Source organism: Mycobacterium sp. 2-64 (assembly GCF_035918375.1).
In the GTDB taxonomy this organism is placed as follows: domain Bacteria; phylum Actinomycetota; class Actinomycetes; order Mycobacteriales; family Mycobacteriaceae; genus Mycobacterium; species Mycobacterium intracellulare.
On sequence record NZ_CP142361.1, the window covers coordinates 3,350,499 to 3,462,617 of the forward strand.

Sequence of the window (112,119 nt, forward strand, 5' to 3'; positions counted from 1 at the left end):
GTGCGCAGTGAACAGCGAACGCCCGGTGCGGATCAGCCGGTGCACGAGCGCGCCCTTGGGAGTGCTGGCCGCCACGGTGTCCACCCCCCGCAACAGCAGCGGGTGATGGGCCAGCAGCAGGCCGGCGTCGGGAACCTCGTCGACGACCGCGGGCGTCGCGTCGACCGCGACGGTCACCGACTCCAGCTTGTCGTCGGGGTCACCGCATACCAGGCCCACCGAATCCCATGCCTCGGCAAGCCGAGGCGGGTACGCCTCATCGAGCACCGCGATGACGTCGGCCAGCTTCACGCTCACCGGCGCACCTCCGAAATCGCCTGCACCAGCAGCGGCCACTCCCGGCGCACCGCGGCCCGCAGGTACTGCTCGTCCAAGCCGACGAACGTATCACAGCGACGGATGGCAATTCCCCTGTCATGCAGTCGTTTTCGCAATGCAACGGCCTCCGGCATGCGGAACAGCACGAACGGCGCCCGGCCGTCGACCACATCGGCGCCCACCGACGCCAGCCCGGCCACCATCTCGGCGCGCAGCTGCCCCAGTCGCGCCGCCCCGGCTGCCGCGTCGGCAACCGCCTGCGGGGCGCAACACGCCGCGATGGCCGCCAGCTGCAGCGTGCCCACCGGCCAGTGAGCCCGCGTGGCGGTCAACCGCGCCAATACCTCCGGCGACCCCAGCGCGTAGCCCACCCGCAGCCCGGCCAGCGCCCAGGTCTTGGTCAAGCTGCGCAGCACCAGGACGTCGGGCAGCGCGTCACCGGCCAGCGATTCCGGCTCCCCGGGAATCGAGTCTGCGAAGGCCTCGTCGACCACCAGGATCCGGCCGGGCCGGCGCAACGCCAGAAGCTCCTCGCGGCGGTGCAGCACCGAGGTGGGATTGGTGGGATTGCCCACCACGACAAGGTCGGCGTCCTCGGGGACCACCGCGCCCGCGAGGTCGAACGGCGGCCGCAGCACCACGTGGTGCACCGGCACTCCGGCGGCACTCAGCGCCGCCTCCGGCTCGGTGAATGCCGGCGCGATGATCGCCGCCCGCGCCGGGCGCAGGTTGCCCAGCAGCGCGAAGGCCTCCGCCGCCCCGGCCAACGGCAGCACCTCGTCGCGGGCCCGGCCGTGCCGCTGGGCGGCCGCGTCCTGCGCCGCGCGGACGTCGTCGACGCCCGGGTAGCGCGCCAGGTCGGGCAGCCGCGCGGCTAGCCGCCCCAGCAGCCAGTCGGGCGGTTGGCCGTGACGGACGTTGACGGCGAAGTCCAGCATCCCGGGCGCGACGGCCTGATCGCCGTGATAGCGCGCCGCAGGCGGGCTCAGGTTCAGACTCGCCATCCGTGAAACACTAGTGCGCCGCGCGGGCCGGCCGGACGAACACCGGCAACACCGTCGTACCCGTCCGCGCCCATCGAGGACAATGGTGAGGTGACAGGCGCAACGTCCACCGATCGCCAAGCCCCAGGGGCGCAGCTGGTGATCTTCGATCTCGACGGCACGCTGACCGACTCCGCGGAGGGCATCGTGGCCAGCTTCCTGCATGCGCTCGATCACATCGGCGCCCCGGTGCCCCCGGGCGACCTCGTCGCCCAGATCGTGGGCCCGCCGATGGACGACACCTTCCGGTCCATGGAGCTCGGCGACGCCGCCGAGGAGGCGATCGCGGCCTTCCGCGCGGAGTACGGCGCCCGGGGGTGGGCGATGAACGCGCTCTTCGACGGCATCGAGGCGCTGCTGGTCGATCTGCGCGCCGCCGGCGTCCGGCTGGCCGTGGCCACCTCCAAGCTGGAACCCACCGCGCGGCGCATCCTCGCCCATTTCGGGCTCGACCACCATTTCGAGGTCATCGCCGGGGCGAGCCCCGACGGCTCCCGCAAAGCCAAGGTCGAGGTGCTCGCCCATGCGCTTTCGCAGCTGGAGCCGCTGCCCGAGCGGGTGCTGATGGTCGGCGACCGCAGCCACGACGTGCACGGCGCCGCCGCGCACGGCATCGACACGGTGGTGGTCGGCTGGGGGTACGGCCGCGCCGACACGTTCAGCGGGGTGACGCACGCCGCGACCGTCGACGAGCTACGGAGGGCCCTGGGTGTCTGAGCGCGAGCCGCTGCACATCACGTTCGTGTGCACCGGCAACATCTGCCGGTCGGTGATGGCCGAGAAGATGTTCGCCGACCAATTGCGCCGCCGGGGTCTGGGCGACGCGGTGCGGGTGAGCAGCGCCGGCACCGGCAACTGGCACGTCGGCGAGTGCGCCGACGAGCGGGCCGCCGGCGTGCTGCGCGCCCACGGCTACCCGACCGAGCACCGCGCCGCGCAGGTCGACGCCGAGCACCTGGCGGCCGATCTGGTGGTGGCCCTGGACCGCAACCACGCCCGGATGCTGCGGCACCTGGGCGCCGACGAGGACCGCGTCAAGATGCTGCGGTCTTTCGATCCGCGCACCGGCGCGCACACCCCCGACGTCGACGACCCCTACTACGGTGACACCAGCGACTTCGAACGCGTCTACACCGTCATCGAGGCCGCGCTGCCCGGCCTGCACGACTGGGTCGATGAACGCCTCGCGCAGAACGGGTCGGGGTGATGCGCAGGTTGGCGTTCGTGCTGCGCCCGGGCTGGATCGTGCTGGCACTGGTGGTCATCGCGTTCGCCTATCTGTGCTTCACGGTGCTCGCGCCGTGGCAGCTGGGCAAGCACAACAGGACCTCGCGGGAGAACCACCAAATCGAGCACTCCCTGAACACCGCGCCCGTCCCGGTGAAAACCCTGCTGCCGCAGCAGAACTCGGCCGCCCCCGGCCATCAGTGGCGTCAGGTCACCGCGACCGGGCATTACCTGCCCGACGTCCAGGTGCTGGCCCGGCTGCGGGTGATCGACTCCAAACCGGCCTTCGAGGTGCTGGCGCCCTTCGTCGTCGACGGCGGCCCCACCGTGCTGGTCGACCGCGGTTACGTGCGTCCGTTGGAGGGATCTCGCGTTCCGCCGATCCCCCGCCCGCCCGCCGACACGGTGACCGTCACGGCGCGGCTGCGCAACTCGGAGCCCCCCGTGGCGGGCAAGGATCCGTTCGTGGGAGACGGTGTGCAGCAGGTGTATTCGATCGACACCGGGCAGATCGACGTGCTGACCAAGGTCCCGCTGGCCGGGTCCTATCTGCAATTGGTCGACGGTCAGCCCGGCGGCCTCGGGTTGGTCGGCGTGCCGCAGCTGGACGCCGGCCCGTTCCTGTCCTATGGCATCCAGTGGATCGCGTTCGGCATCCTCGCCCCGATCGGGTTGGGCTACTTCGCCTATTCCGAGATCCGGGCGCGCCGCCAGGAAAAGCAGTCACCCTCCGCCGCGTCGGCGCCCGCCCCCGAGGCACCGCAGACGGTGGAGGACAAACTCGCCGACCGTTACGGCCGACGCCGATAACCCGACAGCAGCCCGGCCAGCAGCGCGGCGCCCGCTTGCACCAGCGACGACAGCGCGACCGCGCGCCGCAGGTCGGCCACGGTGGGTTCCCGGCCGTCACCGAGCGTCGGCCGGATCTGCAGCTCGTGACGGTATTGGGTGGGCCCGCCCAGGCGCACACCCAGCGCCCCGGCGAACGCCGCCTCGACGGCGCCGGCGTTGGGGCTGGGATGGCGGCCGGCGTCGCGCCGCCACGCCCGCGCCGCCCCCGACGCTGAGCCGCCGACCAGGGGCGCCGACAGCACCGCCAGCGACGCCGTCACCCGCGCGGGAATGTAGTTGGCGACGTCGTCCAATCTCGCTGCGGCCCAACCGAATCGGAGGTAGCGCGGCGACCGGTAGCCGACCATGGCGTCCAGGGTGTTGACGCCGCGGTAGGCCAGCACCGCGGGCACCCCGCCGGCCGCCGCGTAGAGCAGCGGCGCCACCTGGGCGTCGGAGGTGTTCTCGGCGACCGATTCCAGTGACGCCCGGGTCAGGCCCGCGCCGTCCAGCGACGCGGGGTCGCGCCCGCACAGCGACGGCAGCAGCCCGCGCGCGCCCTCGACGTCGCCGCGCTCCAGCAGCTCCGCCATGGCCAGCCCGGTGCGCGCCAACGACGTTCCGCCCAGGCAGACCCAGGTGGCCGCGGCGGTCACCGCGATCGAGCACGGCCGGCCGCCGCGCCCGGCGGCCCGTTGCGCCGCCGCTCCCAGCAGTCCCAACGACCCGATCAGCAGGCCGACATGGACGGCGCCGGCGGCCCTGCTCTCGCGGTAGGTCAGGCTCTCCAGCGCGGCGGCGGCCGTGCCGAACGCGGCGACGGGGTGGCCGCGTCGCGGGTCGCCCAGCGCGCGATCGGCCAGGTAACCGACCAGCACGCCGGCCGTGCGGGGCGTCGCAAACACCCCGGCAGCGTCTCACACCGGAGGTGACCGTCCCCACGAGGCGCCCGGCGCGCGACCCGGGTCGCATCACTTTGCCTGTGGGGCAGGCGATCTCGGGCACGCCGGGCCTACCGGCGCGTCCGGGGCTAGAGTCGACACCATGGCTTTCCCAGCGCTCAACCACGTCGCGGTCACCGTGCGCGACATCGAAGTCAGCGGCCAGTGGTATCGCAACCTGCTCGGCACCGACCCGATGCTCGACGAGCACACCGACGCCGGCTTCCGGCACCAGGTGTGGATGCTCGACGGCGGCACCGTCTTCGGAATTCACCAGCACGACCGCGCGGCCCCCGACGAACGATTCAGCGAACACCGCGTGGGCCTGGACCACGTCGGCTTCGGCTGCGCCGGGCGCGCCGAGCTGGAGAACTGGGTCACCCGGCTGGGCGAACTGGGCATCGAGCACGGCGGCATCGTGGACGCCCCCTACGGCTCGGGCCTCAGTTTCCGTGATCCCGATGGCATCGCGCTCGAGTTCTTCGCCCCGCCGGGCTGATTCAGCGCACCGTCGCGAAAAACGCGCGCAGATCCTCGACGAACAGCTCCGGTTCCTCGAACGCCGCGAAGTGCCCGCCGCGCGGCATGTCGGTCCAGTGGGTGATGTTGTAGACCGGCTCGCACCAGCTGCGCGGCGCCTTGAGCAGTTCGCCGGGGAAAGCCGCGACGCCCGTGGGCAATTCGACGCGGTCTCCCCTACCCCACACCGCGAAGCTCTCCCAGTACAGGCGGGCCGAGGACGCGGCGGTGTTGGTCACCCAGTAGACCATCACGTTGTCGAGCAGCTCGTCGCGGCTGACCGCGTTCTCGGGATGCCCGTCGCAATCCGCCCAGTCCCAGAACTTTTCGACGATCCACGCCAGCTGGCCCACCGGCGAATCGGCCAACCCGTAGCCCAGCGTTTGCGGCCGGGTGGACTGTTGCTTGGAGTAGCCGGTGCCCCATTTGCGGTGATTGGCCAACCCGGCCATGGCTTGCCGCTCCTCCTCGGTGGGATTCGACAGCGCTTCCTTGGTGGGCCTGCCGACCGGCATGTTGAGGTGGATGGCCGCGCAGTGGCCCCGGTTGCGGCCGATCTGGGTGGTGACCGCGGCGCCCCAGTCGCCGCCCTGGGCGCCGTAGCGCTCGTAGCCCAGGCGCACCATCAGCGTTTCCCACGCCTCGGCGATCTTTTCCACGCCCCAGCCCGCGCCGTTGGGCTTGCCGGAGAACCCGTAGCCCGGCAGCGACGGGCACACGACGTGGAAGGCGTCCTCGGCGCGACCCGACGCGGGGTTGGTCAGCGGCTCGATCACCTTGTGAAACTCCACGATCGAGCCCGGCCAGCCGTGGGTGATCACCAACGGGAAGGCGCCCTCGTGCGGCGAGCGCTGGTGGATGAAATGGATGTCGAGCCCGTCGATCTCGGTGATGAAGTGGTCGAAGCGATTGAGCGCGGCCTCCCGCGCCCGCCAGTCGTAGTCGTTGGCCCAATAGTCGGCCAGCTCGCGGGTGTAGGCCAGCGGCATGCCCTGGCTCCAGTCGTCGACGCATTCGGCCTCGGGCCAACGGGTTCGGGCCAGCCGCGCGCGCAGATCGTCGAGAACCTCGTCGGAAACGTCGATGCGGAACGGTTTCACGCGCTTCATAGTGCCGCCGTCGGTGACACCGGCGACGCGCGGGGTGGGTCGGCACGCGAGGATGTGACCATGGATCCCAGGTTGACCACGCGAGTGGAACACAGTCGGTCGATCCCGTTGCTCGTCTGGCAATTCCGCGAGCCCCGGCTGTGCATCTCGTCGGGCCCGCTCGGCGGCGGCGTCGGCGCTCGCGACTGGTTGGTCAACGCGACGGTCCCCCTGGATTACGACCGGACCGACCCGGACCGCCACCTGACCGAGATCGGCTCCGCGCTGGGTCTCGCCGGCACCGGCTGCGGGCTGCTCACCGCGGTCGACGTGACCCGTCACCACCTCGCCGCCGACGGCGGTGTGCACGCCACCGCGACGGTCGGGCTGTCCAGCCCCGCCTGGGCGGCCGCGCCCGACCGGCACTTCCGCCGGGAGGTGCCGGCCGGCCTGCGCACGACCGCGTTCACCGACTACGAGATCGTCGAGTACCGGCCGCTCACCGATGGCGACGGGTACCGGGTGGGGACCATCAACATCGTGGTCGCGGTGCCGGTGCGGCTGTCCGGGGCGGCCCTGGTCAACGCCGTGGCCACCGCCACGGAGGCCAAGGCGCAGGCGTTGCACGAGGTCGGGGTGCGCGCCACCGGAACCGCGTCGGACGCGATCGTCGTGCACTGCCCGACGGACGGGGCCGAGGAGACCTACGGCGGGCCGCGCTCGGTGTTCGGCGCCCGGATCGCCCGGGCGGTGCACGCCGCGGTGCTCGCCGGCGCCCGGGCCTGGATTTCGGGGCCCGAGTACCGGCCCTCCGGATAGGGCCGCGCACGTAACGGCAGGGCGAAAATCGGCGCCTAAAGTCGCCCCCACGTTACGGCCGCGAACCGCCAAAAGGAGTGGGCGCGGACGGTATCGAACCGCCGACCGCTGGTGTGTAAACGGACCGGAACGTGTGAACCTGTGTCCGTCGGTGTCCGATATGTCCAGCTCAGCGGTGGTTCGTTTGTCCACCTTGTCCACTGCGTTCGCCCCGTTCGCCTCTGTCTTGGCAACTTGGTGGCAACACGGCGGACGGTGTTCGACACGCGACGGACAGACCAAGAGGACACGTCCGAAAGTGTCGGACACCCGCGCGACAATGAGAATCATGGCCTCGTCTACCGCCGCCCAGACCGCTCCGGTGATCCCCTCGGACGGCCCGCACGCGAAGTTCCTCCGCTACCCCCGCGCAGTCGCCAAGGAGCATCCACAGCTGTTCCCGATCACACCCGCGACACGGCCTCTCGTCGTGGGCCTGGACCTACGCACGCTAGGCCCGCAGCCCGCCGACTACGAGGACCTAGTGCACGTCCTGCGCCGGGATGTCGTCACCCCGATGCTGATGGTGTTCGAGGATGACGACGCTGCACTGGCCACCGCCTGGATAGAGGCGTGCGAGATCGAAGAGCATTACGTCATCCACTACACCGACCCGCAAAGCGCAGGCCGCTTCCTGGACTCGGTGGAGTTCAGCGTCTCGACCATGCATGGTGAAGAGAGTTGGGGATGGCGCAAGTGCCGCTTCTTCGACGTCTACGCCCTGCTCGATGCACAAAACACGTCGGCGACGGGCTTGAGCAGTGATGACCGCATACGCGGGGCGGTACTCGCCGCCACCGGCTTCGGCCTGGGCACCGACGTCGTCGTGTCGCTCGCGCCAACCGTGGGGCGCGCCGATGTGGGCGACAACGACATCGTCACCACGGTCACACCCGACGATTTGCACCCAGTGTTTGGCCATTACCTGCGAATGACCGGTAACAGAACCGTCGCCGAATACCGGTCGGGTGGGCAGTCCATCAGCATTACCCAGAAGATGGAGCCTCCTTCGGTGAAGGAGGTGTACGACATCGGCCTGGCCAGCTTGCTCGGCTGGCTGGACATGTTCCGCATCGTCGCCGTTCAGCTCAGAGACTTCCAGGCGGTCGCCGAGATCGACACCATACGGACACGAATCCGCCGGGCAGCTCGCGCGCTCGACGAGGTGATTGCAGCACTGAGCCGAACCAACGGGCGCGACGCCGCCCCCACGGCGGACACCATCGAGTTCGTCAGCGAGGCGTTCGACCGCGAATTGCTGTACCTGATGGCCGTGTTCGATGGCTACGGGCGCGCCTTTGTGCGCTGGCTCGATCCGACATCGGGCAAGGACTTGCGCAAGTCGCTGCACTCGTCCAAGACGCTCGATGATTACGTGGACCCCAACTACCCCAGTGCGCCACAGCTGCCCCGGTTGCATGAGTTGCAGCGGTTCGCGTTCGCCTGCTCCCAGTTGCGCAACCGTATTCACGATGCCGTCCTGCCCACCGGCTCATTTACCAACCGGACCTACGGCAATAGCCAGGCCATCGCGATTGACCTCGGCCAGACGGACGTCGAGTTGACCCAGGAGTTGGTAGACCGCCTCGGGGTCTGGCGCACCACACCGCCTAACGCGATCTTCGGCCAGCCGACGACTGTGGCCGAGGTCGCCACTACCGCCGTGGAGCTGTTCAGAGCAAGCCTGGAGTACGTTGACCTGTTCACGCACCTGATCATGTGCACCAAGCCGGTGAACGCTCCCGACGCCGCCGAGCTGCTCGGCAAAGTGACCGATACCGGATACAGGCCGCCGGAACCGCACCCCACCGAGGCGCTTTACCGTCAGCTATTCCGCTGGGACTGAGCAGGGTCACCAATCACGCCAGGCCATCGGCTTCATAGATCAGTGCCCGGCGGGTCACGCCGCTGGCAGGCCGACAGTCTTAGCCGTCCACAGGTCGTCGCGCCGCCAAGTGTGCCCGCAGCTCGCGCAGCGGTACTTGCATAGCGCCCGCCGGCCACGCCCGGCTGTCACCGCGTAAGGCGCGGTCATCGCGGCCAGGCGCACCGGCCTGTCGGCCTGACCACCGGCCGGGCAGCACTGCGGGCAGTAATCCACCGCCCAGCCGTCGGATGTGGTCGTCGTCATGTTCGGTTCTCCCTCGGTGTCGTCGTCGTCGGTGTTGTCGCGCGGTCGCCGCCGCCGAGGCACGGACAACGACCGGGTGAAGTCAGGCCGGTACGGGCCGCTTGGGCGCGGCCACTGGCGGCACCTCCCGGAGACCGGCGCGAATGTTGGCGAGCTGCACACTGCTGCGCCGCCGTCATCGACACCGAGCGCGGCCAGTACATGCTCCTGGACCAGGGCGTGCTCGCGCGCAATGTCGTTGCGCTGGTGGACCGCCCGAAGGACCGCGACGCCAACGACGCCGAGGGCCAGGACGACAGCGACGACGACGCCGAACGTGCGTGGACGCTGGCCGAGGCCGAGACGTTCCGCGCGGCGGTGGCTGATGATCGGTTGTTCGGGCTGTGGCTGTGCTCCCTTTACGGGATGCGTCGCAGTGAGGTGGTCGGGTTGCGGTGGAGCGCAATCAATCTCGACACCGGCACGCTGCGCGTGCGCAAGGGTCGGGTGAACGTCGGCGGCCAGGCGGTGGAGGATGACCCCAAGTCCGAGCGGTCCAAGCGGTCGCTGCCCCTACCGGCCGACGTGACCGAGGCGCTGCGCAGCCTCAAGACACACCAGCGCGCCGAGGCCCTGGCCCTCGGTGTGTCATGGTCGGATGACCGCTTAGTGGCCGTGCACGAGGACGGCAGACCCGTTCGCCGTGACTGGTATTCGGACACGTTCGACCGGCTGCGCGAGCGGGCCGGGCTGCGCCGGATTACCTTGCACGGCCTGCGGCACACCAGCGTCAGCCTGATGTTTGACCGTGGTGTCGCGCCCCATGTGGTTGCCGCCTGGCACGGCCATAGCCCCGAGGTCGCGTTGCGCATCTATACCCACGTCAAGGCCGCCGAGCTGCACGCGGCCGGGTCGGCGCTGTTCGGCTGACAACTCCGATTCGGTTATGCGGAGCCGCTGACCGTGCTGGTCGAACTGTTGGAGGGCAGCGTTTCGGCGGCGGCGTCTTTGAGGTACTGCCGAACGGCGGTGATGAGGTCGGGCACGTCGGTCGCGAGATCCAAGTAATACCCACCATAAGTGATCACACCATTCGCGACGATCTGATCATGATCAAAAATACTGTGCGCATTGATGTTTGGATTGCGTCGAACCTCGCCGACCGCGCGCTCATCGATGTGCTCGTAAGAGTCACGAATCTGTACCACGCACTCACGCAAGTTGGTGATCGTCATCGGCAGCGAGACACTCGTTCCGATCGCGTCCATTGCGTCCGCGCACATGGTCATCGCCCGATTCAACGCGACGATGGCCATCTCCGTCGTGCCGATGAGCTCGAACGCCGCGCGCCGGAGCGCAGGTGCCCCCTCGGGGGGCCGGTTCTGCAGTTGGTCCCGCAACTCGCCGACCCTTTCGAAGAGGGTCTGTGCCCGGTCCAGCCGCCTGGCCGCTGAGAGCAGGTACCGTTGCTTGTCCTCGGAATGGCCAGTACCGAAGCGCATCCAGGTGAACAAGACGGGCGTCAGCGGCACATAACCGGTGACCCCTTCGCCTTCCCATTGGTCAACATAGTCGATTTCCAGGCGGATATCGTCAAGAATAAGTTGGTCACCAGGGCGCACATGCGCGCGGCGTCCGTCGTCGGGTTCGTCGTGCCGCAGGGTCCGCGCGAACACCCTTCCTGGCTCCTCGCGAGTCGGCACAATTCGTTGCCACAGTAGGTAACCTTCATCGCCCTCCATGGCGGTGTGGTGGCTGATGTGAGAAATGTGCTCCATCACAGCCACTTCGTCCCCGGTGAAGAGAGGAACGCCATCGTCCAAGGGGTCGTCAGCCGCAGCTACCCTTCGGACGTATAACTCGGCGAGGTCGTTCTTTAGAACCGTCCCTTCGTCACCGGGAGACGCTCGGATGTTCGGAGGCTGGGGGTCGCACGGGTCGACCGCGCGGACGTAGACCCTGTTGCCGTCGCGCGAGCTGAGCATGGCCCGCTCCGGCGGCTGGTCCGAGTTGTTGAGTTTGAACGCCACCAGGCATCCGGTTGGCTGGGGTTGGTTGTCGTCCACGTCGCCGGTACCGCTCACGGCTGCCAGGTTATCGCCGGGCGCCGACACCTCGGCCGACAACTAGTCCTCGCCCCTTGGCAACATATTGGCAACTTGGCCGCCCGATCAGGCATCCGGCGTAGACCGGAATCGCTCCGAAATTGCTGTCTAGCTGGTGTTTTAGTGGTGGGCGCGGACGGTATCGAACCGCCGACCGCTGGTGTGTAAAACCAGAGCTCTACCACTGAGCTACGCGCCCGTTGCTGCGGGCAGGCTACCCGCCCGCCGGCCAAGTCCCCAAAATCAGGCCCGCAAGGCCGCCAGGGCGTCGGTCCACAACCGTTGATCGCGCGACTCACCGGGCTGTTTCATCTCGGCGAATCGAATGATCCCGGCCCGGTCGACGACGAACGTCCCGCGGTTGGAGTAGCCGGCGTCCTCGTTGAACACGCCGTAGCTCTGGCTGACCGCGCCGTGCGGCCAGAAATCCGACAGCACCGGGAAGGTGAAGCCGCTGTCCAGCGCCCAGACCCGGTGCGTGGGCGGCGGGCCCACCGAGATGGCCAGCACCGCGCTGTCGTCGTTCTCGAAGTCGGGCAGATGATCCCGCAGCTGGTCCAGCTCGCCCTGGCAGATCCCGGTGAACGCCAGCGGGAAGAACACCAGCAGCACGTTCTTGGCGCCGCGGTAGGAGCTCAACGTGACGCGTTGTTGATTCTGGTCGCGCAGAGTGAAGTCCGGGGCGGCGGTGCCGACCGACAGCATCAACGCTTCCCGGCCCGGGACTTGGGCTGCACCAGACGGCTGGCGGCCCAATCCCCCAGGTTGACCGACGAGGTCGGCATCAGACCGGCGGTGGGGGCCGCCTCGGCGATCTCGGCCGGCAGCACGTGTCCCGGTTTCCCGGTCTTGGGGGTCAGCACCCAGATCACGCCATCCTCGGCGAGCGGGCCGATCGCGTCCATCAGCGTGTCCACCAGGTCGCCGTCGCCGTCGCGCCACCACAGCAGCACGACGTCGACTACCTCGTCGGTGTCCTCGTCGAGCAGCTCGCTGCCGCAGGCTTCCTCGACCGCCGCGCGGATCTCATCGTCGGTGTCTTCGTCCCAGCCCCACTCCTGGACAACATGGTCGGGTTGGATGCCCAGTTTGCGAGCGTAGCTCGGGGCGTGATCCGCCGCGACCACCGTGGAGCCTCCTTCAATTCCCTCGCGATGTGCGCTTCGGGATTATCGTCGCACAGCGCGAACCCCGTTCACACTTCCGCCTCATTACGTTGCCAAGCAGAGTTTGATCGCCTTCTTTTTCGTGTCGTTGAGCTGATCGACGCGTTTGTTGAATTCCGACGTCCCCGCGTGTGTGCCAATGGCGTTGGCCACCGAGTGCGCGGCGTCGATGTACGCGTTGAACGCGTCCTTGATCTGCTGCGACATCGCATCATTGAAGCTGTTGGCCACCGTGGTGGCGCTGTCGTTGAGGGCGTCGATCGCCGGGCCCTCGGTGGGGCCGGTGCCGCGGCCCGAGTTGAACGCCTGGACGAATTCGTTGGTCTTGTCGATCGCGTTCTTGCTGGTGGTGATCAGCGAGGCGCAGGCGGTACGCACCGCCTTGGTGGTCAGCGACTGCTGGCGCTGGGACTCCCGGACGCTCGACGTCGCCGACGAGGCCGACACCGACGCGGACACCGACTGGCGGTAGGCGGGGGCGACTTTGGTGTCCGGGGTCGCCGTTCCGTTGGTGACGGAGGTGCATCCCACGATGCCCATCAGCGCGGCGGCGACACAGCCCAGGGCCAACGCGCCACGCCGGGGGAAAGCCCCCACCTGCCTCGGGGGGACGGCACGCCACCGGATGAGCACAGGCCTGACGTTACCGGGTGGCTTGTGCACCCGCCCCATACACGCCGAGTTGACGCGCACCGGGTGAGCCTTTGACGGCTACCAGATGGCGGCTGCCCGCCTGAAACACCCGTGCGGCACGATGGTGGAGAGGGCGCGACCCGCCCTCACGTCACACATCCCGCCAATTACAGGAGTAGTGGGTTGACAACCGAATTCGTGCGCCACGATCTGGCCACAAGTCCCAACAGCGCAACCGAACCCGACCGCGTCCGGGTGATCCGCGAGGGGGTGGCTTCCTACCTCCCCGACATCGATCCCGAAGAGACCTCGGAGTGGTTGGAGTCCTTCGATGAACTGCTGGCGCGCTCCGGCCCGTCGCGGGCGCGCTATCTGATGTTGCGGCTGCTGGAGCGGGCGGGCGAGCAGCGCGTCGCCATTCCGTCGCTGACGTCCACCGACTACGTCAACACCATTCCCACCGAATTGGAGCCGTGGTTTCCCGGCGACGAGGACGTCGAACGGCGCTACCGGGCGTGGATCCGCTGGAACGCCGCGATCATGGTGCACCGCGCCCAGCGCCCGGGAGTTGGTGTGGGCGGCCACATTTCGACCTACGCGTCGTCCGCGGCGCTCTACGAGGTCGGCTTCAACCACTTCTTCCGGGGCAAGTCGCATCCCGGCGGCGGGGACCAGGTGTTCATCCAGGGCCACGCCTCCCCCGGCATCTACGCGCGGGCGTTCCTGGAGGGCCGGCTGACGACCGACCAACTCGACGGCTTCCGCCAGGAGCACAGCCATCCCGGCGGCGGCCTGCCGTCCTACCCCCACCCGCGGCTGATGCCCGACTTCTGGGAATTCCCCACGGTGTCGATGGGTCTGGGCCCGATGAACGCGATCTATCAGGCCCGGTTCAACCACTACCTGCACGACCGCGGCATCAAGGACACCTCCGACCAGCACGTGTGGTGCTTCCTGGGCGACGGCGAGATGGACGAGCCGGAAAGCCGCGGCCTGCTGCACGTCGGCGCGCTCGAGGGCCTGGACAACCTGACGTTCGTGATCAACTGCAACCTGCAGCGCCTCGACGGCCCGGTGCGCGGCAACGGCAAGATCATTCAGGAACTCGAGTCGTTCTTCCGCGGCGCCGGCTGGAACGTCATCAAGGTGGTCTGGGGCCGCGAGTGGGACGCCCTGCTGCACGCCGACCGCGACGGCGCGCTGGTGAACCTGATGAACACCACGCCCGACGGGGACTACCAGACCTACAAGGCCAACGACGGCGCCTACGTGCGCGACCACTTCTTCGGGCGCGACCCGCGCACCAAGGCACTCGTCGCGAACATGAGCGATTCCGAGATCTGGAATCTCAAGCGCGGCGGCCACGACTACCGCAAGGTCTACGCCGCCTACCGGGCCGCCGTCGACCACAAGGGGCAGCCCACGGTGATCCTGGCGAAGACCATCAAGGGCTACTCGCTGGGCGCGCACTTCCAGGGCCGCAACGCCACGCACCAGATGAAAAAGCTTGCGCTGCAAGACCTCAAGGACTTTCGCGACGCCATGCGGATACCGATCAACGACGCTCAGCTGGAAGAGGATCCGTACCTGCCGCCCTACTTCCACCCCGGCTCCGACGCCCCGGAGATCCGTTACATGATCGACCGCCGGCGCACCCTCGGGGGCTACCTTCCCGAGCGTCGGACGAAGGCCAAGGCGTTGCGGCTGCCCAGCCGCGACATCTACGCCGCGCTGAAGAAGGGCTCGGGCACCCAGGAGGTCGCCACCACCATGGCGACGGTGCGCACCTTCAAGGAAGTGTTGCGGGACAAGGAAGTTGGCCCGCGCATCGTGCCGATCATTCCCGACGAGGCGCGCACGTTCGGCATGGACTCGTGGTTCCCGTCGCTGAAGATCTACAACCGCAACGGCCAGCTGTACACCGCCGTGGACGCCGATCTGATGTTGGCCTACAAGGAAAGCGAAGTCGGCCACATCCTGCACGAGGGCATCAACGAGGCCGGGTCGGTGGGGTCGTTCATCGCGGCCGGCACCTCGTATGCGACGCACAACGAGCCGATGATCCCGATCTACATCTTCTATTCGATGTTCGGGTTCCAGCGCACCGGCGACGGCCTGTGGGCGGCCGCCGACCAGATGACGCGCGGCTTCTTGCTGGGGGCAACCGCGGGACGCACCACGCTCACCGGCGAGGGCCTGCAGCACGCCGACGGGCATTCGCTGCTGCTGGCGAGCACCAACCCGGCGGTGGTCGCCTACGACCCGGCGTTCGCCTACGAGATCGCCTACATCGTGGAAAGCGGGCTGGCCCGGATGTTCGGGCAGGACCCCGAGAACGTGTTCTTCTACATCACCGTCTACAACGAGCCGTACGTGCAGCCGCCCGAGCCGGACAACTTCGATCCCGAGGGCGTGTTGCGGGGCCTGTACCGCTACCACGTCGCCACCGAACAGCGCGCGAACAAGGCACAGATCCTGGCGTCGGGGGTGGCGATGCCGGCGGCGCTGGACGCCGCGAAGATGCTGGCCGCCGAATGGGACGTCGCCGCCGACGTGTGGTCGGTGACCAGCTGGGGCGAATTGAACCGCGACGGCGTCGCGGTGGACAGGGCGAGGCTGCGCTACCCGGACCGGCAGGCGGGCGTCCCGTACGTCACCCAGGCGCTGTCGGACGCCGTCGGCCCGGTGGTCGCCGTCTCGGACTGGATGCGCGCCGTTCCCGAGCAGATCCGGCCGTGGGTGCCCGGCACCTACGTCACCCTGGGGACCGACGGGTTCGGCTTCTCCGACACCCGGCCCGCGGCGCGGCGGTACTTCAACACCGACGCCGAGTCGCAGGTGGTGGCCGTGCTCGAGGCGCTGGCCCGCGACGGCGAGATCGACCCCTCGGTGCCGGTGGCCGCCGCCCGCCAGTACCGGATCGACGACGTGCAGGCCGCGCCGGAGCAGACGTCGGACCCCGGCGTGGCCTAAGGGCTGGCATAAGGCTGGCATAAGGGCTGGCGCGTGACTCCCCGGGCGCTCCAGCCATCCACCGGCCGCCACTCGCCGAGCGTGCGGCCAGCCGCACATTGAGTGCCGAACGTGCGGCCAGCCGCACGTTCGAGCACGGCGCCACGCGCCTCTTTGGCGGAAACTTCCAGAAAAGTCGCGTACGTTTTAGGGGTGAGTGACAATCCCTTCGCCGGTCCGTTCGCCAAGCATCCCCGGTCGCCGCTGGAAACGCTGGATTCGGTGCCCGACTCCGTGCTGCGCCGGCTCAAGCAGTACTCCGGGCGGCTGGCCACCGAGGCGGTCAACGCCATGCAGGACCGGTTGCCGTTCTTCGCCGAGCTGGAGGCGTCCCAGCGGGCCAGCGTCGCGCTGGTGGTGCAGACGGCGGTCGTGAACTTCGTCGAATGGATGCAAGACCCACACAGCAACGTCAGCTACACCGCGCAGGCCTTCGAGCTGGTGCCCCAGGAGCTGCAGCGCCGGATCGCGTTGCGCCACAGCGTCGACATGGTCCGCGTCACCATGGACATCTTCGAGGAGGTCGTCCCGCTGCTGGCCCGCTCCGAGGAGCAGCTGACCGCGCTGACCGTGGGCATCCTGAAGTACACCCGCGACCTGGCGTTCACCGCGGCGGGGGCGTACGCCGACGCGGCCGAGGCGCGCGGCACCTGGGACAGCCGGATGGAGGCCAGCGTGGTCGACGCGGTGGTCCGCGGCGACACCGGCCCGGAACTGCTGTCCCGCGCGGCCGCCCTGAACTGGGACACCACCGAGCCCGCGACGGTGGTGGTCGGAACCCCGGCGCCCGGGCGCGACGGGTCGACCGGCCCCGGCGACAGTGAGCGCGCGAGCCAGCACGTCCGCGACATCGCCGCGCAACACGGCCGCGCGGCCCTCACCGACGTGCACGGCACCTGGCTGGTCGCCATCGTGTCCGGGCAATTGTCGCCGACCGACAAGTTCCTCGGGGAGCTGCTGGCCGCGTTCGCCGACGGCCCCGTGGTCGTCGGGCCGACGGCGCCCATGCTGACCGCGGCCTACCACAGCGCCAGCGAGGCGATATCCGGGATGAACGCCGTCGGTGGCTGGCGCGGGGCGCCGCGTCCCGTGCTGGCGCGCGAGCTCCTGCCGGAACGGGCCCTGATGGGCGACGCGTCGGCGATCGTGGCGCTGCACACCGACGTGATGGGGCCGCTGGCCGACGCCGGCCCGACGCTCATCGAAACTCTTGACGCTTACTTAGATTGTGGCGGCGCGATTGAAGCCTGTGCCAGAAAGTTGTTCGTTCATCCAAACACGGTGCGCTACCGACTCAAGCGGATCACCGACTTCACCGGGCGCGATCCCATGCAGCCGCGTGACGCATATGTCCTGCGAGTGGCGGCGACGGTGGGCCAGCTCAACTATCCGACGCATCCCGCCAGCGCCGCCAACAACGCCATGCCCGTCGTTCCGCTGCCGGTCAAAGGGGCTGCGGTGGGCCAGATCGGGTGATAGTGACCCAGGCGACAGGTCGCGGGACGATATCAAACCCGTAGCTTACGGAGCCGTTTTGTAGGGTGTACACAAAAACCTAAGACGAGGTTCATAATCTGTTACACCCGCCAAAACCGTTTCCACAGTGTTCTCTTAAACACGTGATTGCATTGCTTGCGCCCGGACAGGGTTCGCAGACCGAGGGGATGCTCTCGCCGTGGCTGGAGCTCGCCGGCGCCGCCGACCAGTTGGCGCTGTGGTCCAAGGCCAGCGGCCTCGACCTCGTGCGCCTGGGCACCACCGCATCGACCGACGAGATCACCGACACCGCGGTCACCCAGCCACTGGTCGTCGCGGCCACGCTGCTCGCACACCAGGAACTGACCAAGCGCGGCCTGCTCGCCGGTGAAGACCTGGTCGTGGCCGGTCACTCCGTCGGTGAGATCGCCGCCTACGCGATCGCCGGCGTGATGGCCGCGGACGACGCCGTCGCCCTGGCCGCCACCCGGGGCGCCGAGATGGCCAAGGCGTGTGCCGTCGAGCCCACCGGCATGTCCGCGGTGCTCGGCGGTGACGAGGCCGAGGTCCTCGCCCGCCTCGAGCAGCTCGACCTGTTCCCCGCCAACCGCAACGCCGCCGGGCAGATCGTCGCCGCCGGCTCGCTGGACGCGTTGGAGAAGCTCGCCGAAGACCCGCCGGCCAAGGCCCGCGTGCGCGCGCTGGGGGTGGCCGGTGCGTTCCACACCAAGTACATGGCGTCGGCGCTCGACGGTTATGCCGCCGCGGCCGCCGCCGTCCAGACGTCCGAGCCCACCGCGACGCTGCTGTCGAACCGCGACGGCAAGCCCGTCGCCTCGGCCGCCGCGGCGATGGAGGCGTTGGTCGCCCAGCTGACCCGGCCGGTGCGCTGGGACCTGTGCACCGCGACGCTGCGCGAGCTGGAAGTCGGTGCGGCCGTGGAGTTCCCGCCCGCGGGCACGCTCACCGGTATCGCCAAACGAGAACTTCGGGGAGTTACGGCTCGCGCCGTCAAGTCGCCCGCAGACCTGGACGCTTTGGCCGAGCTCTAAGTCGGCCGCATCCAGTACAACCACATAGCACGTCAGTTCGACTATCTCACAACACATTACGAAGGGAAGCACGCTGTGGCTGTCAGCCAGGAAGAAATCATCGCCGGTATCGCCGAGATCATCGAAGAGGTCACCGGTATCGAGCCCTCCGAGGTCACCCCGGAGAAGTCCTTCGTCGACGACCTGGACATCGACTCGCTGTCGATGGTCGAGATCGCCGTGCAGACCGAGGACAAGTACGGCGTCAAGATCCCGGACGAGGACCTCGCCGGTCTGCGTACCGTCGGTGACGTCGTCTCCTACATCCAGAAGCTCGAGGAAGAGAACCCCGAGGCTGCCGAGGCGCTGCGCGCCAAGCTGGAGACCGAGAACCCCGACGCGGTCGCCAACGTCAAGGCAAGGCTGGAAGCGGACACCAAGTGAGTAAGCCTTCCACTGCTAACGGCGGTTACCCCAGCGTTGTGGTAACCGCCGTCACGGCGACGACGTCGATCGCGCCGGACGTCGAGAGCACGTGGAAGGGTTTGTTGGCCGGCGAAAGCGGCATCCACGTCCTCGAAGACGACTACATCACCAAGTGGGACCTGCCCGTCCGGATCGGTGGACACCTCAAGGAGCCCATCGACGAGCAGATGAGCAGGCTCGACATGCGACGTATGTCGTACGTCCAACGGCTGGCCAAGCTGCTCAGCACCCAGCTGTGGGAGAGCGCCGGCAACCCGGAGCTCGATCCCGACCGGTTCTCGGTCGTGGTCGGCACCGGCCTCGGTGGCGCCGAAAGGATCGTGGAGAGCTACGACCTGATGAACGAGGGCGGCCCCCGCAAGGTGTCGCCGCTGGCCGTCCAGATGATCATGCCCAACGGCGCCGCCGCCGTGGTGGGCCTGCAGCTCGGCGCCCGCGCCGGGGTGATCACCCCGGTGTCGGCGTGTTCGTCGGGCTCCGAAGCGATCGCCCACGCCTGGCGTCAGATCGTCATGGGTGACGCGGACGTCGCCGTGTGCGGTGGCGTCGAGGGCCCCATCGAGGCGCTGCCGATCGCGGCGTTTTCGATGATGCGGGCCATGTCGACTCGCAACGATGAGCCCGAGCGCGCATCGCGGCCGTTCGACAAGGACCGCGACGGCTTCGTGTTCGGCGAGGCCGGTGCGCTGATGCTCATCGAGACCGAGGAGCACGCCAAGGCCCGCGGCGCCAAGCCGCTGGCCCGGTTGATGGGTGCCGGCATCACGTCGGACGCGTTCCACATGGTGGCCCCGGCGGCCGACGGTGTGCGTGCGGGTCGGGCGATGACGCGGTCGCTAGAGCTGGCGGGGTTGTCCCCCAAGGACGTTGACCACGTCAACGCGCACGGGACCGCCACGCCGATCGGTGACACCGCGGAGGCCAACGCCATCCGCGTCGCCGGTTGCCAGCAGGCGGCGGTCTACGCGCCGAAGTCGGCGCTGGGCCACTCGATCGGTGCGGTCGGGGCGCTGGAGTCGGTGCTCACGGTGCTGAGCCTGCGCGACGGCGTCATTCCACCCACCCTCAATTACGAAACCCCCGACCCCGAGATCGACCTGGATGTTGTTGCGGGCGAACCTCGCTACGGCGATTTCCGTTACGCGATCAACAACTCGTTCGGCTTCGGTGGCCACAACGTGGCACTCGCCTTCGGGCGTTACTAGAGCTGGCGTCCGGCGACGACGCGGGCCGCAAACGGCCCGAGGAGGAGCCGGACACCACGGAAGGTGGCGACCCGCGTCCCGGCCCCGCCGGGTTCGCGGTCACCACTTAGCAGGAAAGGAACGTTCGCAAGACCCATGACAGAGCTGGTTACCGGGAAGACCCTCCCGAACGTGGTCGTCACTGGCGTTGCCATGACGACCGCACTGGCGACTGACGCCGAGACCACCTGGAAGCTGTTGCTGGACAGCCAAAGTGGTATCCGCAAACTCGAGGACCCGTTCGTCGAGGAGTTTGACCTGCCGGTACGCATCGGCGGTCATCTGTTAGAGGAATTCGACAGCCAGCTGACCCGCGTCGAGCTGCGCCGGTCGGGCTACCTGCAACGGATGTCGACGATCTTGGGCCGGCGGGTCTGGGAGAACGCCGGCTCGCCCGAGGTCGACAGCGACCGCTTGCTGGTGTCGATCGGTACCGGTTTGGGCTCGTCGGAAGAGATGGTCTTCAGCTACGACGACATGCGCGCTCGTGGCATGAAGGCGGTCTCCCCCCTCGGTGTGCAGAAGTACATGCCCAACGGCGCGTCGGCGGCGGTGGGTCTGGAACGGCACGCCAAGGCCGGGGTCCTCACGCCCATATCGGCGTGCGCGTCGGGCTCCGAGGGCATCGCCCAGGCGTGGCGCAACATCGTCTTCGGCGAAGCCGACATCGCGATCTGTGGTGGGGTCGAAACGAAGATCGAAGCGGTGCCGATTGCGGCGTTCGCCCAGATGCGGATCGTGATGTCGACCAAGAACGACGACCCCGTCGGCGCGTGCCGCCCGTTCGACCGCGACCGGACCGGCTTCGTGTTCGGCGAGGCCGGCGCCCTGATGGTGATCGAGACCGAGGAGCACGCCAAGGCCCGGGGGGCCAACATCTTGGCCCGCATCATGGGGGCGAGCATCACCTCCGACGGCTACCACATGGTGGCCCCCGACCCCAACGGCGAACGCGCCGGGCACGCCATGACCCGCGCCATCCAGCTCGCCGGGCTCTCCCCCAGCGACATCCACCACGTCAACGCCCACGCCACCGGCACCTCGGTCGGCGACGTCGCCGAGGGCAGGGCCATCAACAACGCCCTGGGCCCCCACGGCGGCAACGCCGCCGTCTACGCCCCCAAGGCCGCCCTGGGCCACTCCGTGGGCGCCGTCGGCGCCGTCGAATCGATCCTGACCGTGCTCGCGCTGCGCGACCAGGTCGTGCCGCCCACGCTGAACCTGGAAAACCTCGACCCCGAGATCGACCTGGACGTGGTGGCCGGCAAACCCCGCCCCGGCAACTACGAGTACGCAATCAATAACTCGTTCGGCTTCGGCGGACACAACGTGGCCATCGCCTTCGGGCGGTACTAGACCGAGCAACACCGGAATATCAGGAGACTGCGATGACTATCACGGCCCCCGAGGCGGTCGGCGAGTCGCTCGACCCCCGCGACCCGCTGTTGCGCTTGAGCAATTTCTTCGACGACGACAGCGTCGAACTCCTGCACGAGCGTGACCGCTCCGGCGTGCTTGCCGCCGCCGGGACCGTGAACGGTGTGCGCACCATCGCGTTCTGCACCGACGGCACCGTGATGGGCGGCGCCATGGGCATCGAGGGCTGCACGCACATCGTCGACGCCTACGACACCGCCATCGAGGAGCAGAGCCCGATCGTGGGCATCTGGCACTCCGGTGGCGCCCGGCTGGCCGAAGGTGTGAAGGCGCTGCACGCGGTGGGCCTGGTGTTCGAGGCGATGATCCGCGCCTCGGGCTACGTCCCGCAGATCTCGGTGGTCGTCGGCTTCGCGGCCGGCGGCGCCGCCTACGGGCCGGCGCTGACCGACGTCGTCGTGATGGCGCCTGAGAGCCGGGTGTTCGTCACGGGCCCGGACGTGGTGCGCAGCGTCACCGGCGAGGACGTTGACATGGCCTCGCTCGGTGGCCCCGAGACCCACCACAAGAAGTCCGGGGTGTGCCACATCGTCGCCGACGACGAGCTCGACGCCTACGAGCGCGGCCGCCGGCTGGTCGGATTGTTCTGCCAGCAGGGCCATTTCGACCGCACCAAGGCCGAGGCCGGTGACACCGACATCCACGCGCTGCTGCCAGAGTCGGCGCGGCGGGCCTACGACGTGCGCCCGATCGTGACCGCGATCCTCGACGACGAGACGCCGTTCGACGAGTTCCAGGCCAACTGGGCGCCGTCGATGGTGATCGGGCTGGGCCGGCTGTCGGGCCGCACGGTCGGCGTGCTGGCCAACAACCCGCTGCGCCTCGGCGGCTGCCTGAACTCCGAAAGCGCCGAGAAGGCAGCGCGTTTCGTGCGTCTGTGCGACGCGTTCGGCATTCCGCTGGTGGTGGTCGTCGACGTGCCGGGTTATCTGCCCGGTGTCGACCAGGAGTGGGGCGGCGTGGTGCGCCGCGGCGCCAAGCTGCTGCACGCGTTCGGCGAGTGCACGGTTCCGCGCGTCACGCTGGTCACCCGAAAGACCTACGGCGGGGCCTACATTGCGATGAACTCCCGCTCGCTCAACGCGACCAAGGTGTACGCCTGGCCGGACGCCGAGGTCGCGGTGATGGGCGCCAAGGCCGCCGTGGGCATTCTGCACAAGAAGAAGCTGGCCGCCGCGCCCGAGCACGAGCGCGAGGCGCTGCACGACGAGCTGGCCGCCGAGCACGAGCGGATCGCCGGGGGCGTGGACAGCGCCATCGAGATCGGCGTGGTCGACGAGAAGATCGACCCGTCGCACACCCGCAGCAAGCTCACCGAGGCGCTGGCGCAGGCGCCCGCGCGCCGCGGCCGCCACAAGAACATCCCGCTGTAAGGCACCTACTTACCGCGGACGTAACGCCACGGCGAAAAATCGCGACAGAAGTCGCCGCCACGTTACGTCCGCGGCCGGCCCAGGATCGTCGAGAGCGCCCGGCGCAGTTCGCCCTCGGGATCGGCCGGCAGCGTCTCCGCGCGCAAGCCGACGAATCCGTCCGGGCGGACCAACAGCGCCCCGTCCGGCGCGAGCCCGGTGATCGTCGCCCACTCGTGGCTGTCGATGCGATGCGTGGCCAGCGACACCGAAGCCGCTGCCGCGCACCATCGCTCGTCTGTTGCCAGCACGGTGAATCCGGGGCCCAGCAGATCGAGCGTCGACACCCCGTCGCGCACCCACACGTGCGGGACCCGGGTGCCCGGTTGCCCTCGCAGCTCGTCCACCAGTGAGACGGTGCCCGGACCCGCCGGGGCCGGCGCGCCGGAAATGACTGCAGCCGAGTGGTATTGGTAGCCCGCCAGCAAGGCGAACATCGGCGCCTCCTCGTCCGGCTGCAATTGGGGTCGGTCGTCGTCCAGCCTGATCAGCGCCAGCGTCGGACCGGTCAAGGACTGGCGCGCGTTGAACCGCCCGACCGGGTGCCGCTCGGCGTGATACGTGCTCAGCAGCGCGGGATCGGCCACGCCGTTCACCACGGCTGCGAGCTTCCAGGCCAGGTTGTCCGCGCTCTGGATCGCGGTGTTGGCGCCCCCGGCCTTGAACGGCGGCATGGTGTGGGCGGCGTCGCCGACGAAAAATACTCGCCCACAGGCGAATTGGTCGGCAACCCGCTCGTACGGTTGCCACGGTGCAATTTCGATGACGTCGATGTCGATTCGCTCGCCGATCGCCTTGGTGAGCAGCTCGACGCAGCGCTCAGCGGTGAATTGCTCGGCCGTTTCCCCCTCGCCCGGCAGGTATGTGGTGATGAACATGCCGAGGTCGCCCTGCGCCACCAGAAAGATCCCGTCCACGTCGGGGTTCTTGACCTGCACGCCGTCCCCATCGCCCAAAGCCGGAACGAACCGTCGCCACGGTGCCTTGAAGTAGACGAAAACGACGAAGATCGGTAGCGCGCCGTATCCCGACGTGGTCACGCCGAGCGCCTCGCGGATCGGGCTGTGCACACCGTCGGCGGCGACGACGTACTGGGCCCGCACCGTCTCGGTACTTCGCGAATCGCGCTCGCGCACAACTACCGTCACGCCGGCGTCGTCCTGTTCCAGCGACACCAGCTCCGTTCCGTAGCGGACCTCGCTTCCTCGCCGGCGGGTGTCGGCCAGCAGCATCGGCTCCAGCTTGCTCTGCGGACAATACTGCGCGGGGGGTTCCGGGCTGAGTCCCACGAAGGGCGCGAAGATGGCGTCGACGTCGATGGCGGGCGCTTGGTCCACGCTGTTCAGCGTCGGCTTGACCACCATGCCGGAAACCCCATCGGCGACCGCGTGCACCTGATCGCTCAACCCCAGACCGCGCAGAATCTCCAGGCTGCGAAAGCTCAGGTTGCGGGCTTTCGGATAGATGAAGACTTCGCGACGCTTCTCGATCAGCATCGACCGGACCCCATACTTGGCCAGCAGCGCGGAGGTGGCGAGCCCGGCCGCGCCGGCACCGACGATGAGCACGGGAACCCGCGACGCCATCTCGGCCCCTTCCGATGCGACGGATCCCAAGTATCGAGATCGCCTATCCCTGCGCTGCAGCGTAGTGGAGGATGAACGCGTGAGCCTCTCAGCACCGGCAATGCTGGACGTCGCGTTCGAGGAAGCGCGGTCCGGGCTGGCCGAGGGCGGCATCCCCATCGGCGCCGCCCTGTTCACCGCCGACGGCGTCCTGCTCGGGCGCGGCCGCAATCGCCGTGTGCAACAAGGTGATCCGTCGTTGCACGCCGAGGTCGACGCGTTTCGCGCCGCGGGCAGACAGCGCGACTACCGCTCCACGGTGATGGTGACGACGCTGTCGCCGTGCTGGTATTGCAGCGGCCTGGTGCGCCAGTTCAACATCGGCGCGCTGGTGGTGGGCGAATCCCGCACGTTCACCGGCGGGCACGAATGGCTGGCGCAGCACGGCGTGACGGTCACCGTGGTCGATGACCCGCGCTGCACACAAATGATGTCCGCCTTCATCGCCGAGCACCCCGAGCTGTGGCACGAGGACATCGGGCGGGCGCCCTAACCGAACCGCGCCAGAAACTCCTCGGCCACCGCGACGGCCCGCTCCCGATCGCGCGACACCAGGCCGATCCTCGTCCGCCGGTCGAGGAGGTCGGAGACGTCCAGCGCGCCCTCGTGGGTGATCGCGTACTCGAATTCGGCTCGGGTGACGTCGATTCCCTCGACGGCCGGCTCGCTCGGCCGCTCGCAGGCGGCGCTGGCGACGACCTTGGCGGCCTCGGCGCCGTAGCGCGACACCAGCGACTCGGGTAGCCCGACATCCGGCGCCGCGATGATCCCCGGGTTGGCCGGCGCCCCGATCAGCGGCAGGTTGCGGGTCTGGCATTTCGCGGCGCGCAGTCGCCGCACCCGGACGGCGCGATCCAGCACATCCTGTGCCATGTACCGGTATTCGGTCAGCTTGCCGCCGATCACGCTGATCACCCCGGACGCCGACTCGACGACGGCGTGCTCGCGGGAGACGTCGGCGGTGCGGCCCTCGCCGGTGTCGATCAGCGGCCGCAGCCCGGCGTAGGCACCGATCACGTCGGTGGCGGTGAGGCCCGTCCCCAACGCGGTGTTCACCGTGTCGAGCAGGAACGTGATCTCGTCGACCGATGGCTCGGGCACATCCGGGATCGGGCCGGGCGCCGCCTCGTCGGTCAGGCCCAGGTAGACCCGGCCCAGCTGCTCGGGCATGGCGAAGACGAAGCGGTTGAGCTCGCCCGGAATCGGAATCGTCAGCGCCGCAGTCGGATTGCCGAACGTGGCGGCGTCGAACACCAGGTGCGTCCCGCGGCTGGGCCGCAACTTCAACGAGCCGTCGATCTCGCCCGCCCACACCCCGGCCGCGTTGACGACGGCGCGAGCCGAGACGTCGAAGGACTCGCCCGTGCGCGCATCGGTCAACCGCACCGAGGTGCCGGTGGCCCGTGACGCCGACACATGGGTTAGAATCCGGGCGCCGTGCTGCGCCGCGGTGCGCGCGACGGCGGTGACCAGCCGGGCGTCGTCGATCAATTGCCCGTCGTAGGCCAACAACCCACCGTCGAGGCCGTCGCGCCGCACGGTGGGAGCCATTTCCACGACGCGGCGCGCCGAAATCCGGCGCGACCTCGGCAAAGTCGAGGCCGGCGTGCCCGCCAGCGCCCGCAAAAGGTCACCGGCCAGGAACCCACCCCGCACCAGCACCCGCTTGCCCGGGCTCATCGACGGCAACAGCGGCACCAGCTGCGGCATCGCCCGAACGAGGTGGGGCGCGTTGCGGGTCATCAAGATTCCGCGCTCGATGGCGCTGCGGCGGGCGATGCCCACGTTGCCGGTCGCCAGGTAGCGCAGGCCGCCGTGGACGAGTTTGGAACTCCAGCGGCTGGTGCCGAACGCCAGGTCGTGCTTTTCCACCAGCGCGACGCGCAGCCCGCGCGCCGCGGCGTCCAGCGCGATCCCTGCGCCGGTGATGCCGCCGCCGATCACCACGACGTCCAGCGGCTCGCCCTCGGCGAGCGCGGTCAGGTCGGCGGCGCGCCGCGCGGCGTTCAAGGCGGTGGGGTCAGGAATCACGACAGGTATCCGTTCAGCGAGTGGGCCAGCTCGGCGGCCAGCGCGTCGGCGTCGAGCATCGGTGCGACGATGCGCGCCGACTGGATGGTCGACTGCGCGATCAGCAACACCATGGTGGCCATCTGGACCGGATCGCCGCTCCGGACGCTGCCGTGGCGCTGGGCGACTCGCAGGCGGGCGGCCAGGGCGTCGATCAACATGCGCTGGCTGGTCCCGAGGCGCTCGGTGATGTAGGTGGTCGCGAGCTCCGAGTGCAGGACCGACATCACCAGCGGGTCCTGGCGCAGCAGGTCGGCCACCGTAACGATCTGTCGCACAAGCGATTCCCGGTCGTCGCCGAGCAGCGGCGCGTCGCTCATCACCTCGGTGACGTGCCGGGTCAAGAGCGCCGCGACGACCGAGTGGGTGTCCGGCCAGCGCCGGTACACCGTCGGCCTGCTGACTCCCGCGCGTCGGGCAATCTCGGCGAGGGTCACCCGGTCCACGCCGAAGTCGACCACACAACTGGCGGCCGCCGCGAGGATCCGCTCCCCGACATCCAGCTCGTTACGGATTGACAACATATGTAATACTGTAACGCATGACGCATCCCGAGGGGCTCCTGCCGCCCATGAAATGGAACGCGTGGGGAGATCCCGCCGCGGCCAAGCCCCTCTCGGAAGGGATCCGGTCGTTGCTGCAGCAGGCTGTGGGGGTCGAGGGGTCCCCCGCGGCCGAACTGCAACCCGACCAGGTGGAGCTGCGGCCGTCGGCGTTGTCGCCGATCGACCGGGAGGCGCTGGCCGCCATCGTCGGCGCCGACTACTGCCGCACCGCGGACTCCGACCGGTTGCTGCACGCGGGCGGCAAGTCCACCGTCGACCTGCTCAACCGCAAACAACGCGGGCCGCAGGACGCGCCCGACGCCGTGTTGCTGCCCGCCGACGAGGACGCCGTCGCCGCGATCCTGCGCCACTGCAGCGAGCACCGCATCGCCGTCGTGCCCTTCGGCGGGGGCACCAGCGTGGTCGGCGGGCTGGACCCGCATCGCGCCCAGTTCGGCGCCGTCGTCTCGCTCGACCTCCGTCGCCTCGATCGGCTGATCTCGCTCGACGAGGTGTCCGGCCAGGCCGTCTTGGAGGCGGGCGTCACCGGGCCCGTCGCCGAAAAACTCCTTGGCGCACACGGCTTTTCGCTCGGCCATTTCCCGCAGAGCTTCGAGTACGCCACCATCGGCGGCTTCGCCGCGACCCGCTCGTCCGGGCAGGACTCGGCGGGCTACGGCCGGTTCAACGACATGGTGCGCGGACTGCGGGTGATCACCCCGGTGGGCACCCTGGACCTGGGCCGCGCACCGGAATCGGCCGCGGGCCCCGATCTGCGTCAGCTGCTGATCGGCTCGGAAGGAACCCTGGGCGTCATCACCCGGGTGCGGCTGCGGGTCCACCGCGCCCCGGCGGCCGTGCGCTACGAGGCCTGGTCGTTCCCCGATTTCGAGACCGGCGCCGCCGCCCTGCGGGCCGTCGCCCAAAATGCCACCGGCCCCACCGTCGTTCGGCTTTCCGACGAGGCCGAGACGGGCGTCAACCTGGCCACCACCGAGGCTATCGGCGAATCCCAGATCACCGGCGGATGCCTGGCCATCACCATGTTCGAGGGCACCGAGGAGCACGTCGAGAGCCGGCACGCCGAAACCAGCGCGCTGCTCGCGGCCCGCGGCGGAACCTCGCTGGGCGAGGGGCCCGCGCGGGCGTGGGAGCGCGGCCGGTTCGGCGCGCCCTACCTGCGCGACTCGCTGCTCGCGGCCGGTGCGCTGTGCGAGACGCTGGAGACCGCCACCGACTGGTCGAACGTCACCGCCCTGAAAACCGCTGTCACCCAGGCACTCACCGAATCCCTCGCCGAAACCGGCACCCCGGCGCTGGTGATGTGTCACATTTCGCACGTCTACGCATGCGGCGCCTCGTTGTACTTCACCGTCGTCGCGGGCCAGCGCGGCAACCCGATCGAACAATGGAAGACCGCGAAAAGGGCGGCGTCGGATGCGATCATGGCCACCGGCGGGACCATCACCCACCACCACGCGGTCGGCGCCGATCACCGGCCGTGGATGCGCGACGAGATCGGCGAGTTGGGAGTGCAGGTGTTGCGCGCGGTCAAGGCGACCCTGGATCCGGCCGGAATCCTCAATCCCGGCAAGCTGATTCCGTGACTCCGCTGCGCCGGCGCGAGGTCGGCAAGGTGATCGCGCTGACCAACCCGATCTCGGGGCACGGCACCGCCGTGCGCGCCGCGCAGGTCGCGATCGCCCGGCTGCACAAGCGGGGGGTGGAGGTCGTCGAGATCATCGGCGACGACGCCGACGACGCGCGGCACCTGGTCGGCGCGGCGCTGGACAAGGGCGCCGACGCGGTCATGGTGACCGGCGGCGACGGCGTCGTCTCCAACGCGCTGCAGGTGTTGGCGGGCACCGACATTCCCGTCGGCATCGTTCCCGCGGGAACCGGCAACGACCATGCCCGCGCATTCGGCATCCCCACCCAGGACCCCGAGGCGGCCGCGGACCTCGTCGTCGACGGCTGGACCGAAACCATTGACCTGGGCCGGATTACGGACAGCGAAGGGGTGAGCAAGTGGTTCGGCACCGTGGCGGCCACGGGCTTCGATTCGCTGGTCACCGATCGCGCCAACCGGATGCGCTGGCCGCACGGTCGGCTGCGCTACTACCTCGCGATGCTCGCCGAGCTGTCGCAGTTGCGGCTCTTACCCTTTCGCTTGGTGCTCGACGGCACCACGGAGATCGACGCCGACATCACGCTGGCCGCGTTCGGCAACACCCGCAGCTACGGCGGCGGCATGCGGATCTGTCCCGCCGCCGATTACACCGACGGCCTGCTCGACATCACCATGGTGCACTCGGCATCCCGCACCAAGCTGGTCCGCCTGTTCCCCACCGTGATGAAGGGCACGCACGTCGACCTCGACGAGGTGAGCACCGCGCGCGCCCGATCGATCCACGTCGAGTGCCCCGGCATCAACGTCTACGCCGACGGCGACTTCGCGTGCGCGCTGCCGGCCGAGATCTCCGTGGTGCCAGGCGCTCTGCAGATTTTGCGCCCGGCCCGGTAGCCATGCGCACCGTTCACCGCAGGTTGCCGATTTCGTTACGGACGTCATCGAGGTAATCGTCGTAAGCGGCGATGACGTCGTCGAGGTCCAGTTGCGGTGGTAGATCGTCGGGGCGCTGACGCACCGTCAGATAGGCCATGGTCGCGGCGATGACGCGCGCTTCGTCGGCCTCGGGTCCGGCAATCCGCGCGACGACCTCGGGCGTAGCCCGCACCCGGATGGTCACACGTTCCTCGTCCTGGCCGACACGCACGAGGTAATCGTGATCACCGAGCGCTTCGATTACGGGGGTTTCGATATCTTTCATGGCCGCTTCTTACTTCCCGGATGGCTCGTCGCCTGTTTTCCGCCATGGCTGACTGACCCGTAGCGTTGCCGTCCCGATGTGTGCACCTGCACAAAGTCTATTTTAACGATTATAATCCTTTAAAAGAAGACCTGCCGAGCGCGCGACCCGAACAAGGAACAGAAACAATGTGGCGTTGGCCGGCTAACACTCGCAGGGTCGACGCCAAGCGGCCCCCCGTCCTCATTTCGGTTCTGGCTCCGCGACTCCTGAAATGGGTTTCCAAGGCGAACGTGGCTATTTATCGCGCCACCGACGGCCGCCTTGCCGGCCACGAGTTGGGACTCGCACTGTGCCTGTTGACCACGACCGGCCGCAAGAGCGGGTTATCCCGCACCACTCCACTGATATTCATGGCCGACGACGCGCGACTGGTCCTGGTGGCGTCACAGGGCGGTCTGCCCACACACCCAATGTGGTTTCTGAACCTCCGCGCCAACCCCGATGTGCGCGTCCAGATCCGAGCGCAGACTCGCAGCATGCGTGCCCGCGTCGCCGACGAGACGGAACGCACACAACTGTGGCCGCGACTCACCGCGCACAACCCGCGGTGGGCCAGATACCAATCCTGGACCGACCGGGTGATTCCGGTGGTGATCTGCGAACCGACCTAGCCGTCCGCGGGTTCCGTAGTCGGCCCGGCCTTTTCGCTAGACCGGTCAGCGCCGTTCACTCGGCGCGAAGGCTCTTGCGTCCCACCGCCGGGAAAACTAACCGACCCCCCGGCTCAGCCAGCTCACCTCGCCGCCGTCGCCGCCGTCGCGATACGCCTCGAGCGCCTCGTCCCAGGCCGTTCCCAGCACGGAATCCAGTTCGGCGGCCAGGGTGTCGGCGCCCTGGGCCATCATCGCCCGCAGCCGCATCTCCCCGACCATGACGTCGCCGTTGGCGCTCATCGCCCCGCTCCACAGGCCGAGCTGCGGGGTGTGGCTGAACCGATGGCCGTCGACTCCGGGGCTGGGGTCCTCGGTGACCTCGAACCGCAGCACGGACCAGGAGCGCAGCGCGTTGGCCAACTTGGCGCCGGTGCCGACGGGACCGACCCAGTTGGTGACCGCGCGCAGTTGACCGGGCATCGCCGGCTGGGGCGTCCAGTTCAGGTTCGCCTTGGCGCCCAGGGTCGACGACAGCGCCCACTCGACATGCGGGCACACCGCCGCCGGCGAAGCGTGCACGTACACCACGCCAGTCGTCACGTCGGCGAATTGATTCGACGCTCGCATTTCCTGCTCCTTCGGTTCCACCAGGGACGTCTTCCCCAACGACCTGTGGACCCGGCAAGCAGGGCAGCTTGCGCGAAATCTTCGATTATTTGTGTGTCGTGCGTGTCTATTGTGCCTTGTGATACCCGTGTTGCGCTAGTGTGCAGTCCGAATTAGCTGTACTCGGCTATCACGGCATCGGAAATCTCCGGCCACGGCCGCAGCGCCCACTCCCCGAATTCGCGGTCCGTCAGCACCACCAACGCGAGCTCGATTTCCGGATCCGCCCAGATAAACCCGCCCGCCTGGCCGAAATGGCCGTACGTTCGCGCCGAGTTCCGCGCGCCGGTCCAGTGCGGCGATTTCGCGTCCCGAAGCTCGAATCCGAGCCCCCAGTCGTTGGGCCGCTGCACCCCGTATCCGGGCAACACGCCGTCCAGGCCGGGAAACTGCACGGTCGTGGCCTCGTCGTGCAGACCTGCCGAGACCGTCACCGGGCGCAGCAGGTCCCCGGCGAACGCGGTCAGGTCCGCCACGGTCGACGTCGCGCCGAACCCGGCGGCCACCGCGCCCCCCTCGAGGCGGGTCGCCGCCATGCCCAGCGGCTCGCACACCGCCTCGGCAAGGTAGCGGGCGAAGTCGATGCCGGTCTCGCGTTCCACGATCTGGCCCAGCACGGTGAAGCCCTGATTGGAGTAAATGCGGCGGGCACCGGGCGCGGCCAGCACCTTCTCGGAGTGCATCGACAGGCCCGAGGTGTGCGCCAGCAGGTGGCGGACGGTGGACCCGGGCGGGCCGGCGGGCGTGTCGAGGTCGACGGCGCCCTCCTCGAGGGCGACGTGCACGGCCCGGGCCGCCAGCGGCTTGGTCACCGAGGCCAGCTCGAACACCCGCCCGGGGTCACCGTGGCCGGCCAGCACGCCGCCCGGCCCGACGACGGCGGCGGCCGCGGCCCCGACCGGCCATTCGGCCAGCACGTCGAGGGGCGCCATCACTTTCGGGCGATGTAGTAGTTGTTGATCGGGTCCGCCTCGATCTCGGCGACCCGCACATCGTCGAACCCGGCGTCGCCGAGCATCGCGACGGCCAGCTGCGTTCCCCACGCGGTGCCCAGCCCGGCGCCGTCGAGCGCGAGCGACACCGTCATGCAGTGCATCAGCGACGTCGTGTACAGGTAGGTGCTCATCGGCACACCGACGTTCTCCTCCAGCCGGCTCGACGCCTTGATGTCGGCCATCAGCAGGACGCCCCCGGGCCGCAGCGCCCGGTAGATGTTCTCGAGCACCCGCGCCGGCCGGGCCTGATCGTGAATGGCGTCGAACACGGTGATGACATCGTAGGCTTCGGGCTTGTCCAACTCGGACAGGTCGTGGCTTTCGAACGTGGCATTCGTCAGGCCACGGTCGGCGGCCTCGCGGATGCCGGTGGCGATGGCCTGCTCGGAGAAGTCGATCCCGGTGAAGCGGCTCGCCGGAAACGCCTGTGCCATCACGTTGACGGCGTGGCCGCTGCCGCAGCCGAAGTCGGCCACGTCGGCGCCGGCGCGCAGCCGCTCGAGGAGGCCGTCCACCAACGGCAGCACGACGTCGACGAGCGAGGCGTCGTACATCGCGCCGCTCTCCTCGGCCATCAGCTGGTGAAAGCGCGGGAATTCGCTGTAGGGCAGGCCGCCGCCCGCGCGGAAGCAGCCGATGATCTTCTGCTCGACCTCGCCGAGCAGCGGCAGGAATTGGGCCACCACGGCGAGGTTTTGGGCCCCGGCCGCGCGGGTCAGCACGCCGGCGCGGTGGGCGGGCAGCGAGTAGGTGGCGGTGTCGGCGTCGTACTCCACCACGCGCCCGGTGGTCATGCCGCCCAGCCACTCGCGGACGTAGCGCTCGTCGAGCCCGGCGGCGCCGGCGATCTGCGCGCTGGTCGACGGCGGCAGGCCGGCCATGGTGTCGAGCAGGCCGGTCTGGTGCCCGATGCTCAACAGGATTGTGAGGCTGGCACCGTCGAGGGTCGCGGCGATGCGTTCGGTGAATTCTTCGGTGGTCTCCCTGGCCGTCACGCCCTGCGACGCTACACCGGCCCGATGGGCGGACGGCCCGCCGCGAGATGTATGGCGGCGATCAGTAGGTTGGAGCCCATGAGTCAGACAGTGCGCGGCGTGATTTCACGCAAGAAGGGCGAACCCGTCGAGTTGGTCGACATCGTCGTCCCGGACCCCGGGCCTGGCGAGGCTCTCGTCGACGTGATCGCCTGCGGGGTGTGCCACACCGACCTGACCTACCGCGAGGGCGGCATCAACGACGAGTACCCGTTTTTGCTCGGCCACGAGGCCGCCGGCCGGGTCGAGGCCGTCGGGCCGGACGTGACCGCCGTGGCGCCGGGCGACTTCGTGATCCTGAATTGGCGCGCGGTGTGCGGGCAGTGCCGGGCCTGCAAGCGCGGGCGCCCGCACCTGTGCTTCGACACCTTCAACGCCACCCAGAAGATGACGCTGACCGACGGCACCGAGCTGACGCCCGCGCTGGGCATCGGGGCGTTCGCCGACAAGACGCTGGTGGCCGCCGGCCAGTGCACCAAGGTCAATCCCGCCGCCGACCCCGCGGTCGCGGGTCTGCTGGGCTGCGGCGTGATGGCCGGGTTGGGCGCGGCGATCAACACCGGCGCCGTCACCCGGGACGACACCGTCGCGGTGATCGGCTGCGGCGGGGTGGGCGATGCCGCGATCGCCGGGGCGGCGCTGGTGGGCGCGCGGCGCATCATCGCCGTCGACACCGACAACACCAAGCTGGACTGGGCGCGCAAGTTCGGCGCCACGCACACCGTCAACGCCCGCGAACTCGATGTGGTCACCACCATCGCCGACCTCACCGACGGGTTCGGCGCCAACGTGGTGATCGACGCGGTGGGCCGGCCCGAAACCTACAAGCAGGCCTTCTACGCCCGCGATCTCGCCGGAACCGTTGTGCTGGTGGGTGTTCCGACCCCCGACATGACCCTGGAAATGCCGTTGGTGGACTTCTTCAGCCACGGCGGTTCGCTGAAGTCGTCGTGGTACGGCGACTGCCTGCCCGAACGCGACTTCCCCACGCTGATCGACCTGTACCTGCAGGGCCGGCTCCCGCTCGAGCAGTTCGTCTCCGAACGCATCGGGCTCGGCGACATCGAGGAGGCGTTCCACAAGATGCACGGCGGCGAGGTGCTGCGCTCGGTGGTGGTGCTCTGATGGCGGCGATCGAGCGCCTGGTCACCCACGGGACGTTCGAACTCGACGGCGGCAGTTGGGAAGTCGACAACAACATCTGGATCGTCGGCGACGACTCCGACGTCGTGGTGTTCGACGCCGCGCACGCCGCCGAGCCCATCCTGGCCGCGGTCGGTCAGCGCAACGTGGTCGCGGTGGTCTGCACCCACGGGCACAACGACCACGTCACGGTGGCGCCCGAACTCGGCGCGGCCCTGGACGCGCCGGTGCTGCTGCACCCCGGCGACGACGTGTTGTGGCGAATGACCCACCCGGACAAGGACTTCCGCACGATCGCCGACGGCGACACGATCGACATCGCCGGCACCGAGCTGCTGGCGCTGCACACGCCGGGGCACTCCCCCGGCTCGGTGTGCTGGTTCGCCCCCGAGCTCGGTGTGGTGTTCAGCGGGGACACCCTGTTCTCCGGCGGGCCGGGCGCCACGGGGCGTTCCTATTCGGATTTCCCGACCATCCTGCAGTCGATCTCCGGGCGACTGGGCACCCTGCCCGGCGACACCGTGGTGCACACCGGCCACGGCGACAGCACCACCATCGGCGACGAGATCGTGCACTACGAGGAATGGGTGGCGCGCGGCCACTGACATCGCCCGGCCCGTTCGCCACGCCGAACTGACCACCAGCCCAACCACTATCGTTGCCCTATGCAGCCTGAACCGCCGATGCCCGAATCGAGCATTGTGGTCCGCCCCGAGCCGACCTTCAGCGAGGCGTCGCGGCTGCGGGCGGCCGGGTTGGCGAAGGCGATCGCGGTGTTCGAGCGGGCCGCCGAACAGGTTGCGCTGCCCCGGTCTCCACAGCCGATGGTCCTCGCCGACTACGGCGCCGCCAACGGCCACAATTCGCTGCGGCCGCTGTCGGCGGCCATCGCGGTGTTGCGCCGGCGCACCAGCCACGACCACGCAATCCTGGTGGCGCACACCGACGTACCGCGCAACGACTTCACGGCGCTGTTCGGCACGGTGGCCGACGACCCGGAAAGCTACCTGCACCTCGACGGGGCCACGTTCACCTCGGCGATCGGCCGGTCCTTCTACAACCAGATCGTCCCGTCCAAGACCGTCAACCTGGGCTGGACGTCCTGGGCGACGCAGTGGCTGAGCCGAACGCCCTGCGAGGTGCCCGATCACGTGCACGTCTCGTGCACCGCCGACGACGCGGTGCGGTCCGCCTATTCCGACCAGGCCGCCCTGGACTGGCACAACTTCGTGGCGTTCCGCGGGCGGGAACTGGCGCCCGAGGGCCGGCTGGTGGCGCTGACGCTGGCGGCCGACGAGGACGAGACGGCGGGCTTCGCGCCGCTGCTCGACGCGATCGTCGGCGCGCTGGACGAGCAGCGACGCGACGGCCTGCTGAGCCCAGATGAGCTGCGGCGCATGACAATTCCCACCTTTGCCCGCACCGAGAAGGATTTTCGCGCGCCGTTCGCGCCCAAGGGGCGGTTCGAAGGGCTGATGATCGAGCACCTCGAGATCTTCAACGCCGAGGATCGATTCTGGGCCCACTTCCAGTCCGACCACGACGCGCACGCCTTCGGCGCCCAGTGGGCCGCCTTCGCGCGGTCCGCGCTGTTCCCCGCCCTGGTGCGCGCGCTCGACGACGGCATCCACGACCCACGGGCCGGGCAGTTCGTCGAGCAGCTGCAGGGCGCGGTCGCCGAGCGCCTGTCCAGCGCACCCGAGCCGATGCGGATCCCGCAGGCCCTGGTTGTGCTGGTCAAGGGCGACGGGGCGCGCTGAGGAGAGTTTCGGCACAGCCGCGCAACGGGTAATCCCCCGCCATCGTCGAATCTGCGATGCAAGGGGGTAGATGCATGAGCGTGCAGGACGACAAATCGTCCGGTCAGGACGACGAGCAACGACTGACCGAGAAGCCGGAGCCGGACGAGGACGACAAAGAAGAGGCCGCCAAGATGATGGAGGCCTACAAGGACAAGCCCACGATCGTGCTGCCCGGCACCGGCGGGAGCGTGTCCGGCACCGCCGTCAACGAATGGTTGGACGAGGACGGTAACCCGAAGCATGAAGTCGCCGAGGGCACGGACTCCCAGGCCAAGGACGATGACGGCCGCGAGCCGAAGGATCTGCAGGACCAGATCGAGAAGGACAAGGCCCTCAACGAGGTGCTGAGGGAAGCCGCCACCGCGGAGAACAAAGGCGAAAAACGTATCACCGAAAGGTAATTCGTGAACCGGCCCCCGGTGGGCGGGTAAGGGTCGCTCAGCGGGCGGGTAAGGGTCGCTCAGCGGGCGGGTAACGGCCCGAGGGCGTTGACGCCCAGGCCGCCCTGGATCTCCTGAAGGATCTGGTTGACCCGGTCGAGCCCGGGGATGGGCTCGTTGAGCCCGGGAATCGGTGGAATGGGCGGGACGGCCACGCGGCGCGGAGCTGCCGGGCGCGGGGGCGGGGCCGCCTGGGGAGTCGCCCGCGGCGTCGTGGTCGTCGGCGTCTCCGTCTCGGCCGGCGGGTTGGTGTCGGAGGTCGACGGCACCGGGACGTCCACGGGCCCGGGTTCCGCGGTCGCGCTCGCCGGCGCCGGCGGCGTCGTGGTCACCGCCGGGGCGGGTGTCGTCGCCGATTTGTCCGGCGGGTTCAGCCCGACCGCCAGCGCGGCCCCCACCAGCAGCACCGCCGCGGCGGTGACAAGGACGGCGGCCGCCGGCAGCAGGCGCCATCGGGCGAACAGCCCCTTGCGCCGCGCGGCCGGGGCGGCGATCCGGGTGGTCGGTGCCTCCGCGTCGCCGGCCGGCATGACGCGCGACTGATGGGCCGTGGCCGACCAGGCCCGGATCGGCATCGGCGTTGGGCCCGCGGGCGGCAGTTGGGTCGTCGCGGTGCGGTCGGGCCTCGCCGCCCGGGCCGTCGCGGCGGCGGGCACGGCAGGCGCCGCGGACGTCGCATCGCCGGCGCCGCGCGCCACCCGCAGCGCGGCGCCGACCGCCGCGGTGAGTTGGGGCCGCGGCGTGGTGGCGACCGGGACACGGAGATGCCGCGCCAGCGTGGTCGTGATGGCCGGGAGGTTCGCCCCGCCCCCCGACGACACCACCGCGACGAGGTCGCGGATTCCGTTGCGCGCCAACGTTTCATCCAGCCGCGCGAGGAAGCCGGTCAGCGCCGGCCGGATCGCGTCGTCGAGTTCGTGTCGGGCGAGCCGGATTTCACCTTGCGCCCCGGTCAGCCCATTGGTCAGCGTCGTCGCGGCGCTCGAGGACAGCTGTTCCTTGGCGATCCGGCACCCGGTGCGCAGCCGGCTCAGCGAGCCGATCGCCGCCGTGCCCGTCGGGAACGCGCCGGTGGTCGGCATGTTGGCCACCACGACGCCCAGCAGCGCCTGGTCGATCAGGTCGCCGGAGAAGTCGCGGTGCCGCACGGTCGGCGCCACCGCCCGGTAGTCACCGTCGGCGTCCATCAGCGTGATGCTGGTGCCGCTGCCGCCGGAGTCGCACACCGCCACGGTCCCGCGCGCCGGTATGCCCGGGTTGGTCCGCACGGCGAGCAGCGTCGCGGCCGCGTCGGGAATCAACAGGATGGGGCGCGCGCGCCCCGACCATTCGGGGATTTCGCCCAGGGCGGCGCCCAGGGCCTCCACGGCCGGCGACTCCCAATGGGCCGGGTAGGTGACCGCGACGTCGTCGGGCAGCGGGCGTCCGCCGGTCGCGGCGTAGGCCAGCGCCCGCAGCCCGTCGGCGAGCAACACCTCGCCGCGGTGCACCGAGCCGTCGGGGGCCACGACGCCGCGCGGGTCGCCGACGCGGTTCACGAAGCCGGTCAGCACGACACCCGGCCCCTTCAGGCGGGGGTTTTCGGCGGGGATGCCGATCTCGGCGGGCCGGTCCGGATACAGGGTCAGAACGGGTTTGCGGGTGATGGCGTTATCGGAGGTCGCGGCCGCCAGGTTGGTGACACCGATCGATAGGCCCAGTGCGGTCCCAGCTCCATTGGCCATATTTCGATCCCCGTTGTTCGCAGCACCAATTCGCATCCGGCTAGCCGCTATTGTGCCGCCAAATCCTGTATCGCGTGTCGGTGCCGGCTATGTGGCCGCTGTGCGCCAGTCAGCGAATGTTGCCGGCCCCGGCGATGAGTGGCAGGTCGAGCGGGGTGACCCAGCCCGGCCGGAGGTCGTTGACCGCCGGCACGGCGTTGAGGGCCCGCAACCCGGTGGCCAGGCAGCCGGCCGCGGCGGCGTCGCGGCCGGAGCCGTCGGTGAACCGGAACGCGGTCTCCTGGAAGATGCTCGGGGTCCCCTCGATGTCCACGCGGTAGACGTCGTTGTCGTGGCCCCGCGGCCAGTCCGGGGCGGCGTCGAGCCCGATGCGGTTGACGTGCTCGAGCTGGATGCGGGTCTCGCCCTGGTACACGCCGTTGATGGTGAACCGGACGGCGGCGACGTGGCCGGGCTTGATGACGCCGCGGGCCGAGTTGCGCTCCGTCGGCGTCACCCACTTGTCCCAGGTGGTGGTGATCTCGTCGAGCATGATGCCGGCGGCGTGGGCGATCATCGGGACGGTGGCGCCCCACGCGAAGATCAGCATGTCGCGGTCCTGCAGCATCGGCGTGAATTCGGGCTCGCGACCGATGCCCATCTCGAATTCGTAGTCACCCTCGTAGTTGGTGTAGTCCAGCAGTTCCGACGCGCGCACCCGCCGCACCTCCGACGTCAGGCCCATCAACGTCATCGGGAAGAGGTCGTTGGCGAATCCGGGGTCGATGCCGGTGGTGAAGCAGGACGACTCACCCAGTTCGCAGGCCTCGGTGATCGGCTCGATCCAGTTCGGCGGGTTCAGGTGCATCGTCGGCCACACCCACGGGGTCATCGCCGTCGAGCACACGTCGATGCCGGCCCGCAGGAACCGGGTGATCAGCAGGATGTTCTCTTTGGCGTGCATGGCCGTCGGGCCGTAATGCACCAGCGCATCGGGCTTCAAGGCGATCAGGGCGTCGATGTCGTCGGTCGCGAGAATGCCCACTTTCTCGCCCATTCCGCAGATCTCGCCGACGTCGCGGCCGACCTTGTTCGGGTTGCTGACGCCGACGCCCACCAACTCGAACGAGGGGTGTTTGACGATCTCGGGGATCACCATCTTGCCGACGAAGCCGGTGCCGAACACCACCACGCGCTTTGAGCCGTGTCCCGCCATGCCTTTACGCCACCTTTCCACTCACCAGCCCCCGCTTGGAACTTCACATTAAGCTTCCCTACCGTCGCCCGTGGTGACACGATGCAATTCATGACGAAGCACCTCACCGGACCTGCGATCGTGTTGGCCGTCGGTTTAGGGTTCGCGAATGCCGGCGGCGTGGCCCACGCGCTGCCCCAGATGCCGCAGATCCGCTACGAGGTCAACGGGCCCGCGGTCGCCGAATTTATCTACTACCAAACCGACACCGGGCAGCTGCATCAGGTGAATGCGCCGCTGCCGTGGTCGACGGAGTTCACCGGGTTCGGTGGCGAGGTGTTCACGATCAGCGCGCAGGGGCCGGGCCCCATCTCCTGCAAGATCTTGGTCGACGGCAACGTGGTCAGCGCGGCGACGGCCACGGTCGGCACGCCCGCCCGAACGGTCTGCACCCACTGACCGTGCCGCACGCCCCCGCACGACACGAGGAGGTCTAGGTGAGCCTCAAGACGGGTCCCAAAAAGGGCCTGGCGGCGCGGACGAACGGGGCGCCGCCGCCCGAGATCCCGCTGGCCGACATCCACCTCGAGTCGCTGGACTTCTGGGCGCTCGACGACGATGTCCGCGACGGCACCTTCGCCACCCTGCGCCGCGAGGCGCCGATCTCGTTCTGGCCCGCGGTCGAGTACGAGGGGTTCGAGCCGGGCAACGGGCACTGGGCGCTGACCAAGCATGACGATGTGTATTTCGCGAGCCGTCATCCGGACATCTTCAGCTCCAGCCCCAACATCACGATCAACGACAACACCCCGGAGATCAGCGAGTACTTCGGCTCGATGATCGTGCTCGACGATCCGCGGCACCAGCGGCTGCGCTCGATCGTCAGTCGCGCGTTCACCCCGAAAGTGGTGGCGCGCATCGAGGCATCGGTCCGCGAGCGGGCCCGGCGGCTGGTCGCCTCGCTGATCGCGAACCATCCCGACGGGGAGGCCGAGCTGGTCGGCGAGCTCGCCGGTCCGCTGCCGCTGCAGGTCATCTGCGACATGATGGGCATCCCGGAGGAGGACCATCAGCGAATCTTCCACTGGACCAACGTGATTCTCGGGTTCGGCGACCCGGACCTGGCCACGGACTTCGGGGAGTTCCTCCAGGTGTCGATGGACATCGGCGCCTACGCCAGCGCGCTGGCCGAGGACCGGCGGTCGAATCACCACGACGACCTGACCACCAGCCTGGTGGAGGCCGAGGTCGACGGGGAACGGCTCACGTCGGCCGAGATCGCGTCGTTCTTCATCCTGCTGGTGGTGGCCGGCAACGAGACGACGCGCAATGCGATCAGCCACGGTGTGCTGGCGCTGTCGCGCTACCCCGCCGAGCGGGACAAGTGGTGGTCCAACTTCGACCGCCTGACGCCGACCGCCGTCGAGGAGATCGTGCGGTGGGCGTCCCCGGTGATCTACATGCGCCGCACGCTGACCCGGGACTTCAAGCTGTCCGGCACCAAGATGAAGTCCGGCGACAAGGTCACGCTGTGGTACAACTCGGCCAATCGCGACGAGTCGACGTTCGACCATCCCTGGCTTTTCGACGTCGCGCGCACCCCCAATCCCCATTTCGGCTTCGGCGGCGGGGGCGCGCATTTCTGCCTGGGCGCCAACCTGGCTCGTCGCGAAATCCGGGTGGTCTTCGACGAATTGCGACGCGAGATCCCCGACATCGTCGCGACGGACGAGCCCGCGCGGCTGCTGTCGCAGTTCATTCACGGCATCAAGACCCTGCCGGTCGCCTGGACTCCCCCGCGGTAGGTCACCTCCAATCGCGAGGTCGCGGGCTTACGCTGACCACGTGACCATCCCCGCGTTCCCGCCCCCCGAGGTGCTGGCCGCGCGCCAGAAGCTCGTGCTTGACCACTTTCATGACGAGGTCCGCCAGGCATGGGACGACGTCTTGGCGACGTTCCCGCATCCGCGCTACGAGCTGATCCCCCAGATGCTCGTGCACGACGGCGATGCGGCGGTGCGCGGCTACTACGCCGAGACCCGCACGGCGTTTCCCGACCAGGATCACGAAATCATCGCGCTGCGGCACAGCGCCGACGCGGTGATCGTCGAATTCTGGTTGATGGGCACCCACCAGGGCAACCTGGGCAAGGTCCCGCCGACCGGCAGCCGGTTCCGTGTCCGCATGACCGCCTACTTCGTCTTCGACGACACCGAAACCCTTGTCTGCGAACGCATTTACTTCGACAGCCTGACCATGGTCAAACAGCTCCTGGGCGGGCTGGACATGAAAAAGCCGGCGAACTGGTGGCTGGCCGCGCGCTGCGTGCGCGGGTTCCTATCGATGTCGTCGGCAAAACCGGACCCGGCGCTGACCAACACCTCCTAAACTCCACCGCTAAGAGCAACGGAGGCTGCGATGCGCACTTCACCCCTTCACCCGGTGGGCGTCCTCGTCGTCGCGGCCATGTTGGGCCCCTGCGCCGCCGCCATCGCCGCTCCGCTGCCGCCCGGCTCGCACACCGAGAAATGGATCGACCTGCGGGCCGGTGAGTGCGTGGCCGACCTGCCGCCGGCCGACGGCAGCCGCGTCGACGTCACCGTCGTCGACTGCGCGACAGCGCATTTGGCCGAGGTATATCTGCGTGCCCCGATGGCAGTCGACACCGCCATCGCCGCCGTCGCCACCAAGGACTGCGCCGCCGGACTCGCCCCCTACACCGGGCAATCCGTTGACGCCGGCCGGTTTTCGATCACCTATCTGATCGACTCGAACCAGGACCGCACCGGCGCCAACCCCACCCCGAGCACCGTCATCTGCTTGCTGCAGTCCGCCAACGGGCAACCGTTGACCGGATCCGCGCGCCGCTGAGGCGCTAGGCGATCACGTAGTCGCTGAGCGGGAAGGTCTGCGCTTCGCGCACCGAATTGAGCGTCGACGTGGGCCGCAGCAGCGACGCCTCGCCGCTGGGGCTGAAGTAGTATGACCGCGACGTGGCGCAGTCGCCGCTGTAGAACACCGAACTGTCCAGCAGTTTGGTCATGCGCTCCATGAACCGGTCGTTGGCTTCCTCGGTCACCTCGAACGTCGTCGCGCCCCGGCGCTTGACCTCGCCGAGCAGCCGGTCCATGTGCCGCATCTGGTATTCGATGGTGTGGAAGAAGGACAGTCCGGAGAAGGCGAACGGGCTCGCCAGGCCCAGATAGTTCGGGAAGTACGGCACGGAGACGCCCTGGTAGGCCTGGAACCTGGTCTCGCGCCACCACTTACCGAGATTGCGGCCCTTGCGGCCGATCACCTCGATGGCCGGGAAGTTGGCCTCCCACAGGTCGAAACCGGTCGCCAGGACCAGGGTGTCGATGACGGTCTTGCGCCCGTCGGAGGTGACGATGCCGTCCGGCTCGATCCGCTCGATCGAGTTGGTCTCCAGGCGCACGTGCGGCTTGGCGAACGCGGGATAAAAGCTGTTGGACAGGGTGGGCCGTTTGCAGCCGCAGTCGTAGTCCGGGGTGAACTTGGCCCGCAGATCCTTGTCCCGGATCCACCGGAATCGGTTGATCTTGGCCAGGTCGGCGGCCGAGATGTTGCCGCGCCCTCGCGATTCCCGATAGTGCAGCGCCCCGACGACCATGATGATTTCCAAGATGATGTCGGTGACCCACCGCAGCGCGCGCTGCGAGGCCGGCAGCCGGGCGAACAGGCGTCGCACCGACTGCGGGAACTCGAAGTCGGGCTTGGGCATGATGTGGGTCGCGGTGCGCTGGTAGACGGTCAGCTCGCCGGCCTGCTTGGCAAGCTCGGGAATGAGCTGAACCGCCGAGGCGCCGGTCCCGATGACCGCGATGCGGCGGCCCGTGTAGTCGTAGTCGTGGTCCCAGGCCGTGGTGTGGACGATCTTGCCCTCGAAGCCGGTGATGCCGGGGATGTCCGGCAGGCGCGGCTGGGACAGGAAGCCGGTCGCGGTGATCAGGAAGCGGGTGGTCAGGTTTTCGCCGCCGGCCAGCGTCACCCGCCAGACCGCGGCGTCCTCGTCCCACTCGGCGCCTTCGACGGTGGTGTTGAACCGCATGTGGCGGCGCACGTCGTACTTGTCGGCGACGTCGGCCGCATAGGCCTTGACCTCGGCGCCCGGCGCAAACAACCGTGACCACCCGGGATTGGGCTCGAACCAGTACGAGTACGTGGTGGAGGGGATGTCGACGGCGATGCCCGGGTAGTGATTGACATGCCAGGTGCCACCCAGGTCATCCTCTCGGTCGAGGATGACGAAGTTCTCAAAACCGAGGCGCTTGAGCTGAATTGCGGCGCCGATGCCGCCGAAACCTGCGCCTATGATGATCGCGTCGAAACGGTCCGTTTTCACAGCCTTGCTCCGTGCTACCTGTTTCCATACTTAACGAATCATAAGCTTTCCCTAAGATACGTCACTCTAATAGGGCGCCACGCCGAGCGCACCTGAGCGTTGCCCGTATGTGACCATGCCGACACCTGTGCGCCCGCTCAGCATTTTCGGCTCACGCGGAAACCAATTCGCCGCACCGGCGTCCTCATCGCGGGGCCGGAGGCAATCCCATTCGGTCCCGCGCGGGTTGCGTCGCGCGCGCGGGTCGTCGTCGCGGCCCGATATCACCGAGTGGTGTTGAACGGAAAAGAGATCGAAGGTTACACCGCCGAAACCCGTTTCGCCCGTTGCCATGTCGCCGCCCCTCTGATTGGCAGAGTCCCGCGATCTGCGGCTACCCTCGACAGACGAAATCAAACGACGGCTTAAAGTGTTTTTTGGTAACCAGATGCGCACTGGCCGCGTCGGTCCGATGGAGGCGACGGAGCCGCTATCCACCGCATGCCGGCGCGCGCCGGTATACAGGAAAACATCACGAAATGGTCGGCAAGTTGACAGTTTGGGAGGGGCTCGCATGGGCACGTTGGACGGCATGATCGTGCGTCGCATTGTTCGTTCTTTTGGTCCAGCAGTAGTTATCGCCGCATCGGGCATGGCCGCCTCGGCCGTCTCCGGTTCCCTCATCCCCACCGCCGCCGCCCAATGTCCCGACGTGCAAGTGGTCTTCGCCCGCGGCACCGGCGAAGAACCCGGCGTCGGCCCCACCGGCCAAGCCTTCGTCGACGCCCTGCACCAACGCGTCGGCGACCGCTCCTTCGACGTCTACCCCGTCAACTACCCCGCCACCGACCAATGGGACACCGGCATCGACGGCATCCGCGACGCCGGCGCCCACGTCGTCTCCATGGCCCATGACTGCCCCAACACCAAAATGGTCCTCGGCGGCTACTCCCAAGGCGCCGCCGTCATGGGCTTTGTCACCTCCGCCGCCGTCCCCGAAGGCATCGACCCCGCCACCGTCCCCAAACCCCTGTCCCCCGACGTCGCCAACCACGTCTCCTCGGTCGTGCTCTTCGGCATGCCCAACGTGCGCGCCATGAACTTCCTCGGCGAACCCCCCGTCGTCATCGGACCCGCCTACCAAGACAAAACCCTCAAAGTCTGCGCCACCGAAGACCCCGTCTGCTCCGACGGCATGAACTTCGCCGCCCACAACACCTACGCCGACGACGGCTCCATCATCGACAAAGGCGTCGCCTTCGCCTCCAGCCACCTCGGCCTCGGCGGCCCCGCCCCGGCGCCGCCACCCGCGAGCGGAGGCTTCGGCAGCTGAGTCAGCCGGCCTTGGCGCTGAGGAAGGCGACGATCCCCCGGGTGACCGCGGCGGCGTAGGCCGCCCGGCCGTCCGCGCTTTCCATCCGCGCGGCGTCGCCCGCGTTTTTCATGTTGCCGAGTTCGACCAGCACCGCCGGGTATTGGGCCAGGTTCAGCCCGGCGAGGTCGTCGCGGCCGTACAGGCCGTCGGAGCCGATGTAGTTCGCCGGCTGTAACCCCGACTGGGCCAAGGCATCCCGGATCGCGTGGGCCAGCTGCACGGCGGGCCCGGCCTGAACATCGCCCAGTGGCGGGCTCGAGTAGTTGACGTGGAATCCGCTGCCCGACGGCGGTCCCCCGTCGGCGTGGACGCTCACGATCGCGTCCGGGCGCATGGCGTTGGCCGCGGCCGCGCGTTGGTCGATGCACGGGCCGACGCCGCCGTCGCCGTCGCGCGAAAGCTGGGTGCGAACGCCCATCTGGTTCAACTGCTCGGCGATCAGCCCCACCACCGCCCAGGTGAACGCGTGCTCGGGATAGCCGTCGCCGGCCGCGGCGCCCGAGGTCTGGCACGGCTTGGTGCCGCCGCGACCGTTGGGCACCTGCTGGTTGATCGAGGCGTCGTTGACGGCGTTGTGGCCGGGGTCGAGGAAGACCGACATCCCGGCGACGCTGGCGGCCGCGCGCGGGGCGGGCAGGACGGCGGCGGCGCCGAGGATCGCCGGCAGGACACCGGCGATGCTCAGGACGTCGCGGCGTGATCGCGGCCCGCCCGGGCGATCGCTCACCGGGCGATGGTAACAACCGGCGCCGCTACATACTAAAAAGTATGTTACGGTCGTCGGCATGTCCGTGGTCGACAGCCGTCCCCTGCACGGCATCACCGACGAATTCGTGGCGCGGCTGGCCGAGCGCGCCGAGGAGGCCGAGCGGCTGCGGCGCCTGCCCGCGGCGACGGTGAGCGATTTCCGGCAGACCGAGCTGTTCCGCCTGTTGCTGCCGGCGCGGTTCGGCGGCCTGCAGGCCTCGTTTCCCGAACTGCTGCAACCGATTCGGCGGATGGCGCACGGCTGCGCCTCGAGCGCCTGGACGCTGGGTTTCTACGCGCTGCACAACTGGATGCTGTCGTTGTTCGATCCGCGGGCGCAGGAGGAGGTGTTCGCGTCCGGACCGGTGCTGGCGCCGGCGCCCCTGGCCCCGACCGGCCGCGGCGTCCCGGCCGACGGCGGGGTGCGGGTGACCGGCAGGTGGGCGTGGGCGACGGGGGCGATGGACGCCGATTGGATGATCGTCGGCGCGCTGATCGAGCGCGCGGACGGGATCGACCCGGTGCTCGTCGTGCTGCCCGCCGACCGGGTCGAGGTCGTCGACACCTGGCACACGGCCGGCATGCGCGGCACCGGTTCGCATGATCTGGTTGTCGACGACGTGTTCGTCCCCGAGCATCGGTTGGTCGCGGTGGCCGACATCTACGGCGGCACCGCACCCGGCGCGCGGGCGCACGGGGTCCCGACGTACCGGTGGCCGATGGTGCCCGCGCTGGCGCTGACGGCGTCGATGCCCGTGCTCGGGGCGGCCGAACGGGTGACCGAGCTGTTCGCCGAGCGGCTCGGCGGGCGGGTGCTGGCGTACAGCGGGGTGGCGCAAAAGGATCAGCCCGCCGCGCAGATCCGGCTCGGCGAGGCGCGGGTGCGGCTGAGCGCGCTGCGGGCGTTGATCGCGGCGACCGCCGACGAGATCGAGGCGATCGTGGTCAGCGGCGGGCGGGTGAGCCGGTCGGTGCGCGCCGATGCCCGGCTGGCGGCCGCGCGCACGGTGCACGAGTGCCGGGCGATCATCGCCGATCTGTTGGAAGCGTCCGGAGCCAGCGCTCATTTCCTGTCCAGCCCGTTGCAGCGCGCCAAGCGCGACGTGGACATCGCCGCGGGGCATGTGGTGTTCGACTACGACACGAGCCGAGAGTTGGCCGGGGCGTTGGCGATTGGCGCGAAGATCTCACCCATCGCCATGATCTGAGCCGGCGGTTCCCGCCTCGCCCAGCATCACGGCCAGGAATCGTTCTCGCTGGGACAGCGATTGGGCCTGCTCGGCCGAGCTGGTGAGGTGCAGCAGGCCGATTCCCGCGGCGAAGGTCAACTCCGCGCGCAGCTTGGCGTCCTCGAAGCTGAACCCGTAGTCGCAGTAGGCCTTCACCACGGTGCGCAGCAAGAGCCGGTCGGCCGCGCGGATGTTTTCGGCCGCGACCGGGTCCAGGCGGGCCCATTCGCGCATCGCCCGCTCGAGCATCCAGTACTGGGGGCTGACCAGCGTGCGCGTCAGGGCCAACAGGCGCTCCCGGGGTGGCAGCTCGTCGAGCTTGGACAGCGCCTGGCGGTCGCGTTCGAGGAATTTGTTCCAGGATTCGACGAGCGCGGCCCGGTAGTGGTCGATGTCCTCGAAGTGCCAGTAGAAGCTGCCGCGCGTGACGCCCGCCTGTTGGCAGAGGCGTTCGACTTTGAGTGCGCGCACACCCTCCTCGGCGAGCACGGTGTAGCCCACCTCGAGCCAGTCCTCGGCCGACAGGCGGGTCGACGGCTGCTTGCGCACCACCACATCGTGGAGATTACGGGAAGGCCGATTGGCCGGTGGGGGAACCGCGGGTTACCGTCGCCTCATCGCGTCGGCGGCACGGGGAGCCGGGCGGTGTCGTCGAGGTCCACGTCGAGCGCGTTGAGCATCAGGGCCAGGCCCGCGTAGCGGTTGATGACCATCAATGCCTCCATGGTGCCCTCCGAGCCGAGGACTTGGTGGACCTGAGCGAAAAGCTCCGCCGCGACGCGGCGGGTGGTGACCAGCTCGGTGGTCAGGTGCAGCACGGCCAACTCGGTAGGGTCGAAATCGCCGGTTTGCCAATCGGTTTCGGAGGTGAGGGCGTCGATGGTGTCGCTGTCGATCCCGACCGTTCGCGCGACGTCTCTGTGCTGGCCGAGCTCGTAGGCGCAGTCCATGAGATAGGCGGTGCGCAGGACGATGAGTTCGCGCAGCCTCCTCGGCAGCACCGGGCTGGTCAGGGCGGCGTCGCCGGCCACCATCCAGTGGGTGAACACCTTCTCGGCGTTGGCCAGCGCGCGGTAGACGTTGAGATTGCCGCGCCGCGCGGTCAATTCGCGGGCAAGCTCGGGCATGTCCTCGGGTTCGCGGTACGGGATGCGGGTCATGCGGGGGCGTCGATGTCGAGGTCGACGGCGTTGAGCACCAACGCCAGGCCGTAGTAGCAGCTGACGATCATCAGCAGTTCGGTGAGCGCCTCGTCGCCGAGCAGGGCGTGGGCTTTGGTGAAAGAGTCGTCGGACAGGCGGCGGGTGACGCACAGCTCGGTGACGGTGTCGATGACGAGGCGTTCGTCGGCGCTGAATCCGGCGTCGTCGAGGTCCGCTTGGTTCTGGAGGGCGTCGATCTGTCGGCCGGTGAGCCCTGCCTTTCGGGCGAAGACCACGTGCTGGGCGATCTCGTAGGGCGACTCCTGCAGGTGGCCGACCCGCAGGATGATCACTTCGCGCATCCGCGGCGTGAACGTCGGGCTGTCGAAGAGCTGCCCGGCCATCTGCGCCCACTCCTCGAATACGTTGGGGGCGTTGGCGATCAGGCGTAGCACGTCGAGGGTTCCGGGGCGTTCGAGGAGCTCTTTGATGCGTTCGGGTTGCTCGTCTGCGTTGGCTAGCGGCATTCGGGTCACGCGGTCTCCTTTGGCCGGGGGTTCCTCGAGCTTAGTTACCAGTCCGGCCAGTCAGCTGGACACCGCATTCTCGGGGACGCATCACCGGCTTCCGCGGCGGATCGCGTGTTATCCGGCATCGATGGAGGCCGTGACTCACCCATCGACGCGTGAGCTTTGTTGCCGCGCAGCGGCCTTGCTGTCCCGCAGGTGCTACGGTCGGTTCGCGAAATCTGTAGCTCAAGTGCTATCGCATCCGGAATATGCCTGCGGCACGGCTCTAACGAACTCGCTGCCTTTCAACTGAACGGCGATTCACCAAGCGTTAGGCCGCAGGTTCGACCACCCACGGCGGGCGCAAATTGCGTGTGGTCGATTGAATTCAGTCGCGAAAGCGGCGGGTCGCCACAAGGACCATCCGGGCGCGCATCCCATAAATTCAAACGTTCCTGGGAATACTCCTGCGCGAGCTATCCCCTCGCCGGATACTGGCCGGAGAACAAAGGAGGGGCACCATGAAGTCGCTGGTCGGTACGGCGTTCGGCCATTATGAGATCAGGCGGCTGATCGGCACGGGTGGAATGGGTGACGTATACGAAGCGTACGACACCACCAAAGGCAGAACCGTTGCCCTGAAGGTGCTCACTGATAGGTATTCCGATGATGAAACGTTCCGTACACGGTTTCTGCGGGAGTCTCGCGCCGCTGCAATTTTGCAGGAGCCACATGTCATCCCCATCCATGACTGGGGCGAGATCAACGACGTTCTGTACATCGATATGCGGCTGGTGCAGGGCCAGACATTGCACGAAATCCTCAAGGGGGGTGCCCTTGGGGCGCAACGCGCAAGTGACATCATCCGACAGATCGCATCCGCGTTAGACGCTGCCCATGCTGCAGGACTGATTCACCGTGACGTAAAGCCGCAGAACATCATTGTCACGCCAGACGATTTCGCATATCTGGTCGACTTTGGCATCGCCGAAGCCAGAGGTGACACCCACCTGACTATGGCGGGATATACGGTGGGCAGCTTCGACTATATGGCTCCCGAACGATTCGGAGACGACGAAGCAACGTCAGCTGTGGATGTCTACTCGCTAGCATGCGTCCTTTACAGGCGCTCACGGGCGCCAAGCCGTTTCCGGTTCACAGCGCAGAGCAGGCCATCCGCGCTCACGTGTCGTCGCCGCCTCCGCGGCCCAGCGCCGTGAATGCGCGCGTTCCGCGGTCCTTTGACGACGTCATTGCCCGCGGCATGGCAAAACATCCTGATGACCGCTACGGCAGCGCCGGAGCACTGGGGCGCGCGGCAATCCGTGCACTCGCACCCGATCAGGCTGACTCGCTCAGCACAGACACTCTGCTTGCGCCGCAATACATCAGTGCGCCCCCCAGCTATCCGCCGTTCAATGCCCAATATCCTTATCCCGCAACAGGTTCGGCAGGTCCCGTCGGCGCCGAACGAGGCACTTCGAAAAAGTTGTTGATCCTGACCGTTGTAGGCATCATTGTGGCGCTGTTTGTGGGCGGTGCAGCGCTTGCCGTCGGCCTTCTCGGCCACGACAATTCAAACGACTCGGAGCCCTCCGCGGCACCCCCTGTCACTTACACCAATCCTGTTACGACGCCACAGACGGAGTTACCGTCCTCCGCTACCCAGTCGGTTCGAGCGCCCAACCCATCGCCATCTGCACCGCTAGACCCCGTGCAACGGCTACGCCAAATTGCAAACGACGATCGGGCGTACGTGAGCACGCAACTCGCCGACCACTGGGTCCCGCAACTCAGCTCCAAGCGTCCCGGCGTCGTCGACAACGGCGCTGTGTGGGACAACGCAATGACGCTACGAGAACATCTGCAGCTGAGACAGAGCTATCCCAACGTGAGATTGCTTTGGTCAGGTGATTGGTCCACGTTCTCCGGACCGGACTTTTGGGTTACCGTCGCGGGCATAACCTTCGCCGACCCCGCCGGCCCGCTCGCCTGGTGCCGGTCCCAAGGGTTTGACCGAGACCACTGCGCAGCCAAGCTCATCAGCACGACGCATCCCGAACCGGGAAGTACGGCATACAACTAATTCAGTTGAATCGCCGAAGGAATCCCGGAACGTCCGACCGAACCAGGCGATCCAGAGGTGATTATGCCACCGCTGCCCGGGATGCCATGAATACTTCAGTGGGCATCGCCTGTCGCAACCGCCAAGTGATCGCCATGGGCCGGTCACCCTCATGCGAGACATAATCGGCTGGACCGAGAAACACATAGGGCGACGTCCCTAACGCGTTGGTCTTTGACTCGCGAACGAATAACAGGATGTGCGAACCGCGTTGGCGATGGTGGATATAACGCTGACCGGTTGGCGATGTCGAGGATGTCGTCGATTGCGATTCCCAGTGGAACAGCGTTGGGCTCAGTGCAAAGTCGCGGTACATCGTAGTCGGCGAATAGTCCGTCTCAGTCTTCTTCAGAGTGATCAGAAAGGCATCGGAATTGGCTGATTCGCACCAAGCAACGCCTTCTCGCATGGTGCTCGGGGTGCGTTGGAGCGACGCGAATCCGAGAGCAGTCAGGATCTCCTCGCGCGAGTAACTGGCATGTACCGCCAGCGGCACATCGCTCAGCTCGAGGATGCGCTCGCCCAAGGGGTAGGTACTGCGCCGCGCGCTGTCGAAGGCGATGTCGATGACCTGACGCATCTCGTCGGCCACCGGTTCGCCCTTTACTGCCGCGAGTCCTGCTGCGGTGCTATCGAATCCACCTCCATCGGGAAACAGCGAGAAGAAAAGCATTTGGGCCAGCCGCTCTTCGCTAGCAGTTGCAGGACGAGCCGTCCCGTTCAGGATGTCGAGGTAAGCAGCACGACGTCGTTGGTCATCAACATGCGCGAGAGTGCGAACGCGTTTGACAAGAGCGTCCTCTCGTGGACCAGGAGATCCAACAGCCTTCCCGGCGTCACGGCACAACGTTGTCCACGACCGGCCGGTGCGTAGAACGTCTTCCAGGCCGCGGCCATAATCATCGAGGTAGGAGCTGAGACTGTCGTTGGGGTGCGCGCGAACTTCGGAGACCAATGCCGCCCACCGCGGCGTCAGCTGCTGACGGATGTTTTCCAGTATGAGTTTGCGTGAGACTGACGGCGCTCATCGAAAATCCCCGGCTGTGCTCGCCGAAATTCCTCACCTGTGAGCAGCGGTCAGTGTAGTTGTTGGCGGGTGCCGGTGGTGGTTCGGCGCAGGGTTTCTGCGGCGGCGTGGTGGTCACGTAGCCGGTAGGACTCGCCGTCGAGGTTGATGACCACGGAGCGGTGCAGCAGGCGGTCGAGCATGGCAGCGGCCACGGTGGTGTCGCCGAGGATCTCTCCCCATGCACCCACCCCGCGGTTGGTGGTGATCACGATGCTGGTCTTCAAATACCGTTGGGAGACAACCTGAAACAACGCCGAAGCAGCTTCGGCGGGCAGTGGAAGGTAGCCGAGTTCATCGATCACCAGCAGGGTCGGGCCGGCGAAGAAGCGCATGGTGGTGGCCCAGCGTCCCTCGATCGCGGCGCGGTGGCAGCGGGCGGCCAGATCGGCGGCGGTGGTGAAGTACGTCCGGTATCCGGCATGGGCTGCGGCCCTGGCCAACCCGACGGACAGGTGCGTCTTGCCGGTGCCGGGCGGGCCGATGAGCAGGATGTTGGTCGCTGATTCCAGATAGCGGCAGGTGCCCAGCTCGTCGATGAGCTTGCGGTCGATCCCGGCGGCAGCATCGACGTCGAAGTCGGCCAGGGTGGCTGGGGTGGGCAAGCAGGCGAACCGCAGCCGCCCGGCCAGTCGGCGGGCGGTGGAGGCTTCGACCTCGACGGCCAGCAGCCGCTCCAAGGCAACGGTCAGCGACAGCCCCTCAGCGGTGGCCTGGTCGAGCACGGCAGGTAGGGCTTCAGCGGCCGCGGCCAGTTTGAGCTCGGCCAGATGCGAGCGTAGCTGCTGATAGCGGCTCGCCGCCGCCGACGGCGATTCCTCGGTCGTGGTGGTGGTCTTACCGGTGCGCGGTGTGGGGGTCATTGGATGGTCCTGTTCTGGGCGGCCCGCTCGTAAGCGGACAGATCGATGACGGTGGAGTCGGTTGACGGAGTCGACGTTTCAATTGCGGTGGCGGATGGCTGCTTGAGTGCAAGCAGTTGCGCGGCAGCGGCTTTGGCCGCCGGGCCGGGTGGGATGCGTTCCTTGCGGCGGTGCGCCCGTCCGGTGGTCGCGGTGGCGATCGCCGCGGCGTCCAGGGCGATGACATGGCCGTTGTCGCGCACCATGACGCCGAGCCCGTCGGCGGCCATCCGGTGCCTGGCAACCACGATCCCACTGGCGGTGGCGATGTCGCAGAACTGACCGCCGACCGGATGCGACACCACCACGTTGGCGGCGGCCAGCTCCGGGGGCACCGAGTAGCGGTTACCGCGGTAGGACACCATCGCTTGGCGCGATGCGGTGCGGGCCTCGGAAACGATCACCGGATACGCCTGCGCCGGTATTGGTTGTAGTGGCTCCGTTTCGGCCACCACGGCGACCGAGCAGCGGCCATCAGCGGTGGCCCGCAGCCTCGTGTCACCACGCACCCGGGCGAAGCGATCCAGGTTCGCCTGGGCCGCCTCGACGGTGACGTCGTCGGCCAGGGTACGCCACCAGCGTTGCGCGGCGGTGTGATTGACCTTCTCCACCACGCCCTTGCGGTTGCCGCGCCGCGGCGGGCAGATCGCCACCGAGACGCCATAGTGCTTGGCCACCCCGGCGAACGAGGAGCTCACCCGGCCGCTACCGGGATCGCAGACCGTGGCCATCCGGTCGAACCGCCACACCCGCGAGACGCCGCCCAGACCGCGGGTGACGCGGTCCAGGCCGGCGACCAGGTGGGGTTGGTCCTCGCTCGGCGATAGATAGCCGCGCCACTTGCCCGAATGGGCCAGCGAGCCGACCAGCAGGTGTGCGGTCTTGCCCCAGCCCCACGATTCCGGCGGATCGGGCAATTCCAGCCAGTCCCATTGAGTTTCATCACCCGGTGCATGGGGGATCACCGCGTTCGGACGCTGCGTGGCCGTCCGGCACGCCTCACAGACGGGCCGCAGATTCCGGGTCCGGATGTTGCGGGTCAGGCTCTGATACGACAGCCCGAACCCGAGGTCCTCGAGTTCGTCGAACAGGGTGCGGGCCCACAGGTGCGGGTCCTCGGTCAGCCTGGCGGTGACGTAGTCGATGAACGGATCAAACGGGTCCGGGTCGGGCCGGGCGCGGACCCCGGGTGCGCCGTCACCGGCCAGATACTTGCGGACCGTCTTGCGGTCGAAGCCGGTGTGGCGGGCGATCGCCGAGATCGACCAACCACGTTTGCGTAGGGCATGTACTTCCACATCGTCCTCCCATGTGAGCATGAGAAAGCGGGCCTCCTTCGGTGGAGCTACTGGCGTCAGACACCAGCAGCTTCGAGGGAGGCCCGCCCTTCTCGGCGGAGCCACACGGGTGGGGAATTTCGATGAGCGTCAATGGGGAATTTCAGTGAGCGCGGTCAAGACCGAGTCCAGCACGATCTGGCTTCCGGACGGGAGGAACGGGAAGCCCCGATCGAGCTGTCGCATCAGCTGCTTGCGGCTGAGCCCCGTCAGCGCACGGAAGCGTTGATCGAAGCGGAACTCGCGGCGTTGGTGCCCAACGAAATCCAAGGCGGTGAGCACTGTCTTACCGGCCGTTAGCCGCAGACCGCGCCCGAGCTGCTGCAAGAAAACAGTGGCGCTCTCGGTCGGCCGCAGGAACAACACGGTGTCGACCTCAGGAATATCGAGTCCTTCGTTGAAAAGGTCGACCGCAAACAAGATGTTGATTTCCCTGTCGCGCAGCGCTTTAAGGGCTGCCGCGCGCTCGGCAACAAGAGTATCCGCCGACACCGCACGCGCGGGAACGCCTCCGCTGTTGAAACGATCCGCCATGTAGCGGGCGTGCTCGATGCTCACGCAAAACCCCAGGCCGCGCATTGCGGCTACGTCAGCAACCTTGTCGCGCAGTTCCTTGAGCACAATCCGCGTGCGCGCGTCGTTGCCGGTGTATAGGGCGCTTAGTGCCGACGAATCGTATCCGCCGCGCTTCCATTGCAAGTCACCGAGATCGACTGCGTCGTGGACCCCGAAGTAGTGGAACGGGCACAACAGGTGCTGCTCGAGCGCTTCCCACAGTCGCAGCTCGGCGGCTACCCTTCCATCGAAGAATTCCCGGACATCTACGCCGTCGCCACGCTCAGGCGTCGCGGTTAGGCCCAGGAGTTCCATGGGCCGCACATGCTGCAGCAGCCGCCGATACGACGCAGCCTCGGCGTGGTGAAACTCGTCGATCACTACTACATCGAAATGGTCGGCTTCGATCGTGGCGAGACGTCCCGCGGAGAGCGACTGAATGCTCGCGAAGACGTGCCGCCATTTGGTCGGCTGGTCGCCACCGATGAGTAACTCCCCGAACGTCGGCTCGGTCAGCACTTCCTGATACATGCGTCGTGCCTGCATCAGAATTTCCTTGCGGTGCGCCACGAACAGCAACTTCAGGTCACGTCCATGTCTTTCGCGCACCAAGCGGCGATAATCAAGCGCGGCGACCACTGTCTTCCCGGTGCCGGTAGCCGCAACAATCAGGTTGCGATGCCGGTCGTGCAGCACGCGCTCTGCGTCGAGCTCCTCAAGCATCTCCTCTTGGAACGGTTTGGGATGCACCTCTAGACCTGACAGCGTGATCGTCACGCCGTCCCGACGACGTCCACCAGCGGCCACATCCAACGCCGCCCGTAGCCGGTTTCCGTCGGTCGATGGCAAATAGAGCTCGAATTCGCGGTTTTCCCAGTATGACTCGAAGGTTGCGCGGAATTTCTCTAGCAGATGCGGCGTCGACACTGCGGAGAGCCGCACGTTCCATTCCAGCCCGTCGACGAGGGCAGCGTGCGAAAGATTGCTCGATCCCACATATGCGGTGTGAAAGCCGGTGTTGCGCCGCAATAACCATGCTTTGGCGTGCAAGCGTGTGCGGTTGGTTTCGTAGTTGACCCGCACCTGCGCGCCGAACTCATCAACTAATGCGTCAAGCGCGCGCGCATCGGTGGCACCGAGATAGGTCGTCGTAATGACTCGCAGCGGCACGTTGCGTTGTCGCAGTTCCCGGAGTTGGTCTTCTAGCAACCGCAAACCCTGCCACTTGACGAATGCGCACAGCAAATCCACTTGGTCCGCGCTAGCGAGCTCGGCGCGCAATTCGGCAGCCAATGTCGGCTCGTTGTGCGCATTGGTCATGAGCGCCGCGTCCGACAGCGGCGTAGCGGGGCGAGGCAAACGGGTAATACCGAGCCGATCTGCCTCCATGACCTCGTCGAGCTGCTCGACTTTTCCCGGCTCGCGTTCATGCAAAGCCTCGGCTAGGGCATCGGGATGGGGCAGCACGGCTAGGATTCGACGCACCAGGTCGATACGTTCTTGCGATGTCGACGCCGCGCGAAGCGAGCGCTCGATTAGCGGCGTGAGGTGACGCGCGAGCACCAGCGGCTGTTCGCCCTCATCGACCAGCTCGATCCTGGGGCGCAAGTCCGTGCTCTCAGCCAGCGCCTGGTACAACCGTTCAGTTAACAGCGATTCGTAGAGTCCCTGCCACACGCCCGGCAGCGTAGCCGACCGGTCCGACAGGAAAGGTGAAAACGGGCGAGCGCGGCGAAGAAATGGCTCGAAACCCACTTCCCTTACGCAGCAATCACATCCATAACCGTGACGCACGAACCCTGGTCGGCCGGTTCCGAGTTCGCATTCAGCTCATTGGTGCGGTTCAATACGAATTCAGACGCGGATAACGGTCAAATTGGCCGCACCATCCAAGACGGCAAAGTCATCGTCCTGCGTGACAACAGGTAGCCCTCGGGACGCCGCGATGGCCGCGATCCACAGATCGTTGATCCGGACGCGTTGACCGGTCTCGGCGAGATGGATCCGCAGCCGGGCCCACATCCGGGCCGCATCGTCATCGACCGGCAGCGCTTCGATATCCGCAATGGATTCCAATGTCGCGAGGCGCTGCGCTCTAATATCGGAAGTCGACGCGGCCAACACACCAACGTGCAGTTCCGCGAGGGTAACAACCGTAGTGCCAACTTGATCAGGGATCAGCGCCGCGTCGAGAGGCCGACCACTTTCGGTCGCGATGAACACCGAAGTGTCGAGCACTCCGGCCACCTGCGGGTTGCTCATCGGATTGGGCCCAGCTGCTCGGTAGTGTCGCCGGCGAGTGCGTGAAGGTCCTCGCGTAATCCCGGATCCGCTTGAACGCGGGGCAAGCGCGACAGCAACTCCGTCTTGCTCAGCCAACGCCTGCGCTGAGGGACAACTGCGGTAAGAACTGCGACCGGTCGGCCACTGACAGTGATGGTGACGTCCTCTCCATCCCGAACCCGCCGCAGCACCCCAGCCGTATCGTTGCGCAGCTCACGAGATGCCACTTCAGACATGCCTACAAATGTAGCACAATCGTAGCCGTTGGCGGAGTAGCTAGGTTGGCGCAGCAAAGGGTCCTTCCGGGAGAGCGAGTTTGATGACTTGCGACCACACAGCCACAGCGGGCCCCAAGCGGTCATGGCGCTGGAACGTATTGTTCGCACCGATACGTAGCCGGGGGTTGCACATCACCGGAAGGTTCGTCCAGCCTCCGTAGGCGCCGGGGGCATCCAGGTGGGCATCAGCGGACCATCGTCGTATGGGTTCGACATGTACTGGCAGGTGTTGAACCGCGCGCATGGCGGATCGGCCTGTGCCGGGGCCGCTGCCAGGAGACCCATCGCGGCACCAGCTAACACCACGGCACCAAACAATTTCACTGCGATCGTCTTCATGGCGACACCATCTCATCCGGCACTGACAACATCGCCCTGTCGCCACCCGCAGCCAAACCGCAATTAAGGCCGCGCCGGCAACGCCCTCAACCACCCATCCGACAACAACTCCAACAACTGCCCATCCGGATCCCGAATCATCGCCGCGCCCGCCGACACTGACGAATCGACCACCGATCCCCCGAACTCCGCCACCCGAGCCAGCACCCCCGGCAGATCCGACACCGAGAACGAGATGTGCGTCAGCCCGATCTGGTCCATCACCCGCTCCGAGCCGGCATGAACCTCACGCTTCGAGTAGTCCATCAGCTCGAGCACGAACCCGTCCCGCACCAGATAGGTCGCGTGCACGCCGAGCGGCTCGGGCAGTCCGACCAGCTGCGACGTCGCATCATCGGGCGGGTCGAGCCCCCACCAGAACTGGAACCCCAGCAGGCCCTCGTAGAAGCGGCGCGACCGCTCGCGATCCGTGACGCACAACCCAACGTGATTGAAAACCGTTCGATGACTACTCAACCCAACCTCCGCAGCAAGTCAGACCCCTGACGAATGCAGTCGCTACCGGCCTTTAACCAAGCTTCTCCACGCCACGCGAAAGCGTAATAATGCAAAGATAAACCAATAAGCGCCCGTCACCGCCAACTAAGCAGACCGCTTCCGTGGGAGAGCTTCGATGGTCACACGCCCGAAGGTCCGGCCCGACGCCACCGTCGACTTCGACCATCACTCCGACGCGTTCAACCTCAACGAGCTGGCCGTCAATGCCGAACTGCGGCAACGATGTCCGGTCGCCTGGAACGAGAACTACGACGGCTTCTGGTACCTCAGCAGCTACGACGCCGTCAGCCACACGGCCCGCGACGGCGCCACCTTCGCCCACAAATACGAACCCAACGCCCCCGACGGCGTCGACTATCAGGGCGAGATGGGCGTCCCGCGCCCCGACGGCCAGCCGGCCCTGGGCATCGGCGAGGTCGACGGCCCCTACCACCAAGCCCTCCGCCACGCGCTGGCCCCGTTCTTCTCCCCCGGCGCCGTCGAGAAACTCAAGCCGTTCATGGAGCAGTCCGCGCACTGGTTCCTCGACCAACACATCACAACTGGACAGATGGACCTGGTGCTCGACTACGCCAGCCCGGTCCCGGCCATCCTGACCATGAAGCTGATGGGCCTGCCCTACGACAATTGGCACTTGTACGCCAACCTCTTTCACTCCGTCATGGCCGTCCCCCAAGACAGCGACGAGTACGCCGACGCGATCGCCAAAGTCCCCGCCATGATGCAAGAAGTCATCGAATTCGCCACGGCCAGACGCAGCAACCCCGAAGACGACCTGACCAGCTTCCTGCTGCACTTCGAATTCGACGGCCACCGCCTCACCGACGAGCAGCTGCTCAACATCCTGTGGAACCTCATCGGCGGCGGCGTCGACACCACCACCTCGCAAACCGCACTGACGCTAAGGCACCTGGGCACCCACCCCGACCTCAGACAGCAACTCATCGACCATCCCGAGCTCTACCGCACCGCCACCGACGAATTCCTGCGCTACTTCTCGGTCAACCAAACCCTCAGCCGCACAGTCACTCACGACGTCGTCCTCGGCGGCCAATGCCTGAGAAAGAACGACCGGGTCGTCCTCAGCTGGCTCTCGGCCAACCACGACGAAACCGAGTTCGACCGGCCCGACGAGATCATCCTCGACCGCGCACCCAACCGCCACGTCGCGTTCGGGCTGGGCCCGCACCGCTGCATCGGATCGCATCTCGCCCGGCTGATGTCGGCAGTGATGGTCAAGGCCGTCCTCGACCGCATCCCCGACTATGAGGTCGACGTCGAAAACGTCCACCAATACCTGGGCAACCCGAGCATGACCGGGCTGGGCAAGCTCCCGGTCACCTTCACCCCGGGACCCAGCCGGGAAACAGAACGGCCGTGGTGACAGCTCAAAGCGCTTGAGCGACAACACCCTCCACGAGTTCCTCGGGAGCCTGGGTAATGCCCACCGCGCGCAGGTGGCCGCCGATGGCCAGCGACGCGATGCCATGCACCAGCGACCAAAGCGGCGCGGCCACCTCGCGGGGATCCCGAGCCGCGACGATCCCGGCCTCCTGGCACCGGGTGATCGCGTCGAGCAGGTCCCCGAACGCCTGCTCGCCGGCCACCGCAAGGCCCTGCTCGGCCTTCAGCGACGCCCCGAACATCACCTGATAGTGATCGGGATGGGCGATGGCCCACCGCACGTAGGCGCGGCCGAGCTCGGTCACCCGTGCCTTCGGATCCGACACGCGATCGGCTGCCGCGGCCAACTCGGCGTGCAGGTCAAGGAATCCCTGTTCGGCGACGGAGGCCAGCAACTCGGCCTTGTCGGCGAAGTGCCGGTACGGCGCCGCGGCGCTGACCCCGGCGCGGCGCGCCGCCTCCGTGAGGGTGAACCCTTTCGGCCCCTTCTCGGCCACCAGCGACAGCGCCGCGCTGGTCAGCGCGCGCTTGAGATCGCCGTGGTGATAGCTCTCCCGCCGGCGCACAGTCGACCGCTTCACAGCCATGTTGACGACATTAACATTAAGGACTATGTTAATGGCATTCACATCGGCGACCAAGGAGACGACATGACGAATCTGCTTGACACCACATCCACGCTCGCCGGCACCCGCGACCGGGAGAGGACGGCCGACCTGCTCGGCCAGGCCCTCGCCCAGGGCTACCTACAGATCGACGAGTACGACCGACGGCTACAAGCCGCTTTCCAGACGCAGACCGACCACGAACTCCGCGAACTCCTCGCCGACCTGCCGGTCGATCGCATCCGGCGTCAAGATCCCCGCCGGCGCGCCGCTCGCGTCGCCGCGGCCCGTCGCGGCGTGCGCGCCCACCTCGCCGCGTACCTGGCCATGGTCGTCGTCGTGCTCACCGTCTGGACAACCGTCGCCCTGACGACCGACGCCACCTACTTCTGGCCGATCTGGCCCATCCTGGGCGCGGGAATCGGACTCGCCAGCCACGCCGTGTCGATACCGCGACTCAAGCAAAGCCGTTGGCAACCAATGCTTTCGGCCGTGCTTGCACCTGGATTGTGCGCAAACCGCTATCACATCCGCTAGCCCATTCGAAAGACATGTGGCTCCCGCCGCGTTGGCATGGCCGGGTATGCCGAAGACGTTGCCTTCCCGGTGATTACGACGCCGTCGCGTACTGCAGGACGGGTTCCGACGAATCGACGTGCCCGTAGCTGATGATCCGCAGCCGGTGCGGGCGGACCTCGTAGACGACGCCATCGACCGGATTGGTGACATCGAATCCGTCCTCGACGGGCTTGGCGTTGGAAAGCTCGATGTGGGCGCCATCGCGAATCCGCTCACCGCGGTAATAGTAAGTCCCGCTGAGGTTTTGACACACCACCGCCAGCGATTTGGCGGTGCGCACCACGGCGGCCGGCGGGTTGCCCGGGTCGCAGCGGGCCGTCTCGCCGACGAACCCGAGCCCGTCGGCGCCCTTCACCGGACGCGACAACGTCGGCGTCAGCGGTGGCGGCGAGCTCGACGGCGCGGGAGGTGCAGCCGCGCGCGCTGACGACGGCCCCGGGGAGGCCGAACTGTTGTGATGAGTGCCGACAACGGATTTCACCGACAACACCAGGCCGACGATCAGCAGCACGGTCGCCACCGCTGTCACCACGAGCGGCGCGTGGCCTACCATCAGCCGGCGCGCCGGCCGCGGCGACGCAGGGGCCGGCTCGGGGGCGTCGCCGTCGGGGCCGGTATCCGGAAGCGCCACCGCCGGGAACGGACGGGTGCGCGGGAGCGGGAGCTGGCCGGCCCCAACGGAAACCGGCTCGTACGCCGCGAACACCGCTTCGCTGGCGGCCCGGGCCAATGCGCCGGCCGAATCAAATCGCGCCGTGCGCTGTTTGGCCATGCCTCGGGTGATGATGTCGTCGTAGTCCCGGCCGACGCCGCGGCGCATGATGCTGGGCCTCGGCGCCGGCGACAGCAGGTGCGCGCTCTTCAGCTCCCCCGCGTCCTCGGTCTCGAACGGCGGCTGCCCGGTGAGGCACTCGTAGAGCACACATGCCAAGGAGTAGACGTCGGTCTGCGACCCGATGCGTCCGGTGGTGAATCGCTCGGGCGCCATGTACGTGCGCGAAAGGGACTCGTCCCCGGCGGCTTCGGCGATGCCGAAGTCGGCCAGGTAGGTGAAGTGATCGTGGGTGAGCAGAATGTTTTCGGGTTTGACGTCGAGGTGCACCAGCCCGGCCGCGTGCGCGGCATCCAGCGCGCGCGCCACCTGCGCGGTGATCGATGCCGCGCGCGAGGGCTCCAGCGCGCCCTGCTCCCGCAGCAGGTCCTTGAGGCTGCCCCCGTCGTCGACCAGATGCATGTCGATGAACGGCACCCCGTCGATCTCGCCGAAGTCATGCAGCGGCAGGACGTGCGGCTCCTGCAGGCGCGTCACCTTGCGGCATTCGCGCCAAAGTCGTTGCTGGAAGCCAGGGTCCGCTGCCGTCTCGCCACGTAATAGCTTGAGCGCGACCATCCGGTCCTTAACCGTGTCGTAGGCCCGATAGACCTCGCCCAGTCCCCCGGCACCGATCAGTGATCGCAGCTCATACGGCCCGAACCGGGTACCGAGCCGCGAACCGCGGGACGAGGAGGCCACTGCGCAATCCTTTCGCAACGTCGAAGACAGTCCAGCCCGCGTGTTCCCGAATCGGGCGTCGACATAACGTGCGCAGGCTCACGCGTGTCGCAACCGCACGGCAGCGCCGCCCGCAACTACGGTGCGCCGCCGTCCTCCACCCCCCGATACAGTGAGTGGCTGTCCGACGGGAGAAGGTGGGCCTTCGATGACCGACATGACAACGCGGTTCGCGACGATCGTCGGCGCGCACCACATCCTAACGGGCGACGCCATCTCCGACGACTACGCACACGACGAGGTGCTGACCAAGCCCCCGCAACGACCCGCGTACCTCGCCAAGCCCGCGACCGCCGACGAGGTGGCACAACTGCTCAAGGCCGCCACGGACAACCACGTGCCGGTGACGGCCCGCGGCTCGGGAACCGGCCTGTCGGGCGCGGCGATCCCCCGCGCCGACGGCCTGCTGATCTCGTTCGAGCGCATGAACGCCGTGCTCGAGGTCGACGTCACCAACCAGGTCGCCGTCGTCCAGCCCGGCGTGACGCTCACCGCACTGGACGCCGCGACCGCCGGCACGGGGCTGCGGTACATGGTCCACCCCGGCGAGCTGTCCTCCAGCGTCGGCGGCAACGTCGGCACCAACGCCGGCGGCATGCGCGCGGTCAAGTACGGCATCGCCCGCCACAACGTGCTCGGCTTGCAGGCGGCGCTGCCCACCGGGGAGATCATCCGCACCGGCGGCAAGATCGCCAAGGTCTCCACCGGCTACGACCTGACCCAGCTCATCGTCGGCTCCGAGGGCACCCTGGCGCTGGCCACCGAGGTGATCGTCAAGCTGCATCCGCGCCTGGACCACAGCGCCACCGTGCTCGCGCCGTTCGCCGACTTCGACCAGGTCATGCAGGCGGTGCCGAAGATCCTCGCCAGCGGCCTGGCGCCCTACATCCTGGAATACATCGACAACGTGACGATGGCCGCGCTCGTCCATACCCAGAACCTGGAGCTCGGTGTTCCCGACGACGTCCGCGACAGCTGCCAGGCCTATCTCGTTGTGGCGCTTGAGAACCGGACCGTGGATCGGCTGGACGAGGATGTCCAGACGACAGGTGAGCTGCTCGCCGAGCTGGGTGCCGTCGACGCCTATGTGCTCGACGGCGGCGCGGCGCGCAAGCTGATCGAGGCCCGCGAGAAGGCGTTTTGGACGCTCAAGGCGCTCAACGCCGACGACCTCATCGACGCCGTCGTGCCGCGCGGCGCGATGCCGAAGTTCCTGTCCGCCGCGCGCGAATTGGCGACGGCGGCCGGCGGCGCCGCGGCGGGCTGCGGGCACGCCGGCGACGGCAACGTGCACCTGGCCATCTTCTGCCCGGACCCCGCGACGCGGAAGAAGCTGTTGACCGACATCTTCGCGCTGGCAATGGAATTGGGTGGAGCGATCTCCGGCGAGCACGGACTCGGCCGCGCCAAGGCCCCGTACTTCGTCGAACTCGAGGATCCAGTGAAGGTGGACCTGATGCGCCGCATCAAGGCCGGCTTCGACCCGGCCGGGATCCTCAACCCCGACGTCGTGTTCGCTTCGGGCGACGCGTAATCCGCCAGACGCCCTAGCCGACTAGCACGTCGTCAAGCGCCCGCAGGGCCGCCGCGGCGCGCCCGATGCCGTACTCGGCGCAGAAGCGAATCACGTCACGGACGTCGTCGGCGCTGAGACCGGAGTCGAGCGCGAGTTCGACGTGCCGGCGTAGCGACTCGTCGAGATCCTGCTGGCCGACATCGGAGGTCAGCGCCATGATGGCGCGCTCGCGCCTGCTCAACAGGTCCTCCGACCACGCCCGGGACAGCTGCCAGTCGACGAATTCGGCGGTCCATTCGTCGGCGATGTCGAGGCGCCCCGCGGCGTCGTTCACCGCGCCGGGCTCCGGCTGTTCGCCGAGATCGCTTGTGTCCAATCCGATCTCGGCCGCGATCTCGGTGAGACGGGCCAGCGCGTCCGCCGCCGCGGGATAACCCGAGTACGGGGCGACGAACCGGATCGCGGCCAACAATTCGGCGTAGGTAAGACCGTGCATCGTCGCCGCCGTGACGTGCATCCGGAAGGCCAGGCCCAGATGGGCGCGGCAGATGTCGAGCGTCACGGTCTGCAGCAGCTTTTCGCGGACGCTCGTTCCCGGCAGCCCGAACGTGAACGCGGCCACCTCGAGTCCGAGCTTCTCGAATTGCGGATCCAGCTCCCCCAGCGGGCTGCTCGGCAGGTCCATCGTCAACGCGCCGTTGCTAATTGGCTCACGATGTCGAGGCGGAGGAACTCCGGCGCCTTGATCACCTTGCGCAGCATGAACCGGATGAACGCCGGCATGTCGGTCGCGTCCTCGTCGCGGAACACGACCGGGGCGCCGAGCTGATACCGCCGGCGCCGGGTCTGCAGTTCGCAGCCCCCCGCGGCGAGAACGTTGCGCACCCAATCGGTTTCGGGGCCGTATGTCAGCGCGATCACAAATCCGTTGTGGCGGCGGAAAGCCCACAGCGGGGTGCGGAAGGTGCGCCCCGATTTGCGTCCGCGATGGACGACGATTGCCCATCCCGGCGCCCACGGGGCGATGTACTTGGTGAACCGATTGAGGCCGATTTTGTTGGCCCGGGCAACCCATCGCGGTGCTGGCATCTCCTTAACTCTTCACTTGGGGAATTTATGGATCCAGGCTAACGCTGCAGCATCCGGAAGTCAACGGCTGTAGAATTTCTGGATTGTGCCCCCCATTGGACGACGCCCGGGCAACCCCGACACCCGGAACGACATCGTGGCGACCGCTCGACGGCTGTTCGCCGAGTCGGGATACGACAAGACCTCGGTCCGCGACATCGCCGCCGGCGCCGGCGTCGACCCGGCGCTGATCCGGCACTATTTCGGCAGCAAGGCCGAGCTGTTCCGGTCCACTATGGGGTGGCCGTTCGACCCGGCCGAGGTCAGCGCGCGCATCGCCGGCGGCGATCGCGAGGAAATCGGCGCGCGCCTGACGCGGGTGTTCTTCGAAGCATGGGAGCAGCCGGACTCGCGCGCTTCCCTACTGGGGATCCTGCGGGGCGCCGCGACCCACGACGAGTCGGCCGCCCTGGTGCGTCAGTTCATTCAGGGCCAGCTGTATCCGCAGATGGCCAAACTGCTGACGGGATCGGATGCGCAACTGCGTGTCGATCTGGCCATGGGCCAACTCCTGGGCATCGCCTACTTGCGCCACGTCCTGCAGGTCGAACCGATCGCGTCCGCTCCAGTGGACGAACTCATCGCGCGGGTCACCCCGATCATCACCGCCCATCTCACGCCGCGGGGTTAGACGACCTCGGGACGTCGCGGGCGGTAATTCGGTACCGTCGCGGGCCGGTATTCCGGTGCGACGCCGGGCGGTATTCCGGTGCCACCGCGGTCCGGACGACCATACGAAGTGCCCACCTCCGAGCGACAACACACTGCCGCGCATCGCGTTTGTCGCTCGGAGGTGGGCAAAAGATATGCCGTCTCGCGGAGAGACGAAAGTGGCGCATGTGACTCACCCGCCACCGACAGCCGACTAGCTCGGCCCGGTGACCATCGGCATCAGGTAGTTGCGCACGTAGGTGCGGGTGTCGTCAATGGTGGCCAGGTTGATGCCGGTGTGCGGGGTGACGATGAATGACAGCGTCAGCCGGGTGTGCAGTTCGGCGACGGTGCGCAGGTGGCGCTCCTGAGCCGCCGTGGTTTTCGACGTGCCGTAGAGCGCGGCGCGCAGCAGCCCCATGGCGTGCGCGGTGGCGAAGTCGAGAATGGCGCCCGCGTCGATGGTCAGGCTGGGCAGAATCGTTTCGGGCTCGGTGCGGAGCAGCTTCTTGAGCAAGGCGTGTTCGCGCATGAACGTCACCGAGAACAGCGTGCTGTAGACCATGCGCTCTTCAAGTGTCGCGCCACGCGCCCAGGCCTGCGCGTCGCCCTCGAGGAAGCGGCGCGCCTCGGCCAGCACGACGGCATCGACGAGCGCCGCCTTGGTCGGGAACCGCCGATACAGGGTGGCGCGCCCGACGCCGCTGCGCCGCGCGACATCTTCCATGGTGGTCCGGCGCATCCCCACCAGCTCGGCCTGTTCGGCGGTGGCGGCCAGGATGCGGGCGGTGATCTCGTCGGGGTTGTCGACCTGCGCAAGCACGACGGGATCGGGCTCGGTGAGTCGCCGCACGAACTCCGCCGTTCGCGTCGAGGTCACGCATCCCTCCTTGCCCGCTCGTCGCGGTCGTCGTATCGTAGCGATCGGAACAGGCGACACATTTAGGGTCTCATTGTATCGCAGGGTGCAAGCGGGGTTGAGATTCCGGGAGGGATCCGTATGCGTGTCGGACTCAGGGCCCGGTGGGCGGCCATGCACGGCGTGCCGCGGGCGTACTTCGCCGTTCAGGCCCGCCGCGGCGACCCCCTGGCGCGGCTGCTGCGCAGCGGAACGGCCGATGACCGCTATGCGCTGATGGAGCAGATCCGGGCGCGCGGACGCGTGGTGCGCTCCCCGTACGTATGGGCCAGTGTCGACCATGCCGTGTGTCAACAAATTCTGCGGGACAAGCGCTTTGGTGTCACCGCGCCCAGCGAGATGGAATTGCCCCGCCCGCTGAAGGCGCTCATCGCCAAAACCGACCCCGGCGTGGCCAACCCAGTCGAACCACCCGCGATGGTGATCGTGAATCCACCCGATCACACCCGCTACCGGCAACTGGTGGCACAAAGCTTCACCCCGCGCGCGATCGACTCACTGGACACCCGAGTCGCCGAAGTGACGATGGAGTTGATCGAGCGCATCGCCGCCACACCGCAGCCCGATTTGATCGCCGACTTCGCGATGCAACTGCCGGTCGCTATTATCGCCGAAATCCTTGGCCTGCCGCCTGATTCGTATCCGCGCATGCTGGGGTGGGGCCGCAGCGGTTCCCCGTTGCTGGACATAGGGATCGACTGGAAGACCTACCGCGACGCCATCGACGGGCTGCGCGGCGCCGACGATTACCTGCTCGAGCACCTCCACAGACTGCGCGCCGGCCAGAAGAGCGACAATCCGTTCGGCCGCATGGCCGCCGACGGCTCGCTGACCGATCGCGAACTCACCGCCAACGCCGCACTGATCGTCGGCGCGGGCTTCGAGACGACAATGAACCTGATCGGCAACGGCATCGTGCTGTTGCTGCAGCACCCCGAGCAGTTGGCGCTGCTGCACGACAATCCGGACCTTTGGCCCTCCGCGGTCGAGGAGATCCTGCGGTTCGCCAGTCCGGTTCAGATGACCGCGCGCACCCCGAACTGCGACGTCGAAATCGCCGGGGCCCACATCGCGGCCGGCGACATGGTCGGACTGTTCCTCGGCGGCGCCAACCGTGATCCGAAGGTGTTCACCGATCCAACGACGTTCGATATCACCCGGGCCAACGCGCGCGACCACCTCGCGTTCGCATCCGGCATCCACGCCTGCCTCGGTGCCGCCCTGGCCCGCATCGAGGGAGCGACCGCCCTGCGCGCGCTATTCGAGAGGTTTCCCGATCTGCGCCTGACGGCTCCCCCACAACCGCGCGGGCTGATCAACTTGCACGGATACACCCGGCTGCCGGCCCAACTCGGCGGTCGCAGAACGACTTCCGCCAAACTTCCCGTCTAAACCTCAGTTACGCAACGGTTCTCGACCGATAGCCGGCGTCACGGACGCGTCCACGTCGGTTTCCTCGTGGTCGGCGAGCCAGCGTTCGGCGTCGATGGCGGCCGAACAGCCGCTGCCGGCGGCGGTCACGGCTTGGCGGTAGGTGCGATCCACCAGATCCCCGGCGGCGAACACCCCCTCGATCGAGGTACTGGTAGTACGGCCACGCACCAACACATACCCATCCGCGTCGGTCTCGAGCACCTCGCGCACCAACTCCGAACGCGGGTCATGCCCGATCGCCACGAACACCCCGCTCACCGCCAACGTCGACTCCGCACCGCTCACCGTGTCACGCAACCGCAACCCCGTCACCGTCTCGGCACCCTCGACCGCCTCGACCGCCTTATTGGTCACAAACGTGATCTTGTCGTTGGCCCGGGCCCGCTCCAACATGATCCGCGAGGCCCGGAACTCCTCACGGCGATGCACCAACGTCACACTGCGGGCAAAGCGGGTCAAAAACGTGGCCTCCTCCATCGCCGAATCCCCACCACCGATCACCGCGATGTCTTGATCCTTGAAAAAGAACCCATCACAGGTCGCACACGAGCTCACCCCACGACCCAACAACTCCTGCTCCCCGGGCACCCCCAAATACCGGGCCGCCGCGCCCATCGCCAAAATCACCGCCCGCCCCCGCACGGTGTCCCCCTCGCTGGTGGTCACCGACTTCACCGCACCCTCCAGCGACACCGATTCGACGTCTTCCATGCGCAGATCAGCACCAAACCGCAACGCCTGCTCACGCATCTGATCCATCAACTCCGGACCCATGATCCCGTCACGAAAACCCGGGTAGTTCTCCACCTCGGTGGTCGTCATCAACGCCCCACCAAACGACGTCCCCTCAAACACCACCGGCGCCAACTGCGCCCGCGCCGCATACAACGCCGCGGTATACCCAGCAGGACCCGAACCAATAATGATCACGTCATGGATGTCGGAGGAGCTCATAAGCGGCCACACTACTGTGAGTCCGGCCAATCCCTCTGGCCGCCAAGGCAACGCCGTGAAGCAGCGCACACAACGCGAGGTTGTGCCCTCACAACATGTGACCTCTACTGACGCCGGCGCGACTCGTGCACTATGGAAATCGCGCCCCGTGGGTCCAATGACGAACCTGCGGGTGCCCACAGACCCAACATCATCGCGAATGCCCGGTAGCCGAGAAGGCCCGCAGCCCGCCTCCGGCCGCACGCCGCCAATCTGAGCCGCCGCGACGAAGTTCGCGAAGGAGCAACGCATATGACCACCGCACGTCCCGTCAAGACCCGCAACGAGGGTCAGTGGGCGCTGGGGGATCGCGAACCCCTCAACGACACCGAGAAGATCAAGAACGACGACGGGCCGCTGAACGTCCGCGACCGCATCATCAACGTCTACTCCAAGCAGGGCTTCGACAGCATCGACAAGTCCGACCTGCGCGGACGGTTCCGCTGGATGGGCCTCTACACCCAGCGCGAGCAGGGCTACGACGGCAGCTGGACCGGCGACGAGAACACCGACAAGATCGAAGCCAAGTACTTCATGATGCGCGTCCGCTCGGACGGCAAGGCGATGACGGCGCACACGATGCGCACGCTGGGCCAGATTTCGACCGAATTCGCCCGCGACACCGCCGACATCAGCGACCGCGAAAACCTCCAACTGCACTGGGTCCGCATCGAGGACGTCCCCGAGATCTGGCGGCGGCTCGACTCCGTCGGGCTGCAGACCACCGAGGCCTGCGGCGACTGCCCGCGCGGCATCCACGGTTCGCCGCTGGCCGGCGACTCGCTCGACGAGGTGCTCGACCCGTCGGCCGCGATCGACGAGATCGTCCGCCGCTCGCTGAACAACCCCGAGTACGCCAACCTGCCGCGCAAGTACAAGACCGCGGTCTCCGGTCTGCAGGACGTCTCCCACGAGACGCACGACATCGCGTTCGTCGGCGTCCACCACCCCGAACACGGTCCGGGCCTGGACCTATGGGTGGGCGGCGGCCTGTCGACCAACCCGATGCTGGCCCAGCGGCTCGGCGTCTGGGTTCCGCTGAACGAGGTGCCCGACGTCTGGGAGGCCGTCACCCAGCTGTTCCGCGACTACGGCTACCGCCGGCTGCGCGCCAAGGCCCGGTTGAAGTTCTTGGTCAAGGACTGGGGCGTCGAGAAATTCCGCGAAGTCCTCGAAGAGGAATACCTCAACCGCCGGCTAATCGACGGCCCGGCCCCCACGCCGGTCAAGCACACCATCGACCACGTCGGCGTGCAGCGAATCAAGAACGGCCTCAACGCCGTTGGCGTCGCACCGATCGCCGGCCGCGTGTCCGGCAGCACCCTGTCGGCCGTGGCCGACCTGATGGAGAAGGCCGGCTCGGACCGGGCGCGATGGACCCCGTTCCAAAAGCTGGTCATCCTCGACGTCGCAGACGACAAGGTCGACGAACTGGTGGCGGGGCTGGACGCGCTCGGGTTGCCGTCGCGGCCGTCGTCGTGGCGCAAGAACACCATGGCGTGCACCGGGATTGAGTACTGCAAGCTGTCGTTCGCCGAAACCCGGGTCCGCACCCAGACTTTGGTGCCCGAGCTCGAGCAGCGCCTGGCCGACGTCGAGTCGCGGCTGGACGCGCCGATCAGCGTGCACCTCAACGGCTGCCCGAACTCGTGCGCCCGAATCCAGGTCGCCGACATCGGGTTCAAGGGCCAGTGGATCGACGACGGCGACGGCAATTCGGTCGAGGGCTTCCAGGTGCATCTGGGCGGCGGCCTGGGTGAGCAGAGCGGCTTCGGCCGAAAACTGCGCCAGCACAAGGTCACCAGCGCCGAGCTGGGCGACTACATCGACCGGGTGACCCGCAAGTACCTCGAAAAGCGTGACAGTGGTGAGGCTTTCGCGTCCTGGGCGCTGCGCGCCGAGGAGGACGACCTGCGGTGACCACGCTCGTCCTCACCGCGCACGGCAGCCGCGACCCACGGTCGGGCGCCAACGCCGAAGCCGTGGCCGACCGCCTGAGGCGGATGCGGCCGGACCTCGACGTGCGGCTGGCGTTCCTCGAGCTCAACGCCCCGAACTTCGTCGACGTGCTGGCCGGCCTGCCGGACAGCCGCCGCGCCGTCGTGGCCCCGTTGCTGCTGGCCAGCGCGTATCACGCGCGCCTGGACATCCCCGAACAGATCGCCCGCGCCGGCGCTCAGGGCATCCGGCAGGCCGATGTGCTCGGCGAGGACGACCGTCTTGTCACCGTCCTGCGCGAGCGTCTGACCGAGATCGGCGTGTCGCCCCTCGACGAAGATCTCGGGGTGCTGGTCGTCGCGATCGGCTCGTCGAACCTGGCCGCCAATGCCCGCACCGCGAAGGTGGCGTCTCGGCTGGCCGCCGGCACCCGATGGGCCGGGGCCGCAACGGCGTTCGCCACCCGGCCCGAGGCGTCGGTGGCCCGGGCCGCCGACCAGTTGCGCCGCCGCGGCGCGCGCCGGCTGGTGATCGCGCCGTGGTTCTTGGCGCCGGGATTCATCACCGACGGCGTGTCAACCTTCGCCCGGGACAACGGGATTCGGATGGCCTCCCCGCTGGGCGCGCACCCGCTGGTGGCCGAGACCGTGCTCGACCGCTACGACGAGGCGCTGGCCGCCGACGCCGCGGCCTGAGCCCTGCCTCTCTCCTTCTTCCCGCCGAACGTCGAGTTGTTGCGGCAAAACGCCCGGAAACGCCGCAACAACTCCACGCTCGGCCGAGCGTCCTACGCCCTCGTGCGGTTGATGATGTGACTCAACAGGTCGCGGATCGCCCCGGCGGGCGGGGTACGCCCGCCGACCCAGATGGCCCGAAACTTGCGGCGCAGATCCAGCTTTGGGATGTGGACCGCGTGCAGACGGCCGACTGCCAGGTCGTCGGCCACCGCCAGCCGGCTCATCGCCGCCGGGCCCGCGCCGGCCAGGACGGCGGCGCGCATCGCCGCCGACGAGGTCAACTCCAGCACAGGTGCGGCTTGCTGCACGTCCTCCCCGAGCACCTGGCGCAGCGCCGCCGCCAGCGAATCGCGGATGCCGGAATGGAGTTCGCGGGACACCAACGGCGTCTGCGCGAGTTCGCGCGCGGTCACGATCCGCGACCGTCGGGCCCACTTGTGGTCCGGCGGGACGACGATCACCAGCTCGTCCTCCCCCACCACGCAGCTGCCCAAACCCTTTGGTGTGCCGGGGTTTTCGACGAACCCGAGGTCGGCGGTGCCGTCGCGCACCGAGGCGATCGCGTGGTCGCTGTTGGTGGCGGTCAGGATGACCTGCGGCGCGGTGTCGCCGCGCCGCGCCGCATCGGCCTGCAGGGACAGCAACCAGTGCGGCATGAGTTGCTCGGAGATCGTCTGGCTGGCCGACACCCGGATGCGTTCGCGGCCTTCCTTGCGCAGCGAGCCCAGCCCGGCGTCGACCTCGTGGGCGACGTCGAGCAGGCGAGTCGCCCAGTCCGCGACGATCAGGCCCGCGGGCGTCAGTTGGGAGCCGCGCGTGGTCCGGACGGCCAGGGTGACGCCGATCTGGGCCTCCATGGTGGCCAGGCGCCGGGAGATCGCCTGCTGGGTCAGCCCCAGCTCGCGCGCGGCCCGGCCGAGGCTGCCCGTCTCGGCGATCGCCAAAAACGCCTCGAACGAGGCCAGTTCGGGCAGCCGAGGGCTGAGTGGCATGGTGCAGCGCTCACAATCAAATCGTGTGACCACAACTATAGCTTGTGACACCACAACGCCAAACCTCTACTCACGCCCCGCGCGGGCCGGAAGCATGGGAAACATTGCCGCCCGAAAGGGCCGGTGAGCCGCGCGGATGCCGCCGCGCTAAATTAGCCAGCCTGACCGAGTTGCTGCGGCCCGCAGCCGGCTGACCCCGCTAGCCAGACGGAAGGACAACATTCGTGGCCTACGTGATCGCCGAACCCTGCGTCGACATCAAAGACAAGGCATGCATCGAGGAATGCCCCGTCGACTGCATCTACGAGGGCGCCCGGATGCTCTACATCCACCCCGACGAGTGCGTGGACTGCGGCGCCTGCGAGCCGGTGTGCCCGGTCGAGTCGATCTTCTACGAGGACGACCTGCCCGACGAGCACAGCGGATACCTGCAGATCAACGCCGACTTCTTCGCCGAGCTCGGCTCGCCCGGCGGAGCCGCGAAGGTCGGGCTGACCGAGAACGACCCCGCCCCGGTGAAGAACCTCGAGAGCAGGGCAGAGGCGTCGTAGCCAGCTAATCCGAGACGAATCCACCCGTTTCGTAAGGTGAGGCAATGCGGACAGCTCGAATCATCCACCTCACCCGGCAAATCGGGTCGCTAGCGGTCACCGCGGTGACCGCGGCGTCCACACTCAACGCCTACCGCCCCCTGGCGCGCGGCGGCTACCCGTCGCTGTACTCGTGGATGGTCGGGCTCATCGTCACCGAGTTGCCGCTGCAGACGCTGGTCAGCCAGCTCGGCGGGCTGGCCCTGACGGCACGGCGCCTGACGCGGCCCGTGCGCATCACAGCATGGTTGGTCGCCGGGCTCTCGGCGCTCGGCCTGCTCAACCTGAGCCGCGCCGGCCATCGCGCCAACGTGCCGCTGACCGAGGCGTTGGACAGCGGGCTGGGAGCCGACCGGCTCACCGAGTCGGCGAGCCTGTGGCGCCGGCCGAGCGGCAGCGGCACCGCCAAGACGCCCGGACTCCTACGGATGCTGCGGATCTACCGCGACTACGCCCACGACTCCAACATCAGCTACGGCGAATTCGGCGGCGCCAACCGCCTGGACATCTGGCGGCGCCCCGACCTCGATCCGGCCGGCAAGGCCCCGGTGCTGTTCCAGATCCCCGGCGGCGCCTGGACGACGGGAAACAAACGCGGACAAGCGCATCCGCTGATGAGCCACCTCGCCGAACTCGGCTGGATCTGCGTGGCGATCAACTACCGGCACAGCCCGCGCAATACCTGGCCCGACCACATCGTCGACGTCAAGCGCGCCCTCGCCTGGGTCAAGCAACACATCGCCGAGTACGGCGGCGACCCCGACTTCATCGCCATCACCGGCGGCTCGGCCGGCGGCCATTTGTCGTCGCTAGCCGCGCTCACCCCAAACGACCCGCAATTCCAGCCGGGCTTCGAAGACGTCGACACCCGCGTGCAGGCGGCCGTGCCGTTCTACGGCATCTACGACTTCACCCGGTTCGACAAGTCGCTGCACCCGATGATGCCCGGACTGCTGATCAAGTCGATCATCAAACAAAAGCCCGCGACCCACCGACAGACGTTCGAAACCGCGTCGCCGGTCAACCACATCCATGCCGACGCCCCGCCGTTCTTCGTCCTGCACGGCCGCAACGACTCGCTGGCCTACGTCGAACAGGCGCGCACCTTCGTCGAAAAGCTGCGTCAAACCAGCGCGCAGCCGGTGCTCTACGCCGAATTACCTTTCACCCAACACGCTTTCGACATCTTCGGCTCGGTGCGCGCCGCGCACACCGCGGTGGCCGTCGAGCAATTCCTCGCCGAGATCTACGCCCGACAGCGCCAGGTCGCCGTCGCGTAACCGCTGACGCCACAAGGACTTATCGCACGGTCACGGTCAGCGTATAGACGCACCCCGGCTTGGCGTCCTTCTCCACAAAGCTGTTGTACGTCGCGACGATGGTGGTGGTCCCCGGCCTCATGGCCGCGAACGTCCACGTCTCGGTGCCCGGCGCCCCCAAGGCATCGGAGGCCGGCGGCACGAACTCGTGACTGAGCTGCCTGATGATCGCCGAGTCGCCGATCTTGGTGTCGGGCGTCCACCGGTAGGGCGTGGTGTAGTTCGAACCCAATTCCACGACCAACGTGTTGCCGACGTCGAGGGTGATGCTCTGGTTGATCTCGCTCTGGGTCAGCACTTTGGTCATCGGGACCTGGAGGGTCTTGGTCGACGGCGGATTCCTGGACGCGAAATGGCAGCCCACCACCGACGACAACATGAGCACGGCGACTGTTGCCAGCAGCCTCACCTTCACCAGGTCCCCCTTCAATTCCGCTCCGGAGCCTATCGGTCTGATCCAGACCGAAGATAGGCGCCGACGCCATCGTGCGTGACCGGGCGGGCCGTCAGACGTCGAGCGGCCCGCGCAGCCACCGACCGCGTCATCCGGCAGGATGGGCTGGTGTTTGGCCTCGAACTGATCGTCGCCCTGGTGTCCACCGTCATCGTGGGGACGGTCATCGGGCGGCGCTATCGCGTGGGTCCCCCGGTGCTGCTCATCTTGATGGGCGTGCTGCTGGGTCTGGTCCCCCATTTCGGTCATGTGCGGGTCAACGGCGAAATCGTGTTGCTGCTGTTTCTTCCCGCGATCCTGTACTGGGAGGGCCTGAACACCAGCTTCCGCGAGATCCGGGCCAACGCGCGCATCATCGTGTTCCTCAGCGTCGCCCTGGTGATCGCGACCGCGGTGGCGGTGTCGTGGACGGCGCGGGCGCTGGGCATGAATCCGCACGCGGCGGGCGTCCTGGGCGCGGTGCTCTCGCCCACCGACGCGGCCGCGGTCGCCGGCCTCGCGAAGAAGCTGCCACGCCGGGCGCTGACCGTGCTGAAGGCCGAGAGTCTCATCAACGACGGCACCGCCCTCGTCTTGTTCGCCGTCAGCGTCCACGTCGCGATCGGGGGGGCCGCGATCAGCCCACCCGAAGTGACGGCCCGGTTCATCGGCTCCTATCTCGGCGGCATCGCCGCCGGGTTGCTGGTCGGCGGCGCGGTCACGCTGCTGCGCAAGCGAATCGACGCGCCCCAGGAGGAGGGGGCGCTGAGCCTGGTGACGCCGTTCGCGGCGTTCTTGCTCGCGCAATCGATGGAATGCAGCGGGGTGGTCGCGGTGATGGTGTCCGCGCTCGTGCTGGCCTACGCCGGACCCGTGGTCATCCGGGCCCGCTCGCGACTGCAATCCTCGGCCTTCTGGGACATCGCGACCTTCCTGCTCAACGGCTCGCTCTGGGTGTTCGTCGGCGTCCAGATCCCCGGCGCGCTGCGCGGCATCGCCGGCGTCGACGGCGGAATTCGCCACGCGTTGTTCGTCGCGCTGGTGGTCACCGCCGTCGTGATCGTGTCGCGCATCTTCTGGGGCGAGATCACCACGCTGCTGATCCGGCTGATCGACCGGCGTCAGGTCCAGCGCGAACGTCGGGTCAACTGGCGCCAGCGCTTCGTCACCGTCTGGGCGGGGTTCCGTGGGGCCGTATCGCTGGCCGCCGCGGTCGCCGTGCCGATGACGACGCTGAGCGGCGCGCCCTTCCCGGACCGCAGCCTGTTGATCTTCATCGTGACCGTCGTCATCTTGGTGACCGTCCTGGTCCAGGGCAGCACCCTGCCGGCCGTGGTCCGATGGGCGAAAATGCCCGAGGACGCCACCCACGCCGAGGAACTGCAACTGGCTCGTTGTCGGGGGTCCCAGGCCGCGCTCGCCGCGCTGCCGACGGTCGCCGACGAGGTCGGCATCAGCGACGATCTGCGCCGGCGGCTGCAAACCGAATACGAGGAAAAGGCCGCGCTGGTGCTGGCCACCGAGGACGGGTCGACCGACCACCGCATCCTCAAGGGCCGCGAGAAGGTCCGCCAGGTGCGCCTGGGCGTGCTCGAGCACAAGCGCCGGGAAATCACCGCGCTGCGCAACCAGAACCTCATCGACGACATCGTGCTGCGCGAGCTGCAGAACGAGATGGATCTCGAGGAGGTGCAGCTCCTCGCCGCCGCGGCCGACGAGGACGAGGGCGACTAGGGCCAGTCGGTGGCCGACCGTACAGTCGGCCGCATGCTGCAGACCGTCGCGATCCGCGGATATCGCTCGCTGCGCGAGGTGATCCTGCCGCTGGGCCGGCTGTCGGTGATCACCGGCGCCAACGGATCCGGCAAGTCGTCGCTGTATCGCGCGCTGCGGCTGCTGGCCGACTGCGGGCGCGGCGAGGTGATCGGGTCGCTCGCGCGCGAGGGCGGGCTGCAGTCGGTGCTGTGGGCCGGCCCCGAGCAGGTGGCCGGGGCCCGGCGCACCGGCAAGACCGAGGGCACGGTGCGCACCCGGCCCGTGTCGCTCGAAATGGGCTTCGCCGCGGACGATTTCGGATATCTGGTGGACCTGGGCATCCCGCAGTCCGCCGGGAAGTCGGTGTTCGCCCGCGATCCGGAGATCAAACGGGAAGTGTTGTTCGCCGGCCCGGTGCTGCGGCCCAGTACGACGCTGGTGCGCCGGTCGCGGGTGTTCGCCGAGGCCCGCGCGGACTCCGGTGGTGGGTTCGACGAGTTGTCCCGATCACTGCCGTCGTATCACAGCGTGCTGGCCGAATACGCCCACCCGCACGCGCTTCCCGAGCTCGCGGCCGTGCGAGAACGGCTGCGCGGGTGGCGGTTCTACGACGGCTTCCGGGTCGACGGCGGGGCGCCCGCGCGGCACCCGCAGGTCGGCACCCGCACCCCGGTGCTCTCCGACGACGGCAGCGACCTCGCGGCCGCGATCCAGACCATCCTCGAAGCGGGGTTCGACGATCTGGGCCGCGCCGTCGCGGAGGCGTTCGACGGCGCCACCCTCTCGGTGGCCATCCACGACGGGCTGTTCGACCTTCAGCTGCGACAGCGCGGCATGCTGCGCGCGTTGCGCGCGGCCGAGTTGTCCGATGGCACACTGCGTTTCCTGCTGTGGGCCGCCGCGCTGCTGAGCCCGCAACCGCCCTCGCTGATGGTGCTCAACGAACCCGAGACCTCGCTGCACCCGGACCTGGTGGCGCCGCTGGCGTCGCTGATCCGCACCACCGCCGCCAAGACCCAGGTTGTGGTCGTCACACATTCGCGCGTCCTGCTCGAATTCCTGGACGCGGCGCCGATGGGCGAAGACTCCGACGGTGCCATCGAGATCGAGCTGTACAAGGACTGGGGCGAAACGCGCATCGGCGGCCAGACCCTGATCACGACCCCGCGGTGGGATTGGGGCGCGCGCTAGGCGCGCTTGGCTTGGCGTGCTCTCTGCGGCGTTCGCCCCGCCTGCGCGGCGAGTGTGAATCCTGGGCGTTACGAGTTAAACCTGGGCGGGCTTCACCGGCGTGTCGCCGCCGTGGCTTCACTCCGAAAGCCCTCAGTGCACACTCGACGTTAATTGCCTACTAGGCAATATTGCCTAGTAGGCATCTTTTGCGTACGGTGGCGCCTATGTCCGGACTGCGCGAACGCAAAAAGGCCGACACCCGGCGCGCGCTCAGCGATGCCGCGCTGCGCCTGGCTTTCGAGCGCGGGCTGGACAACGTGACGCGCGAAGACGTCGCCAACATGGCGGGCGTCTCACTGCGCACGTTCAACAACTACTTCAGCGGTAAATACGAGGCGCTGGCCTACCGGCAAGCCGAACGCCTGCGTCGCAGCGTCGCATTGCTCCGGGAGCGTCCCGCCGACGAGCCGCTCTGGACGGCGATCGCCCACGCCGTGCTGGAGCCCTTGGAGGACGACTTCGGCGACGTCTACGGCGACGAGAACCGGGCACCCAGCCGCCAGGAACTCGTCGAGGTGCGAAAGCTGCTCATGCAGCCGCAAGTTCGAAACTCGGTGCCGCAGAACCTGTTCGACGAGTTCCTCAGCGTGATCGCCGATCGCACCGGCACCGACCCGAAGCATGACCTGTACCCGCGACTGGTCATGTCCGTCGTGCGGGCCGTCGGCGACGCCGCGGCCGACGCCTATGCATGGGCCGACCCCCCGGTGGCGATCACCACATTGATCCGCTCGGGCTTCGCCGCCGTCGAGGCGGGGCTACCGGAACCCACCAGAAAGAAGGCAGCCCATGGCTGACGAACACGCCGACGTCGTCGTCGCCGGCGCCGGCCCCAACGGGCTGATGCTGGCCTGCGAGCTGGCGCTGGCCGGTATCAGGCCCGTCGTGCTGGACGCCCTGCCCGGCCCCAGCCCCGAGCCGAAGGCCAACGGCCTTGTCGGACAGGTCGTTCGGATGCTCGACATGCGCGGGATGTATCGGGACTTCACCGGTGACGAGGGCCCCCCGCGGCCCAGCCCGGGATGGATGTTCGCGGCCATGCCGCTGATCTTCCCCGAGGGCCGCGACAACCCGATGTACGCGATGCTCATGCCCCAGCCCCGGCTCGTGCGGCTGCTGGAGAAGCGGGCCCGCGACCTCGGCGTGGATGTGCGCTGGGGCCACGAACTCGTCGGGATCGTGCCGGGGCCGGAACCCGTTGCGCTGCACGTCTCGTCACCCGGAAGCGACTACGCCATCGCCGCCGGTTACGCGGTCGGCGCGGACGGCGGGCGCAGCCTGGTGCGCAAGTCCCTGGGCATCGACTTTCCCGGCACCACCTCACCGATGGTCGCTCGGCTGGCCCACGTGCACATTCCCGACCAGTACCGCCGCCCGGACATCGCCAGCATCGAGGTCCCGGGATTCGGTCCGCTTCGCTTCGGGCACAGCCGCTTTGACCGGGGCGGGATGATCTATGCCGAGTTCGAGCCGGGCCGCGCGCTGCTCGGGACCATCGAATTCGGCCCGCCGGTGGACGAGGTGCCGATGAGTCTGGTCGAGTTGCGCGAGAGCGCACGCCGGGTGCTGGGTGTCGACGTTCCGTTCGAGGAGCCGAAAGGCCCCGGGCCCCACGCGCTTCGGCGCATCAACGGACAAAACACCCGGCATGCCGAACGCTACCGGGTCGGCCGCGTCCTGCTGCTCGGCGACGCCGCGCATGTGCACAGCGCGATGGGCGGCCCGGGCCTGAACCTGGGGTTGCAGGACACCATGAACCTGGGCTGGAAGCTGGCCGCCGAGATCAACGGAACGGCGCCGGCCGGACTGCTCGACACCTACCAGTCCGAGCGCCATCCGGTCGGCCAGCGCGTCATGATGCACTCGCTGTCCCAGATCGCGCTCATGGCGCCGGGACCCGAAGTCGCCGCGCTGCGAACGCTGTTGGGCGAGCTGTTCACCTTCCCGGACGCACAAAGGCACATGGCGGCGCTGCTGGCCGGCTCCGACGTGCGCTACGACGTGGGCGACGACCACCCGCTGTCGGGCCACCTCGTGCCCGACCTGACCCTCGATGGCGGCCGACGGGTGGCCGACGTACTCCACGATGGCCGTCCGGTCCTGCTCGACCTCGGCGGCGGCGTCGCGAACGCGGCGCAAGGCTGGGCCGCTCGGGTCGACGTCGTCACCGCAAGTACCGCCGAGCGCCCCGCCGCGGCGATGTTGATCCGGCCGGACGGCTATGTGGCCTGGGCGGCCGACGAATTCGGCAGCACTCACCAAGAGGCGCTGCGCGCGGCGTTGCGGCGCTGGTTCGGGCCGCCGGCCAACGGATAGCGGCACCCGCGAGCGAAATTCATACAGTGTTCAGGCGCGCGTCGGTTCGGCATTGATGTGCGCACACGCGCACCGCGTGTCCTCGCGTTATGCGCGTTGTACAGGTCGCCAATTTCTACGGCCCTCGCTCCGGCGGCCTTCGCACCGCGATCGACCGGCTGGGCGCCGAATACTGCGCGGGCGGTCACGAGGTCTTCTTGATCGTTCCCGGACGGCGCGCCGGGCACGTCCAGCTCTACACCGGCGTGGTCCGAATCACCCTGCCCGCCAGGCTGATTCCCTTCACCGGCGGCTACCGCGCGGTGATGCCGGGTCCCGTCAAGGCCCTCCTGGCAGCGTTGCGGCCCGACGCGCTGGAGGTGTCGGACCGGCTCACGCTGCGATCGCTGGGCCGGTGGGGCCGCGACCACGGTGTCACCACGCTGATGATCTCCCATGAGCGCCTGGATCGCCTTGTGGGCCAGGTGCTTCCGCGCCGGGCCGCGCGGAAGTTCGCCGATGTGGCCAACGCACGCACCGCCGCGAACTACGACACCGTGGTGTGCACCACCGGTTTCGCGCGCGAGGAGTTCGACCGGATCGACGCAAGCAATACCGTCACAATCCCGCTGGGCGTGGATCTGCAGACGTTCCATCCGAGCCGCCACTCGCATCTGGTGCGCCGGCGCTGGGCGGCGCCGACGCAGCTGCTGCTGGTCCATTGCGGTCGGCTCTCGGTGGAAAAACGTGTCGACCGCAGCATCGACGCGCTCGGCGCCTTGCGCCACGCGGGCGTCGACGCGCGGCTCGTGGTCGTGGGCGAGGGCCCGTTGCGGTCCCGGCTGCAGCGCCAGGCCGCGCGCCTACCGATCGACTTCACCGGTTTCGTCTCCGATCGCGAGGTCGTGGCGCAGCTGCTGGCCTCGGCCGACGTGACGCTGGCCCCGGGCCCGCATGAGACCTTCGGGCTGGCCGCGCTGGAGTCGCTGGCGTGCGGAACACCGGCCGTGGTCTCTCGCACGTCCGCGCTGACCGAGATCATCACGCCCGACAGCGGCGCGGCGGCCGACAACGACCCGGCCGCCATCGCGGCCGCGGTCAGCTCCATCGTGGGCCGACCCGAACACCAGCGCCGCGGTGCCGCGCGGCGCCGCGCCGAGGATTTCACCTGGCACCGGGCGGCGGCCGGGATGCTCGCGTCGATGGGCGCGCCCGCCGCTACCGGCGGCGCTTCCGAACGGACGGCATAGCCGCTCACACCGTGCCATTCGCCTGGCTAGTCTCGATGCAGACGACAAGGAGGGGCCAGTGCAAGCACGCGATCGGGTGTTGATCAGCGCCACCGAGTTAGCCGGCGTCATCGACGCCGGCGATCCGGTGAGCGTCGTGGACGTGCGGTGGAGGATCGACGAAACCGACGGGCGCGCGGCGTACCTGGAGGGGCACATACCGGGCGCGGTGTACGTCTCGCTCGAGGACGAACTCAGCGACCACTCGATTTCCGGGCGGGGCCGTCACCCCCTGCCGTCGGGCCGCGACCTGGAGGTCGCCGCGCGCCGCTGGGGAGTCCGGCAGGACACCCTGGTGGTGACCTACGACGACTGGAATCGGGCCGGTTCCGCGCGCGCATGGTGGGTGCTGACCGCGGCCGGACTGGACAACGTCCGCATCCTCGACGGCGGTTTGGCCGCGTGGCGCGCGGCCGGCTACCGCCTCGAGACCGGCCCCGTCGAACCGGCGCCAGGCAATGTGGCTGTGCCGCACGATGATCTGTATGCCGGAAGCCTTCCGACTCTGACGGCCGAGCGGGTGGCCGAGGGCTCGGTGCCGCTACTCGATGCGCGAGCGCCGGAGCGCTACCGCGGCGACGTGGAACCCCTCGACGCCGCCGCGGGCCACATTCCCGGCGCCAAGAACCTTCCCAGTGTCGCCGTCTTGGCGGCCGACGGCACCTTCCTCGACGACGACTCGGTCGCCCGATTGTTGTCCGATCAAGGGATCGAGCGTCACGACACGGTGGGGGCCTACTGCGGCTCGGGCGTCACCGCTACGGTCGCGATCGCGGCGCTCGCCGCGCTGGGCCGAGAGGCCGCCTTGTATCCCGGGTCGTGGTCGGAGTGGAGTTCGGATCCGTCCCGCCCGGTGGAACGCGGCTGAATCACGTTGTGCACGGCAGTCTTTTGATGCCGTGGAAGAACGACGAGCGCAGCCGGTCCGGCGGTCCGGTGACGGCCAGGCCGGGCACGTTCGCATAGAGCTCTTCGAGCATGACGCGCAGTTCGAGCCGGGCCAGTTGTGCGCCGAGGCAGAAGTGCACTCCCCCGCCCCCGAACGCGGCGTGGCCGGCGTCGGGGCGGGTGACGTCGAACTGGTCCGGCCGGTCGAAGACCTCCTCGTCGCGGTTGGCGGACAGGTAGTGCATCAGCACCCAGTCGCCGGAAGGGATTCGCTGCCCGCGGATCTCGACGTCGCGGACCACGGTGCGCCGGAAGTGCATCACCGGGGTCGCCCAGCGCAACAGCTCTTCCACCGCGGGCTTGATCGCCGCGGGATCGCGGGCGAGCAGCGCTTGTTGCTCGGGGCGCTCGGCGAGCGCCAAGATGCCGTGGCTCAGCGTGTTGCGGGTCGTTTCGTTGCCGGCGATGGCCAGCAGTAGGAAGAACTCGTTGAGTTGGTCGCGGTTGAGCTTTTCGCCGTCGACCTCCGCGGCGAGCAGCGCCGACAAGATGTCGTCGGTGAGGCCGTGCTTGCGGCGATGCTCCACCAATTCCCCGCAGTAGGCGAACATTTCGGCCGCGGCCTGGCCCAGTGCTTCCGGCGTGGGGGCGTAGTCGGGATCTTCGATGCCCAGGCTTCCGATGGCGTTGCTCCAGCGGAAGACGTCCATCCGGTCCTCGGCCGGAACGCCGAGGACGTCGGCGATCACCTGCAGCGACATCTCGGCGGAAATGTCTGTCACGGCGTCGAATTCGCGCTTGTCGGTGATGGCGGCGACGATGCCGCGCGCCACCTGCCGCATCCGCGGCTCCAGCCGCTGCACGTTGCGGACGGTGAAGCCCTGGTTGATCAGCTTGCGGAAGTGGACGTGACGGGGCGGATCGATGCCGGGCAGCATCGCCGAGTTCGGCCCGGCCTCGGCCTCCACCAGTGTGTTGCCCTTGCTGCTGGTGAAGGTGTCGGTGTCGCGGCTGACCAGGCGCACGTCGGCGTGTTTGGTCAACAGCCACGCCCTGGGCAGCCCGGGCAGCTGCACCGGGTGCACCGGCGAGGCGGCGCGCAGCCTCGTCATCGCGTCGTACGGTGCGCCGGTGACGAAGGTGTCGGGATCGAGCACGGCGGCCGCGTCGCGGTCGGCGGCGGTGTCCAGGTTCTGCGGGACCAGGGATTTCACCAGCGTGGGTTTGGCAATGCTCACGACGGCGCCGATCCGTCCGGTCGCGAGGCCCCGATCCCGGCGATGATCACCTCGAGGCCGGCGCGAAAGTGGTTGGCGGCCTGGCGCTTGCCGCGGTGGGCGGGCCGCGTCTCCTGCAGGCTCACCGAACCCAGCAGGTAGGTGTACAGCACCGAGTGGGCCGCCGCCGCAACCGGTTTGGTGAGGCCCGCCTCGGCGAGCAAGGTACGGCTGAGCTTGTCGAGCCGACGGGCGGAGTCGCCTCCGCCGCCGGTTTGCAGGACGCCCGCGATGCCCGGCACCGACAGGATCACTTCACGGGCCGCGCAATAGAGTTCGGCCAGCCGGGTGTCCCAGGACCCGGTCTCGACGACGGGGATCTCGGCCAGCACGGATTCGGCGAGTAGGTCCAGGGCGGCCTGCTTGCCCGGCACGTGGTAGTAGACCGAGGGCACCGCGGCGCCGAGTTCGGCGGCCAGCTCGCGCATCGTCACGCCCTGCACGCCGACGCGGCGGGCCAGGTCGCGCAGCGAGGTCACCACGCGGGCGCGGCCGAGTTCGCCGTAGGGCCGGCGCACCGCGGCCGTCATCGCGGCACCCGCTTACCCACGGCGGCGGTTCGACTCCCGCCAGATTCGAGCACTGTTAGAATCTACTCCCGCATGAATCATCCTGGGAAGACCACGTTATGCATCCCCGTCGACGCCGGAGGATGCGTGTCCCGATGAGCGGTCACGTCAAACTGTCGGTCGCCACCCCGGTGGTGACGATGTTCCCCCACAGCAGCGGCGACTGGGAGAAGAACGCCACCATCGAGGATCTGGCGCGGATCGCCGAGGCCGCCGACGGGCTCGGCTACCACCACCTGACCTGCAGCGAGCACGTCGCCCTGCCCGCGACCGAGACGGGCCGCCGCGGCACCCGCTACTGGGACCCGCTGGCGACCTTCGGCTACCTGGCCGCGCGCACGCGACGAATTCGGTTGGCCACCAACGTGCTGGTGCTCGGCTACCACCATCCGCTCGAGATCGCCAAACGCTACGGCACCCTGGACCGGATCAGCGGCGGCAGGCTGATCCTGGGGGTCGGGGTCGGCAGCCTCAAAGAAGAGTTCGACCTGCTCGGCGCGCCCTACGACGACCGCGGCCGGCGCGCCGACGACGCGCTGCGGGCCCTGCGCGCCGCGCTGTCGGCGCCCGAACCGGAATACCACGGCGAGTTCTACTCCTTCGGCGGCATGGTCGTCGACCCGTGCGCGGTCCAAGACCGCGTCCCCCTCTGGATCGGTGGGCAAACGCTGCTCTCACTGCGCCGGGCCGCAACGCTGGCCGACGGCTGGGCGCCGTTCAACGTGAGCCTGCGCCAGGCGCGAGACTGGCTGAGCCGCTTCGACTTCGGCCCTGGTTTCGACGTCATCCTGCCCACGCCCTCACTGCTGGACCCGATCGGCGATCCGGAACGGACCCGCGATCTCGTGGGCGAAACCGCCGCGCACGGTGCCACCATCGTCAGCGCCGCGTTCCGGCACACCTCGCTGCCCCATTACCTGGAGAACCTGCAGGCCCTCGCCGAACTTCATCCCCCGTCCGGCGGTGCCACGTAATGCGCGTCAAAGCAGGCATATTCAGCCTCACCGCCGCGGCGCCACCCGACGATGACGGCAGCTACCTGCGTTGGCACCTGCTGGATCACATGCCCGAGCAATTTCAGCTGCCGGGCGTCGTGCATGGATTGCGCTGGATCGCCGACGGCGACTACGCCGACCATCGCCTGGCCGCCCACGGGCCGTTGGGCGAAATCGGCAACGCGGTGCACTATTTGGTCACCGACCCGGTCGAAGAGACCTTCGACGAATTCGTCACCCTCGGCCGCGCGTTGCGCGACAACGGCCGCTTTCCCGTCGTGCGGCCGTCGCTGCAAGTGGCCGGCTTGCGCCTGCTGCAGTGGCGGTCCTCGCCGCACGCGCTGATCTCGCCCGAGGTGGTGCCGTTTCGGCCGCACCGCGGCATCGTGCTGATCGTCGAGGAACCCAGCGACGGCCGCCCGGACGAATGGCTGCAATGGCTGCACGCCGAGCACTATCCGGCGCTGCTCGCCACCCCGGGCACGGCCGGCGCGTGGACATTCGGATCCAGCGCCGGGTGGAGCCACTTGCCCCGGGGGTGGCGCACCGACCACCAGTACATCAGCGTCGTCTATCTCGACGAGGATCCGCTCGCCACCGTCGAAGTCTTGGCTCCGCTCATCGAAGAACGTTGGCGCTCAACGGCTGTGCGGCCGGTGTTCGCCGGGCCGCTGCGCAGCATGATCGCCTGGGAGGCCTGGCCGTAGCTACGAGGCGCAGCAGGTGGACTGCGATTCGTCGGCCGGCCCGAAGGTCTCGGAATCGGCCTTCACCGTGTAGATCTCCCAGCGTTCACCCCCCGGGCCGCTCACCCACACCTTGTCCTGGGTGGCATAGCAACAGGTCGAGTCGATCTCTTCGTCGGTGAGCAGACCCGCCTGCGCGAGCCGGCTGTTTTCGGTGAGGACGGCGTCGCTGGTGGGAACCTCGACGCCGAGATGGTTGAGGGTCCCGCCCTGGCCGGCGTTTTCCAGCAGCACCAGTTTGAGCGGCGGGTCGGCGACGACGAAGTTCGCGTAGCCGGGTTTGACCTTGGCCGGCTCCACGTCAAAGAGTCTGGTGTAGAACGTGATCGCCTCGTCGAGGTTGTCGACGTTGAGGGCGAGTTGGATGCGCGACATGATCACTGTCCTTTCGTGGCGGGCACATCGATCGTCATCGTGATCCCGAGCAGCTCCCGGATGAGGGCATAGACATGCTCGGCGATGTCCTCGCGGATTTCCCGCACCGTCTCGACCGGCTGACCGGCGGGGTCGCGCAGGGGCCAATCGCGGTACGAGACGCCCGGGAAGAACGGGCAGGTATCACCGCAGCCCATGGTGATGACGACGTCGCTCGTCCGCACCACGTCGGCGTCGAGTGCTTTCGGGACGTCGGTGATATCGATGCCCCATTCGGCCATCATGGCCACCGCCGCGGGATTGATCTGATCGGCGGGTTCCGTTCCGGCGGAACGGACGTCGATGCGGTCGCCGGCCAGGTGGCGCAGCAGCGCGGCGGCCATCTGGGAACGACCGGCGTTATGCACGCAGACGAACAGGACGCTGGGCCTGTCGGCGCTCGACCGGGAACCGTCGGCCGCACCAAAGAGCCGGGGCCGCAAGGCCAGGGAAACGTAAACCAATGCGACCAGGATCGGCACTTCGATCAGGGGTCCCACGACGCCGGCCAGCGCCTGACCCGAGGCGGCGCCGTAGGTCGCGATCGCCACGGCTATCGCGAGCTCGAAGTTGTTGCCGGCGGCGGTGAACGCCAGGGTGGTGGTGCGCGCATAGCCGAGCCGCAGCAGCACCCCCAGCGCGTATCCGCCGGCCCACATGATCGCGAAGTACGCCAGCAGCGGCAGCGCGATCCGGGCGACATCCCAAGGACGGGACGTGATTTGGTGGCCTTGCAGCGCGAAGAGGATGACGATGGTGAACAGCAACCCATACAACGCCCAGGGCCCGATCCGGGGCAGGAAGCGATTTTCGTACCAGCCGCGGCCCCTGGCGCGTTCGCCGAGGTGGCGCGACAGGTACCCGGCCAGCAGGGGCAGCCCGAGGAAGATGAGCACCGATTTGGCTATCTGCCAAGCGGATACGTCGATGCCGGTCGTGCTCAGTCCCAGCCACCCCGGGAGCACGGACAGATAGAACCAGCCCAGGGCGGCGAACATGACGACCTGGAAGATCGAATTCAGCGCGACCAGGACCGCCGCGGCCTCGCGGTCCCCGCGGGCGAGGTCGTTCCAGATGATGACCATGGCGATGCAACGCGCCAGCCCCACGATGATCAGCCCGGTGCGGTACTCCGGTAGATCCGGCAGCAGGAGCCAGGCCAGCGCGAACATGACGGCGGGTCCGACCAACCAGTTCAACGCCAGCGACGTCGTCATCAGTTTGCGGTCCGCGGTCACGGTATCCAGCTGGTCGTACCGAACTTTGGCCAGGACCGGATACATCATCACCAGCAGCCCGATTGCGATGGGCAGCGAGATCCCGTCCACCTGAACGGCACTCACCGCCCCTCCCAGGCCCGGGACAAGCCGGCCCAGCAGCAGGCCGGCGACCATCGCCATTGCGATCCATCCGGGCAGGAATCGATCCAGCGTCGAAAGCCGCGCGCTCACCGCCTCGTTCATGAGCGGCATCCCGCGCCCGACAGGGCGTCGACGTGCAACACCGACGAAAGCTGTTGCAGCGCTTCGGGAACCACCCAGTAGTACACCCACGTGCCGCGCCGTTCGCAATCCAAGAGCCCCGCCGACCGCAGCGTTTTCAGGTGATGGGAGATCGTCGGCTGCGACACGTCGAACGTCGGGGAGATCTCGCAAACACAGGCCTGACCGCCCGGGTGGCTGGCGACCAGGCTCAACAGCCGCAACCGCACCGGATCGCTGAGCGCCTTGAACATCGCCGCCAGTTCCGCGGCTTGCGGCTCGGCCAGCGCGGCCGCCCCCAACGCCGGGCAACACGCCGTGGTTTGATTCGACATGCATCTATATAAACGCATATCGAATCAGAAGGCAAGGTTCTATAGTCCTCATGACCGTCTAGCGGAGGACCGATATGACACACCCTCGGCCGTGGATCGTTCGTGCGGGTTCCGCGCTCGGCGCGCTGGCGCTGGGGGCGAGCCTGCCGGCCTGTTCGGGCAAGGAGAGTCACCCGGCGACTCCCCCCAGTTCGACACCGGCTTTGACGAGCACGACGGTGATGATCGATGGGAACAAGCACACGCTCATCGCCGCGGTCGACTGCACGAGCTCGGCGGCCCAGCCGAATGCGTCGCCGCCGGAATCGGGAGATCTCACGACCCGCATCAGCGTGCACGACGACGCGGCGTCGGTGTCGCTGGCCGTCTCGGACGAACGGCCCCCCACCGTCGACGGGTTCGCGATTTCACTCAAGCTGCCCAATGGCCAATATCAGCTGCCCTATCAAGGCACCAATTCGCCGACGCAGGTGCAGGCGACCAAGGACGGCAAGGGCTACACGATCACCGGAACGGGCCAGGCGACCACGCCCGGGCAAAGCGGCGTGCGCGACGTGAGGTTCGGGATCCACGTGACGTGCCCCTAGCCGCCGTGGTTGTCTGCCGCGGCCCCCTCTGACAGGCTGACAGCTTGGACATCTTCGCGCAGTGGCAAAACGGCGGCACCGAACTTCGTTGGCGGTCGACCACCGCGGCCAACGAGGCCCGAGAAGTCACGATCTTCAGCCGCCGTTGCGGCACGCCCGGCGCGCCCGCGCTGGTGCTGGTGCACGGCTTTCCGACGTCGAGCATCGACTACTTCGCCCTGGCGGCCGAACTGCGCGCGGAGTTCGACATCTACCTGCTCGACTTTCCCGGCTACGGCCTGTCCGCCAAACCGCCCGAGCCGTATGTGTACTCGCTGTACGACGACGCGCGGCTGCTGGTCTACGCCATCACCGAGGCGTGGCAGCTCACCGACTACCGCATGCTCACCCACGACCGCGGCAGCAGCGTGGGGATGATCGCGCTGGGCATGCTGGCAGCCCTTGATCCGCCGTCGCTGCCCGCCGACCTGATCGTGACGAATGCCAATATCTACCTTCCCCTTTCGAACCTCACCGCGTTCCAGACCGCGCTGCTCGATCCCGGGACCGGGCGCGCCACCGCGGCGGCGACGACGCCGGAGATGCTGGCGGCCGGTTTGGGCGCCAGCACGTTCATGCCGCGGCGGACATTGGACGATCCGGAGATCGCCGCGCTGGCCAAGTGTTTTGCCCACAATGACGGAATCCGCGTGCTGCCCGACACCATTCAATACCTCCACGAGCGCGCCGCCGACGAAACCGGTTGGCTGGAGGCGCTTTCCACGAGCGACGTCAACACCACGGTGGTGTGGGGCCTCCACGACAATGTGGCCCCGTTGCGGGTTCCCAACCACGTCTGGCAGACCTATCTGAAGAACAAGCCGGGCCGCAATCGCTACTGGGTGGTGCCGGGCGCCGACCATTATCTGCAGTGCGACGCCCCGGAACAGCTCGCGCAGATCGTGCGCCTCACCGCCGACGGCGGGGACATCCCGCTGCAGACGCTGGGAAACCGGCCCGACGGCGCGGTGTTGGTGGACCGGAGCGAGCCCTAGCGGTGCCCCGGCTCAACGAGTGACCACCGGCAGGCGGGCCCATCCGCGCACGCTCGCGGTGTGCGCGCGCTCGGCGTTGGCGTAGTCGACCTCCCAGTCCGGCCAGCGCTTGAGCACCTCCTCGAAGGCCACCCGCGCCTCCATCCGGGCCAGCGCCGAGCCCAGGCAGAAGTGCAGGCCCTGCCCGAAGCTGAGGTGGCCGCCCGCCTGCCGGTGGATGTCGTAGCGGTCCGGATCGGCGAACCGGCGGGGGTCGCGGTTGGCGGAACCGTTGAGCAGCAACATGAATGAACCCTCGGGGACGACGCGGCCGTACTGCTCGGCGTCCTGGGCCACGTAGCGCGCCTGCACCGGCGACGGGGGTTCGAAGCGCAGCGTCTCCTCGATCGCCCCGGGAATGAGGGACGGGTCGGCGACGAGCTCGCGGCGCTGCTCGGGATGGTCCGACAGCAGCTGTCCCATGAAACCGATGAGCCGGGCGGTCGTCTCGTTGCCGGCGCCGGCGATCATGGCGGTGTAGGCCAGCACCTCGGTGCGCGACAGCGGGCGCCGGGTGCCGTCGGGCTCGTCGATCTCGGCCCGCAGCAGCTCGCTCATCAGGTCGTCGGAGGGATGACTGGCCCGCCACTCGATGTACTCGGCGAACAGGGCAATGGAGTTCGCGAAGATGTTCGCGTCGACCGCGGCGGGGTCGCTGTCCGTAGACAATTCGATGTTGGCGACGCTGCGGTCGCGGATCTTCTCCTGGTCGGCCTCGGGGATGCCCAACAGGTAGCCGATGGTCCGCATCGGCATCATCGCCCCGAGGTCGGCGATGAAATCGAAGCCGCCGGCGCCGACGAGCGGGTCCAGCTCGCGGACGCAGAACCCGCGCACCAGGTCTTCCACGGCCAGCATGCGCCGGGGCGTGAAGACGCGCGAGAGCAGGCGGCGATGCAGATCGTGCAGCGGAGGGTCCTCGAACAGCAGAATGCCGGGCGGCACTTCGATATTGGCGAACAGGATGTCGGCGGTGGTGCCCCGCCCGGATCGGTAGGTCTGCCAGTTGGGTAATTCGCGCGCCACGTCCTCATAACGGCTCAGCGCGTAGAAGTTGTACTTCTCGTTGTAATACAGCGGCGCTTCTTCGCGCATCCGCTTCCACACCGGATAGGGGTCGTCGTCGATGACGGAGTCGAAGGGGTCGTAGTACAACTCGATCGCGCTGGTGTCTGTCATGAACCAATTCCTCTGAGTAGAGCGGTCTTTCGAAAGCTCAGCCGTTCCTGTGCAGGAAGCCGTGCAGGATGGCCTGGATGAGTTCGTCGACGATGGTCTCCCTCGACGGCGGCTCGGTCCCGAAGTAGGTCGACCGCAACGCCGCCATGCCGGCGATCATCGCCACCGTCGAGTGGGCGGGCAGGTCGGGATGGTCCGAGCGCAGCCCGCGCAGGTGCATGCCCTCGGCGCTGATCTGCCCGAGCGCCGTGACGGCCCGCCGGATCTCGGCGATGCCGGCGTCGGCCTTTTCCTCCTCGGACAGCGCCTCGGATGCCATCAGGGTCAACAGCAGGCCCTGATGCTCGACGAACACGTCGTAGAGCTGCCCGACGAACCGGCGCGCCAACTCCTCCTCGTCGGTCTCCTCCGGGACGACCGACTGCCAGGTCTGGCGGAACTCCTCGACGAAATCGGTGAAGGGCAGGACGAGCGCCTCACGGAACAACGCCGCCTTGGAGCCGAAGTGGCGAAACAACAGATGCTCGGTAACGCCTGCGGCCTGGGCGATTTCGCGCGTCGTCGTGCTGCGGTAGTCCTGGCGGGCGAAGCGGGCCCGGGCGGTGTCGAGCAGCAGCTTGCGCGGGGCGCCGCGGGGCCGGCGCACCGAGGCCGACGCCTCCGCCGCGCCGCGTTTCGTGCCGGACGACCGCTGGGCCACGTCACTGCCTCCTCACCCGATGGTTGACTCCCTTTAGGATAGTAGGCACTATCTAATCAGTCGAGCTCGAATCGGAAGGGATTGCGACTGTGGGCGCTGTCATCATGCTGGGCACGCTGTTCGGCTTGATCGTTGTGATCTTCGGGCTGGTGCTGCGCTTCGACCCGCAGGCACGCCGGAGTCAAGGGGCCGACCGGTGAGCTCCCAGATGACGCCGGTGATGCAGGCGGCCAGCGATTTCGCGCTCGTCGGCGGCATCACGTTCACCGCCCTCGGGATCTATCTGAGCGTGCGCCAGCGGCGCGTGCACCCCCTTCTGCTGCTGTGCATCTCGGCGATGTCGTTCTCGTGGATCGAGGCCCCCTACGACTGGGCGATGTACGCGCAGTTCCCGCCGGCCATCCCCCGGATGCCGTCGTGGTGGCCGCTGGACATGACGTGGGGCGGGCTGCCGCTGTTCGTTCCCGTCGGCTACATCTCCTACTTCGTGTTGCCGGCCGTGACCGGCGCGGCCCTGGGCCGATGGGTGGCCGCCCGGTTCAACTGGCGCAGACCCCAGACGCTGTTGGTGGTCGGACTGATCGTCGGCTTCTGCTGGGCGCTGTTCTTCAACGGGTTCCTGGGCGCCAAGCTCGGCGTGTTCTACTACGGCCGCGTGATTCCCGGGCTCGCGATCCGCGAGGGGACCCTGCACCAGTACCCGCTCTACGACTCGCTGGCGATGGGCATCCAGATGATGCTCTTCACCTACCTGCTGGGCCGGACCGACGACCAGGGACGCAACGTCATCGAGATGTGGGCGCAGAACAGGTCGAAGAACCGCGTCACCTCCTCGATCCTGTCCGTCGTCGCCGTGATCGTCATCGGAAACGTCCTCTACGGCGCCGTTTTCGCGCCCCACCTGGCAACCAAGCTGGGCGGCTGGGTGACCACCGAGCCGCCGGCGGGCGAGCTGTTCCCGGGCGTCCCGAACCAACCGCGCTAGCGACGAACGTGGAGTTGTGGCGCGGAATCGCGACCATTTCGCGCAACAACTCCACGCTCGGCACCAAGGAGTTCAGATGAGCTACGAAAGCAAGGCCGAGCCGATCAAAATCGGCTACCTGATGGACTTTCGGCTGCCCGAGGGCTTTCCCACAACGTATTTCGAGGACCTGACGCAGCCGTTCGACCTGGTCTTCGGCAAGGGCGTCGAGCAGGGGCTGATCGATCGCCCGATCGAGATCGTCTACCGCGAGGTGGAGGGGTTGCCGAAGGGATCGGTCAAAGCGGTCATCGACGCCTACGGCGAATTGTGCGACGAGGGCTGCCTGGCCGTGTTCGGCCCCAACATCGGCGACAACGCGATCCCGACCCGAGAGGCCATCGAGGAGCGCTTCAAGGTTCCCTGCATCAGCGTCACCGGGTCCGACGTCGCGCTCGGCGAATGGTTCTTCGCGTTCCCGATGGGCTCGCACACCGACGAGCCGATCTTCTGGTCCGACCTGCTGGCCAAGGGCGGCCACACCGAGATCGGCGTGCTCGTCGAGCAATCCCTGGTCGGCGAGGCCTACCTGAAGAACCTCCGGGATGCCTGCCGCCGCAAGGACATTCGCATCGTCGCCGAGGCGCCCATCGCGCAGACGGCCGGGGACGTGACCGCCGCCGTGCGGGCGCTGCACGAGGCGAAGGCCCAGGCCATCGTGCACTGCGGGTTCGGCTTCGGGATCGTGTTCGTCAACCCGGCGCTCGACGCGCTGGGTTGGGATCCGCCCCGGTTCTGCGGGACCGCCTTCCAGAACGCATGGCTCAACCCGGTGATGTGGAACGCGTTCATGGGCTGGACCGGGGTCGACCAGTACGACGAGGGCAACGTCGTCGGGCAGAAATTCCTGGACGAATACCAGCAGGCCTACGGGCGGCGCCCGGAATGGTGTGTGCCGGTGGTGAATCGCGACGTGGCGTTCACCCTGTTGCGGGCGCTCGCGGACGCGCACCCGTTGAGCCCGCGGGGAGTCAAGGAGGCGCTCGAGCGCGTCAAGATGATGCCGGCCGCGTCCGGTGCCCCGGGGACGCGGGTGTCGTTCGGTAACTGGTCGCGGCGCGCCTGGGTGGGCGCGGGGTACCTGGTGGCGCGGCGGCTCGACGCCGACGGCGTCAATTCACACCTGGTCGATCGCTTCGGCGAGGAGTAGCCGCCGAGCGTCGAGTTGTTGCGCGAAATCGCGAACATTTCCCGCAACAACTCCACGTTCGGCACGGAAAATTACGACAGGGCCTCCGGGAGCACGACCTCGCCCACCCGCTTGAGATAGGGCCACGCGATCTCCGGTGGCAACCCGCCGCACAGCGGCGACAGGTTGAGCACCTGACCGGCCTTCACCCGCGAAACCGCCTCGGGGACAGAGATAATCACGTGCGACGTTCCGGTCTCACGCAGCTCGTCGACGGTGTTCACGTGCGAGAAGCCGGCCGTCGTCTCGTCGCCGGGGTTCCACGCGGCGTAGGTCCGCACGTCGTGCAGCAGGTGGTCGCCGATCTCTTTCCACGCCCGATCGACGTCGTCGGCGACGAACACGACCGACGGGGTGTTGCGGTCGGGAAACATGGTGGGGCCCGGCGTGTGGCCGTGCTCGCGGCAGGCCTCCTCATAGGCCTCCCGGATGCCCGGGGCGTTGGCGTTGCCCAGCATGCCCAGGCCGTACCTGCCGGCCCGGCGGGCCGCCGCCAACGTTCCCCCACCCCACATCAGCCCCGGGCCGCCGGGGGTCAGCGGGCGAGGCGTCACGGTGATCCGTCGCCCGTCCTCGATCACGGTTTCACCGGCGAGCAGTCGCCGCAGCAGCGCGAGTTTCTCGTCGCAGACGCGACCGCGCTTCTTGATCGGCACGCCGAAGTGCTCGAACTCCTCGGGCCGGTAGCCTAGGGCCAGAATGTACGACGCCCGACCATTGCTGATGATGTCCAGCACCGCCATGTCCTCGGCGAGGCGCACGGTCTCATAGAACGGCAAGATCAGGATCAGGCTCAGCGCCAGGCGCTGCGTGCGCGCCGCCACCGCCGAGGCCAGCAAGAACGGTGACGGCAAATACCCGTCCTCGGAGCCGTGGTGCTCACACAGCACGGCGGCAAGACCGCCGTGCTCCTCGGCCCAGGCCGACATTTCGGGCGCCGCGGCGTACAGATCGGTTGGGGCCGCGGCCCATTCGGGATCGCGCATGTCGAAGCGCAGTGTGTACACGGCAAACTCCTAGGTGGCCTAATCTTGGTGATGCACGTTACACCTTCAGTCGAAGGCGTAAAGCGGCAGCGTCATCGGAATGTCCAGCGAGCTCAGCAGGCCCGCGGGTGCGGTGACCACATACGGGATCGCGTTGACCACCCGCATCGCCGTTGACGCCATGGCGGCGTGCCCCGCGCCGTGGCCTTCGGCCTCCCCCATCCTCATCTCGCAGTGGACGTCGGGATCGCCGTCGATGTCGACCCGATAGGTGGCGTCGGACTCCGAGGTCGGCCAATCGGGCGCGACGTCGCGGGCCATCCGGATGACGTGTTCGATCACGATGGCCTCGCGACCGTTCACCACGCCCGCCGCCCGGGTCCGCACGGCGCCGCAGGTGCCCGCCTTGATGGTGCCGAATGCCACCTCGATGTCGCGGTCGGCCAACCGTCGGTCCAGGGAGCCACGCACCTCTTCCACCTCGACCCCCAGGCCGCCGGCGATCAGGTATATCGGTGCCTGCCAAGCCATTTCGATGAAGCCGGGCGTGGCGAGCATCGGCTGGAACTCCAGCGGGTGGCCGAATCCCATCCCGTCCATCATCACGTCGGCCACCGGGTAGTGGTCGTTGAGCGCGACCTCGCTGGCCGTGATGGTCCGGATGCGCTTCGACTGCGTCGTCATCAGCAGCGCGAGCTGATCGGAGGCGAAGCCGGGAAAGATGCCCGACGCGTAGAACGAGGCGCCGCCTGCGGTGGCCGCCGCCTCGAGCTGGTCGCGCCAGTCCGGGGCGAAATACGACGGCGGATGCACCAGGCTGGTCGACGACGTCGACACGACGTTGATGCCGGCCGCCAGCAGCCGCAGATAATCGGGCACCGCCGCCCCGTCGCGCTCGGGACCGCTGGCCGCATACACCACGCAGTCCGGCTTGCACGCGATCAGGGCCTCGGCGTCGTCGGTGGCCGCCACCCCGAGCGGGTCGCCGCCGGCCAGCTCCCCCGCGTCCCGGCCGACCTTGTCCGCCGAATGTACCCATACCCCAACGAGTTCCAGGTCCGGGCGCCGGCGGACGGCGTCGATCGCGACCTTGCCGACGCCGCCGGTGGACCACACGACGACACGCAGGGGCTGTTGGATCGACACCGGTGCTCTCCTTTTATTGGGTGGCGGCGCGCGCGGCGCGTTCTAGGTAGGGCCAGGCGACGTCGGGGGCGCTGCCGCCGCACAGCGGGTGCAGCGGCAGCGGCCGGCCGCCACGGACGTACTCGGTTGCCTCGGCGGTGGTGAAGATGCGGTAGGGGCCGCCCTCCGCGCGCAGTGCGTCCACGCTCTCGGCCCGGGTGATGCTGGCCACCGAGTCGTCATGGGGGCGGTAGGACGCGGCCATCACCGCGTCGTGCACCAGGTGCGGGCCCAACTCGTCCCAGGCCCGGCGCCCACGTCGTCGGCCACGACGCCCGGAGGCGCGAAAAACTCGGATTCGGCCCCCACCGCTGCAGACTAACCTAAAATTTGTTCGTTAAGATAGTGTCTGCTTTCTTAAACCTGGCCGCTCGAACCGGGCGCGCGCGTCGCGAACACACGAAAACCGCGGCGGCCGTTGGTCTTAGACCAGCGGCTGATATGGACTTGAGGAGGAACGAGATGACGACTCATCGCGTGGTGGTGTGGGCGACCGGCGGCATCGGCTCGATCGCCATCCGCGCCCTCGCCCGGCGCCCGAATCTGGACCTGGCCGGCGTCTGGGTGCACTCGGACGACAAGGTCGGCAAGGACGCGGGCGAACTGGCCGGCGGGGAGCCGATCGGCGTGGCAGCCACCAACGACGCCGACGCGCTGATCGCGTTGAAGCCCGACTGCGTCATCTACGCCGCCAGCGGCCCGGAGCGCGACGCGCTGGCCATCCCGGACTACGTCAAGCTGCTCGAAGCCGGGATCAACGTCGTGACGACCAGCACGACGCGGCTGGTCAACCCGCACGCCTACGAACCGGCGGAGTGGCGCGACCAACTGGTCGCCGCCGCCAAGCGGGGCCAGGCATCGCTGTACGCGTCCGGGATCGAGCCGGGCTTCGCCGCCGACTACCTGCCGCTGGTGCTGTCGACCCAGTCGTCGGTCATCGAAAAGATCCACTCGTTCGAGATCGGCCTCTACGACGATTACGGGGTTCCCGACATCATGAGCGACGCGCTGGGTTTCGGCCGCCCGCTCGACTACCAACCCTGGATCGGCTTTCCCGGCGCGATCGCCGGCGAATGGCAGGGCCAGATCCGGTTGATCGCCGACGCCCTCGGGGTCGAAGTCCAGGAAGTCCGTGAGGGTTTCGATCGCGCGGTCACCAACCGGACGCTGGAAGTCGCGATGGGCACCGTCGAGGCCGGAACCTGTGGCGCGCTGCGGATGCAGGCGATCGGGGTGGTCGACGGCCGCGAGGCCATCGTCATCGAACACGTCACCCGGCTCGCCCACGACGTCGCGCCCGACTGGCCCATCGGGATCGGCGACCTGTCCTATCGCGTCATGATCACCGGCGACCCCGACCTCGACTGCACCCTGGCGGCGACGCTGCGGGATCCCGGCCGGGCCGGGATCGCGGGCATGACCTCGGGGGCCGGCGCGATGGTCGCCACGGCGATGCGCGTCGTCAACGCGGTGCCGTATGTCGTTGCCGCGAAGCCGGGATTGCTCAGCTCGGTCGACCTGCCGTTGACGATTCCGAAGCACGCGTTCGCCACATAATCTGCCCGAGTGACTTTTAATCCCTTCGAGGAGCTCACGCTCGAGCAGTTGCGGCTTCGCACCAGCATGAAATGGCGGGCGCATCCCGCCGACGTCCTGCCGCTGTGGGTCGCCGAGATGGACGTGCACCTGCCGCCGACGGTGGCCGAGGCGCTGCGCAGGGCCGTCGACGACGGCGACACCGGATACCCGTGCGGCACGGCGCTGGCGGAGGCGGTCAGCGAATTCGCGGCGCGGCGCTGGGACTGGGACGACCTGGAGGTGGGCCGCACCGCGCTCGTTCCCGACGTCATGCTCGGCATCGTCGAGGTGTTGCGTCTGGTCACCGATCGCGGTGACGCCGTCGTCGTCAATCCCCCTGTGTACGCACCGTTTTACGCGTTCGTGGCGCACGACGGCCGCCGCGTGATCGAAGCGCCGCTCGCCGAGGGGCGCATCGATCTGGGCGCGTTAGCGGAGGCTTTTTCCCGGGCCCGCGCGACGCACGGGAACGTGGCCTACCTATTGTGCAATCCGCACAACCCGACCGGCACGGTGCACACGCCCGAGGAGCTGCGCACGGTGGCCGAACTCGCGCGCGGATACGGCGTCCGCGTGGTGTCCGACGAGATCCACGCGCCCGTCATCCTGCCGGGATCGCGGTTCACCCCCTTCCTGACCGTCCCCGGAGCGGAGAACGCCTTCGCCCTGACGTCGGCGTCCAAGGCCTGGAATCTGTCCGGGCTGAAGGCGGCGGTGGCGATCGCCGGGCCGGAGGCGGCCGCCGACCTGGACCGGATGCCGGAGGAGGTCGGTCATGGTGCCAGCCATCTCGGCGTCATCGCGCACGCCGAGGCGTTCCGCAGCGCCGCCGACTGGCTCGACGCGACGCTGTCCGGCCTCGACGCGAACCGGAAGCTGCTGGGCGAGTTGGTCGCCGAGCAGCTGCCCAGCGTGAAATATCAATGGCCACAAGGCACTTACCTGGCGTGGCTGGACTGCCGGGCACTCGGTATCGACGAAGAGGAAAGCGATGGCCTCGCGGTGGTCGCCGACCTGTCCGGACCCGCCCGCTGGTTCCTCGAGCACGCCCGGGTGGCGCTCAGCTCCGGCCACGTGTTCGGCACCGGCGGAGCCGGGCACGTGCGGCTGAACTTCGCCACCTCACGCGCCATCCTCACCGAGGCCCTGTCGCGCATGGGCCGCGCCCTCGCCGGCGCTCAGTAGCGGCACGGGGGCTACGCGGAGATTTCTTCGGTCCCGCGCCCCAAGTTGCGGAACCCCTCGGCGGGCTCCCGCATGCCCAGGGTGAACGGCAGGGTGTTGAACTCCAACTTCATCGTCGCGCCAAGCCGGCGCAAGAAACTGCGCTCGGACTCCACGGCGGGAACCTGCAACGACGCGAGGTCGATGTAGTGCGTCGACGTTTCGCCGATGCCGTCGAACACGTGCAGCATGGGTGTGCACAGCCCACGCATCGACTCGTCGAGGCATTCCGCGACGGGATCGGTCATGAGCACGTATTCGGCTACCGGCACCATGTTTTTCAGCATTCGGTGCACCAGGATTACATCGAAGCCGGCCAGCTCGACATGGCGCTTCACCTTCTGATCCGCCACCTCGCCCACGTGCACGACGAACTTGAGCGACAGCTTCTCCAGCTGCGCGCAACTCGCGCACTGGCAGGCGATGTCGTTTTTCATCCGCTCCCGTCGCTCCAGGAACGACGTGCGCATCCGTGACAGCCGCTCGCACACCACCACTTTGGCGTTGGTGTCCGGTGCCCAGAAGAATGCGGCGTCGCCCTCGAGCTTGGCCAGCTTCAGCCCCTTGGCGGCGTTGATGACCGACTCCAGCAGGCCCGCGACCGTCAGCTGGGCGTGGGCAAGGTGCGTCCGGTTCCACTGCATGTAGTGCGTGTAACCGCCGATGTCGGCTATGAGCAGAACCGCGCGCCGAATTGCCATGAATAAGCCAGTTTAATGGCCGGCGCGGCCCAGCTCAATGAATCTCCCACTAGACGAATGCGCCTCGGCGAGAGAGGCTAGCAGAGGTGCCGGTTCACCGGAGGAGCTGATATGCATGTGCTGCGAACCCCGGACTCCCGTTTCGAAAACCTGGAGGGCTACCCGTTCGTAGCGCATTATCTCGACGTCACGGCAAGCGACACCCGGCCGCTGCGCATGCACTACCTCGACGAGGGGCCGATCGAAGGGCCGCCGATCGTCCTGCTGCATGGCGAGCCCACGTGGAGCTATCTGTACCGCTCCATGATCACGCCCCTGACCGACGCCGGGAACCGCGTGCTGGCACCCGACCTGATCGGTTTCGGCCGGTCGGACAAGCCCAGCCGCATCGAGGATTACACCTACCAGCGGCACGTGGAATGGGTGGTCTCGTGGTTCGAGCACCTCAATCTGTGGGATGTCACGTTGCTCGTGCAGGACTGGGGATCGTTGATCGGGCTGCGCATCGCTGCCGAGCAGCCCGACCGCGTCGGGCGGCTGGTGGTGGCCAACGGTTTCCTGCCCACCGCACAGCGGCGCACCCCGCCCGCCTTCCATGCCTGGCGCGCCTTTGCGCGCTACTCCCCCGTGCTGCCGGCGGGACGCATCGTGGGCGCCGGGACCGTCCGCCGGGTGTCGTCGAAGGTGCGGGCCGGGTATGACGCCCCCTTCCCGGACAAGACATATCAGGCCGGGGCCCGCGCGTTCCCCCAGTTGGTCCCCACCTCGCCCAGCGATCCGGCGATTCCGGCCAACAGGAGGGCGTGGGAGGCGCTCGGGCGCTGGGAGAAGCCGTTCCTGGCCATCTTCGGTGCGCGCGACCCCATCCTCGGGCAAGCGGACACCCCGCTGATCAAGCACATCCCCGGCGCCGCGGGCCAGCCGCACGCCCGCATCAACGCCAGCCACTTCATCCAGGAGGACCGCGGACCCGAACTGGCCGCACGCGTCCTGTCGTGGCAGCAGGCCCTGCTCTGAGACGGCGGGAGTACGCGCGGCCGGATGCCGAGAAACTGTACCGGCCGATGACGATCTTGTAGGATGATAATCCCTGCACTGGCAACGCTTCTACTTAAAGCGTTGCGGCGCAAACAGTCCAGTACCCGAGGAGCCGACGTTGGCCAAGCCGCCGAGTGAACATCACTCCGGCATTGCTGAACTCGACGAACGAATCCCGTTTCTCCTCGCGCAACTCGGCGCCCATATCAGCAGCGACTTCCAGCGCCGGCTTTCGTCGATAGGGGCCGACCCCCGCACGTACGCAGTTCTGCTGGCACTCGCTAGTGCCGACGGCCAATCCCAGCGTCAGCTCTCCGAACGCCTCGGGATCCACCGCAATGCCATGGTTGTGGTCATCGACCAGCTTGAACAGCGAGGACTCGCAAAGCGGTTACCGCGCCCCGAGGATCGGCGCGCGGTCGCTGTCACGCTCACCGCCAAGGCCCGCCGCCTGCTGCCCGCGCTGCATGAGCAGGGCCGCAACCTCGAAAACGAAATAGCCGCGCCCCTGTCTGCGAAAGAACGCGACACGCTGCGCCGCCTTCTTCAGCGCGTCGCCGCGGGGGCAGGGCTCATTCCCGGAGTTCATCCCCAACTGGCGTGATCGCCGGTCATTGACCAATCGGCGGGCGCGATGAGGCAATGCGCTCGTCGACCGCATTCCCTAAGCCATACGGCGCGAAGTCACGACACCGTGCTGCCGGCGCCGTGCAGCGCGGCTTCAGTCTCCTTACATTCAGTCTGGCACCGTGCATAATCGTCATGTACCGTGATAATCACTAGTTGTGACACATTGGGAAGTGAACGATGAAGACGGTCATCTTCGGAGCCAACGGGCCAACGGGCCGACTCGCCGTCAGATGCGCGCTGACCGCCGGGCACGCCGTGGTCGCCGTGACCCGACATCCACGCGAATTCCCCATCAGACACAGGCAATTGACGGTTGTGGCGGCCGACGTGCGGAACGACTCCGCCGTCCGTGCAGCCATCGCAGGGGCCGATGCCGTGGTCTCGGCGCTCGGGGTGCCCTTCGCCCGCCACCGGGTCGACACCTATTCGACCGGAACGACCAACATCGTCAACGCCATGCGTGCGTCGGGGACGCGCCGCCTGATCGTCGTGAGCTCCACGTCGGTACATCCCACGCGACGCCTGCACGCCCCGCGCTTGCTGCGCCTGATCGACCCCATCATCAGGACGACGATCGGTAAGACGGTGTACGACGACATGCGCCGCATGGAAACCATCGTGTGCGGCAGCGGCCTCGACTGGACGATCGTTCGGCCCTCCGGCCTGTTCGACCTGCCCGAACCGACCGACTACATCAGCGGACCCATCGAGCCGGTGGGCGCGTTCACCGCACGTATCGACTTGGCCGACTATCTGATTTCCCTCGTCACCGACTCGGCTTCCCTCCGGCGCATCGTGGTCATCTCGACGACCCAGTCCACCCCGACCCTGTGGCAGATGGTACGTCGAGAGGCACTGTCGGCCAAAGACTCTGACTCGATACCGACGAGATGAATTCCCCGGGGAGGACACGGTGCACACCGCATATTTGATCGTGACATTCACTGCGATCGCCTTCGATGGATTCTCGGGTATCGCGGCGCTGGTTCACTTCGCGCCGATTCTGCCCGGGATGGCGAGCGCGGGCGTGCCGGTGTCGTGGTTGAGGTTTCCTATCGGCACCCTGAAGACATTGGGAACCGTGGGACTCATCGTGGGCCTGTGGATACCGGCAATAGGCATTGCCGCCGCTGCGGGGTTGGTCATATTTTTTGTGTGCGCCGTGTACACCCATGTGCTGGCCCACGACATCACGGGCCAGATGATGTTCGGCGGATTCCTGCTGGCGCTCAACTGCGCCGCCCTCGGCGTGGCGATTGCAGCACACCCGGCGGTCCTGTGAACGCCGGTGGCCGGCGAGGCCCGACCACACGGGGACCGCTGCTGTTGGCGCGTGCCAGCACCGCATCGATGGTGGTGCTCGCGCTCGCGCAGGCCACTTTGGCGGGCAATTTTCTCGGCGGCCAGTACGACGCGCTGATGCTGCACTCGCTCGGGGCGAAAGCGATCACCCTCACCTCTGCGGTGCAAGTCGCTATCCTCGCCTGGATCTGGCGTCTCGGCGGCCCGCGGGGCGCGTTCTTGGGCGGCGTGGCGCAGACGTTGTTGCTCGTCGCCGAGTTCGCCGCAGGCGAACTGCGACTGACTGCCGTACACGTTCCGCTGGGCGTATTGCTCGTCGTCGGGATTGTCCAAGTGGCGACGGTGATTTGGCGCACCCCGCTGCCGGCTCGGCGCGCCGTCGACGGCGAGGTGGCACCGTGAAGCGGCGCACCCTGCTGCGCGCCGGCTTGCTCACGGCGGGCGTCGGTGTCGCAGGAGCGGGATGGCCCGCGGCGCAGCTGGCGCTGGGTCCCGCCGAGCCCGGCAAGCTGCTGCGCAGCCAGGTACCATTGCCGCCGCTCTACCGGACGCGGTTGCCGATCCCAATTCGGCTGGCCGCCGTCGCCAGCGACGCCGCAAGCGATTACTACGAGATCACCCAGTGCGCCGCCGATCTGCCGATACTGCCCGGCCTCACGACGCACGCCTGGACGTATGGCGGAACCTTTCCCGGTCCCACAATCGTCTCCCGGTCGGGTCGGCGCACCGTGATCCGCCACCACAACGCGTTGCCCGTTCCCGTTGCTGTGCACCTTCATGGCGGCCATACCCCGCCCGACAGTGACGGTTATCCGCTCGACCTCATCGAACCACAGGGCCCGAAGGTCACTCCCGGTGACGGCGGCATGGCGGCGGGAATGTCACGCAATTCCGTTGTCGGGCAACGCGAATACGTCTACCCCATGCAGCAACGCGCGGCGACGCTGTGGTATCACGACCACCGAATGGGCTACACCGGCCAAGCCGTCTGGCGTGGGCTCGCGGGATTTCACCTCGTTCACGACGATGAAGAGCTGGCCCTGCCGCTGCCGAAGGGTGATCGCGACATCGCGCTGATGATCACCGATCGATCGTTTGCCGCGGACGGCTCGTTCCAGTACCCGCTCGCCGACGGCGGTGAGGTCGCCGCCCCCTATATGAACGGCGTGCTCGGCGACGTCGTACTGGTCAACGGCGCGCCATGGCCCGTGCTCGACACCGATCCCGCACGGTATCGATTCCGAGTACTCAACGCCTCCAACGCCCGCCGCTACCGATTGCGGCTCGACCCGCCACCACCCGAGGGACCGCCGTTCACCCAGATCGGAAGTGACGGTGGGCTTCTGAGCAGTCCGATCACGCATGACGCGATCGACATCGCGCCGGCCGAACGCTTCGACGTCGTCGTCGACTTCTCCCGCTACCGTCGCGGCACCCGGGTACGGCTCGTCAACACCCTTGGCGCACAGTCCACTACGGAGGTCATGCGCTTCGACGTCCTCGGCACCGACCGCTCAGACGAATCAAGCATTCCCGAACGGCTCAGCGAAAGCGTTGCACCCCTGGACCGGAGGCGTGCCACGACCACCCGCACCTTTCTGTTCGGACAAGGCCGGGCCGGTGTGTGGACGATCAACAACAAACCCTACAAGCCCGGCACTCCGGTTGCGACGCCGCGCATCGGCGATGTCGAAGTCTGGCGCTTCATCACCGACATCCGGCATCCAATCCACGTCCATCTCAACCCGTTTCAAGTCTTGTCGCGCAACAACAAGCCGCCCGGGCGCTTCGATCACGGTTGGAAAGACACCGTCGACGTGGCCCCGGCCGAAGCCGTGGAAGTGATCGTGCGGTTCACCGACTATCGCGGAACCTATCTGGTCCACTGCCACAACCTCGAGCACGAGGACATGGCCATGATGGCGGATTTCGTCACGGTCTAGCGGTCCCCTGGACGCAGGCCGGCGCGGCCGGTCAGCCGGTAACCGCGAGTACGGCCTCCGCGAGCTCGGGACGACACACCACGAGGTCCGGCAGCTTCGGGTCCGGCTGGTTGTAGGCCAGAGCGGACCCGTCGATGCGGGAGGTGTGCAGCCCCGCGGCGCGCGCCACCGCCACCGGGGCGGCGGAGTCCCATTCGTACTGCCCGCCGGCGTGCACGTACACATCGGACAAGCCCTGGACGATCGACGCCACCTTGGCGCCGGCCGAACCCATTTCGACCAGAACGCCGTCCAGGGCGTCCCGGACGTTCAGCGCGATGGCGGGCGGGCGGGTGCGCGAGACCACGATCCGTGGCTTGCCCGGCGCCGCCGGAGGCGACGCGATGTCGGGCGTGGCGAACGTGATGCCCTGCGCCGGCAGCGCCACGGCGCCGGCAACCAGCTCGCCGGCCTCCCATAACGCGACGTGCACCGCCCAGTCGTCGCGCCCGAGCTCGGAGAACTCCCGCGTCCCGTCCAGCGGATCGACGATCCAGACGCGCTCCGCGCGCAACCGCACCGGGTTGTCGGCGCCCTCCTCGGACAGCACCGCGTCGCCGGGGCGCTGCGCGGCGAGCGCAGCCATCAGAAAGTCGTGGGATCGCTTGTCCCCCGCGGCTTTCCGTTCGTTCGCTTCCGCGTCGGCGAACTCCTGCCGGACCCCGAGCAGCAGCTGGCCCGCGTCGGTGGCCAACCGCGCGGCCAGGTCATGGTCATTCATCGGCATCTCCACGGAATCCTTGATAAGTTGGCAGCGATGACCAACTTTACCCTGAGAAGCCATCGCGGGTTGCCACCCCCGACCAGAAACTGGTCCGTAATCTGGTGGTTGTGAGCGGCAACGCCAACGTCCCTACATCGAGGCGGTTGCGGCACATCTCGCGGGGGCGTTTGATCGCGATCGGCATCGCGGCGGTCGTGCTGGTCGGGGTTTTGGCCGTCGTGGGGGTGCGCGTAACCGAAGGCAACCACAGCGCGACGGGTCCCACCACCAGCCCACCGCTGTCGGCACCGGAGAGCTTCGCCATCCCCGGCTGCTACAACCCGTCCGTCCCTCCGGTCGCGCGTCCCAAGAAGCTCAACGTTCTGGGGTGCGCCAGCGTGGCGGTTGCGCTGCAGGACATGTCGTGGAGCTCCTGGGGACCGCAGGGCGCCGACGGGACCGGCACGGCCGTGTTCAAGCTCTGCGACCCGAATTGCGCGACGGGATCTCAGCTGACCGAGCCGGTCGTGGTGCACGCGTGGAATCCACAGCCGCCCCGGCGCGAAGCCATCTGCCAGGCCGGCCTGGAGATTTTCGCCGACATGATCCTGGCCTTCCCCAAAGACGTCCCGCCGCCGTCCGTGCAGCAGATGAACACGCAGTACGACGGAAAACCGGCCGTGCACTTCGCCAACTACGCCAGCGGCGACACGCGCGGCACCCAGTTCATCGGCTACACGTTCTGTAACTGACGCCGCTAGACCTGATGGCGGCGACCCGCTTTGCCGCCCTCGCGATCGCCGCTAGACCTCGATGACGACAGCGCCGCCCTGGCCGCCGCCGGCGCACATCGCCGCGACGCCGATGCCGCCGCCGCGGCGGGCCAGCTCGTAGGCCAGCGTGGTCACCATGCGCGCGCCGGAGGCCGCGATCGGGTGGCCCAGGCTGCAGCCGCTACCGGAGAAGTTCACCTTCTCCTCGTCGAGGCCGTATTCCCGGCACGCCGCGATCGGCACGGACGCGAACGCCTCGTTGATCTCCCACAGCGCCACGTCGCCGGGCGACAACCCGGCGCGCTGCAACACCTTTCCGATGACCTTGACCGCACCCAGGCCGCAGTCCCGTGGCGGCACGCCCGCGGCGGCCCACGCCCTGACCGTGCCCATCACGTTGAGCTTCTCCGCGTCGGCGTACTCGCGGTCGACCAGGGCGACCGCGGCCGCGGCGTCGTTGGTGCCGCTGCTGTTGCCCGCCGTGATCGAGAAGCCCTCGATCTCGGGGTGCAATACCTTGAGGCCGGCCAGCTTTTCGACGGTGGTGTCACGGCGGGGGTGTTCGTCGACGGCGAACTCGATGACCGAACCGTCCGCCTGCGAAATCTTCAGGGGCAGGATCTCATCGACGAACTTGCCCGCGTCCTGGGCCGCGACGGCGCGCTGGTGCGAGCGGGCCGCCCACGCGTCCATCTCTTCGCGCGTGATGCCGACGGTCTGGGCGGTGTTCCAGCCGACCGTGATCGACATGTCCTTGGCCGGCGCGTCGGGCGTCTCGACGTGCGTCGGCGGCATCCACCGCTCCTCGAACTTCAGCTCGGGTCCGGGGATGCGCCAGTTGGTCAGCGGCGTCATCGACAGCGACTGCACGCCGCCGGCGATCAGCACCCGCTCCATGCCGGAACCGATCTGCGCCGCCGCGTTGCCGATCGCGGTGAGGCTGCCCGCGCAATGCCGGTTGACCGATTGACCGGGGACATGCTCGAGGCCGGTCGCGGTGGCCGCATACCGCGCGAGATCGCCGCCCCCGTAATGGGATTCGGCGAAAATGATGTCGTCGATGGCAGCCGGGTCCACACCGGACCGGCGCACCACCTCGGGAAGCACCGCGGTGATCAGCGTCTCGGGCGGCGTGTTGACCAGCGTCCCCTTGAAGGAACGGCCGATCGCCGTTCGGACGGCTCCAACGATGACGGGTGTACCCATGTTTTCAACCTCGAGCGGTCTGGCGGCGTTCAGTCGCGGCGAATCGTTTCAAATACTGTATAGACAATAGTATTGGTCTAAGTTCGGTGGGGGCCGGTCTGTGACCGCGCTAACAATTAAGCGGTTAGTACACGTTCAGGAGGCCTCCCCGTTGAAAACCAAAGGCGCCCTGATCTGGGATCTCAACGAACCCTGGGTGATCGACGAGATCGAGATCGGCGATCCCCGCCCCGGCGAGGTGACGGTCCGGTTGGAGACGGCAGGGTTGTGCCACTCCGACCACCACCTGCTGACCGGTGACTTCCCCATCCCCTGCTTCCCGGTGCTCGGCGGGCACGAGGGCGCCGGCATCATCACCGAGGTCGGCGACGGTGTCGAGCACCTGGCCGTCGGCGACCACGTGGTCATGTCGTTCATCCCCTCCTGCGGCAAGTGCACGCCGTGCCAGACGGGGCTGCGCAACCTGTGCGACCTGGGCATGGGATTGCTGTCGGGTCAATCGGTGTCCGACGGATCGTTTCGGGTGACCGCGCGGGGCCGCGACGTCATCCCGATGTCACTGCTGGGGACGTTCGCGCCGTACGCGGTGGTGCACCAGACCTCGGTGGTCAAAATCGATCCCGCGATCCCGTTCGACGTGGCCTGCCTGGTGGGCTGCGGGGTGACCACCGGCTACGGCTCGGCGGTGCGCAGCGCGGCGGTCGCACCGGGTGAGGACGTCGCTGTCATCGGCATCGGCGGCGTCGGCGTCGCGGCGCTGCAGGGCGCCCGCATCGCCGGGGCCCGACGGATATTCGCCGTCGATCCCTACGAATGGAAGCGCGAGCAGGCGCTCAAGTTCGGCGCCACAGCGGCTTTCGCGGACGTGGGCTGCGCCGCGGCCGGCATTGCCGAGGCGACGCGAGGCATGATGTGCCGCAAGGTAATCGTCACCGTGGGCCACGTGGACGGCAAAGACATCGAGTCGTGGATGGCGCTGACGGCCAAGGGCGGAGTATGTTGCGTCACCGGCATGGCCAGCGTGATGGCCAACGATGTCACCCTCAACCTCGCCGGGCTCTCGCTGCTGCAGAAAAGCTTGCAGGGCAGCATTTTTGGTGGCGGCAATCCCCAGTACGACATCCCGGCGATCCTCGAGTTGTACAAGCTGGGGCAACTCAATCTCGACGACATGGTCACGCGCGAGTACACCCTCGAGCAGATCAACGACGGCTATCGCGACATGCTCGAGGGGCGCAACATTCGCGGCATCATCCGCTACACCGACGCCGACCGCGGGTAGGCCGTGGCCGCAATGGGCACAATGTCTCCATGACAACGAGACCCCTCGCCGGCCGTGACGCCACCCAGCGACTCGCCTTCCGCGTCGCGGCGATGCTGCTCGGCATCGGCACCCTGCACTTCGTGGCGCCCAAACCGTTCGACTCGATCATCCCCGTCGAACTGCCCGGCAGCCCGCGGCTGTACACCTACGGGTCGGGAGTGGCCGAGCTGGCGATCGGGGCGCTGCTGGTGCCGCGACGCACCCGGCGAACCGCCGCGCTGGCCGCCGTCGCCCTGTTCGTCGGGGTCTTCCCGGGCAACGTCAACATGGTCCGGTTGTGGTGGGACAAGCCGTGGGCGATGCGGATCGTGGCCCTGGCCCGGCTGCCGCTGCAGATTCCCATGATCACCACCGCGCTCAGGATCCGGCGCGAGAGCTGACGCGCGCGTCGCGGCATCACCGCTTGTTGACCACGGCCGTCACGTAGGGAGCTTTGGCGCCGCCCGGGGAGGATGACCGCAAATGCCCACCTCCGAGCGACAACCGCGCGGGGTGGTCCGGTGTTGGGGCGGTGTCCCGCCGCTCCCGCTCGGATTGTCGCTCGGAGGTGGGCATTTCGTCTGTCGCCCGGCGGAGGGACGCGTGTTGCGCCTGTGACCACTGCGCCACGAAGCCGGCGCGACGGCCAAAGATCAGGTCAGGGGCGAGCCGACCCGGTGCGCGGTCCCGTCGGGATCGACATAGGCGAACTCCCGCAATCCGTAGGGCGTGTCCTGCGGCGCGATCAAGCGGCCCTCGAGATTCTCCAGCGCGGACCACTCGGCGTGCAGCGCGTCGGCGTCGCTGACGTAGAAGTACACGCTCGCGGCGGTGCGCAACGGGTCGTGTTCGTCCCACTCGGTGAGGTGCAGCGACACCGACCCGCGGTCGACGAAGCCGTAGCGGTCCGGGCCGTCGTATGCGCGGGCGTCGAACCCGAGCCGCCGGTAGCGGTCCAGGGCGACATCGAGATTCCGAACGGGGACGATCGGCGCGACGGACGCGAAGTTCACTGCGGACACCCCGCGAAGATAGCGCTTCGCGCCGAACCGGCGCGCCGCGGCCAGCGCTGTCGTATGCTCCACCGCAAACGACCCCTGAGGAGTCGGCTCAAGCAGGAAGGGCACCCACCATGCGCCAGCTAACTGCCGCCGTCGCCGTCGCCGGGCTACTGGTCGCCGGGTGCGGTGACAGCAGCGCAGGCGACACCGCGGCGTCGTCGAGCACGACCACCACGGCGTCGCCCAAGACTCCCCTCGCGAAGGCCGCGCTGCCCGACCTGATGCTCAGCCCCGACGACATCGACAGCGCGCTGGGCACCCGGGGAACGACGAGCGACCCGCCGTTCACCAACCTCGGCGAGGACCCGGTGCACCGCACCGACTACACCTTTCCGCCCGAATGCAAGTACACGATCCATGCCGGGTTGGTGTCCGAATACGCCGACAGCGGAAGCACCGGCGTGTACGGCTACCACGACATTGCACCGACGCCTCCCCGCGGCAACCAATTGGAAAGCCCCGACGTCTACCAGTTCGTGGTGTTGTATCCCTCCCCCGAGCAGGCGAACGCCTTCTTCTCCACGTCATCTCAGCGCTGGCCCGCCTGCGCCAACCGCCAGGACACCGTCCCCGCCGACGGCACCCACCCCGAGCTTCAGTGGAAGGTGGGGCAGGTGTCCAACGCCAATGGGGTGCTGAGCACGTCGGTGATCGTGACCGTCAACGGGGACGGCACGAACGTCACGATGCCCTGTCAGCGGGCGCTGACCGCCCGCCGCAACGTCGTCATCGACGTCGACGTGTGCCGCAAGGATGTCGGGGACCTCGGCGTCAACATCGCCAATCAGATCGCCGCGAAGGTCGACAAACAGTAGCGGATTCCGCTGCTCGGCGGCCCCGATAGCCTTCCGCCGTAACGCTATTGGCGGTGCCGTATCCGCCGCGCCACCTCGCCGTAGCGCTCGAAGCGGTCCTGGTCGGCCACGGAGTTGTACATCACCAAACGCGTTGCCATGCCGGCGTATTTGTCGGTCAACGCGTCGGCCAGGCCGTCCCAGCTGGACTCGGTGGCGAAGACGGCGATGTGGTCGTCGCTGACCTGGGCGGCCATGCCGGCGAAGTCTCCGGCCTTTTGTTTCTCCCGGATCCGGGCGGTCGTGCCCTCGAAACCGGCCTCGTCCCAGACGAACGCGTAGTTGGGCGTGCTTCCGTAGAACGCCATGCTGGCGCGCACGACTTCGCGCTGCTTGTCGCGCTCCTCGTCGCTGTCACCGACGATCGTCATGACGGGCACGATGATCGCGAGGTCCGACACCGAACGCCCGGCCTTGGCCGCCCCTTCGGCGACCGTCGGCAGGACGTGGCGGGCCAGGTATCCCGGTTCGCCGATCGGGTGGACGTGCACCCCGTCGGCCACCTCGCCGGCCATCCGCAGCATCCACGGATTCACCGCCGCGATATCGACTTTCGGGTCGGGAGCGCCGATGGGTCCCGGGCTCCACTGCGGGGTGATGAAGTCGAGATCGTAGAAGTCGCCGTGGTGGTCGAGCGTCCCGGAGCGAAAGGCCGCGAAACACGCCTTCACGGCGAGCAGGTAGTCACGCAGCCGCGGCCCGGGCCGTTCGAAGGCCGTGCCGTAGCGCCGCACGACGTGGGTGCGCACCTGAGTTCCCAAACCCAGCCGGAACTTTCCCTCGGTCGCTTCCTGCAGTTCCCACGCCGCGGCGGCGGTGACGAAGGGGCTGCGCGGGAACGCCACCGCGACACCCGTGGACAGCTCGAGATCGGGCGCGGCCTGCGACGCGACCGCAGCGTTCAGGTAGGCGGTGCGGCCCGTCTCGGTGAACAACAAACCGGAGAAGCCGGCGGATTGGGTCCGGCGGGCAAGTTCGCCGATTTGAGCGAGCGGCTGGGGCGTCGTCATCGCGTCGACATGCATGGTGGGAGCCTACGTGGCCGACCGCGCGCGACGATCGTTGATTCAGCGCTTCGTCGGCCGTCGGCTCACCGGGGCGGTAAAGCCTTCGGTGTCATCGAAGAAGGCCCACTGCCCGTCGTCGTTGACCTCCATGCGCCAGCCCAGCTCGGTGTTGCCGCCGACCGAGTGGACGAACCATGCGTGCGCGGCCTCGGCGTTGGCGAAATTCTTCGTCGCGACCACCCGCCCATGCGGGTCGATGACGCGGAACTCAGCCATGGGACCTAATTATCCCCGCCCGCGGCGTTTCAATCCGAAAAACTTCGGCATCCGCCGCCCAAGCCCGGCCTACACCGTGCGGG

115 protein-coding genes, 1 tRNA gene and 3 pseudogenes (2 of these 119 running past the window's edge) are annotated in these 112,119 nt (G+C 68.0%); 62 read left to right on the forward strand and 57 right to left on the reverse strand.

What is annotated here, in order from left to right:
• On the reverse strand, positions 1–297 hold the 5' end (the start) of the coding sequence (locus QGN31_RS15690; RefSeq protein ID WP_043954764.1) for a Nif3-like dinuclear metal center hexameric protein. It extends 852 nt beyond the left edge of the window; 297 of the gene's 1,149 nt are visible here — the first part of the coding sequence; the start codon lies at positions 295–297; its stop codon lies beyond the left edge, outside the window.
• Positions 294–1,322 (reverse strand): Rv2231c family pyridoxal phosphate-dependent protein CobC, encoded by a 1,029-nt coding sequence (gene cobC, locus QGN31_RS15695; protein WP_014941780.1) that lies wholly within the window; start codon positions 1,320–1,322, stop codon positions 294–296. Before cobC ends, QGN31_RS15690 begins: the two co-directional genes overlap by 4 nt.
• A gap of 90 nt (positions 1,323–1,412) precedes the next feature.
• Here cobC and QGN31_RS15700 point away from each other — a divergent pair, with 90 nt between their 5' ends.
• From QGN31_RS15700 to QGN31_RS15710, 3 genes are read left to right on the forward strand one after another with little or no spacing between them, the layout of a single operon-like run.
• Positions 1,413–2,078: an HAD-IA family hydrolase gene (locus QGN31_RS15700; protein ID WP_026071565.1), complete on the forward strand. Its 666-nt coding sequence runs from the start codon at positions 1,413–1,415 to the stop codon at positions 2,076–2,078.
• A 55-nt stretch (positions 2,079–2,133) separates the two neighbouring features.
• The gene (locus QGN31_RS15705) at positions 2,134–2,568 is read left to right on the forward strand and encodes a low molecular weight protein-tyrosine-phosphatase (protein ID WP_230493385.1); all 435 of its coding nucleotides are present in this window, start codon (positions 2,134–2,136) and stop codon (positions 2,566–2,568) included.
• Positions 2,568–3,398, forward strand: a complete 831-nt coding sequence (locus QGN31_RS15710; RefSeq protein WP_043954762.1) for an SURF1 family cytochrome oxidase biogenesis protein — start codon at positions 2,568–2,570, stop codon at positions 3,396–3,398. The genes QGN31_RS15705 and QGN31_RS15710 overlap by 1 nt, the downstream gene beginning before the upstream one ends.
• Here QGN31_RS15710 and QGN31_RS15715 read toward each other — a convergent pair.
• Entirely contained in the window at positions 3,380–4,324 is a 945-nt protein-coding gene (locus QGN31_RS15715; protein ID WP_008255923.1) for a cobalamin biosynthesis protein, read from the reverse strand. The genes QGN31_RS15710 and QGN31_RS15715 overlap by 19 nt on opposite strands.
• A 139-nt stretch (positions 4,325–4,463) precedes the next feature.
• Between QGN31_RS15715 and QGN31_RS15720 the strand changes: the two genes are divergently transcribed.
• Positions 4,464–4,859, forward strand: coding sequence for a VOC family protein (locus QGN31_RS15720; protein WP_014941778.1), 396 nt, complete (start codon positions 4,464–4,466; stop codon positions 4,857–4,859).
• A 1-nt stretch (position 4,860) separates the two neighbouring features.
• On the opposite strand, the gene QGN31_RS15725 is transcribed toward QGN31_RS15720, so the two are convergent.
• Complete coding sequence (locus QGN31_RS15725; RefSeq protein WP_008255919.1) at positions 4,861–5,988, reverse strand: epoxide hydrolase family protein; 1,128 nt, start codon at positions 5,986–5,988, stop codon at positions 4,861–4,863.
• A gap of 60 nt (positions 5,989–6,048) precedes the next feature.
• Between QGN31_RS15725 and QGN31_RS15730 the strand changes: the two genes are divergently transcribed.
• Positions 6,049–6,786: an adenosylcobinamide amidohydrolase gene (locus QGN31_RS15730; RefSeq protein WP_179960070.1), complete on the forward strand. Its 738-nt coding sequence runs from the start codon at positions 6,049–6,051 to the stop codon at positions 6,784–6,786.
• A gap of 328 nt (positions 6,787–7,114) precedes the next feature.
• Positions 7,115–8,671, forward strand: a complete 1,557-nt coding sequence (locus QGN31_RS15735) for a hypothetical protein (RefSeq protein ID WP_052322841.1) — start codon at positions 7,115–7,117, stop codon at positions 8,669–8,671.
• 54 nt (positions 8,672–8,725) lie between these two features.
• Here QGN31_RS15735 and QGN31_RS15740 read toward each other — a convergent pair whose 3' ends face one another.
• Positions 8,726–8,956, reverse strand: coding sequence for a hypothetical protein (locus tag QGN31_RS15740; protein WP_083863042.1), 231 nt, complete (start codon positions 8,954–8,956; stop codon positions 8,726–8,728).
• Between the two features lie 201 nt (positions 8,957–9,157).
• On the opposite strand from QGN31_RS15740, the gene QGN31_RS15745 reads away from it, so the two are divergent.
• Positions 9,158–9,865 carry a site-specific integrase gene (locus QGN31_RS15745; protein ID WP_014941775.1) on the forward strand — a complete coding sequence of 236 codons (708 nt, stop codon included), beginning with the start codon at positions 9,158–9,160 and terminating at the stop codon, positions 9,863–9,865.
• A gap of 14 nt (positions 9,866–9,879) precedes the next feature.
• On the opposite strand, the gene QGN31_RS15750 is transcribed toward QGN31_RS15745, so the two are convergent.
• The 5 genes from QGN31_RS15750 to QGN31_RS15770 all read right to left on the reverse strand — a co-directional run bounded on the left by QGN31_RS15750 (position 9,880) and on the right by QGN31_RS15770 (position 12,839).
• Positions 9,880–11,019, reverse strand: a complete 1,140-nt coding sequence (locus QGN31_RS15750) for a light-mediated development protein DET1 (protein WP_158020466.1) — start codon at positions 11,017–11,019, stop codon at positions 9,880–9,882.
• Between the two features lie 145 nt (positions 11,020–11,164).
• A tRNA-Val gene (locus QGN31_RS15755) sits at positions 11,165–11,239 on the reverse strand.
• A gap of 44 nt (positions 11,240–11,283) precedes the next feature.
• Positions 11,284–11,745: a peroxiredoxin gene (locus QGN31_RS15760; RefSeq protein ID WP_014384530.1), complete on the reverse strand. Its 462-nt coding sequence runs from the start codon at positions 11,743–11,745 to the stop codon at positions 11,284–11,286.
• The gene (locus QGN31_RS15765) at positions 11,745–12,167 is read right to left on the reverse strand and encodes a DUF3052 domain-containing protein (protein ID WP_008255913.1); all 423 of its coding nucleotides are present in this window, start codon (positions 12,165–12,167) and stop codon (positions 11,745–11,747) included. Before QGN31_RS15765 ends, QGN31_RS15760 begins: the two co-directional genes overlap by 1 nt.
• Before the next feature lie 84 nt (positions 12,168–12,251).
• A complete protein-coding gene (locus QGN31_RS15770) occupies positions 12,252–12,839 on the reverse strand; it encodes a hypothetical protein (protein ID WP_036390648.1) in 588 nt (195 codons plus the stop codon).
• 183 nt (positions 12,840–13,022) lie between these two features.
• On the opposite strand from QGN31_RS15770, the gene aceE reads away from it, so the two are divergent.
• From aceE to QGN31_RS15805, 7 genes are all read left to right on the forward strand, one after another.
• Entirely contained in the window at positions 13,023–15,812 is a 2,790-nt protein-coding gene (gene aceE / locus QGN31_RS15775) for a pyruvate dehydrogenase (acetyl-transferring), homodimeric type (RefSeq protein WP_008255911.1), read from the forward strand.
• Positions 15,813–16,004: 192 nt separating this feature from the next.
• Positions 16,005–17,327 (forward strand): PucR family transcriptional regulator, encoded by a 1,323-nt coding sequence (locus QGN31_RS15780; RefSeq protein ID WP_008255910.1) that lies wholly within the window; start codon positions 16,005–16,007, stop codon positions 17,325–17,327.
• A 143-nt stretch (positions 17,328–17,470) separates the two neighbouring features.
• Positions 17,471–18,379, forward strand: coding sequence for an ACP S-malonyltransferase (locus QGN31_RS15785; RefSeq protein ID WP_008255909.1), 909 nt, complete (start codon positions 17,471–17,473; stop codon positions 18,377–18,379).
• Between the two features lie 75 nt (positions 18,380–18,454).
• Positions 18,455–18,802, forward strand: coding sequence for a meromycolate extension acyl carrier protein AcpM (gene acpM, locus QGN31_RS15790; RefSeq protein WP_008255908.1), 348 nt, complete (start codon positions 18,455–18,457; stop codon positions 18,800–18,802).
• The gene (gene kasA / locus QGN31_RS15795; RefSeq protein ID WP_008255907.1) at positions 18,799–20,049 is read left to right on the forward strand and encodes a 3-oxoacyl-ACP synthase KasA; all 1,251 of its coding nucleotides are present in this window, start codon (positions 18,799–18,801) and stop codon (positions 20,047–20,049) included. Before acpM ends, kasA begins: the two co-directional genes overlap by 4 nt.
• Positions 20,050–20,184: 135 nt before the next feature.
• Positions 20,185–21,444, forward strand: a complete 1,260-nt coding sequence (gene kasB / locus QGN31_RS15800) for a 3-oxoacyl-ACP synthase KasB (RefSeq protein WP_008255906.1) — start codon at positions 20,185–20,187, stop codon at positions 21,442–21,444.
• 32 nt (positions 21,445–21,476) lie between these two features.
• Complete coding sequence (locus tag QGN31_RS15805) at positions 21,477–22,898, forward strand: acyl-CoA carboxylase subunit beta (protein WP_008255905.1); 1,422 nt, start codon at positions 21,477–21,479, stop codon at positions 22,896–22,898.
• Between the two features lie 62 nt (positions 22,899–22,960).
• Here QGN31_RS15805 and QGN31_RS15810 read toward each other — a convergent pair whose 3' ends face one another.
• Positions 22,961–24,523 carry an FAD-dependent monooxygenase gene (locus QGN31_RS15810; RefSeq protein ID WP_014941773.1) on the reverse strand — a complete coding sequence of 521 codons (1,563 nt, stop codon included), beginning with the start codon at positions 24,521–24,523 and terminating at the stop codon, positions 22,961–22,963.
• A gap of 100 nt (positions 24,524–24,623) precedes the next feature.
• Between QGN31_RS15810 and QGN31_RS15815 the strand changes: the two genes are divergently transcribed.
• Complete coding sequence (locus tag QGN31_RS15815; RefSeq protein ID WP_008255903.1) at positions 24,624–25,055, forward strand: nucleoside deaminase; 432 nt, start codon at positions 24,624–24,626, stop codon at positions 25,053–25,055.
• Here the strand turns inward: QGN31_RS15815 and QGN31_RS15820 are convergent.
• Together QGN31_RS15820 and QGN31_RS15825 are read right to left on the reverse strand one after the other, a co-directional pair.
• Entirely contained in the window at positions 25,052–26,593 is a 1,542-nt protein-coding gene (locus QGN31_RS15820; protein WP_043954758.1) for a glycerol-3-phosphate dehydrogenase/oxidase, read from the reverse strand. The genes QGN31_RS15815 and QGN31_RS15820 overlap by 4 nt on opposite strands.
• A complete protein-coding gene (locus QGN31_RS15825) occupies positions 26,590–27,156 on the reverse strand; it encodes a TetR/AcrR family transcriptional regulator (protein WP_009957851.1) in 567 nt (188 codons plus the stop codon). Before QGN31_RS15825 ends, QGN31_RS15820 begins: the two co-directional genes overlap by 4 nt.
• A 47-nt stretch (positions 27,157–27,203) precedes the next feature.
• Between QGN31_RS15825 and QGN31_RS15830 the strand changes: the two genes are divergently transcribed.
• Together QGN31_RS15830 and QGN31_RS15835 are read left to right on the forward strand one after the other, a co-directional pair.
• Positions 27,204–28,784: an FAD-binding oxidoreductase gene (locus QGN31_RS15830; protein WP_085978370.1), complete on the forward strand. Its 1,581-nt coding sequence runs from the start codon at positions 27,204–27,206 to the stop codon at positions 28,782–28,784.
• The gene (locus tag QGN31_RS15835; protein WP_014379915.1) at positions 28,781–29,701 is read left to right on the forward strand and encodes a diacylglycerol kinase; all 921 of its coding nucleotides are present in this window, start codon (positions 28,781–28,783) and stop codon (positions 29,699–29,701) included. Before QGN31_RS15830 ends, QGN31_RS15835 begins: the two co-directional genes overlap by 4 nt.
• A 13-nt stretch (positions 29,702–29,714) precedes the next feature.
• Here QGN31_RS15835 and QGN31_RS15840 read toward each other — a convergent pair whose 3' ends face one another.
• On the reverse strand, positions 29,715–30,008 hold the full coding sequence (locus QGN31_RS15840) for a hypothetical protein (RefSeq protein WP_009957848.1): 294 nt from the start codon (positions 30,006–30,008) through the stop codon (positions 29,715–29,717).
• 167 nt (positions 30,009–30,175) lie between these two features.
• Here QGN31_RS15840 and QGN31_RS15845 point away from each other — a divergent pair, with 167 nt between their 5' ends.
• The gene (locus tag QGN31_RS15845; protein WP_009957846.1) at positions 30,176–30,661 is read left to right on the forward strand and encodes a nitroreductase family deazaflavin-dependent oxidoreductase; all 486 of its coding nucleotides are present in this window, start codon (positions 30,176–30,178) and stop codon (positions 30,659–30,661) included.
• A 96-nt stretch (positions 30,662–30,757) separates the two neighbouring features.
• On the opposite strand, the gene QGN31_RS15850 is transcribed toward QGN31_RS15845, so the two are convergent.
• From QGN31_RS15850 to QGN31_RS15860, 3 genes are all read right to left on the reverse strand, one after another.
• Positions 30,758–31,270, reverse strand: coding sequence for a DUF3145 domain-containing protein (locus QGN31_RS15850; protein WP_008255895.1), 513 nt, complete (start codon positions 31,268–31,270; stop codon positions 30,758–30,760).
• 152 nt (positions 31,271–31,422) lie between these two features.
• Entirely contained in the window at positions 31,423–32,241 is an 819-nt protein-coding gene (locus tag QGN31_RS15855; RefSeq protein WP_043954755.1) for a serine hydrolase domain-containing protein, read from the reverse strand.
• Positions 32,241–33,299, reverse strand: coding sequence for a class I SAM-dependent methyltransferase (locus QGN31_RS15860; protein WP_014941770.1), 1,059 nt, complete (start codon positions 33,297–33,299; stop codon positions 32,241–32,243). The genes QGN31_RS15855 and QGN31_RS15860 overlap by 1 nt, the downstream gene beginning before the upstream one ends.
• A 78-nt stretch (positions 33,300–33,377) precedes the next feature.
• Here QGN31_RS15860 and QGN31_RS15865 point away from each other — a divergent pair, with 78 nt between their 5' ends.
• The 4 genes from QGN31_RS15865 to QGN31_RS15880 all read left to right on the forward strand — a co-directional run bounded on the left by QGN31_RS15865 (position 33,378) and on the right by QGN31_RS15880 (position 36,684).
• Positions 33,378–34,463 carry an S-(hydroxymethyl)mycothiol dehydrogenase gene (locus tag QGN31_RS15865; RefSeq protein WP_043954753.1) on the forward strand — a complete coding sequence of 362 codons (1,086 nt, stop codon included), beginning with the start codon at positions 33,378–33,380 and terminating at the stop codon, positions 34,461–34,463.
• Positions 34,463–35,086, forward strand: coding sequence for an MBL fold metallo-hydrolase (locus tag QGN31_RS15870; RefSeq protein ID WP_014379912.1), 624 nt, complete (start codon positions 34,463–34,465; stop codon positions 35,084–35,086). The genes QGN31_RS15865 and QGN31_RS15870 overlap by 1 nt, the downstream gene beginning before the upstream one ends.
• Positions 35,087–35,146: 60 nt before the next feature.
• Positions 35,147–36,241 carry a benzoate carboxyl methyl transferase gene (locus QGN31_RS15875; protein WP_014941768.1) on the forward strand — a complete coding sequence of 365 codons (1,095 nt, stop codon included), beginning with the start codon at positions 35,147–35,149 and terminating at the stop codon, positions 36,239–36,241.
• Between the two features lie 74 nt (positions 36,242–36,315).
• On the forward strand, positions 36,316–36,684 hold the full coding sequence (locus QGN31_RS15880) for a hypothetical protein (protein WP_014384518.1): 369 nt from the start codon (positions 36,316–36,318) through the stop codon (positions 36,682–36,684).
• 59 nt (positions 36,685–36,743) lie between these two features.
• Here QGN31_RS15880 and QGN31_RS15885 read toward each other — a convergent pair whose 3' ends face one another.
• Positions 36,744–38,447, reverse strand: a complete 1,704-nt coding sequence (locus QGN31_RS15885) for an Hsp70 family protein (RefSeq protein ID WP_014941767.1) — start codon at positions 38,445–38,447, stop codon at positions 36,744–36,746.
• Positions 38,448–38,556: 109 nt separating this feature from the next.
• Complete coding sequence (locus QGN31_RS15890; RefSeq protein ID WP_036455157.1) at positions 38,557–39,642, reverse strand: NAD(P)H-dependent amine dehydrogenase family protein; 1,086 nt, start codon at positions 39,640–39,642, stop codon at positions 38,557–38,559.
• A gap of 90 nt (positions 39,643–39,732) precedes the next feature.
• On the opposite strand from QGN31_RS15890, the gene QGN31_RS15895 reads away from it, so the two are divergent.
• The 4 genes from QGN31_RS15895 to QGN31_RS15910 all read left to right on the forward strand — a co-directional run bounded on the left by QGN31_RS15895 (position 39,733) and on the right by QGN31_RS15910 (position 42,492).
• Complete coding sequence (locus tag QGN31_RS15895; RefSeq protein WP_026071561.1) at positions 39,733–40,080, forward strand: MmpS family transport accessory protein; 348 nt, start codon at positions 39,733–39,735, stop codon at positions 40,078–40,080.
• A 38-nt stretch (positions 40,081–40,118) separates the two neighbouring features.
• Positions 40,119–41,426: a cytochrome P450 gene (locus QGN31_RS15900; protein ID WP_014384515.1), complete on the forward strand. Its 1,308-nt coding sequence runs from the start codon at positions 40,119–40,121 to the stop codon at positions 41,424–41,426.
• A gap of 40 nt (positions 41,427–41,466) precedes the next feature.
• On the forward strand, positions 41,467–42,009 hold the full coding sequence (locus QGN31_RS15905) for an ester cyclase (RefSeq protein ID WP_014384514.1): 543 nt from the start codon (positions 41,467–41,469) through the stop codon (positions 42,007–42,009).
• A 78-nt stretch (positions 42,010–42,087) separates the two neighbouring features.
• The gene (locus QGN31_RS15910; RefSeq protein WP_225337581.1) at positions 42,088–42,492 is read left to right on the forward strand and encodes a septum formation family protein; all 405 of its coding nucleotides are present in this window, start codon (positions 42,088–42,090) and stop codon (positions 42,490–42,492) included.
• A gap of 4 nt (positions 42,493–42,496) precedes the next feature.
• Here the strand turns inward: QGN31_RS15910 and QGN31_RS15915 are convergent, their stop codons facing one another.
• Positions 42,497–43,984, reverse strand: a complete 1,488-nt coding sequence (locus tag QGN31_RS15915; RefSeq protein WP_014941766.1) for a flavin-containing monooxygenase — start codon at positions 43,982–43,984, stop codon at positions 42,497–42,499.
• A gap of 66 nt (positions 43,985–44,050) precedes the next feature.
• Positions 44,051–44,317 (reverse strand): hypothetical protein, encoded by a 267-nt coding sequence (locus tag QGN31_RS15920; protein WP_014379905.1) that lies wholly within the window; start codon positions 44,315–44,317, stop codon positions 44,051–44,053.
• A gap of 220 nt (positions 44,318–44,537) precedes the next feature.
• Between QGN31_RS15920 and QGN31_RS15925 the strand changes: the two genes are divergently transcribed.
• Complete coding sequence (locus QGN31_RS15925) at positions 44,538–45,296, forward strand: cutinase family protein (protein ID WP_014379904.1); 759 nt, start codon at positions 44,538–44,540, stop codon at positions 45,294–45,296.
• 1 nt (position 45,297) lies between these two features.
• Here the strand turns inward: QGN31_RS15925 and QGN31_RS15930 are convergent, their stop codons facing one another.
• Positions 45,298–46,065, reverse strand: a complete 768-nt coding sequence (locus tag QGN31_RS15930; protein WP_014941765.1) for an Rv3717 family N-acetylmuramoyl-L-alanine amidase — start codon at positions 46,063–46,065, stop codon at positions 45,298–45,300.
• A 58-nt stretch (positions 46,066–46,123) separates the two neighbouring features.
• On the opposite strand from QGN31_RS15930, the gene QGN31_RS15935 reads away from it, so the two are divergent.
• Complete coding sequence (locus QGN31_RS15935) at positions 46,124–47,293, forward strand: acyl-CoA dehydrogenase (protein WP_014941764.1); 1,170 nt, start codon at positions 46,124–46,126, stop codon at positions 47,291–47,293.
• Here QGN31_RS15935 and QGN31_RS15940 read toward each other — a convergent pair.
• From QGN31_RS15940 to QGN31_RS15950, 3 genes are all read right to left on the reverse strand, one after another.
• Entirely contained in the window at positions 47,273–47,815 is a 543-nt protein-coding gene (locus tag QGN31_RS15940; RefSeq protein ID WP_172417570.1) for a TetR/AcrR family transcriptional regulator, read from the reverse strand. The genes QGN31_RS15935 and QGN31_RS15940 overlap by 21 nt on opposite strands.
• 113 nt (positions 47,816–47,928) lie before the next feature.
• A complete protein-coding gene (locus QGN31_RS15945) occupies positions 47,929–48,474 on the reverse strand; it encodes a carboxymuconolactone decarboxylase family protein (protein WP_014941763.1) in 546 nt (181 codons plus the stop codon).
• Positions 48,471–48,983, reverse strand: coding sequence for a carboxymuconolactone decarboxylase family protein (locus QGN31_RS15950; protein WP_014941762.1), 513 nt, complete (start codon positions 48,981–48,983; stop codon positions 48,471–48,473). Before QGN31_RS15950 ends, QGN31_RS15945 begins: the two co-directional genes overlap by 4 nt.
• 503 nt (positions 48,984–49,486) lie before the next feature.
• Between QGN31_RS15950 and QGN31_RS15955 the strand changes: the two are divergent.
• Positions 49,487–51,051, forward strand: a pseudogene (locus tag QGN31_RS15955) (protein kinase domain-containing protein).
• A 61-nt stretch (positions 51,052–51,112) separates the two neighbouring features.
• Here the strand turns inward: QGN31_RS15955 and QGN31_RS15960 are convergent.
• The 7 genes and pseudogenes from QGN31_RS15960 to QGN31_RS15990 form a co-directional block, all read right to left on the reverse strand.
• A pseudogene (locus tag QGN31_RS15960) lies at positions 51,113–52,105 on the reverse strand (DUF3427 domain-containing protein); the annotation flags it as partial.
• Between the two features lie 62 nt (positions 52,106–52,167).
• Entirely contained in the window at positions 52,168–53,019 is an 852-nt protein-coding gene (gene istB, locus QGN31_RS15965) for an IS21-like element helper ATPase IstB (RefSeq protein WP_014941758.1), read from the reverse strand.
• Complete coding sequence (locus tag QGN31_RS15970; protein WP_014940946.1) at positions 53,016–54,377, reverse strand: Mu transposase domain-containing protein; 1,362 nt, start codon at positions 54,375–54,377, stop codon at positions 53,016–53,018. Before QGN31_RS15970 ends, istB begins: the two co-directional genes overlap by 4 nt.
• A gap of 138 nt (positions 54,378–54,515) precedes the next feature.
• Positions 54,516–56,627 (reverse strand): annotated as a pseudogene (locus QGN31_RS15975) (DEAD/DEAH box helicase family protein); the annotation flags it as partial.
• Between the two features lie 177 nt (positions 56,628–56,804).
• A complete protein-coding gene (locus QGN31_RS15980; protein ID WP_009954498.1) occupies positions 56,805–57,212 on the reverse strand; it encodes a type II toxin-antitoxin system VapC family toxin in 408 nt (135 codons plus the stop codon).
• Positions 57,209–57,469 (reverse strand): type II toxin-antitoxin system Phd/YefM family antitoxin, encoded by a 261-nt coding sequence (locus QGN31_RS15985; protein WP_083862994.1) that lies wholly within the window; start codon positions 57,467–57,469, stop codon positions 57,209–57,211. The genes QGN31_RS15980 and QGN31_RS15985 overlap by 4 nt, the downstream gene beginning before the upstream one ends.
• A gap of 444 nt (positions 57,470–57,913) precedes the next feature.
• Positions 57,914–58,366, reverse strand: a complete 453-nt coding sequence (locus QGN31_RS15990) for a VOC family protein (protein ID WP_014941756.1) — start codon at positions 58,364–58,366, stop codon at positions 57,914–57,916.
• Between the two features lie 157 nt (positions 58,367–58,523).
• Between QGN31_RS15990 and QGN31_RS15995 the strand changes: the two genes are divergently transcribed.
• A complete protein-coding gene (locus QGN31_RS15995) occupies positions 58,524–59,792 on the forward strand; it encodes a cytochrome P450 (RefSeq protein WP_014941755.1) in 1,269 nt (422 codons plus the stop codon).
• Positions 59,793–59,796: 4 nt separating this feature from the next.
• Here the strand turns inward: QGN31_RS15995 and QGN31_RS16000 are convergent, their stop codons facing one another.
• Complete coding sequence (locus tag QGN31_RS16000; RefSeq protein WP_043954743.1) at positions 59,797–60,393, reverse strand: TetR/AcrR family transcriptional regulator; 597 nt, start codon at positions 60,391–60,393, stop codon at positions 59,797–59,799.
• 69 nt (positions 60,394–60,462) lie between these two features.
• Between QGN31_RS16000 and QGN31_RS16005 the strand changes: the two genes are divergently transcribed.
• The gene (locus QGN31_RS16005) at positions 60,463–60,954 is read left to right on the forward strand and encodes a DUF1707 domain-containing protein (RefSeq protein ID WP_014941753.1); all 492 of its coding nucleotides are present in this window, start codon (positions 60,463–60,465) and stop codon (positions 60,952–60,954) included.
• A gap of 73 nt (positions 60,955–61,027) precedes the next feature.
• On the opposite strand, the gene QGN31_RS16010 is transcribed toward QGN31_RS16005, so the two are convergent.
• Complete coding sequence (locus tag QGN31_RS16010; protein ID WP_014941752.1) at positions 61,028–62,509, reverse strand: serine/threonine-protein kinase; 1,482 nt, start codon at positions 62,507–62,509, stop codon at positions 61,028–61,030.
• A 187-nt stretch (positions 62,510–62,696) separates the two neighbouring features.
• On the opposite strand from QGN31_RS16010, the gene QGN31_RS16015 reads away from it, so the two are divergent.
• Positions 62,697–64,082: an FAD-binding oxidoreductase gene (locus QGN31_RS16015; protein WP_014941751.1), complete on the forward strand. Its 1,386-nt coding sequence runs from the start codon at positions 62,697–62,699 to the stop codon at positions 64,080–64,082.
• Positions 64,083–64,095: 13 nt separating this feature from the next.
• On the opposite strand, the gene QGN31_RS16020 is transcribed toward QGN31_RS16015, so the two are convergent.
• Both QGN31_RS16020 and QGN31_RS16025 read right to left on the reverse strand, forming a co-directional pair.
• Positions 64,096–64,749 (reverse strand): carboxymuconolactone decarboxylase family protein, encoded by a 654-nt coding sequence (locus tag QGN31_RS16020; protein WP_014941750.1) that lies wholly within the window; start codon positions 64,747–64,749, stop codon positions 64,096–64,098.
• Between the two features lie 2 nt (positions 64,750–64,751).
• Positions 64,752–65,153: a nitroreductase family deazaflavin-dependent oxidoreductase gene (locus tag QGN31_RS16025; RefSeq protein WP_008255802.1), complete on the reverse strand. Its 402-nt coding sequence runs from the start codon at positions 65,151–65,153 to the stop codon at positions 64,752–64,754.
• An 85-nt stretch (positions 65,154–65,238) separates the two neighbouring features.
• Between QGN31_RS16025 and QGN31_RS16030 the strand changes: the two genes are divergently transcribed.
• Positions 65,239–65,823, forward strand: a complete 585-nt coding sequence (locus QGN31_RS16030; RefSeq protein WP_043954741.1) for a TetR/AcrR family transcriptional regulator — start codon at positions 65,239–65,241, stop codon at positions 65,821–65,823.
• Positions 65,824–66,057: 234 nt separating this feature from the next.
• On the opposite strand, the gene QGN31_RS16035 is transcribed toward QGN31_RS16030, so the two are convergent.
• On the reverse strand, positions 66,058–66,723 hold the full coding sequence (locus QGN31_RS16035) for a TetR/AcrR family transcriptional regulator (protein WP_014941748.1): 666 nt from the start codon (positions 66,721–66,723) through the stop codon (positions 66,058–66,060).
• Between the two features lie 120 nt (positions 66,724–66,843).
• On the opposite strand from QGN31_RS16035, the gene QGN31_RS16040 reads away from it, so the two are divergent.
• The gene (locus tag QGN31_RS16040) at positions 66,844–68,154 is read left to right on the forward strand and encodes a cytochrome P450 (protein WP_201409341.1); all 1,311 of its coding nucleotides are present in this window, start codon (positions 66,844–66,846) and stop codon (positions 68,152–68,154) included.
• Between the two features lie 3 nt (positions 68,155–68,157).
• Here the strand turns inward: QGN31_RS16040 and trxB are convergent, their stop codons facing one another.
• Positions 68,158–69,150 carry a thioredoxin-disulfide reductase gene (gene trxB / locus QGN31_RS16045; RefSeq protein ID WP_014941746.1) on the reverse strand — a complete coding sequence of 331 codons (993 nt, stop codon included), beginning with the start codon at positions 69,148–69,150 and terminating at the stop codon, positions 68,158–68,160.
• Between the two features lie 291 nt (positions 69,151–69,441).
• On the opposite strand from trxB, the gene QGN31_RS16050 reads away from it, so the two are divergent.
• Together QGN31_RS16050 and QGN31_RS16055 are read left to right on the forward strand one after the other, a co-directional pair.
• Positions 69,442–71,109, forward strand: a complete 1,668-nt coding sequence (locus QGN31_RS16050; protein WP_014379887.1) for a nitrite/sulfite reductase — start codon at positions 69,442–69,444, stop codon at positions 71,107–71,109.
• Entirely contained in the window at positions 71,106–71,822 is a 717-nt protein-coding gene (locus QGN31_RS16055) for a sirohydrochlorin chelatase (protein ID WP_201409342.1), read from the forward strand. The genes QGN31_RS16050 and QGN31_RS16055 overlap by 4 nt, the downstream gene beginning before the upstream one ends.
• 92 nt (positions 71,823–71,914) lie before the next feature.
• Here the strand turns inward: QGN31_RS16055 and QGN31_RS16060 are convergent, their stop codons facing one another.
• Positions 71,915–72,856 carry a LysR family transcriptional regulator gene (locus QGN31_RS16060; protein ID WP_014941744.1) on the reverse strand — a complete coding sequence of 314 codons (942 nt, stop codon included), beginning with the start codon at positions 72,854–72,856 and terminating at the stop codon, positions 71,915–71,917.
• Positions 72,857–73,080: 224 nt separating this feature from the next.
• Here QGN31_RS16060 and fdxA point away from each other — a divergent pair, with 224 nt between their 5' ends.
• Positions 73,081–73,407, forward strand: coding sequence for a ferredoxin (fdxA, locus tag QGN31_RS16065; RefSeq protein ID WP_008255784.1), 327 nt, complete (start codon positions 73,081–73,083; stop codon positions 73,405–73,407).
• Between the two features lie 44 nt (positions 73,408–73,451).
• Entirely contained in the window at positions 73,452–74,726 is a 1,275-nt protein-coding gene (locus tag QGN31_RS16070; protein ID WP_014941743.1) for an alpha/beta hydrolase, read from the forward strand.
• 19 nt (positions 74,727–74,745) lie between these two features.
• Here QGN31_RS16070 and QGN31_RS16075 read toward each other — a convergent pair whose 3' ends face one another.
• Positions 74,746–75,180, reverse strand: a complete 435-nt coding sequence (locus QGN31_RS16075) for a protease inhibitor I42 family protein (protein WP_020415603.1) — start codon at positions 75,178–75,180, stop codon at positions 74,746–74,748.
• 147 nt (positions 75,181–75,327) lie between these two features.
• On the opposite strand from QGN31_RS16075, the gene QGN31_RS16080 reads away from it, so the two are divergent.
• The 6 genes from QGN31_RS16080 to QGN31_RS16105 all read left to right on the forward strand — a co-directional run bounded on the left by QGN31_RS16080 (position 75,328) and on the right by QGN31_RS16105 (position 82,638).
• Positions 75,328–76,932 (forward strand): Na+/H+ antiporter, encoded by a 1,605-nt coding sequence (locus tag QGN31_RS16080; RefSeq protein ID WP_014379881.1) that lies wholly within the window; start codon positions 75,328–75,330, stop codon positions 76,930–76,932.
• A gap of 33 nt (positions 76,933–76,965) precedes the next feature.
• Positions 76,966–78,144 carry an AAA family ATPase gene (locus QGN31_RS16085; RefSeq protein ID WP_008255771.1) on the forward strand — a complete coding sequence of 393 codons (1,179 nt, stop codon included), beginning with the start codon at positions 76,966–76,968 and terminating at the stop codon, positions 78,142–78,144.
• Positions 78,145–78,350: 206 nt separating this feature from the next.
• Complete coding sequence (locus QGN31_RS16090; RefSeq protein WP_014384464.1) at positions 78,351–78,983, forward strand: TetR/AcrR family transcriptional regulator; 633 nt, start codon at positions 78,351–78,353, stop codon at positions 78,981–78,983.
• A complete protein-coding gene (locus tag QGN31_RS16095; protein WP_014384463.1) occupies positions 78,976–80,502 on the forward strand; it encodes an FAD-dependent monooxygenase in 1,527 nt (508 codons plus the stop codon). The genes QGN31_RS16090 and QGN31_RS16095 overlap by 8 nt, the downstream gene beginning before the upstream one ends.
• An 89-nt stretch (positions 80,503–80,591) precedes the next feature.
• Positions 80,592–81,731: a glycosyltransferase gene (locus QGN31_RS16100; protein WP_014384462.1), complete on the forward strand. Its 1,140-nt coding sequence runs from the start codon at positions 80,592–80,594 to the stop codon at positions 81,729–81,731.
• 58 nt (positions 81,732–81,789) lie between these two features.
• Complete coding sequence (locus tag QGN31_RS16105) at positions 81,790–82,638, forward strand: sulfurtransferase (RefSeq protein WP_014941741.1); 849 nt, start codon at positions 81,790–81,792, stop codon at positions 82,636–82,638.
• Position 82,639: 1 nt separating this feature from the next.
• Here QGN31_RS16105 and QGN31_RS16110 read toward each other — a convergent pair whose 3' ends face one another.
• Both QGN31_RS16110 and QGN31_RS16115 read right to left on the reverse strand, forming a co-directional pair.
• Entirely contained in the window at positions 82,640–83,896 is a 1,257-nt protein-coding gene (locus tag QGN31_RS16110) for a cytochrome P450 (RefSeq protein ID WP_014941740.1), read from the reverse strand.
• Positions 83,893–84,465 carry a TetR/AcrR family transcriptional regulator C-terminal domain-containing protein gene (locus QGN31_RS16115; RefSeq protein ID WP_014941739.1) on the reverse strand — a complete coding sequence of 191 codons (573 nt, stop codon included), beginning with the start codon at positions 84,463–84,465 and terminating at the stop codon, positions 83,893–83,895. Before QGN31_RS16115 ends, QGN31_RS16110 begins: the two co-directional genes overlap by 4 nt.
• A 134-nt stretch (positions 84,466–84,599) precedes the next feature.
• On the opposite strand from QGN31_RS16115, the gene QGN31_RS16120 reads away from it, so the two are divergent.
• Together QGN31_RS16120 and QGN31_RS16125 are read left to right on the forward strand one after the other, a co-directional pair.
• Positions 84,600–85,478: an LLM class F420-dependent oxidoreductase gene (locus QGN31_RS16120; protein WP_014941738.1), complete on the forward strand. Its 879-nt coding sequence runs from the start codon at positions 84,600–84,602 to the stop codon at positions 85,476–85,478.
• Positions 85,478–86,206, forward strand: a complete 729-nt coding sequence (locus QGN31_RS16125) for a hypothetical protein (RefSeq protein WP_014941737.1) — start codon at positions 85,478–85,480, stop codon at positions 86,204–86,206. Before QGN31_RS16120 ends, QGN31_RS16125 begins: the two co-directional genes overlap by 1 nt.
• Here QGN31_RS16125 and QGN31_RS16130 read toward each other — a convergent pair whose 3' ends face one another.
• Genes QGN31_RS16130 through QGN31_RS16140 form a run of 3 tightly spaced genes read right to left on the reverse strand, consistent with a single transcriptional unit; the run spans position 86,207 to position 88,475 of the window.
• The gene (locus QGN31_RS16130) at positions 86,207–86,620 is read right to left on the reverse strand and encodes an ArsI/CadI family heavy metal resistance metalloenzyme (RefSeq protein ID WP_036429198.1); all 414 of its coding nucleotides are present in this window, start codon (positions 86,618–86,620) and stop codon (positions 86,207–86,209) included.
• Between the two features lie 2 nt (positions 86,621–86,622).
• The gene (arsB, locus tag QGN31_RS16135; protein WP_193375540.1) at positions 86,623–88,131 is read right to left on the reverse strand and encodes an ACR3 family arsenite efflux transporter; all 1,509 of its coding nucleotides are present in this window, start codon (positions 88,129–88,131) and stop codon (positions 86,623–86,625) included.
• The gene (locus QGN31_RS16140) at positions 88,119–88,475 is read right to left on the reverse strand and encodes an ArsR/SmtB family transcription factor (protein WP_014384456.1); all 357 of its coding nucleotides are present in this window, start codon (positions 88,473–88,475) and stop codon (positions 88,119–88,121) included. Before QGN31_RS16140 ends, arsB begins: the two co-directional genes overlap by 13 nt.
• A 74-nt stretch (positions 88,476–88,549) precedes the next feature.
• Between QGN31_RS16140 and QGN31_RS16145 the strand changes: the two genes are divergently transcribed.
• Together QGN31_RS16145 and QGN31_RS16150 are read left to right on the forward strand one after the other, a co-directional pair.
• Positions 88,550–89,062, forward strand: a complete 513-nt coding sequence (locus QGN31_RS16145; protein WP_043954736.1) for a lipoprotein LpqH — start codon at positions 88,550–88,552, stop codon at positions 89,060–89,062.
• Between the two features lie 44 nt (positions 89,063–89,106).
• The gene (locus QGN31_RS16150; protein ID WP_014941733.1) at positions 89,107–90,096 is read left to right on the forward strand and encodes an alpha/beta fold hydrolase; all 990 of its coding nucleotides are present in this window, start codon (positions 89,107–89,109) and stop codon (positions 90,094–90,096) included.
• Positions 90,097–90,108: 12 nt separating this feature from the next.
• On the opposite strand, the gene QGN31_RS16155 is transcribed toward QGN31_RS16150, so the two are convergent.
• Positions 90,109–91,314 (reverse strand): cytochrome P450, encoded by a 1,206-nt coding sequence (locus QGN31_RS16155; protein ID WP_014941732.1) that lies wholly within the window; start codon positions 91,312–91,314, stop codon positions 90,109–90,111.
• A gap of 37 nt (positions 91,315–91,351) precedes the next feature.
• Entirely contained in the window at positions 91,352–92,014 is a 663-nt protein-coding gene (locus QGN31_RS16160; protein WP_014941731.1) for a TetR/AcrR family transcriptional regulator, read from the reverse strand.
• Between the two features lie 196 nt (positions 92,015–92,210).
• Here QGN31_RS16160 and QGN31_RS16165 point away from each other — a divergent pair, with 196 nt between their 5' ends.
• Together QGN31_RS16165 and QGN31_RS16170 are read left to right on the forward strand one after the other, a co-directional pair.
• A complete protein-coding gene (locus QGN31_RS16165) occupies positions 92,211–92,999 on the forward strand; it encodes a spirocyclase AveC family protein (RefSeq protein WP_043954734.1) in 789 nt (262 codons plus the stop codon).
• Between the two features lie 76 nt (positions 93,000–93,075).
• The gene (locus tag QGN31_RS16170; protein ID WP_014384450.1) at positions 93,076–94,188 is read left to right on the forward strand and encodes an ABC transporter substrate-binding protein; all 1,113 of its coding nucleotides are present in this window, start codon (positions 93,076–93,078) and stop codon (positions 94,186–94,188) included.
• Positions 94,189–94,259: 71 nt separating this feature from the next.
• Here QGN31_RS16170 and QGN31_RS16175 read toward each other — a convergent pair whose 3' ends face one another.
• From QGN31_RS16175 to QGN31_RS16185, 3 genes are read right to left on the reverse strand one after another with little or no spacing between them, the layout of a single operon-like run.
• Positions 94,260–95,234 carry an LLM class flavin-dependent oxidoreductase gene (locus tag QGN31_RS16175; protein ID WP_014941729.1) on the reverse strand — a complete coding sequence of 325 codons (975 nt, stop codon included), beginning with the start codon at positions 95,232–95,234 and terminating at the stop codon, positions 94,260–94,262.
• A gap of 45 nt (positions 95,235–95,279) precedes the next feature.
• Positions 95,280–96,359: an NAD(P)H-dependent amine dehydrogenase family protein gene (locus QGN31_RS16180; RefSeq protein ID WP_014941728.1), complete on the reverse strand. Its 1,080-nt coding sequence runs from the start codon at positions 96,357–96,359 to the stop codon at positions 95,280–95,282.
• Between the two features lie 13 nt (positions 96,360–96,372).
• Positions 96,373–96,633, reverse strand: a complete 261-nt coding sequence (locus QGN31_RS16185) for a hypothetical protein (RefSeq protein WP_014941727.1) — start codon at positions 96,631–96,633, stop codon at positions 96,373–96,375.
• Between the two features lie 227 nt (positions 96,634–96,860).
• Here QGN31_RS16185 and QGN31_RS16190 point away from each other — a divergent pair, with 227 nt between their 5' ends.
• The gene (locus tag QGN31_RS16190) at positions 96,861–97,955 is read left to right on the forward strand and encodes an NAD(P)H-dependent amine dehydrogenase family protein (RefSeq protein WP_014941725.1); all 1,095 of its coding nucleotides are present in this window, start codon (positions 96,861–96,863) and stop codon (positions 97,953–97,955) included.
• 66 nt (positions 97,956–98,021) lie between these two features.
• Positions 98,022–99,161 (forward strand): MalY/PatB family protein, encoded by a 1,140-nt coding sequence (locus QGN31_RS16195; RefSeq protein ID WP_373306615.1) that lies wholly within the window; start codon positions 98,022–98,024, stop codon positions 99,159–99,161.
• An 11-nt stretch (positions 99,162–99,172) separates the two neighbouring features.
• On the opposite strand, the gene QGN31_RS16200 is transcribed toward QGN31_RS16195, so the two are convergent.
• Positions 99,173–99,901, reverse strand: a complete 729-nt coding sequence (locus QGN31_RS16200) for a DUF2652 domain-containing protein (RefSeq protein WP_008255737.1) — start codon at positions 99,899–99,901, stop codon at positions 99,173–99,175.
• A 111-nt stretch (positions 99,902–100,012) separates the two neighbouring features.
• Between QGN31_RS16200 and QGN31_RS16205 the strand changes: the two genes are divergently transcribed.
• The 6 genes from QGN31_RS16205 (at position 100,013) to QGN31_RS16230 (ending at position 104,814) form a co-directional block, all read left to right on the forward strand.
• A complete protein-coding gene (locus QGN31_RS16205; RefSeq protein WP_008255736.1) occupies positions 100,013–100,918 on the forward strand; it encodes a haloalkane dehalogenase in 906 nt (301 codons plus the stop codon).
• Positions 100,919–101,057: 139 nt separating this feature from the next.
• Positions 101,058–101,543, forward strand: coding sequence for a MarR family winged helix-turn-helix transcriptional regulator (locus QGN31_RS16210; protein WP_009952290.1), 486 nt, complete (start codon positions 101,058–101,060; stop codon positions 101,541–101,543).
• Positions 101,544–101,746: 203 nt separating this feature from the next.
• Positions 101,747–102,463, forward strand: a complete 717-nt coding sequence (locus QGN31_RS16215) for an NAD(P)-dependent oxidoreductase (RefSeq protein ID WP_014941723.1) — start codon at positions 101,747–101,749, stop codon at positions 102,461–102,463.
• 19 nt (positions 102,464–102,482) lie between these two features.
• Entirely contained in the window at positions 102,483–102,851 is a 369-nt protein-coding gene (locus QGN31_RS16220; RefSeq protein WP_009952292.1) for a DoxX family protein, read from the forward strand.
• Positions 102,848–103,273: a hypothetical protein gene (locus QGN31_RS16225; RefSeq protein ID WP_009952293.1), complete on the forward strand. Its 426-nt coding sequence runs from the start codon at positions 102,848–102,850 to the stop codon at positions 103,271–103,273. The genes QGN31_RS16220 and QGN31_RS16225 overlap by 4 nt, the downstream gene beginning before the upstream one ends.
• Positions 103,270–104,814, forward strand: coding sequence for a multicopper oxidase family protein (locus QGN31_RS16230; RefSeq protein WP_014941722.1), 1,545 nt, complete (start codon positions 103,270–103,272; stop codon positions 104,812–104,814). Before QGN31_RS16225 ends, QGN31_RS16230 begins: the two co-directional genes overlap by 4 nt.
• Before the next feature lie 31 nt (positions 104,815–104,845).
• Here the strand turns inward: QGN31_RS16230 and QGN31_RS16235 are convergent, their stop codons facing one another.
• The gene (locus tag QGN31_RS16235; RefSeq protein ID WP_008255731.1) at positions 104,846–105,574 is read right to left on the reverse strand and encodes a 3'(2'),5'-bisphosphate nucleotidase CysQ; all 729 of its coding nucleotides are present in this window, start codon (positions 105,572–105,574) and stop codon (positions 104,846–104,848) included.
• A 146-nt stretch (positions 105,575–105,720) separates the two neighbouring features.
• Between QGN31_RS16235 and QGN31_RS16240 the strand changes: the two genes are divergently transcribed.
• Positions 105,721–106,308 carry a hypothetical protein gene (locus QGN31_RS16240; protein ID WP_008255730.1) on the forward strand — a complete coding sequence of 196 codons (588 nt, stop codon included), beginning with the start codon at positions 105,721–105,723 and terminating at the stop codon, positions 106,306–106,308.
• Positions 106,309–106,359: 51 nt separating this feature from the next.
• On the opposite strand, the gene QGN31_RS16245 is transcribed toward QGN31_RS16240, so the two are convergent.
• Positions 106,360–107,535, reverse strand: coding sequence for a thiolase family protein (locus tag QGN31_RS16245; protein WP_009952300.1), 1,176 nt, complete (start codon positions 107,533–107,535; stop codon positions 106,360–106,362).
• Between the two features lie 151 nt (positions 107,536–107,686).
• On the opposite strand from QGN31_RS16245, the gene QGN31_RS16250 reads away from it, so the two are divergent.
• A complete protein-coding gene (locus QGN31_RS16250; protein WP_014941720.1) occupies positions 107,687–108,817 on the forward strand; it encodes an NDMA-dependent alcohol dehydrogenase in 1,131 nt (376 codons plus the stop codon).
• A 29-nt stretch (positions 108,818–108,846) separates the two neighbouring features.
• The gene (locus tag QGN31_RS16255) at positions 108,847–109,239 is read left to right on the forward strand and encodes a DoxX family protein (RefSeq protein WP_008255727.1); all 393 of its coding nucleotides are present in this window, start codon (positions 108,847–108,849) and stop codon (positions 109,237–109,239) included.
• A gap of 252 nt (positions 109,240–109,491) precedes the next feature.
• Here QGN31_RS16255 and QGN31_RS16260 read toward each other — a convergent pair whose 3' ends face one another.
• Positions 109,492–109,851, reverse strand: coding sequence for a bleomycin resistance protein (locus QGN31_RS16260; protein WP_014711398.1), 360 nt, complete (start codon positions 109,849–109,851; stop codon positions 109,492–109,494).
• 119 nt (positions 109,852–109,970) lie between these two features.
• Here QGN31_RS16260 and QGN31_RS16265 point away from each other — a divergent pair, with 119 nt between their 5' ends.
• Complete coding sequence (locus QGN31_RS16265) at positions 109,971–110,714, forward strand: sensor domain-containing protein (RefSeq protein WP_014379859.1); 744 nt, start codon at positions 109,971–109,973, stop codon at positions 110,712–110,714.
• A gap of 44 nt (positions 110,715–110,758) precedes the next feature.
• Here QGN31_RS16265 and QGN31_RS16270 read toward each other — a convergent pair whose 3' ends face one another.
• The 3 genes from QGN31_RS16270 to htpG all read right to left on the reverse strand — a co-directional run.
• Complete coding sequence (locus QGN31_RS16270) at positions 110,759–111,778, reverse strand: TIGR03617 family F420-dependent LLM class oxidoreductase (protein WP_014941719.1); 1,020 nt, start codon at positions 111,776–111,778, stop codon at positions 110,759–110,761.
• Between the two features lie 42 nt (positions 111,779–111,820).
• The gene (locus tag QGN31_RS16275; RefSeq protein ID WP_008255723.1) at positions 111,821–112,036 is read right to left on the reverse strand and encodes a hypothetical protein; all 216 of its coding nucleotides are present in this window, start codon (positions 112,034–112,036) and stop codon (positions 111,821–111,823) included.
• Between the two features lie 69 nt (positions 112,037–112,105).
• On the reverse strand, positions 112,106–112,119 hold the 3' end of the coding sequence (gene htpG / locus QGN31_RS16280; protein ID WP_008255722.1) for a molecular chaperone HtpG. 1,921 nt of this gene lie beyond the right edge of the window; the window shows 14 of its 1,935 coding nt (coding positions 1,922–1,935); its start codon lies beyond the right edge, outside the window; its stop codon occupies positions 112,106–112,108.

What these genes read in the sequence shown, in the direction of transcription:
- cobC (WP_014941780.1), bottom strand. Translation starts at nt 1,322, where the DNA reads ATGGCGAGTCTGAACCTGAGCCCGCCTGCGGCGCGCTATCACGGCGAT.
- QGN31_RS15705 (WP_230493385.1), top strand. Translation starts at nt 2,134, where the DNA reads ATGGCCGAGAAGATGTTCGCCGACCAATTGCGCCGCCGGGGTCTGGGC.
- QGN31_RS15710 (WP_043954762.1), top strand. Translation starts at nt 2,568, where the DNA reads ATGCGCAGGTTGGCGTTCGTGCTGCGCCCGGGCTGGATCGTGCTGGCA.
- QGN31_RS15720 (WP_014941778.1), top strand. Translation starts at nt 4,464, where the DNA reads ATGGCTTTCCCAGCGCTCAACCACGTCGCGGTCACCGTGCGCGACATC.
- QGN31_RS15725 (WP_008255919.1), bottom strand. Translation starts at nt 5,988, where the DNA reads ATGAAGCGCGTGAAACCGTTCCGCATCGACGTTTCCGACGAGGTTCTC.
- QGN31_RS15730 (WP_179960070.1), top strand. Translation starts at nt 6,049, where the DNA reads ATGGATCCCAGGTTGACCACGCGAGTGGAACACAGTCGGTCGATCCCG.
- QGN31_RS15735 (WP_052322841.1), top strand. Translation starts at nt 7,115, where the DNA reads ATGGCCTCGTCTACCGCCGCCCAGACCGCTCCGGTGATCCCCTCGGAC.
- QGN31_RS15740 (WP_083863042.1), bottom strand. Translation starts at nt 8,956, where the DNA reads ATGACGACGACCACATCCGACGGCTGGGCGGTGGATTACTGCCCGCAG.
- QGN31_RS15745 (WP_014941775.1), top strand. Translation starts at nt 9,158, where the DNA reads ATGCTCCTGGACCAGGGCGTGCTCGCGCGCAATGTCGTTGCGCTGGTG.
- QGN31_RS15760 (WP_014384530.1), bottom strand. Translation starts at nt 11,745, where the DNA reads ATGCTGTCGGTCGGCACCGCCGCCCCGGACTTCACTCTGCGCGACCAG.
- kasB (WP_008255906.1), top strand. Translation starts at nt 20,185, where the DNA reads ATGACAGAGCTGGTTACCGGGAAGACCCTCCCGAACGTGGTCGTCACT.
- QGN31_RS15805 (WP_008255905.1), top strand. Translation starts at nt 21,477, where the DNA reads ATGACTATCACGGCCCCCGAGGCGGTCGGCGAGTCGCTCGACCCCCGC.
- QGN31_RS15810 (WP_014941773.1), bottom strand. Translation starts at nt 24,523, where the DNA reads ATGGCGTCGCGGGTTCCCGTGCTCATCGTCGGTGCCGGCGCGGCCGGG.
- QGN31_RS15815 (WP_008255903.1), top strand. Translation starts at nt 24,624, where the DNA reads ATGCTGGACGTCGCGTTCGAGGAAGCGCGGTCCGGGCTGGCCGAGGGC.
- QGN31_RS15825 (WP_009957851.1), bottom strand. Translation starts at nt 27,156, where the DNA reads ATGTTGTCAATCCGTAACGAGCTGGATGTCGGGGAGCGGATCCTCGCG.
- QGN31_RS15830 (WP_085978370.1), top strand. Translation starts at nt 27,204, where the DNA reads ATGAAATGGAACGCGTGGGGAGATCCCGCCGCGGCCAAGCCCCTCTCG.
- QGN31_RS15840 (WP_009957848.1), bottom strand. Translation starts at nt 30,008, where the DNA reads ATGAAAGATATCGAAACCCCCGTAATCGAAGCGCTCGGTGATCACGAT.
- QGN31_RS15845 (WP_009957846.1), top strand. Translation starts at nt 30,176, where the DNA reads ATGTGGCGTTGGCCGGCTAACACTCGCAGGGTCGACGCCAAGCGGCCC.
- QGN31_RS15850 (WP_008255895.1), bottom strand. Translation starts at nt 31,270, where the DNA reads ATGCGAGCGTCGAATCAATTCGCCGACGTGACGACTGGCGTGGTGTAC.
- QGN31_RS15855 (WP_043954755.1), bottom strand. Translation starts at nt 32,241, where the DNA reads ATGGCGCCCCTCGACGTGCTGGCCGAATGGCCGGTCGGGGCCGCGGCC.
- QGN31_RS15865 (WP_043954753.1), top strand. Translation starts at nt 33,378, where the DNA reads ATGAGTCAGACAGTGCGCGGCGTGATTTCACGCAAGAAGGGCGAACCC.
- QGN31_RS15870 (WP_014379912.1), top strand. Translation starts at nt 34,463, where the DNA reads ATGGCGGCGATCGAGCGCCTGGTCACCCACGGGACGTTCGAACTCGAC.
- QGN31_RS15875 (WP_014941768.1), top strand. Translation starts at nt 35,147, where the DNA reads ATGCAGCCTGAACCGCCGATGCCCGAATCGAGCATTGTGGTCCGCCCC.
- QGN31_RS15880 (WP_014384518.1), top strand. Translation starts at nt 36,316, where the DNA reads ATGAGCGTGCAGGACGACAAATCGTCCGGTCAGGACGACGAGCAACGA.
- QGN31_RS15885 (WP_014941767.1), bottom strand. Translation starts at nt 38,447, where the DNA reads ATGGCCAATGGAGCTGGGACCGCACTGGGCCTATCGATCGGTGTCACC.
- QGN31_RS15890 (WP_036455157.1), bottom strand. Translation starts at nt 39,642, where the DNA reads ATGGCGGGACACGGCTCAAAGCGCGTGGTGGTGTTCGGCACCGGCTTC.
- QGN31_RS15895 (WP_026071561.1), top strand. Translation starts at nt 39,733, where the DNA reads ATGACGAAGCACCTCACCGGACCTGCGATCGTGTTGGCCGTCGGTTTA.
- QGN31_RS15910 (WP_225337581.1), top strand. Translation starts at nt 42,088, where the DNA reads ATGTTGGGCCCCTGCGCCGCCGCCATCGCCGCTCCGCTGCCGCCCGGC.
- QGN31_RS15920 (WP_014379905.1), bottom strand. Translation starts at nt 44,317, where the DNA reads ATGGCAACGGGCGAAACGGGTTTCGGCGGTGTAACCTTCGATCTCTTT.
- QGN31_RS15925 (WP_014379904.1), top strand. Translation starts at nt 44,538, where the DNA reads ATGGGCACGTTGGACGGCATGATCGTGCGTCGCATTGTTCGTTCTTTT.
- QGN31_RS15935 (WP_014941764.1), top strand. Translation starts at nt 46,124, where the DNA reads ATGTCCGTGGTCGACAGCCGTCCCCTGCACGGCATCACCGACGAATTC.
- QGN31_RS15945 (WP_014941763.1), bottom strand. Translation starts at nt 48,474, where the DNA reads ATGACCCGCATCCCGTACCGCGAACCCGAGGACATGCCCGAGCTTGCC.
- QGN31_RS15950 (WP_014941762.1), bottom strand. Translation starts at nt 48,983, where the DNA reads ATGCCGCTAGCCAACGCAGACGAGCAACCCGAACGCATCAAAGAGCTC.
- istB (WP_014941758.1), bottom strand. Translation starts at nt 53,019, where the DNA reads ATGACCCCCACACCGCGCACCGGTAAGACCACCACCACGACCGAGGAA.
- QGN31_RS15970 (WP_014940946.1), bottom strand. Translation starts at nt 54,377, where the DNA reads ATGCTCACATGGGAGGACGATGTGGAAGTACATGCCCTACGCAAACGT.
- QGN31_RS15980 (WP_009954498.1), bottom strand. Translation starts at nt 57,212, where the DNA reads ATGAGCAACCCGCAGGTGGCCGGAGTGCTCGACACTTCGGTGTTCATC.
- QGN31_RS15985 (WP_083862994.1), bottom strand. Translation starts at nt 57,469, where the DNA reads ATGTCTGAAGTGGCATCTCGTGAGCTGCGCAACGATACGGCTGGGGTG.
- QGN31_RS15995 (WP_014941755.1), top strand. Translation starts at nt 58,524, where the DNA reads ATGGTCACACGCCCGAAGGTCCGGCCCGACGCCACCGTCGACTTCGAC.
- QGN31_RS16005 (WP_014941753.1), top strand. Translation starts at nt 60,463, where the DNA reads ATGACGAATCTGCTTGACACCACATCCACGCTCGCCGGCACCCGCGAC.
- QGN31_RS16015 (WP_014941751.1), top strand. Translation starts at nt 62,697, where the DNA reads ATGACCGACATGACAACGCGGTTCGCGACGATCGTCGGCGCGCACCAC.
- QGN31_RS16020 (WP_014941750.1), bottom strand. Translation starts at nt 64,749, where the DNA reads ATGGACCTGCCGAGCAGCCCGCTGGGGGAGCTGGATCCGCAATTCGAG.
- QGN31_RS16025 (WP_008255802.1), bottom strand. Translation starts at nt 65,153, where the DNA reads ATGCCAGCACCGCGATGGGTTGCCCGGGCCAACAAAATCGGCCTCAAT.
- QGN31_RS16040 (WP_201409341.1), top strand. Translation starts at nt 66,844, where the DNA reads ATGCGTGTCGGACTCAGGGCCCGGTGGGCGGCCATGCACGGCGTGCCG.
- trxB (WP_014941746.1), bottom strand. Translation starts at nt 69,150, where the DNA reads ATGAGCTCCTCCGACATCCATGACGTGATCATTATTGGTTCGGGTCCT.
- QGN31_RS16050 (WP_014379887.1), top strand. Translation starts at nt 69,442, where the DNA reads ATGACCACCGCACGTCCCGTCAAGACCCGCAACGAGGGTCAGTGGGCG.
- QGN31_RS16060 (WP_014941744.1), bottom strand. Translation starts at nt 72,856, where the DNA reads ATGCCACTCAGCCCTCGGCTGCCCGAACTGGCCTCGTTCGAGGCGTTT.
- QGN31_RS16070 (WP_014941743.1), top strand. Translation starts at nt 73,452, where the DNA reads ATGCGGACAGCTCGAATCATCCACCTCACCCGGCAAATCGGGTCGCTA.
- QGN31_RS16085 (WP_008255771.1), top strand. Translation starts at nt 76,966, where the DNA reads ATGCTGCAGACCGTCGCGATCCGCGGATATCGCTCGCTGCGCGAGGTG.
- QGN31_RS16090 (WP_014384464.1), top strand. Translation starts at nt 78,351, where the DNA reads ATGTCCGGACTGCGCGAACGCAAAAAGGCCGACACCCGGCGCGCGCTC.
- QGN31_RS16095 (WP_014384463.1), top strand. Translation starts at nt 78,976, where the DNA reads ATGGCTGACGAACACGCCGACGTCGTCGTCGCCGGCGCCGGCCCCAAC.
- QGN31_RS16100 (WP_014384462.1), top strand. Translation starts at nt 80,592, where the DNA reads ATGCGCGTTGTACAGGTCGCCAATTTCTACGGCCCTCGCTCCGGCGGC.
- QGN31_RS16115 (WP_014941739.1), bottom strand. Translation starts at nt 84,465, where the DNA reads ATGACGGCCGCGGTGCGCCGGCCCTACGGCGAACTCGGCCGCGCCCGC.
- QGN31_RS16120 (WP_014941738.1), top strand. Translation starts at nt 84,600, where the DNA reads ATGAGCGGTCACGTCAAACTGTCGGTCGCCACCCCGGTGGTGACGATG.
- QGN31_RS16125 (WP_014941737.1), top strand. Translation starts at nt 85,478, where the DNA reads ATGCGCGTCAAAGCAGGCATATTCAGCCTCACCGCCGCGGCGCCACCC.
- QGN31_RS16130 (WP_036429198.1), bottom strand. Translation starts at nt 86,620, where the DNA reads ATGTCGCGCATCCAACTCGCCCTCAACGTCGACAACCTCGACGAGGCG.
- arsB (WP_193375540.1), bottom strand. Translation starts at nt 88,131, where the DNA reads ATGCCGCTCATGAACGAGGCGGTGAGCGCGCGGCTTTCGACGCTGGAT.
- QGN31_RS16140 (WP_014384456.1), bottom strand. Translation starts at nt 88,475, where the DNA reads ATGTCGAATCAAACCACGGCGTGTTGCCCGGCGTTGGGGGCGGCCGCG.
- QGN31_RS16145 (WP_043954736.1), top strand. Translation starts at nt 88,550, where the DNA reads ATGACACACCCTCGGCCGTGGATCGTTCGTGCGGGTTCCGCGCTCGGC.
- QGN31_RS16155 (WP_014941732.1), bottom strand. Translation starts at nt 91,314, where the DNA reads ATGACAGACACCAGCGCGATCGAGTTGTACTACGACCCCTTCGACTCC.
- QGN31_RS16170 (WP_014384450.1), top strand. Translation starts at nt 93,076, where the DNA reads ATGAGCTACGAAAGCAAGGCCGAGCCGATCAAAATCGGCTACCTGATG.
- QGN31_RS16190 (WP_014941725.1), top strand. Translation starts at nt 96,861, where the DNA reads ATGACGACTCATCGCGTGGTGGTGTGGGCGACCGGCGGCATCGGCTCG.
- QGN31_RS16195 (WP_373306615.1), top strand. Translation starts at nt 98,022, where the DNA reads ATGAAATGGCGGGCGCATCCCGCCGACGTCCTGCCGCTGTGGGTCGCC.
- QGN31_RS16200 (WP_008255737.1), bottom strand. Translation starts at nt 99,901, where the DNA reads ATGGCAATTCGGCGCGCGGTTCTGCTCATAGCCGACATCGGCGGTTAC.
- QGN31_RS16205 (WP_008255736.1), top strand. Translation starts at nt 100,013, where the DNA reads ATGCATGTGCTGCGAACCCCGGACTCCCGTTTCGAAAACCTGGAGGGC.
- QGN31_RS16215 (WP_014941723.1), top strand. Translation starts at nt 101,747, where the DNA reads ATGAAGACGGTCATCTTCGGAGCCAACGGGCCAACGGGCCGACTCGCC.
- QGN31_RS16235 (WP_008255731.1), bottom strand. Translation starts at nt 105,574, where the DNA reads ATGAATGACCATGACCTGGCCGCGCGGTTGGCCACCGACGCGGGCCAG.
- QGN31_RS16245 (WP_009952300.1), bottom strand. Translation starts at nt 107,535, where the DNA reads ATGGGTACACCCGTCATCGTTGGAGCCGTCCGAACGGCGATCGGCCGT.
- QGN31_RS16255 (WP_008255727.1), top strand. Translation starts at nt 108,847, where the DNA reads ATGACAACGAGACCCCTCGCCGGCCGTGACGCCACCCAGCGACTCGCC.
- QGN31_RS16265 (WP_014379859.1), top strand. Translation starts at nt 109,971, where the DNA reads ATGCGCCAGCTAACTGCCGCCGTCGCCGTCGCCGGGCTACTGGTCGCC.
- QGN31_RS16270 (WP_014941719.1), bottom strand. Translation starts at nt 111,778, where the DNA reads ATGCATGTCGACGCGATGACGACGCCCCAGCCGCTCGCTCAAATCGGC.
- QGN31_RS16275 (WP_008255723.1), bottom strand. Translation starts at nt 112,036, where the DNA reads ATGGCTGAGTTCCGCGTCATCGACCCGCATGGGCGGGTGGTCGCGACG.